The following is a 115,343-nucleotide window of genomic DNA, read 5'->3' as shown; positions in this document are numbered from 1 at the left end:
CATATTCTGGAATGCAGCCAAAGATGGAAGGACCAAGACGAAGTGCGAGCAGCATGCAACTGGTATCTTTAAATGTGCCAAATAAAATTATGCTTTCCGTAGATAAAAGTGAGTACGTGATTGGCAAGAAAGCAGATGCTGTGGATGGGATACTTTCTTTTAATAAGATGATAAGCAGGATTCACTGCAAAATTATACAGCGGGATGGACAATTTTTCATTGAAGATCTGCGAAGCGCAAATGGAACGTATGTGAATTACGAAAAATTAAATCCACATAGTCCGCGTTTACTGAAAAATGGTGATCGGATTCGCTTGGCAAACAGTGATTTCGAGGCAATGATTGACTAGCAGAAATACAAACAGTTGAAAAATAGATAGAAAATATGGGGTAAGTGTAGGTATGGATAAACCGAGAGTAGTGATTGCTGATACCGACGAAAATTATATTCAGTCGATAGAATTAAAATTTATAGAAGATTTTTTTGATAAAGTGCAGTTGGAAATAATTACGGATCAGGAATATTTTGAACGATTATTTATGACTCCACAAAGTGCAGACATTTTAATTGTCTCTGAAGATTTATATGATATGTCTCTTCAGAAACACAATATCAAAAATATTTTTGTGATGACAGAACAACATGAGGAAGATCAGACGGAAGAACTGAATATCACAAAAATATTCAAATACAGCAGTATCAAGGGAATTTTTAATGAAATTCTGGGACAGAGTGCAAAGGATCTGAAACTGGCAGAGGAGGCAAGAACCGAACCACAAATTGTAGTAGTAACTTCGGCAGCAGGTGGTGTTGGAAAAACGACAGTGGCAATGGGGATGTGTGCGTGTCTTAGTCAGAATTATAAAAAGGTTTTGTATATTAATGCTTCTAACCTGCAGTTTTTTCAGTATATGATGAAAGATTCAACTCCTATTTCGGATATGGAAGTATATGTACAGTTAAACACGCTGGAACAGTGTAATTATGAAAGCATAAAGCATGTGATTCGAAAAGAAGTGTTTTCATATCTGCCACCATTTAAAGCAGCGCTTATGTCGTTAGGCATCGAATATGATGTTTATGAAAAAATCGCTGTTATGGCAAGAGATAGCAGAGAATATGACTTTATTGTTGTGGATACCGATAGTTGCTTTAATCTGGAATTAAGCCGTTTGTTTGACACAGCAGATAAAGTAATTGTCGTTACAGATCAGACAAAAAAATCTGTATATGCAACAAATGCGCTGGTTTCCAGTATTAATGGGATTAATAGTGGAAAATATATATTTTTATGTAACCAGTTTGAAAAAGAAAAAGATAATGCGTTGATCAGTCCGGAAATTCTTTTGAAATTTAATGTAAGCGAGTATGTGGATGCTATACCACAGTGTGAGAAAAAGGATACTGGGGAGTTGGGAGAAGATTCGGGAATAAAAAAGGCGGCATTTTTGATTATATAGAAAGTACTAATGAAAACATAGAGGAGACGGTTATTAATGGTGAGTAATAAGGCAATCGTACAATTTATTAACAAAATTACCGGACAAAATGTTGAACTGGAAATTCCAATAAATATTACAGCAAATGATTTGATTATAGCATTGAATGAAGCATTTCATTTAGAAATGGATGTTAATAATATTTTTAATTGCTATTTGGTTGCGGAAAATCCCATTGCATTTTTGCATGGAAATAAAGAGTTGTCCGAATTTGGAATTAGAAATGGCACAAAAATAATATTTAAAAGGGGTTAGGGATGGATTTTCAATACAAATTAATAGTAAGTAATCAAACATTCTATAAAGAATTTGAGATTCCGGCAGAGTTAGAACGTGTAAAATTAGGATCGACATCAAATTGTGAATTTCGATTAAACTCAGAGTTGTTTTTTGAGGATATAGAAATTAGTCTGCAGAAAAAAGATGGATGGAATATATTATGTAGTGACAATTTGTATATTAGCAGAGGCGATGCGCGTAAATTATTATTTTCAGAGTTGTCACACGATGATGTAGTTAATATATGTTATGTAAATTCGGGGGAATTTGCATTTCAAGTTCGTTTTCTTATTGATTTTGAAGCTGAGATTCCGAGATATGATTGGTATATCAAAATGGATGAAGTACCACATATTACAATTAGTGATACAAGAGGATCAGAAATTGAATTAGAAAGTGAATATGGAAAAGGTACTGCTGTTTATATTGAAAAAACGAAAAACGGGATTGTGATAACAGAAAAAACATCTCAACTGGGGGTTAATGTAAACGGAAAGAAAATTAATAAAACGGCCATTTTGAAAGATTTTGACTTCTTTTCAATAGCAGATTTTTTTGGATTTTATAAAAATGATAAAGTGTATTTTTGTCATGATAATATCCAAACAAATAATATTAAGAAATATAATGATCGAATAGCAACCACGGAATATCCTAAATTTGTCAGAAATACGAGAATTAAGATAAAAAATGACGAAACGGCAATAAAAATTCTTGATCCGGCTGCAGTACCTGCTAAACCGGACTTAAATATTGTCACATCGCTTATGCCAGCGATCGCAATGTTTGCCCTTGTTGTTGTATTAAGAGGAGTACTTAGCACAACAGGTGGAACATTTGTCCTTTTTAGTATTTGTTCCATGGGCTTGGGGGTAGTTACATCTGTAATTAGTATTTTTGATAAGAAAAAACAATATAAAAAAGACTGCGCAGAAAGAACGGAGACATATTTAACGTATATAGAAAAGAAGAAAAAAGAGATTGAAGAGGCGAGAGAAAAGGAGTTAGAAGGATTACAGCAGCAATATTATAGTATTGAAGAAGATATTGAACATATAAGTTCGTTTTCAGCGCAATTGTTTGATCGACTTCCAGAGGATGAAGATTTTTTAGATGTTTATCTTGGTAAGGGAAAAACAAGAGCAGTGAGAATTATAGATTATAAACTTCAGGAAAAGCTAGAAGCAGGGGACGAATTGAGCGTAATGCCGGCCAGAGTGGCACAAGAATATGCTGATATAGCAGGAGCTCCGATAAAAGTATCGCTTAGAAATGCAAATGCTGTTGGTGTTGTTGGTAAAGATGATGAGCTATATACCATGCTGAAGAATATGTTAATTGACTTGATCAGTAGACAATATTCTGGAGATTTGAGTATATATATGCTTCTTGATGAAAAAAAAGAGAAGTATGACTGGATTAAATTACTTCCACATTTGCAGAGCCGGACTGGAGCACGAAAAATTGTATGTGATGTAGAAAGTAAAAATAATATTTTTGAAAACCTTTATAAAGAATTGACATTACGAAGCGAAACAAAGGAACAAAGTGGATATAATGTTGTATTTGTGATGGCAGAAAATGGAATAAAGAATCATCCAATCGCAAAATTTATAGAAAAGGCATCAGAATTAAATACTGTTTTTGTGTTTTTTGAACCAAATGTTACTTTGTTACCTCAACATTGTTCTCAGATTATTGAAATTAAATCAGACAATGTAGCAGAGATATATAGTTCTGTCAACAAAATAGAAAAAGAAGAATTTATTTATCCAAGTGTATCAGATGGACAAATGCGGAAAGCGATAGAGTTGATTGCACCTGTATATTGCGATGAAATAAGCTTGGAAGGTGCATTACGAAAGAGTATTTCACTTTTTGAGCTGCTTGGTATATATGATGTAAAAGATATTGATTTAACAAGTAGATGGAAGCAGTCAAAAATTTATGAAACAATGGCAGTTCCGTTAGGAGTAAATGTTAAAAATGATGTTGTATATCTAAACTTGCATGAAAAATTTCATGGTCCACATGGTTTAGTATCTGGAACTACAGGTTCAGGAAAAAGTGAGATTCTTCAGACCTATATATTGGGAGCAGCGACATTATTTCACCCATATGAGATTGGTTTTGTTATCATCGATTTTAAGGGTGGAGGAATGGTTAATCAGTTTAAAGGCTTGCCACATTTAATGGGAGCTATTACAAATATTGATGGAAAGGCAATTGACAGATCTTTAAAATCTATTAAGGCAGAATTGTTAAAACGTCAAGCTTTATTTGCAGAGGCTGAGGTTAATCATATTGATAAATATATTAAAGCATACAAAGAAGGAAGAGTAAAAACAGCACTTCCACATCTGGTTATTATAGTTGATGAATTTGCTGAATTGAAAGCGGAGCAACCAGAATTTATGAAGGAGTTGATTAGCGCAGCACGAATTGGACGTAGTTTAGGAGTTCATCTTATTTTAGCAACTCAGAAACCGGCAGGTCAGGTTAATGATCAGATCTGGAGCAATTCAAGATTTAAATTATGCTTAAAAGTGCAGACACAAGAGGATAGTAATGAAGTATTAAAATCACCATTAGCGGCTGAGATAAGAGAACCGGGACGAGCTTATTTGCAGGTTGGTAATAATGAAATATTTGAGTTATTACAATCAGGTTTTTCTGGAAGTCCGGAAAAAAGCGAATTGGGAAATCAGAAGTCTTTTGACATATATGAAGTTGATTTTAAAGGTAATAGAAAATTAGTATATCGCCAGAGACCAAAGAAAATGACGAATGCACGGACTCAGTTAGATGCAATCGTTTCTTATGTACATGATTATTGTGAAAAAATGCATATTGAAAAATTACCGGAAATCTGTCTGCCAGATTTAAATGAGACAATTGTATTTGACAATGCTAAGTATGGATGTGGCAACAACATTTTGGATATGCAGATTTCTATTGGAATATATGATGATCCAGATCATCAGTGCCAGAACAAAGCAGTAATCAATATTGGAAGTGTAAACACAATGATTGTGGGTACGTCTCAGTATGGAAAAACTAATTTGCTAGAAGTATTAATACGTGGAATTGCAGAAAATTATTCGCCTAAAGATGTAAATGTCTATATTATAGATTTCGCTTCAATGGTTTTGAAAAACTTTGAGAAGTTAGCTCATGTAGGCGGTGTCGTATGCCCTTCTGATGATGAAAAATTAAAAAATTTATTTAAGTATTTAACGGATCAGATTAATTATCGAAGAGAGATTTTATTGTCCGTTGGTGTTGGTTCTTTTTCTTCATATAAAGAGGCTGGATATAGCGATTTGCCGCAGATAGTACTGTTTATTGATAATTTTACTGCTTTAAAAGAACTTTATTTACAAGACAATGATATGTTAATGACCATATGCCGTGAGGGATTGTCGGTAGGAATATCTGTGGTATTGGCAAATTCGCAGTCAAGTGGTCTTGGATATAAGTATATGTCAAATTTTGCAACAAGAATGTGTTTGTTTTGTAATGAAACAAGTGAATATTCTGCAATGTTTGGATCTTGTAGGATTAGACCAGATGAAATCCCGGGAAGGGGCCTGGTTGAAATTGATAAAACAATATATGAGTCTCAGACATTTTTGGCTTTTGAAGGTGAGCGTGAGATTGAACGAATTCAAAATATGCAGAAATTTACGGATGAGATGAATTGTAAGTATCAGGGCATGCATGCAAAAGCAATTCCTGAAATCCCATCACTACTCAAAGCGGAGTATGTATATGATAATTTTGTTGAAATGTATAACGAGTTTAAACAGATACTGGGAATTAGTTATGATACAGTGGAACCTGTTGTATATGAAGTACAAAAGAATAATATGCTTGCTGTTAGTGGAGTAGAAGAATCCGGAAAATCCAATTTCATAAGATATATAGCACATTTTATGAAGAAAACCCATACAGATATAGACTTATTTGTGTTTGACAATTATAAGAAGAAACTTGGAGCAATGCAAAATGATTGTTTGGTATATGATGTGACCGGTGAACAGTGTGTAGATATTTTGGTAAATCTTGAAATATATCTGAAAAATAGATATCAGCAATTAATTTCAGGGGACGATACAGATGATTCATGGAAAATGCTTATTATTAATAATGAAGATCTATTTCAGACAATCAGCGCGGATAAAGTTGCGTTGAATGCATTCAAAAATATTACAGGAAAATATAAGATGTTAAATATTTTTGTAGTGTTAGGAAATGTTCCTAATATGCAAATTGTCTATGGTGTGCCAGAAATATATAAACTTGTAAAAGAATCTAGAAATATATTGTTTTTTGGCGATTTGGAGAATTGCAAAATTGTAGATGTTCCATTATCAATTGTTCGAAAAAATAAGAAAAAGGTTGAAACAGGGGATGCGTTCTATGTTTCAGGAAATGAGTGTTGTAAAATAAAAACACCATTATCAATGTAATACTTTGAGTATAGTTGCATGAGCAATTATATATATAATATTTAAAAGGAGGATAAAAAAATGGCATCAGGACAGATTAGAATGACACCTGAAACAATGAGAGGAAGAGCAAGTGAATATCGGATTGAATCTGAAAATGTTCAGAATGTAATCGAAAAAATGGATTCATTACTTGAAAGTCTTCAGGCAGAATGGGAAGGTGCTGCATCAGAAGCATATGCAGCAAAGTTTGGCGAACTTCGCCCTTCTTTTGTAGCAGCAAAAGATTTAATTGATGATATTGCAAATGCTCTTGATAAAACGGCAGAGGCAGTTGAAAACACAGATAATGAGATTGCAAGACAGTTTGGAATGTAACATGCCGTGTTTGCTGAAAATAAATCGCAATATTTAAATGAGGTATATTAACAGCATGAATAACTGATCTTCTGTATCATTTGTTTCAAATGATACAGAAGATTGGATAAGAAAATGGTGAGTATATGAAAGAATATAAAGACATTGAATATAATTATCATGACTACTCTGATAGTAAAATATATATTACATTAGGAATTAATGTAGGAGTAGCTACTAGATATTTTCTTATAGATGGCAAGAAAGAATATATCAGTAATCTTTCTTTTGCTAATATATTGACAAACTATTTGAAGTTAATTTTGGGACAAGAGTTAGTTGTAAATGTGGACAGGACGATAACACATTTAACGTATATTTCAAAACAGGAGACCTTTGAAGAAGATTTTTTACGGTTTATAAGAACTATTTTTGCTAGTGATAAAGATGCGGAATTATTTGAGACTAGTAAGAAAAATACTATAGAGAAGTTTAGAAAAAATTATAAAAATGGAGAATTTAGAGCACTATATAAGGCTTTTGAATATTCGGATGCAAACAAAGGATATAAATTATATGATTTAATAGAGGGTTTGCAAAAGATTAATTACGAAACTTTTATAAATGAGAATAAATTATTAATTGTTCCAGATAATTGTTGCTTATATATTAATGGAAAACTACAAGATATTTCATGTGAAGCAGTGGAACAAATAAATACTATTTTTGCAGAAAATCAACATACGGCTACTTTGGGTGGTACGATGAGTGAACAAAGATTAAAAGATGATGCACATCTTTTAGAAGTAGCACGAGAAAATGTCAATGTAGATATTTTGTCTCTGGGCTTTGAAACAAATATAAGTGTATTAGACAGAATGATATATTTATTATTTCAATCTCAGAAAATTCTAGCAGAAAATAAAATTCTTCATATAGACACGTTTGACAGTTCAATAATTATGCAAACAGAAGAAGTAATAAAAATGAAAATGATGTTAAAGAATGTGTTAAAAGAAGAAGCGTTTGAACAAACAAGGAAACATGTACTAGGAGTTATCAATCAATGGTTGGAGATGGATCCTATGCGGTTTAATATGTTAGCTGTTGAATTGAAAATTGAGAATGTTCAAATTATCGATTTCTTAAATATTATTTCGACTGTAGAATATGATGAATTTGTAACAAATGTAATTAAAATGAGACCTACGGTATCTGAAGCACAGATCATAATGAGGAGATAATAGAAATGGCGGAATTTATATTAAAACCAAATGATTTTCAAAAGCAAGTAGATTCATTTAAATCAACAACAGAAACGGTTTCTGCGCTGAAATATACATTGGAAAAAAATGGTATTAGTTTACAGTCAATTGATAAGTATGAAGAATGTATTACGGCAATGAATGATTTGATTACAACTTTTGCTGAATTTGCTGAGATGGATTGTAACTCAATACAACGGATAAAAGCAAAATGGATGAATACAGACAGTGATATGGCAACAAAAACATTGGGAGAAATTTTGTCTGCAAAAATTTCAGGAAACTAGACATAGAGGAAAGGATAATGTAGAATGGCATCACAGGGATCATTGAAATTAAAATCAACATCACTATTAGATATGTATAATGCGATTCATACATATGAAAGTACTGTTCAGGATGCTTTATATGAACAATATAAAGCGGCATATAAATTAACGGTTACAAATTATATGCGTGGAAGTGCGGCAGATGCATTTAAAACATATTTTTCTAAAGGAACAGTTAATTTAATACAAGGTTTACTTGATATTTCGTCTGAAATGACCATGATTTTACAATTAATTACAGAAGTCTTTTATCAATTTGAGAGTGCGTCAAATGGAACAATTTTTGAGACGCAATTAGATGAAGTTGGTAGCAATCTAGACGGGAAAAAAAGTACTTATGAGGGAATGGAAAACGAAATAAGTTCTGTTATGGGAGCAGCCAGTCAGTATATAAATATTGTAGATGTAGGATACGCAGATGTGTATGATGCATATGGGCAGGTAACGAATATGTTACAGCAAATTAGAACAGATTTGTATAGTGTAGATGCAGATGCGGTAGTATCGGCTCAGGAATTGTTAACACGAATTCAGGAGTTAAAGTCACAGATTACGCAAACAATGGGATTGTGCTATAAAGATGGAAATTTTATGCCGGATCAAGCAGTAACGTTGTCAAACCAAAGTTGGTACACAACACAAACTAATGCTACATTAACGTTATTACTTTCAGAAGATCCTTTTGAATATGAGGCAGGCGCTGTTTCTGTTTCAGAAGACCAATGGGCTGCGGGATTATGTTCTGATGTATATGCGTATGCAGGATATTCATTTCTAAATGCATCCTATGAGAGCGGTGTTGAAAATAACACGGCGTTTATGAAAGCAAGGGCTTCTGTATTAAATTTAAATGGATATGCGCAGTTAACGGATTATATTAAAGCGCAGGGGGAAGCTAAAGTTGGTTATGCGGAAACAGATTTGAAAATAGGTGCCGGTGATGGGTATTTTGGTGCGCATGTAAAAGCAGAAGCTGGTGTGATAAAAGTTAATGGATCTGTTGTTGCAGGAACAGATAATTTTAACGGATATATAAAAGGAAATGCAGATGTTTTAAATGCAAATGGAAATGCAGCATTTGAATTTGAGGATGATGGACAGTTTGCAATAGGGGTTGATGCAGGGGCGTCATTGGCTTCGGCAGGGATAGAAGGAGGATTTAACTTTTTAAGTTATAAAGTATATGATGGAACAGCAACAGGGGATGAAAAAGATGATTTATTTAAAGTGAAAGTACGAGCAAGTGCAAATGCAGGAGGAAGCTTTGCAGTTTATGCAGAGAGTAAGAAAGCAATAGATTTAGATATTGCGGATATTAATGCTACAACTTTAAAAATAAAAGGAGAATTTTTACTTGGTAGAAATATCGAGATTACAGTACCGACAATATATATGAAGTGGCCATGGTAAAGAAAGAATATAATGTTTAAATTTAATGAGAAAAAATGTGTTTGCGAAGAGGAAGGGACAATTATAAAAAAGAGATGGAATGGAGATGTATGGTTTATTTCTGTTCAATATGCTGTCAATGGAATAAATTACACTTGTACGGAGCAGATTAAGTATAAAAAAATTTCAACTTATAAATTAGGAGCACTTCCAGTTGGAATTCATTCAAAAATTGCATTAGATTCTATTGAGATAGGCACTAGGATAAGAGTATTATATGATCCAAATAAGCCTAAAAGAAGTTTTTTGCCGGATAATACAGGAATTCCACTGATGTAAAAGGGTGTCGTATTTAACAAAGGAGTAGTAGAATGGAAGAAACATTAGATGATTTAAAAAGAAAATTAAAAAATATTGCATCTAAGATTAGCGATAAAATGAATGAGCGACAGAACTATTTGGATCAGGCTGCTGAAATTCAGAAAATTTATGACCGTATGCTTCAAGATAAGAAGACATTAAAAAAATATAAGAGTGATATCAGGACTTTTTATAACAAGGCATATACAGATTTCAAAGGTAATAAATTTTCATATACATATAAGCCATCTATTCAGGAGTTGGGAAATTCTTATGATGCAGTTATATCTAGAATCGATACAAATTTAGATGCACTTAATACTAAAAAGTCGGAATATAATAATAAGGCTTCCGGTTGTTTAGGACCTTTGGGATCATTGGAATCATCCTACAATTATGTTAAAACAAAAGTTCAGAATTGGACGAATTAAGGTGAGATTATATGAACAATATTAAAGTAAAATTAGTTGAAGCACATCAGAGTCAGTTGAAAAATTTTGATGTGAAAAAAGAATTGCAAAGTGTACAAGAGTATGTTAATGGCTTAGAAATTGAATTAGAAAATAGGACTGTTTTTCTGGTATGCATTCAGGGAAATTATGATGATTTTGGAAAAAGAACCAATACGGTATTTGTAATTATTAATAATTGTGGAAAGGCAATTAGAGAATTACATGGAGTGATAAAAGTGAAATCTTGTATACTACATACAGTTCAATTTGCGAAAGCTACAATAGATTTTGATGAGGCTTTCATGGGAAAAATTGAAAATAATGAGGGCATGCTTGTACATTTGAACATTCCTACAAGAGGGTTAAATCAAAACAAGATATTTAAGTCAACAGAATTGGAGGTAGAATTCACAGACGTACGTGTTACATATGTGGATGAATAAAAAAGTTGAAAAAGAAAATTTTAAAAGTAGTAAGTGTAGTATTGTTGCTAATTTTTGTGTGTGGATGTGGAAATACGACAAATTCTCAAACAATGACAGCACAAGAGTTTAAAAGAAATATGGAGGATAGAGGGTTAGAGGTAGTAGATCAAACGTCTTCATCGTCAGATTCTACGTATCAGTATATCTATGTTGCATTGGATAAGGAAAAATATTCATTTGAATATTACTTTATGGATAGCCCAGAAGCTTCTGATACGGTTTATCAATATGCTGTTTCAAACATTAATAATATTTATGAGGATGTGGATACAGCGACAATTACAGAAGAAGATAAAAAGAAGTATACGGATTATCAGGTAAGTGCAGAAGATTATTATTGTGAAGTTATAAAGCAGGAGAATACAGTATTGTATGTGACCGCGTACCATGATTATGAATCTGAAGCAAAACAAATTGTGTCTGAATTAGGTTATAAATAAGAAAAATGAAAGAGTATTCGGGAAAAGAACATATTAGCACTATGTTCTTTTCTTGTCCCATTTTATCCTTCGTGTTATGATAATATATAACAAATATAAACAGAAAAACATATGTGGGAAAGGAGATTTTCGGCATGAAGACAATTAATATCTCTGTCGGTATTTCCGATTTTGAAAAAATCCGAAAAAACAAGTATTACTACATGGATAAAAGTGATCTTATTCGAAAAATTGTCGAGCCGACTCCGGCAGAAGTGACACTGATCACTCGCCCGCGGCGTTTTGGAAAAACACTTGGCATGAGTATGTTGTCCAGCTTTTTTGATATTCGCAGAGACAGTGAGGAGCTTTTTTCGAATCTGGATATTATGAATGATTCCGTTTTGTGTCAGCAATGGATGAATCAATGGCCTGTAATTTTCCTTTCCATGAAAGATATTGATGGTTTATCTTATCAAAAAGCATATGAACAGTTTGTGTTACAGATTTCAGAATTATATAAGCGATATACTTATGTATTAGAATGTGAAGCGATTGATCCGGATGACAAAGAAATATTTTCGCTTTTGAAGGCGGGACAGGCGAGTGAGGCACAGATCAGCCGTTCACTCAGCACGTTAATGCGTATGCTTCAGACCTATTATCAGAAGCAGGTCATTTTGTTGTTGGATGAATATGATGTGCCGATTGCAAAAGCAAGTAATCATGGCTATTATGATCAGATGTTGGAACTGATCAAAGTATTTATGAGTACGGCATTAAAAGATAATTCATCTTTGAAATTTGCGGTGATTACCGGATGTCTGAAAATTGCCAAAGAGAGTATTTTTACCGGGACGAACAATATGGTTTCGGATACGATCACGCAGTCTGAATTAAATGAATATTTTGGCTTTACACAGTCTGAAGTAGAACAGTTATTGAAAGATATGGATGCGACAGAATATGCTTCGGAAATGAAATTCTGGTATGACGGATATCATTTTGGCGATTGTGATGTGTATTGTCCGTGGGACGTGATGAATTATTTGCGAGATATTCAGGCGGATTCGGATGCAAAACCGACTGGATATTGGAAAAATACCAGTGATAATGCGATCATTCGTTCCTTTATTGATTTTGCAGGTGGATCAATTACCAGAAAACTGGAAACATTGCTTTCCGGTGGATATATTGTGCAGCAAATCGACGAGAATCTTACGTATGATTATCTGCATTCTTCAGAAGAAAATCTATGGAGCGTTTTATATCTGACAGGGTATTTGACCAGTGTGAAAAAAGTAGATGCACAGGAAATACAGATTCCGGACGAATATACAGCACTGACGATACCAAATAAAGAGATTCAGGAGATTTTTGAGACAACAATTGCAAAATGGTTCGATGAAAGTGCTAAGACATGGAATCGCAAAGCGTTGTTTGAGGCTGTTTGGAATGGTGATTCGGATACGATCACACAGGAAATGAACAAATTATTGCGCAAAACTATCAGCTATCATGATTATCGAGAGGACTTTTATCATGCATTTCTGGCAGGAATTTTTGCCGGAGCTGGATATATGGTGGAGTCAAACCGCGAACATGGCGAAGGTCGTAGTGATGTAGTGGTTTATGATGCGGCGAATGGAAATGTGGCCGTATTTGAGGCGAAGTATTCAAAAAAACTGGAGGCGATGGACGCAGATTGTGTTGTGGCATTATGCCAGATTGACAGCAGAATGTATGCATTAGAATTTGAAGATGAGTACGATCATATTTTCTGTTATGGAATTTCCTTCTTTAAGAAGCGTTGCATTGTGAAGAAAAAATAAGGTGAAGCAATGCATGATATTTACTATACCGGATCAGACCTTGCCAGTTGTAATGGATTGCCGTATAATAAAAAAGGTTGTTGTAACCAGAAAAAGATAAATGAGGTAAAGTTATGGATCGTTATTTAGAAAATATAGAGCATAAAGCGGCAGTTCTGTGTGATGCATTGCCATACATTCGTGATTTTGTTCACAAAGTAATCGTGATAGAATATGACTGTGGCGAATGGCTTTCCGGTGTGGAAGAAAAGAAAATGATCAAGGATATTGTATTACTGAAAAGTATCGGTGTGATTCCAATTGTGGTACATCGTACCCAGATGGGAGTAGACAAATTCCGTGAAAATAAACGTATTGCGAAACTGTTAGAGCTGTACGACACAAAAGCAATCGGTATCTGTGGAGTAGATATTGAGACAATTCAGATGATGATCAAAAATGATTATATTCCGGTTATTGTTCCAAATGATATTGATAATGAGATGGAACATATTGATCCACGGGATACGGCTCTGGAAGTGGCTGTAAAGATGCAGGCAGACAAGCTGATCTATCTTTCCAGATATCCGGGTATTTATACGGATGATACACGTAGCGACGTATATCCGCGCATTACGGTAGATGAGGTAGAAGAATTAAAGAAAACGCGTCATTTTCAACCGGATTTCATGGATTATCTGCAGCATTGTATTGATGCAGTCAATCAGGGAGTAAACCGTGCGCATATTCTGGATGGCAGAATTGAGCATGTGTTGCCAATCGAATTTTTCAGTATTGACGGAGCGGGAACCGTTCTGATCAAAGATGAAAAAACCTTGTATCAACATGAATTGTAAAATTTTGTTTATAGGGTCTGAGTTTATTTTCTCTCAGCGAGCGATTGTTAGCCGCGGAGATATAATAAACTCAGACCCTTTCAATACCCTAAATTTTTTATTACACAAACAAGTATTTCACCAGATAAGACGCCAGCCACGCCATATGCTGTTTCCTGTCGTTTTCAAAATCCAGAAATTTCTTTTCTTCCGGCAGTGAATCTTGCAGATTCTCTGCTCTGGTGGACAGCAGATAGGATTTGATGATCAGCTGATCAATCTGGTGACGCCGCATATCTTCTCCAGGTGTGGTATGAGCATCCACTTCTGTCAGTTTTGTACGGATGCTTTTCAACAGTTCGAACAGATACTGCATCTGCTTTCGGATACGAACCGGGAAAATATATTTATTGGCAAGTAAAGCAATTCCCGCACCTGTAAGAGTATAGACCAGACGCTGCAGCAGGACAATGGGAACACTGCTGTCTATGGACTGAAGTGCCAGTGCCGAGCAGGTGATAAAGGCAACCATCGGACCGTAGCCGTCGGCGGCATAGATCATAAAGTTTGCCACTGTCATGATGACAACTCTGGAACCGAAATCTGGAAACAGTGTGAAAAATACAAAGCACAACACGATTCCTGCCATGGTGCCAAGTACACGCTGCCGAACTCTCTGCACGGTATGTTCCGTAAATGGAATCATCATGAAAAAGACGGAAATTACAAGCCAGTAAATATTATTGCTCTGCCACACGTAGGAAATCACCAGACATGGTGTCAGTATGATCACCTGACGGAGTGCAAAACGAAGCCGCATATTTCGAATATCCGGTTTGCGTACACGAAACGTCAGCTTACGGTAGTCCGCAGTAGGTTCTGTGGTCAGAAACTGAGGATAAAATTTCGCATAAATTTCTTCTGCGCGTGCCAGATTTCCTTCCTGTTCCGGGTGATTGGTCAGATAGTTGATGATCTGAAATACAAGCACAAAGCGGCAGTACCAGTTGATTTTCCCTTTGTGGCGCAGTGCCGCGCGGTTGGAGGAATAAATCTCCATACTACATTTCTGATTAATCTCACAGAGTTTTTTATGAACCGGAAGCAGTTCGTTCACATTTTCTGCAAAAGAGGAAGCGTCGCCGTCCTTGGCGGTAAGGTCTAGCAGCTGTCTGCATACCTCAAAGCCTTCCTGAATCAATCCAATTAAGCGTTTTTGCGTATTTTCCTTGCGGGAAAGAAGCCAGGAAAATAAAAATACAATGGCGAAGCTTGCCAGCAGGGCAAGTAAACGATTTCCAAGTGCTGAAAAGGTATGCACTGGTGCAATCTGGAAAAAGATCAGGGCCATGCCTGCCGGAAAATAATTGTTCGGATTGTATTCGTCGATCAGCAGATAAGCCAGCCAGAACAGTGCCGCCGCATTGATCAGAATGCAGAGCGGAAGGTTGATGACGGCAAGAAAGGAAAATACTGCCATGATCATGTAGACGATAAAGTTCCGGATTAGACATTCGTAATGATTGCACATATTTCGATAGCGCAGGAACGAGAGCGTTGCAAAGGGACCGATCATCGTGTTTTCCATGCCAAAGAAAAAATATGTGATAAAAAATATAATTGTAGCAACAATGGTTGGCGCGATCGCCGAACGCATTAAGTTTTTCTGTTTTTCTGAACGTTTCAAAAAATCACCTCATATCAATTTTAAGAAGAAAAAAACAGTAAGTCAATGGAAATTTTTTGAGAAGTGTGGTAAACTAAAAACCAAATAGGCTCTTGTGGTATGCATATTGGATTTTTGAGGAAGATGGCAGGTAGATCGTGTGAGATATGAAAAACAGAACGCCAAAAAGCTCAATGAACTTCGAAAATTGCAGAAGCAGGCATGACAGGAGATAAATATGGAAAGAAAAGAGGTGCATTTATCATATGAGAATAGGAATGGGTTATGATGTGCATAAGCTGACAGAGGGACGCAAGCTGATCCTTGGTGGGGTGGAGATTCCGCATAGTCTGGGATTGTTAGGTCACTCTGATGCAGATGTATTACTGCATGCGATCATGGATGCATTGCTTGGGGCAGCGGCACTGGGAGATATCGGAAAACATTTTCCGGATACGGACGAGCGGTATCGTGGAATTTCCAGTCTGAAGCTGTTGGAGCATGTGGCAGAATTGCTGGAGGAAGAACACTATATTATAGAAAATATCGATGCGACGGTGATCGCGCAGAAACCGAAGCTGAGACCGTATATTGAGCAGATGGAGCAGAATATTGCAGATACGCTTCACATTTCAAAGAGCCAGGTCAATGTCAAGGCGACCACGGAGGAACATCTGGGCTTTACCGGCAGAGAAGAAGGCATTTCTTCCAATGCGGTGTGTCTGTTGTCTACGATTTATGAAAACAGCGTAGCAGTTGGGGACAGCGCGGCAGGCTGCCCGGGATGCGGAGGATGCCATTGAGTATGCGCTATCTGACACAGGGCGAAAAAGAGAACAGTCGCAGACTTTATGAGTGCTGTTTCCCGGAAGACAGTCAGAAATTTGTGGATTATTATTATCAGGAAAAATGCAGGGATAATGAGATTGCAGTGATCGAAGCGTGTGGAAATATTGTTTCTATGGTACATGCCAATCCATTTACGGTAAGCTGCTGTGGTACACAGGCAGAGGTGCATTATATTGTAGCAGTGGCAACCGATCCTGAATATCGGCGCAGAGGCTATATGCGTCAGCTGATGCAGCAGGTTTTGCGTGATTGCAGGAACAGAGGCGAAGTATTTTCCTTTCTGATGCCGGCAGATCCGGCTTATTATGAACCATTGGGATATCGTTACTGGAACAATCAGTATGTGTGGGAGATTCCGAAAGAGCAGGAATTGCTGCTAAAGGGATTCTGCCAAAATCCAGAATATCAATCTGATGCTGATCCGAAAGCACTGGCACAGATGGCAGACCGAATACTTGCAGATCAGTTTGACCTTTACATTCTGCGGAATGCATCGTATTATGAACGGATAGAGAAAGAACAGGAAAGCGAAGATGGCGGAGTATATGTCTGGTATGATGAGCAAAAAACTCCGGTTGGAAGCGTTTTTTATGCTAAAGAAGACGGATTTGAACTTCGGGAACCGATACTGCCAGATGTGAGAAAACAGCAGATTCCCGATAAAGATAGTTTAGGAAAAGCTGATTTGGATAAAGGTAATTCTGATAAGGACAAACTGTCGGTTGAAGAAAGAAAAGATGACAGTTTTTATGTGACAGAGCGAAAAGAATCTGTGATGATGGGGAGAATTACAGATTTACCGGTATTTGTTCAGATGCTGCGCTCAGAAAAGCCCTATGAAGAAATATTACAGATCAGGGATGACATATTACCGGAAAATAATGGCATTTTTCGGATTTATATAGATAAAACAGGCGGAAGGGCAGAGAGAGCAGAGGCTTGCGAAAATGCCAGAGCCATGGATATAGCAACATTTGGTCAACTGATGTTTGACAGGTTACGAATTTTTGTCAACGAGTTGGTCTGACCATGGAGGTAAGAAAGATGTTAAAGTTTGAAGAGATTATCAGTAAATTTCAGATAGAAGGGGAAATTACCGATGTAAAACCGCTTGGTCATGGAACGGTAAACCATACGTATGAGATCGTTTGCGGTGGAGAGCATTATGTACTTCAGGAAATGAACCATATTGTGTTCAAATATCCGACAGAAGTCATGAACAATCTTTTCTTGGTCACAGAATATCTGAGAGATGCGATTGAGCGGGAAGGTCGTGATCCGGAACTGGAAGCACTGACGTTTATCCGCACCAAAGCAGGAAATCAGTTATTACAGACTGAGGAAGGCAGTTATTTCCGTCTGTATCGTATGATCTGCTGTGGTGAGGAGATGCAGAAACCGACGACACCGGAGGAAGCTTATGAGGCAGCAAAGGCAGTCGGTGAGTTTCATCGCCGTCTGCGTGATTTTGACAGCAGCCAGCTTGGTGCTACTGTGCCAAAACTGCACGATATGCGAAATGCCATGAGACAGCTTCTGGATGCGGTTCGTGCGGATATCTGTTTCCGTACTTCAGACTGTCAGGAGCAGATTCAGTTCGTACTGGATCGTTCCAAACAGCTTAACCAGATTCAGGATGCGATGGAGTCCAAACAGATTCCGCGCCGTGTGACACATAATGATACCCGTTACAGTAATGTGCTGATCGACAGTGACAGCAAAAAGTCCATCTGTCTGATTGATCTGGATACCGTGATGTCCGGTGCATCGATCCTTGATTTCGGCGATGCAGTGCGTGCAGGAGCGGCTACATTTACAGAAGATGAAAAATTTGGCAATATTGAGCTGGATCTTGATCTGTACCGCGGTTATGTACAGGGTTACTGCCATGAGATGGGAAGAATCCTGACCGCAAAGGAAAAAGAACTGATGGTATACGCCGTATGGCTGATGACGATGGAAAGCGGAATCCGTTTTCTGACGGATTATCTGAGCGGTGATCGGAATATCACGAATTTTTCCGATGAGCGTCAGAATCTGTATCGCGCGGTCAACCAGTTTTTCTTAGTGCTTGATATTGAAGAAAAGAAAGAACAGATGCAAGAGATCACAGCAGCCGTTCTGATGAAAAAATAAGGAAATATATATGAGAAAGGAGAGCGGGGCAACCTGCTTACATGGAATGAAACTTTATAATACACTGACAAAACAGAAAGAAGAATTTGTACCTTTACACGAAGGAAAGGTAAGCATGTATGTGTGCGGACCGACCGTATATAACTTTATCCATATCGGAAATGCACGTCCGATGATCGTATTTGACACCGTGCGCAGATATATGGAATACAAAGGTTACGAAGTAAATTATGTATCCAACTTCACTGATGTAGATGACAAGATCATCAAAAAAGCCATCGAGGAAGGACGTACTGCAGAGGAAGTTTCTCAGCAGTACATTGAAGAGTGCAAAAAAGATATGCACGACATGAACGTAAAACCGGCAACTACCCATCCGCTGGCAACACAGGAAATTCAGGGCATGCTGGATATGATCAGCACTCTGATCGAAAAAGGATATGCTTATGCGGCAGCTGACGGAACGGTTTACTACCGCACCAGAAAATTCAAAGATTACGGAAAACTTTCCCATAAAAATATCGATGATCTGGAAGCAGGACACAGAAATATCCAGGTAACCGGTGATCTGAAGGAAGATCCGTTGGATTTCGTACTCTGGAAACCGAAAAAAGACGGTGAGCCGTACTGGGAGTCTCCGTGGTGTCAGGGACGTCCGGGCTGGCATATTGAGTGCTCTGTGATGTCCAAAAAATATCTGGGTGATGAGATTGACATTCATGCCGGTGGCGAGGATCTGATCTTTCCGCATCATGAGAATGAGATCGCACAGAGTGAAGCTGCCAACGGCGTACCATTTGCAAAATACTGGCTGCACAACGCATTTTTAAATATTGATAACAAAAAAATGTCCAAATCTCTTGGAAACTTCTTTACCGTAAGAGAGATTGGTGAAAAATATGACCTTCAGGTTCTGCGTTTCTTCATGCTTTCTGCACATTACAGAAGCCCGTTGAACTTCAGCGCTGATCTGATGGAAGCTGCAAAGAACGGTCTGGAGCGTATTGTGACAGCAGCAGAAAACCTGCAGAGATTATCCGGCAGCACAACCGGTGAGCTGACAGAGGCAGAAAAAGAGCTTCTGGCACAGTCTCATGTATATCAGGAAAAATTTGAGGCTGCAATGGATGATGATTTCAATACTGCTGATGCGGTATCCGCAATTTTTGAGTATGTAAAATTCTGCAACACCAATGCATCCGGTGAGAGCAGCAAAGTGTACATTGATGCATTATATGCAAAATTAAAAGAGCTGTGCGATGTTCTTGGAATCATTGTAGAAAAAGAGGCAGAGATTCTGGATGAGGATATCGAGAAACTGATCGAAGAGCGTCAGGCAGCAAGAAAAGAGAAAAACTTTGCCCGTGCTGATGAGATCCGTGATGAACTTGCAGCAATGGGAATTATTCTGAAAGATACAAGAGAAGGAGTTACATGGAAAAGAGCGTAGATACAGCAGCACTGCCGATTTTCAGTGCAATCCGTGAAACATTTGACATTCGAAAAGGAGATATCCGCACCTATTCGCCGCTGACTCTGGCATACATCGGGGATGGCATTTATGACCTTGTGATTCGTTCTATGATCGTGGCGCAGGGAAACACGAAAGCAAGCCAGCTTCATCAGCATACGAGTCATCTGGTAAAGGCACACTCCCAGTCAGCGATGATGGAGTACCTGCTTCCGGTACTTTCTGAGGAGGAAGAAGCCGTATACAAGCGGGGACGGAATGCAAAATCTCCGACTATGGCAAAAAATGCCAGTATGAGTGATTACCGCCGGGCGACGGGGTTTGAGGCTTTGATGGGATATCTGTATCTGGCAGACCGGTTTGACCGGATTCTGGAACTTACGGTTCTGGGACTGGACGGTCTGGAGAAAGAAGAAAAGTTATATCAGCATCATTAGAAAAATGACAGGAATGGAACGAAATCAGGAGAAGTTCCCTACTTTATTAGAAAAATGAGTAAATGGGGATGGCGATCTGTTTGACAAAGTTCCTGTAAAAATAGTGAATGAACAGGAGATTATAAATCTATATGAGATACGAAGAATTAACCATCGAGGGCAGAAATGCGGTTCTGGAAGCATTTCGTTCCGGCAAGACCATTGATAAGGTATTTGTGCTGGAAGGCTGTCAGGATGGTCCGATCAAGACAATTTTAAGAGAAGCAAAAAAACATGGCACCATGGTAAAATTTGTTTCCAAAGACCGTCTGGACAATATGTCTGAGACAAAGAAACATCAGGGCGTGATTGCCTATGCAGCGGCATACAATTATGCGACGGTAGAAGATATTCTGGCGAAAGCGGAAGAAGCCGGAGAACCGCCATTTATCTTTCTGTTAGATGGCATCGAAGATCCGCACAATCTTGGCGCGATCATCCGTACCGCAAACCTTGCGGGAGCACATGGTGTCATTATTCCGAAAAACCGCGCGGTTGGTTTAACTGCAACGGTAGCAAAAACTTCTGCCGGAGCGTTGAATTACACACCGGTAGCAAAAGTAACAAACTTAAGCGCAACCATGAAAGAACTGAAAAAACAGGGACTCTGGTTTGTTTGTGCCGATATGGATGGTGAAGTAATGTACCGTCAGAATCTGACCGGACCAATCGGACTGGTGATCGGAAATGAGGGTGACGGTGTCAGCAAACTGGTGCGCGAGAACTGTGATTTTACCGCATCCATTCCGATGAAAGGGGATATCGATTCCCTGAATGCATCGGTGGCAGCAGGTGTTCTGGCTTATGAGATCGTGCGCCAGCGGTTACAGAGAAAATAGAAACGGAATAAGAATATATGGAAAAACAGTATGAAGCCTTGACGGACGAAGAACTGATAGAAAAATTACGCGCCGGGGAATCCGGTGTCATGGATTTTCTGCTGGAAAAATATAAATATCTCGTTCGTAAAAAGGCAAATGCTGTTTTTTTATTGGGCGGAGATACGGATGATCTAGTGCAGGAGGGGATGATCGGGCTGTTTAAGGCAGTCCGTGATTTTGACCGCAGTCAGGGAAGTTTTTATTATTTTGCGGATCTGTGTATTGGCAGACAGATTTATCATGCGATTGAGGCTGCCAGTCGAAAGAAACATGGACCGCTAAATTCGTACATTTCTCTCTCAGAAGATGCATCGGATACGTCAGGTGTTCCTCTGGCGGAAAGTATTTCCTGGCGGGAAGATAATCCGGAACAGATTTTGATCGAACGGGAGAATGTGGAACAGTTTCTGGAGGAAATCCGCTCCAACTTAAGTCCGTTGGAGCAGAAAGTATTAACGGATTATCTGGATGGTATGAATTACCGCCAGATTGCGGAAAAATGGAACAAACCAGAGAAATCCATTGACAATGCATTGCAGAGGATCAAGTCCAAGGTACAAAAGCTCCGATCCTGTAAGTAAAAAATTGGATTTAAAAACAGCTGAATGTGCAACGGATCAAGCTCAAAGTCCAGAAACTCCGATCTCGTAAGTAAAATTAACTGGATTAAAAAATAGCGGAATATACAGCAAATCGAATCCAGAGTATAAAAACTCAGATGCCATAAGTAAAATCAACTGGATCCAAAAATAATTGAATATGTGGCGGAAAAAAGGTAAATGTCAGGAATGCTGCCAGTAACGCGAAGAGGAGCAGAAAAGCTGTAAAGGTTGTCAACTTCAGTGGATGCGCCAGAAAACGGGTGCTGGCATAAAAGGTCAGAAATACACTGACGGCAAAGATGGCAATGTCAACCGGGAAAAATCCCTTGCCAATCACACCGGTATAGGTGTAGAAACTGACCGGAATAAAGGCAAGTCCACAAAAAAGTCCCAGTGTCCGGGCTGTGAGCAGATCCTTAGAGGAAGAACCGTATTTTTTGTATTCCCAGAGAAAATACAGAAAAGAAGGGAAAAAGAGGAGCTTCATATGTTCCCAGGTGGATTCGTTGACGGCACTGAACAATCCTGCCACGGGTGCTTCCCGAAGCCATGCAAAACTGAAATGCAGCAGGGTGCCAAGGATCAGAACAAAGAAAAAACCGATTTTGTTTGACTTTTTTAGAAAATTGTTTACAAACTGAATCATAACAATGCCTCCATATACGATAAATGACGTATTTTAAAAAGTGTATTTTTTCATACATTTCCTGTATCAGTATATGCAGGCATTGTTTGTATCAGAACCTATAAATTAGGATTTCCAGATTTTTTTCTGAAAAAAGAAGTTTGGTAGTTGTTATTTTATTCACATAAAGAAATCATTCGTGAGGGAAAGTCGCTTGGTTTACAGCAGCTCCCGATAAATACGTAAGGTATTCTGGTAACAGATTTTTTCAATTTGAGTCGGTGTTAAGCCGGCCGTTTTCATTGTCTGAACCAGTTTTGGAAGAACGCTGCAATCTGGAATGTCATCGTAGCGGTCGATTCCGTCGAAATCTGAACCAAGGGCAACGAAATCTTCTCCGCCAAGATTTATCATGTATTTCATGTGCTGCACGGCCAGATCCAGATAAGACTCATCCGCGTTTTGTTCACCAAGAAAATGCTGGTAAAAGTTAATACCGGCGATGCCGCCACGTTCTGCCAGTTTGCGGATCATATCATCTGTGAGGTTTCGTGGGGAAGCGCACAGGCTGCGGGCATTGGAATGGCTTGCGACAAACGGTTTTTTTGTATGAGCAAGGACATCATAAAATCCGGTATCAGACAGATGGGAGACATCAATGATCATTCCGAGATGTTCCATTTCCTGCAGAAAACAGATGCCCTGTTCTTTTAAGCCTTTTTCCTGTTTATTTGGATAACCAAGGGAATTTTCATGATTCCAGGTAAGTGTCATCATGCGCATGCCAAGACGATACAGAATGTGCAAAAATTCTGGTTTTCCAAGGGTGATTTCGCCTTCTTCACCGGTTAACAGGGCAGACATGACACCATCGGACTGATTTTTCTCAATATCAGCAAAACAGCGGACTGGACGAATAAGATCGCGATGAGCCTCCAGTTCCGAGTAAAACAGATCAATCATTTCCAGTGCATCCTGCAGAGGTGTTTGGGTTTCTTCCAGATTGACAAATACGGCAAAGTTTTGAAGCAGATAGCCGCTTTGCTGCATCCAATCCAGTGAGATCTGTGTATGGTGCTGATCCAGACCGTAGGTCTGCCCCTGACGTTTGCGATTCAGCATGGCAGAGAGAGTATCACAGTGCATATCAATAATTTTCATGGTAAAAAGCCTCCGTTATATTGAATTTGTTTTCATTCCTGTTTATAAATAATTATAGTGATATTCTTAAAAAATTCACATATAGCTATTATACTAAAAGTAATGTAAAATAGACAGAAGAAATATGACACAGGCTATATTGAAAAATAAGCAGATAAATATGGCGTTAGATGTAGTGTGAAATAAGAAGTATAATGCTAGAAGTAATGTGAAAAAGCAGAAGAAATATGATGCCAGAAATAATGTGAAAAGGTAGAAAAAATATGATACCAGATGTAATATAGAAGAAATGTGATAATAAAAGTAGTGTAGAATAAACAGAAGAAATGGAGAAGATACACTTATGGATGACAGAAGATTTTTTTCAAAAATAGGAATGAGTTACTTTGTGATGGCACTGTTGACGACGGGGATACAGATCGTTGTATCATTGATCCTGGCTGTGGCAGCACCGGAGTGGACCGATCTGGCAATTGTAAACTGGCTGGTATCACTGATACCGCTTTATCTGATCGCGATTCCGGTTTGCTTTAAGATGTTACGTTCGTTACCGGCGATGCAGTTGTATCAGAGTAAATTGAAACCGGGTCGGTGGTTTCGGATTCTTTGCATCAGCATTTTTATCATGTATGTAGGAAATATTATTGGAAATATCGTATGTGCGCTGATCACGCGGGCAACCGGACTGGATCTGACACTGGGATTGGATAGTCTGATGACAGGCGGAAGTGTGTGGTACAACCTGTTGTTTACCGTGATCCTTGCACCAATCATGGAAGAATTGATTTTTCGTAAAGCGTTGGTAGATCGGGCAATTGTGTATGGGGATAAAGCGACAGTATTGTTATCTGGATTAATGTTTGGTTTGTTTCACGGTAATTTTCATCAGTTTTTCTATGCGTTTGGATTGGGCTGCGTGCTGGCATATGTATACATTCGTACCGGAAAACTCAGATATAGCATCGCATTGCACATGTCCGTGAATTTCTTGGGAGGATTTTTATCTTCCTGGCTTTTGCAGAAAATAGATTATGCTTCCTGGCTTTCACAGAATCCGTATGATTCCATTGACTTGGTCTTTAATCATATGGGACCACTTCTGGCGTTAATTCTGTTAGAAATTGGTATGATCGGACTTGCCATTGCTGGACTTGTATTTTTTATTATGTCAGTGAAAAAGCTGGAGTGGCGTAGTGGAGAATACGAAAAACCGACAGGAAAAATGGCATCGGTGATGTTTGGAAATCCGGGTATGCTGTTGTTTTTCGCTATCTGCGTGGGATTATTTATCATGTCGATGCTGTAATGAAAGTAAGAAAAGTCCGGCAGATGGATTAGAGCTCCATCATGCCGGACATAATGCATCCGCCTGCGGCACCGGCGGATTCTAATTCCTGCCATTGGGCAGGATCAAATTTAATACCGCCGATGCCATAGACCGACAGCGATACGGACTTGCACACAGTCTGAAGGAACTTCAGACCGCGGGGTGCAAGTCCTTTTTTGCAATCGGTCACATAAATGTGCCCGGCGGCAACGTACGTTGCGCCGAGCCTTTCGGCTTCCAGCGCTTCGTCCACGGAGTGGACGGAGGTGCCGATGACGGAAAAACCTGCCAGTTTTTCCAAGGCGGTTCCATCGGCACCTGCAAGGCTGCGAAGCAGCGGCAGCGGCAGGTGGATGCAGGTACATCCAAGGGCAAGCGCATCCTGCCAGAATGTATGCAGGATGCAGGAAACATTGTATTGTTGGCAGATGGGCAAAACCCTTATGGCAAGGGTTTTGTAATCCTCTGCCGGCAGATCTTTTTCCCGCAGGATCAGAGCCGCGGGGTGTGCCTGGCACACCCGCTCAATCTGATCCAGAAATGGATGCGCTGCCAGATGCCGGTTGCTGACCGCGAGAATTGGAAAATTTGAATTCTGTGTTGCCATATTTTTGGAAATATCTATTTTGGTGTTCATAATAAATGTATCTCCCTTAATATTCAAGAATGCTCCGGCATTCTTGTTGCGAGGTGCGCGTCATGCAATTGCATGACATACTTCAACTGCGCACCTCTGTAATCCTGCCGGAGGCTATATCAGATGGGGGATTGGCTCCCACCACTGATACTAGCTTGTTTCTCACCACCTATAGGACGCTACTGAAAAACTGTTTTTACATACAATATACAGTAGCGTAAAACACATAAGTATACTTTATCTTGTACCATTTTGTGTAAAATAAGGACTTTTTCAGCGGCGTACCTATAGAGGTGGGAGTCATCTTCCATCTGATATATAAATATCCTAGGATATGAGAACTATAACTCATATATGGAAATATTATATACATTTGAGAACTATAGCATATCTACAGCATAAATATTGGGTATTATAGTACTTATACATAAATATAATCACTCATAACCGGCTGCAATTTATGCTGCAACAGCGCATGATAAATCTCATCCACCGAACGGCCATCTGCAATCTCAAACTGATCATCGCCCTTGTCCTCAATATCTTCCACATGGCTTCCGATACCGGTGCTGACACCGGCAGAAATTTTCGTGGCAGCAATATCCACCAGATGATCCCGGACACGTTCGCATTCCCTGGTAGAAACCGTAATGCTTGCAAATGGCATAAACAGGCGGTAAGCACAGACTACCTGAAGCAGCTGACGTTCGTGCACATCCATTGGATTAATGCGGTCATTGTTGATGATCGGACGAAGCCGCGGGCAGGAAAAGGCAATCTCTGCATGCGGATATTTGCGCTGTAGCAGATAAGCGTGATAGCCGGTGGCAAAGGCATCTTTGCGGAAATCATCAAGACCGAGCAGAGCGGCGAAGCCGACTCCACGCATACCGCCCATTAAGGCACGTTCCTGTGCATTGACGCGGTATGGAAAAATACGCTTGTGCCCTGCCAGATGCAGCGTTTCGTATTTATCCGAATTATAGGTCTCCTGAAAGACGGTGACGTAATCAGCACCGCAGGCATGCAGATAAGCATACTGATCGGAATTCACCGGATAAATTTCCAGACCGATGACTTTAAAATATTTTTGAGCGATCTTGCATGCTTCTCCGATATATTCCACTGTTGACATTGTCGGGCTTTCTCCGGTCAGGATCAGAATCTCCTGCAGACCGGTAGCAGCGATAGCAGCCATCTCTTTTTCAATTTCCTCCGGTGTCAGACGGGCACGGTGGATTTTGTTGTGACAGTTGAAACCGCAGTAAATGCAGTAATTTTCACAATAATTGGCAATGTAGATCGGTGTGAACATGTAGACGCTGTTGCCAAAATGCTTTTTTGTCTCAATTTGAGCTGCCTGTGCAATTTCTTCCAGAAACGGAAGTGCGGCAGGAGAGAGCAGCGCCTGAAAATCTTCTGGGGTACGTTCCGAATGTGCCAGTGCACGTTTTACATCTTCTGCGGTATATTTGGCATAGTCATAGTGTTTCATGGCATCAATGACCTGATCCATGATATCGGAGCCGATATTTTGCATATCCGGCAGATAGGTCATGTGGTCAATACGGTTTTTCTTCTGATCTTCCAGAATTTCTTCACTTAAAATACTTTCGTTGATATGTTTGTTTTCCATGTCTGCATGCCTCCTAATCCTGTAAAAATCCAGTTAATGGGGAGGATGCGCTTGCGCCCCGTTCGATGGTGCGTCCAAGACCGGACAGATAAGCACTTCTTCCGGCTTCTATGGCTTTTTTGAAAGCTTCTGCCATCAGCGGCACATTTCCGGCAGTGGCAACGGCAGTGTTTGCCATGACAGCGGCAGCACCCATTTCCATGGCGTCACATGCCTGAGACGGACGGCCGATACCGGCATCTACAATGATCGGAAGATCAATCTCATCGATCAGGATCTGGATAAAATCTCTGGTGGAAAGACCTTTGTTGGAACCAATCGGAGAGCCAAGCGGCATGATGCATGCGGCACCTGCATCCACAAGGGCTCTGGCAGCGTTCAGATCCGGATACATGTAAGGCATCACGACAAATCCTTCTTTTGCAAGGATTTCCGTTGCTTTGATGGTCTCATAGTTATCCGGAAGCAGATATTTGGAATCGTGAACAACTTCGATTTTGACAAAGTCACCACAGCCTAAAGCTCTGGAGAGACGGGCAATGCGGACCGCTTCCTCTGCGTTTCTGGCGCCGGAAGTATTTGGCAACAGCGTGATATTTTCCGGAATATAGTCCAGAATGTTTGCCAGACCGCCTTCGTTGGCACGGCGCAGCGCCAGTGTAATGATCTGAGCACCTGCTTTTTCGATACAGGCTTGTACCAGCTCCAGTGAGAATTTTCCGGATCCCAGAATAAAGCGGGATGTGAATTCATGTCCTCCAAGTACGAATTTATCTTCGGTTGTGTTCATAGTAAATTACCTTCCTTTTCTTAAAAATTTTAACCGAATCAAGTAAGTCCCCTGCTTCAATTGCGAAAAGCAATAAGCAGTGGGTGGGGACTTGCTTGTATCAGGAGGAGTGCAAGCTCCTTCTGATAAACTGCGGAGCAGTTATTCGGTTATGAGCAAGTAGCGAAGCGGATTGCGAATATCCGCTTGACTGTTTGCATGATGTTTGGCTTATGGTTTTAAAATCCGCCTCCACCCATAAACATAACAATCTCCATGCAGTCGCCTTCTTTCAGATATGTGGTGGCATACTGCTCCTTTGGCAGAATTTCTTCGTTTAGTTCCACCACAATGCGGTTTTCACGGTACTGGTTGGCTTCCAGATAAGCGGTGATTGTTGTTTCTGTGGTCAGAACGACTTCTTTTCCGTTTACAGTGAGTGTCATAGGTTCTCCTTTCTAAGTTCGTGTGATCGCACACATTTTACGAATCGGCAGAAAATATAATGTAATCCCTTGATTTCTGTCAAAAAAAGAGTTCATGAAAGAAATACACCCGTGGTGGTGCACCCCTTCATGAACTCTTGTGTGTTCACTCTCAACTTTACTTTATTAATTTAGTTTTGTTCCTGATTCATTTGGGTCATAAAAAAGAGAGATACGCGGTCATGTATCTCTCAAATCTTTCATTCCTTATACATTCCTACGTTGGCATTATCCAAATCAGGTTCATGGGTCGAAGTTCCAAACTTCCTCTCAGCCTAGCATATAAGCTCCCCGTATGTGATTACAGATCTGAGTATAAAAATAAACGTCGAAAATGTCAATAGATTTTTGAAAAGAAGATAGAAAAATATGAGTTGTGTCAAAATTCTGACAAAAGCATTTTTTTGAGGAAAAAGACAAATGGGAAAAGTGTTGACAGTGTGGGGAAAATATTGTATATTAAACAAGTCAGTGATTACTGAACAGGCTGCCGTGGCACAGTAGGTAGCGCACCTCATTGGTAGTGAGGAGGTCACGGGTTCGATTCCCGTCGGTAGCTTAAAGCCGGAAACTGGAGTGATATCAGTTTCCGGCATTTTTTTTTGACAGCAAATCGTATGGAAGAAAACAGGGAGAAAAGCTATGGCAGTAAAAATTGATGGAATGACAAATGTACTGGTAGTGTACAATTCGGAGGATGCAGATGAGATAGATGTTCGTCTGCGCATGGAGAAGATTGCGTGCGTCAGAAAACGGATCGGTGCCGGAAAACACGGCAATTTTCTGATGGCAATGAATAATTTTGGCGAAGAACTGTATGTGCAGCCGGAGGATGAAGCTGCTGCCCGCGAGGTGATCGCAAAGTGGCGTCGGGAGAGACAGGAAGAGCGTGAAAACCAGAAACAAAATCCAGAGACAGAGAGCTCCGAAAAAACAAATAAAATGATTGTTCCGCGGATTCTGGCAGGAATTCTGGTTGTAGTTGTTGTTGCATTATATCTCACGCATATCAGGTAGCATTATGAATGATCTTCAGATTGAATATTTTCTGGCGGCAGCCAGAAATATGAGTTTTTCAAAGGCGGCACAGGAATTATTTGTGTCGCAGCCGGCCATCAGCCGTCAGATCCTGGCACTGGAGCAGGAACTTGGATGCCCGTTATTTGAACGGTTAAACCGCGGGATCGTGCTGACAGCAAACGGCGAAATGTTTTATGATTTTTTTGAGCGGTATCGGACGGAACTGTCAGATCTGAAACTGAGGGCAAAATTGTCTCTGGAAAATAAAAACCGGGTGATTCATCTTGGTGTGCTCAATAACTGGAATATTTCCGGAATTATTTTGCCGGTACTGCGGGAATTTGCCCGGCAGTATCCGGATATCAAGGTGGAAGTAAACAGCTATGAGCCACGGAGCTCCCAGGAAGCACTGCAAAGCGGTAAGGAGGATGTGATCGTCACTATTGAACCGAAGATTTTGAACATTCAGGGCATTATGCATGCAAAGGTGATCGATCTTCCCAGAGTTTTGATCTACAGCACGGCGAATCTGCCGGATACGGGAAAGAAACTGACGCCGTATGATTTCCGCGAGGATGAGTTTTTGACGGTGGCGGGAGAAGATAATGATTTTGTAACAGATCTGATCCGAAGCGTGTGTAAGCCTTACGGTTTTACACCGAAGATTCAACCGGTTCACAGTACGGATGCCATGATCATGGGCGTTCAGTGTGGACTTGGTGTGGCAGTGACGGATGCCTGGAGCCGGGCGCTGGATAATCCGGGATTTGCGTCGCTGGTGCTGGAATCCACTCATCCGCTCAGTGTGGTGTGGAAAAATGAGGAGAAAGATCCGGCAATTGATTGTTTTGTGGAATTGTTAAAGACTTCGATTCAGCAGTATCGTTAATGTTTTCCAAAAGCAATTTTTTAATATTTGGAAAACGTAAATCCATCTGGAAACAGAAATAGGAAAAGGAGATCTGGTATAACAAAATGGTTATAACAGTCTCCTTTTTATTCTATTTGACGTATGAAAGAATGTGTTTTAAAATAGAGTCACTAAGAAAAGAAGGAGGCAGAATTATGGCAGACAAATTTTATGCCAAGGGACCGGGAAACAACGGTTATATCAAAAACCTGGAAGTTCTTGATTTCAACCCTTGGAATGGTAAAAGTGGCGCTTTCCAGATGCAGGTTTACAAAACTGCAGAAGGAAAATACTATCTGTATGGTTCCTGTTTTGGCGGTACACAGAATGGTGTACTGATTGCTGATATTACAGATCCGGAGCATACCAGATTTGTAAAACATCTGCAGTTACTGGATCCGGAAGAGTATCCGACTACCTCTACACCAAAGATTCAGGTAGCAGACGATCTTCTGATCTGTGCAATGACCGCAGGCTCAGGCCCAGGGGCATTAGTAGAGCAGAGCGAACTTATGAACATGAAATGTCAGGCAGGTATCCAGATCTGGAGCCTGAAAGAAGATCCGGAGAACCCGAAATATCTGGGTTACTGGGATTGTGGAGTACCACACTCCATCGGTGTTCATCGTTTTATGTATAACGGAGGTCCTTACGTATATCTTTCCTGCGAATCCGAGCGTTTCGAAGGTATGATCATGCGTATCGTAGATATCTCTGATCCGACAAATCCACATGAGGTTGGTAACTGGTGGGCTCCTCATCAGTTCGTAGACGGATATCCTTGCAGAACGGTTGATCATCATGCAGGACATGTTCCGTCCTTCATGGACAAAGGATGGATGCATGGACCGCCATTCAGACGTGACGACGGAATTATGTTCTGTGGTTACGGCGGAGATGGTCTGTATGTTCTGGATGCAAAAGACGTTACCCGTCCGCATCTGTTAGGACAGCTGAAATTTATGCCGGCATTCTCAAGCCATCTGGCAGGAGCACGTACTCATACAGCATTACCGCTGCCGGGTCGTGATTTCTGTGTTGTTACAAACGAGGGCGAGAGATTCCAGTTCTTCCCGGAAGGATCTATCAAAGAGGCACAGGCTATGAATAACCTTCATATGGTTGATGTCAGTGATCCGACACACCCGACTCTGATCGCAGAGTTCCCGTATCCGGAAGTACCGGAAGACTTCCCATATCCAAACTTCAACGTAATGAACCTTGGATGCCAGGGTCCGTTCGGACCGCACAACCTGCATGAGCCGATGAGCAACAAGCCATGGCTGGAGCAGAGAGGCGACAGAGTATACTGCTGTTACTTTGCAGCAGGTCTGCGTATCTATGATGTATCTGATCCTTACTACATCAAAGAGCTTGCATACTTTATCCCGCCAAACCCGAACAAAAAACCGGAAGATTCCTTCTTCCCTGGATTACCGGGTCCGCGTAACGCAATGACAGAAGATTGCTGCGTAGATGACAGAGGATATATCTATGTAACCTGCTTCGATGATGGTTTCTATGTATTAAAGAGAACCGGAGCAGCTGACAACTAGGAAAATGTGCAGCATTTTGCTGGTGTCAAAAAAGAATAGACGCTGAAAACAGCCCATCGTCGGGAGAAAATCCTGACGAGGGTTGTTTTTTTTCACCGTATTGTGTATGATGGATAGCGAGAGAAAAAGTGATACGACAAGGAGAAAACAAAATGAAAAAAGAACCATTTGTTACCAAAGAGCAGATTGAGGAGATTGTGAAATCTTATCCGACTCCTTTCCATTTATATGATGAAAAAGGAATCCGCGAAAATGCAAAAGCAGTGAAAGAAGCATTTGCATGGAATCCGGGCTTCCGCGAGTATTTTGCAGTAAAAGCAACTCCAAACCCGTTTTTATTAAATATTTTAAGAGAATATGGATGTGGCGCTGACTGTTCTTCCATGACAGAGCTGATGCTGTCCCATGAGATCGGAATGTCCGGCGAAGAGATCATGTTTTCCTCTAACGATACACCGGCAGAAGAGTTTGTATACGCAAATGAGATCGGTGCAACCATCAACTTAGATGATTTTACACACATTGATTTTCTGGAGAAAGCCATCGGCAAATTCCCGAAAACAATGAGTCTTCGTTATAATCCGGGTGGAGTGTATACACTGAGCAACGGTATCATGGACAACCCAGGTGATGCAAAATACGGCTTTACCAAAGAGCAGCTGTTTGAAGGATACAAACTTCTGAAAGAAAAAGGTGTAGAGCGTTTTGGTATCCATGCATTCTTAGTAAGTAATACGGTTACAAACGATTATTATCCGACACTTGCCCGTACTTTATTTGAGTTATGTGTAGAGATCAAAGAAAAACTTGGTATCAAGATCAGTTTTATCAATCTGTCCGGCGGTGTTGGAATCGCTTACAAACCGGATCAGGTTCCAAATGATATCCGTGTCATCGGCGCAGGCGTTCAGAAAGTATATGAGGAAGTTCTTGTTCCGGCAGATATGGGTGACGTTGCCATTTATACCGAGATGGGAAGATTCATGATGGGACCGTATGGCTGTCTGGTTACAAAAGCAATCCATGAGAAACACACTTACAAAGAGTATATCGGTGTAGATGCGTGTGCAGCAAACCTGATGCGTCCGGCTATTTACGGCGCATATCATCACATTACCGTTGCAGGCAAAGAGGATGCACCATGCGATCACAAATATGATGTAGTTGGTTCTCTTTGTGAGAACTGCGATAAATTTGCCGTAGACCGTATGCTTCCGAAAATCGATATGGGTGATTATCTGGTGATCCATGACACCGGTGCACACGGATTTTCCATGGGATACAATTACAATGGACGTCTCCGTTCCGCAGAGGTACTGCTGAAAGAGGATGGAAGCGCACAGCTGATCCGTCGTGCAGAGACACCGAAGGATTACTTTGCAACCTTTGACTGCTTTGACATTATCAAAGGATTGGTATAATCTGTTGATATAGTTCACTCATCACATACGTATCATCTTCTTGATGTAGACTCAAGAAGCAGCCTTCGTTTAAAAGCTCAGTTGGTAATAATCTGTCAGAAAAAAGGATTGGAAAAAATGTAAAAAAATCTTGCGTTATGTATACATGTATGGTATGATTAGCGTGTTCGGTAAAAACCGAACACAATGCCGCTGTGGCGGAATTGGCAGACGCACTTGACTCAAAATCAAGCGGGTAACTCCGTGCCGGTTCGAGTCCGGCCAGCGGCATTTGTTTTGATAAAAAGGTGTGCTGTAATGGCACACTTTCTTATTATCACAAAGAAACATTAAAGAAAATAGAAAATAATCCGATATTGGAATTATTTGTAATGGTAGTTCGATATCGGGTTTTATATTCTATAAAAATGTTGAGAACTAAAAAATGAAGCATCAACGCAAGGGGGCGAAAGCATGATTGACAGAACGAACAAATATTATTTGACAACAGCGGAAATGCTTGTAATGCGTGCAATCTGGCTGGCAGATCACGATCTGGTTCTGAATGAGGTAGTAAGAGATTGCAATGCAGCTTACGGCAAGGACTGGAAACCGCAGACGGTAAGTACCTATTTAAGTCATTTGGTTCAGAAACAGTTTTTACGGATGGATCGTAATGGAAAGATCTACAGTTATCATCCGATTGTAAAAGCACAGGATTATATGAAGTATAACGTGCAGAATTTCGTAGAATTTTGGGGATTATCTCCGGCAGAGATGATGAAAAATTATCTCCAGATCAGAGGATCAACAAAAGAAGAACGTGATGAAGTACGTGCATATATTGCAAAATTAGAGGAAGAGAACAAAAAATAACTCTGTTTTGGTATTTTGTAACGTGTGAAAAGTCAGGAAATGAGCATTTCTTGACTTTTTTTGTTTTACCGATTAAAATAATAGTGTTTTTAACCAATAAATGGAATAAAAAGAAAGGCAGACTAGAAGAATGAAAAAAGTAATAGTAGCTATTTTAATGGCAGCCATGATCTGTTCTTTGACAGCCTGTGGTGGAAATAATAAGACAGGCGACACTTCTTCCAATACCTCTGCATCCGCAGAGCAGGCAGATGCGTCAGTCAGTGCAGAAGAGGAAGCAAAGAATGAACCGCAGTATGAAGCAGGAGTATGGACAGACAATGTGTATACCAATACTTCTCTTGGAATGACATTTGCTCTTCCGGAAGGATGGCAGATCGGCACAGAGGAAGAAATGAATGCAGTACAGGACAAAGGACAGGAAGTTACCGGTGATACAGGAAGTGCGGATGCATCCGAAGCATATGATTTGTATATTTACAATTCCTCAACTGGTTCTAATATTGCTATGATGGCAGAAGATATGAGCGCGTTTGGCGATATTACTGCACAGGAGTATATAGAGTCTCTTTCTCAGCAGCTTTCCAGCTATGCAGATCAGGGAATTACTTATACGATGAATGAGATTGGAACAAAAACCATCGGAAATACAGAGTTTGTTTCTCTGGATGGTATTGCAGAGTATCAGTCTAATAACATTTATCAGTGTTATGCAGTTACTGAGATGGGTGGAAAAATGATCACTATGATCATTACCGGTCCGGCAGATCAGGGACAGGCAGAGTGTGAGGCAGTACTTGCATCTATCCAACCGATAGCACAATAGTGGTGATGGAATAAATATTAGCGACATTTCATAATGATTTATCGTAAATGGTAAAAGGTTAAAAAAGATGAAGCAGCTGTTTGCATAGACAAACGGTTGTTTCATCTTTTTGTGCTTTCGGCAAATTATACTGTATTTGCCGTTAAATATCGTTTCCTTTTATTTCTCATATACCGTGTAATGGTATTTTCGTAACAATTCTACCGCATGATCGTAGGCATCTGCCTCATAAAACTCCACCTGCAAAACACCCTGCTGGAACTCACGGTTGTGAATGATACCGATGTTTTTGATACTGATATTGTTGGAGGCAAGGATCGTAGCAATCGTAGCGATTCCTCCGGCTTCATCAATCAGGTCACAGAACAGCTGGTAAACCGGGCGGATCGGACCGCGGTGGGAGATATTGAAGGAATCGCGGTATTCCTTGGCAGAACTGAAAAATTCTTTGATCTCCTCCGGATGGCTTTCCGCAATGGTATTTCGTGTCTGCTGCAGAGCTTTAACATAAGTATCAATCAGCTCTAAAATCTGGTTTCGGTTTGCCACACAGATATTTTCCCACATGGTAGGATCTGAGGATGCGACACGGGTGATATCCTTGAAACCGCCGGCAGCAATGGTACGCAGCGTTTCGTCAGAGTCATCCAGGTTTTTCACCAGATTGACCAGTGTGGAAGCGATGACCGTCGGCAGATGACTGATGGAACCAACGGAAAAATCATGTTTTTTGTAATCCAGGATTAGCGGAACTGCACCGATGGATGCCACAAACTTTTCGAATTCCTCCACTTTTTTAGGCGAAACCGTGCGTGTCGGAGTCAGAATATAGTATGCATTTTCCAGCATGTAAGCGGTGGAATACTCATAGCCTACGTGCTCCGTTCCGCACATAGGATGACCGCCGATAAAATGTCGTTCCAGATCCGGGTATTTCTGGATCTGCTCATGGATGCCGGTTTTGACACTTCCCACATCCGTCAACAGCATATCATCATGCAGAATGCCGGATAATTCCCGGACATAGTCTGCATTGTCGAGAACAGGGGCACACAGATAGATATAATTACAATCGGAAAATCCTTTGCCTACCTGATCCAGTGCTTCTGTGATAATGCCGTCGGATAATGCGGCATCCAGAGTGGCACGACAGGTATCATAAGCGACGATCTGAATGTCCGGATAGATGCGATGCACCGTCTTTGCTACAGAACCGCCGATATGTCCAAGGCCGATAAAGCCGATTTTTTCTGGAATCATAATGTACCTCCTTCATAACTTTATTTAATAAATGATTCACTTTACATGTCACTTGAAAAAAGCAGTACTTTTTTGATACGTTTTTTAACACATTTCAAATGTATTCCAGTGACATCTTTTGCCATGATAACGCATTTGCATGAAAAAGTCAACACTTTAAAGTGTAAAAGTGAAAACAGAAGATGGAAGAACATTGGCGGGAACTGTTTTTCGAAGTGAGTCATAGAAGTGTTTTGTCTGAGACTTGCTGTCGTTCAGAGAATTTCTTTGTATAGGAAGTAATTGTGAGAAAATAATGATAAAACTTGTGCATTTTTTATAAAAAGGTTGCAAAAAAGAGAAAAGTTTAGTAAAATATAACCATGATTTTTTATGTATTGGAGGAAATGACATGAACGTTTATACTACTGACAAGATCCGTAACGTAGTTTTACTGGGACATGGGGGTTCTGGAAAGACAACAATGGTTGAGGCAATGGCTTATCTGTCCGGAATTACCAATCGTATGGGAAATGTCACAGATGGCAATACCATCAGTGATTATGATAAAGAAGAGATCAAACGTGGTTTTTCTATCAGCACTTCTGTAGTCCCGATCGAGTGGAGAGAGACAAAGATCAATCTGCTGGATACTCCAGGATTTTTCGATTTTGTCGGTGAGGTAGAAGAAGCAGCAGCTGCAGCCGATGCGGCAATTATTGTGGTAAATGGTAAAGCCGGCGTGGAAGTCGGTACACAGAAAGCATGGGAGATTTGTGAGAAATACAATCTTCCGCGTATGATATGGGTTACCAATATGGACGATGATAACGCAAGTTTCCGTCAGGTAGTCGTAGACCTGCAGGAATTATACGGAAAGAAGATCGCTCCGTTACATTTACCGATCCGTGAGAACGGACAGTTCGTTGGCTATGTCAATGTCATTCAGATGAAAGCAAAACGCTGGAAAGAGGACGGAACCGTTGATAAGACAGATGTTCCGGATTACTCTTTCGAAAACCTGGAGATCTGCCGTGAAGCATTATTAGAATCCGTTGCAGAGACAAGTGAAGAATATATGGATCGTTACTTCTCAGGCGATACCTTCTCCGAAAATGAGATTCGTCAGGTATTACATACCAACGTATGCGATGGCAGCATGGTTCCGATTTCCATGGCTTCCGGCACAATGGCAAAAGGTATCTACACTTTACTGGATGATATTGTAAAATATCTGCCAAGCCCGGAGAAAAAACAGTGCAAAGCCATCAATATCAAGACAAATGAAGTATACGATGCAGACTTTAACTTTGCAAAAGCAAAGAGTGCATATATTTTCAAAACAATTGTGGATCCGTTTATCGGAAAATATTCTCTGATCAAAGTTACATCCGGTGTTATCAAGACAGACGATGTAATGTACAACGAAGAGCACGGTATGGATGACAAGATCGGTAAATTATATGTACTGCGCGGCAACAAACCGGAAGAAGTACCGGAGCTGCATGCCGGCGATATCGGAGCACTTGCAAAATTAAATAAAGTAGTGACAACCGATACCCTGTCTACAAAAGCAACACCGCTTACATTTATCAAGACAGCTGTATCCAAACCATATACATATATGAGCTACAAGCCGGTAAACAAAGCCGATGTGGATAAAGTTTCTCAGGCATTGCAGAAAATGATGCAGGAAGACCTGACACTGAAAGCAGTCAATGACAGTGAGAATCATCAGTCTCTGCTGTATGCCATCGGTGATCAGCAGCTGGATGTAGTGGTAAGCAAATTAAAAGAGAAATACAAAGTTGAGATCACATTAGAGCAGCCGAAGGTTGCATTCCGTGAGACCATCCGCAAGAAAGCAGATGTAGAATACAAATACAAAAAACAGTCCGGTGGACATGGACAGTATGGTCACGTTAAGATGACATTCGAGCCATCCGGCAATCTGGAAGAAGCATATGAATTTGACCAGATCGTAGTTGGTGGTGCTGTTCCGAAAAACTACTTCCCGGCTGTAGAAAAAGGTATTCAGGAATCCGTAGAGCGCGGACCGCTGGCAGGTTACCCGGTAGTGGGCGTAAAAGCTGTATTATACGATGGATCTTACCATCCGGTAGATTCCTCTGAGATGGCATTCAAGACCGCAGCAATTCAGGCGTTCAAAAAAGGATTTATGGATGCTTCCCCGATTTTATTAGAGCCAATTGCTTCAGTAAAAGTATTGGTACCGGATAAATATACCGGTGATATTATGGGAGATTTAAATAAACGCCGTGGCCGTGTACTTGGAATGAATCCGGTAGAGGGTGGCAAACAGGAGATTATCGCAGATGTGCCGATGTCCTCACTGTTTGGTTACAATACCGATCTTCGTTCCATGACCGGCGGCAGCGGAACTTATGAGTATGAGTTCGCACGCTATGAGCAGGCACCTTCTGATGTACAGGAGAAAGAAGTGGCTGCGAGAGCAGAAGCGTAAAATTTAATATGTGAAAAGAACTCGGAAGATTTTACCTTTGCGGCTAACAATCGCTTGCCAAGGAAAAATCTTCCGATTTCTTTATTTCAGAGATGTAAATTCTTTCGACATAGAAAACGTAAATGGGAGAAGGGGGCATTTTTCTCAATGAATCCTTGTCCCTTCAACTCACTTGGGAAGACGAAAGTTTATTGACATTGCGATGTGCATCTACTATAATGGAGTTCGATAGAAATACTTTTGGTATACCAAAGAAAACCAAAAGGATACAACAAACAGCACAAAACGAAACAAAAACAAACTAACAGGAAAGTGGGACTTTATTTTAGACTATTTTTAGGATTATTAAGGAGGGAAAATTGGTGAAAAATGCAAAAAACTTTTTCTCATCACTGGAAATTTCCGGACTGGATCAGGTGATCGCAAAGCGCAGATATCTGACAAAATGCGAACCGAAAGTTATGGAAATCGATGACGAAGAGAAAATTGTAAAGACGGCCTGTCGTGCCTGCATCGCAAACTGTGGTGTTCTGGCGCATGTGAAAAATGGCCGTGTCATTCGATTGGAGGGTAATCCGGTGGATCCGATGAGCCAGGGGCGCATGTGTGCCAAAGGTCTGTCCGGTATTCAGGCGCTGTATCATCCGAATCGAAACAAATATCCGCTGCTTCGTGTGGGAGAGCGTGGAGGCGGACGCTGGAGAAGAATTTCATGGGATGAGGCGTTGACCCGTGTGGCTGAAAAAGCCATGGAAACCCGTGAAAAATATGGTGCGGAAGCACTGTTTTGTACCACAGGAGGAGGTGGTAACCCGGAGATCTGGAGTATCGCCCGTTTTTGTAATATTTTCGGTACACCGAACTGGTATGAGCCGGGCTGTGCGCAGTGTTACCTGCCACGTGTTTTGTCCTGTGCCATGATGTACGGCGGTGCAGATTCCAGTATTGCGGATTCCAATGCACTGGAGCTGTATGATTACGAAAATGCGCAGATCAAATGTCTGGTGCTCTGGGGCGCAGGTCCTGCCTATTCTGCACCGGCCAGTGGCGGTCGTATGGTAAATGAGCTGCGTGCCAAAGGGGTAAAAACGATTTCCATTGATCCACGTTTTACACCGGATGCGGCTAAGGCAGATATCTGGCTGCCAATTCGTCCAGGTACAGATGTTGCCCTGCAGATGGCATGGATCCGATACATTTTAGTAAACCGCAGATACGATGAGGAGTTTGTAACACGTTGGACGAACCTGCCGTATCTGGTCGAGGTGGAGAGCCGTTTCTTTGCCCGTGCGAAGAAAGGAGAAAACGGTGCACCAGATACTTTTTATGTATGGGATGAAAAGACAGATTCCATGAAGCCGATGGAATATCCGTTTGATGAAAATTTAGCCCCGGCGTTATGGGGCACTTACGAAGTAGATGGAAAAGTATACAAGACCGGTATGCAGTTGTTATACGAGCGCTGCGAGGAGTTTACATTGGAGAAAGCAGCGGAGATCTGCTGGCTGGATGCAGACCGGATCAAGGCCGCCATTGAGATGTATCTGGAAAATTCTCCGAGCGGTATCTGCCTTGGTGTGGCAACAGATCAGACACCGAATTCCGTGCAGGCTGCCATGGCTGCGGACACCATTGATTTCCTGATGGGTAATCTGGAGAAACCGGGCGCGCTGATGCAGCGGTTCCGCACCAGTGGCGTGCTGAAAGTGCCGAACTATCCGGTTCCTGTTGCACTGAAATGTCTGCCGCCAGAGCAGTTGAAAAAACGTCTGGGTGGAAGAGAACATAAGGGATTAAGTATCTGGTATGCAGGTCATCCGGGCAGTGTGTTGAATGCGATTTTGACAGAGAAACCGTATCAGCCGAGAATGTGGATCGACCGTTCCGGAAACAAACTTGGTGTACTGGCAGAATCCGGTCGTTGGGCAGAAGCCATTGAAAAACTTGATTTTATCGTACATATGTATATGTATCCGACTTCTTTTTCCTGCTATGCAGACATTTTGCTGCCGACAGAGGAGTGGCTGGAGACGGATATGATCGTTGAAACCTGTAATATGCTGGTGGCAAGACAGCAGGTAGTTCATCTCTGGGAGACCATGGATGAGACTCTGATCTGGTCCCGCCTGGCAAAAAAATGTGCAGAGCTTGGTCATGAGATGTGTCAGAAAGCTTTTGATCCGGAGTTTATGGGGGATCAGCTTCCGTATTGGGATTCCATGGATGAGTTCTTTGATCATCTGACACCGGCGATCGGAATGACCTGGGAAGAAATGAAGAAAAAAGCGCCATTCGAGTACATGTCCAAAGAAGAGTGGAAGAGCTATTATGTATACAAACAGATTGATGAAGCGACAGGGCTGCCGAAAGGCTTTGACACACCGTCGAAGAAGATTGAAGTATATGTTGAGAGTATGATCACACTGGGAAGAACCGGTCAGCCGTTCCTGCCGATCGAGTTTGCACCGGCAGATAAGGATTATGAGCCGCTGCCGTATTATCTGGAGCCGGTGGAGAGTCCGGTGCGTGATGACGATACGGCGAGGGAGTATCCACTTGTTATGACAAATGGCCGTGTGCCGTTCTATCATCATTCCACATTGCGTAATGCTGCAGCTATGCGTGAACTGTATCCGGTTCCGGAGATCTGGATCTATCCGGATGTGGCAAAAGCATATGGCATCGCACCGGGAGACTGGGTCTGGGTAGAGTCCAAACGAGGCAAGATCCGTGCAAAAGCGCTGGTTACAAAAGGAATCAATCCGGGAACCGTATGCATGGAGCGTTTCTGGCATCCGGAGACCATGAACACCAAGACACATGGATGGCAGGAGACAAATGTGAATGTATTGTCAAAATCCACTGCACCGTTTAACGATGTCGTTGGTACACATACACTCCGTGCTTATCAGGTGCGTATTTCCAAAGCGGACAGTGCGCCGGAAGGCATCTGGCAGAAACCGGAAGACTTTGTAAATTGGCTTCCGTTAGGTAAAGCATAGGGAACGAGGAGGCAGAGTGATGAAACAATATGCAATGGTTGTAGAAGTGGACCGGTGCATCGGCTGTAAAGGTGGATGCCAGGTTGCCTGCAAGACTGAAAATGAAGTGGCTTTGGGCCGTTCCAGAAGCACATTATATCATATGGGACCGACTGGGGTCTATCCGGACCTGCAGATGTATTTTCTGCCGGTAATGTGCCAACAGTGTGAGGCTCCGAGTTGTGTGGATGTGTGTCCGACAGGCGCATGTTACAAGGATGAAGAAGACGGAGTGATCCGCATTGATCAGGACATCTGCATCGGATGTCAGAGTTGCAGGAAGGCATGTCCGTTCCATGCAAACAATTTTAATAAAGAACTGCGTGTCATGGATAAGTGTACCGGCTGTGCGCAGCTGCGGGAAAAAGGCGAAGAGCCGGTTTGCGTGAAAAATTGTTCCGGTCGCGCACTGCATTTCGGGGATATCAATGATCCGGAGAGCGAAGTATCCAGAATTCTGGCAGAGAATGAAGGTCATGTATATACATTGAAGGATGATAACGGAAATCATCCGTCCGGGCGTTTTATTTTGAAAAAACAGAATTGGATCGATATGCTTCCGTTTGAATTTGAGGAAGCACTGCGGAATGGTATTTATGAGGAGCCGGAGAGCGAAATGGCTCACAAAATTTTTGAAGATCATTTCAAAAAAGCCAAAGTCGTGCACACAGAAATGAATGAAAAAAAGGAGGCCAAAGAGGGATGAAACAGGTGGAATTAAGAAAACAGCTGGCAAAAGCCAGAGCAGGACTTTATCGTTTCCTTGGCGGTCTGTACATCATGGAAGTGGATGCGGAGACGCTGGCCAATATGAAGCAGATGCAGTTTCCGACAGATTGCGAAAATCCAGAGCTGGCTGAGGCTTATGCGTGTATGGCAAAGTCCATCGCAGATCTGAAAAATGAGGATCTGGAGGATGTGGCTGCGGATTATGCGAAGACATTTCTGGCAGCAGGAGAGGCTACCGGTGTGGCTGCGTTTCCGTATGAGTCTATTTATACAAATAAAAAACATGAAATCGGAGGACGTACCGAGCAGGAGACATTGGCTTTGTATGCACTGCACGGATGGGAGCCGAGCAAAGATATGTTCCGCACAATGAATGACCATATCGGTCTGGAACTGGAATTTATGGCGGTTCTGTGCGAGGAAGAATTACTTGCCTGTCAGACAGACAATGCGGATCGTGTGGCAATGTCAAACCGTGATCAGAATGAATTCCTGTGCACACACTTGAAATGGGCTGGCGCTCTCTGCATGGATATCAGCAAATATGCGCAGACAGAGTTTTATCAGGCAGTTGGAAAACTGACAAGTGTATTTCTGGAGCAGGAGAAAGAAATGCTGGCAATGGGAGGTGCAATATGGGATATCGCGTAGATTTTGACAAGATGAATGATATTTTGGCTGCCTGGTCAGAGGAGTATCATATTTTTGCACCGGCCTGGGATCAGAGAAAAAAGAAAGTTCGTTACCGGGAAATCAAGACGATTGGTCAGATCGTGCTGGATCGTCAGTCCGATTTTTCCCCGAAGGAAGCGTATTATCCAGTGTCACAGACGATGTTTTATTTTACCGATACTGATGTGACAGAGAGTGAACTGGCAGACGATAAGGGAGTTCTCATTTTTGCCCGTCCATGTGATATCAACGGAATGGCACGTCTGGACTGCATTTTCATGGAAAACGGCGGTCATGCAGATTATTTTTACGCCAGATTGCGGGAAAAAGTAAAGGTTGTCATGTTGGAATGTCGGGAGAGTTTTGAACATTGTTTCTGTGTTTCCATGGGAACAAACAAGACGGACAAGTACGATGCTGCAGTTCGCATTACCGAACATGAGGTGCTGGCAGAGGTCAGAGATGAAAAACTGGGTGCTGCTTTTTCTTTTGTATCAGCATCATCTTGTGATTTTACACCGGAGTTTGTGCAGGAAAATCAGAAAAAACTGCATATTCCGAAGATTACAGACCGCAGTATGTTAAAACCAATCAGCGATCTGGAGTACTGGAATCAGTTTGATGAAAAATGTATGTCCTGCGGTGGATGTAATACTGTCTGCGGAACTTGCAGCTGTTTTGATACAGTGGATGTCATTTATCAGGAAGGAAGCCGAAGCGGAGAACGCCGCAGAGTCTGGTCTTCCTGCATGCTGGAGACATTTACCCAGACAGCAGGTGGTGGTCGTGCCCGCAAGACGCCGGGAGCAAATATGCGTTTTAAGATTCTGCACAAATTTTATGATTTTGCAGATCGATTTGCAAAGGATGGAAGCCATGGCATTGCCTGCGATGCGCAGATGTGTATCGGATGCGGGCGCTGTGATATGAGATGTCCGAAAAAAATCTCATTTTTTGATGCGGTGGACGGACTTGCAGCGGAAATTGAAAAAATGAATACAGGAGAGGAGGCATAGAGCAATGGAAAATATTATGAAACCGGAACCACACAAAATCATACATGTTGTGCGCCAGACGACAGCGGAGTTTACGATTCGTGTAGCATGTGACAAAGATCCGGGTTACGGACAGTTTTTCCAGCTGTCTCTGCCGAAAATCGGAGAGGCACCGATCTCTGTCTGTGGAAAAGGACCGGGGTATGTGGAATTTACCATCCGTAAAGTCGGACGACTGACCGGGGGCGTGTTTGATCTGAAAGCAGGAGATACACTTTTCATGCGTGGACCGTATGGAAATGCATTCCCGGTGGAGCAGTTTGAAAATAAAGATCTGCTGGTTATCTGCGGTGGTACGGGTATGTCTCCGGTAAAAACCACACTGACCCATTTTTATGATCATCCGGAAATCTGTAAATCTGTGTATTTGATTGCCGGATTTAAGGATATTAACTGTGTGTTGTTCAATGAGGAACGCGCGAAATTTGCAGAGCGTTTCCATTGTACGTATTGTCTGGATAACTCAGAGGCACCGGGGTTCCACAAAGGAATGGTTACGAAATATATTCCGGATGTGCCCTTTGATACCTTCGATGATTATAATGTGGTCATCGTAGGTCCGCCTCCAATGATGCGGTTTTCAGCGCTGGAGTGTATGAAATGCGGGGTTCCGCCGGAGAAAATCTGGGTTTCCTTTGAGCGGAAGATGTCCTGCGCAGTAGGAAAGTGCGGACATTGTAAGATTAATGAGACGTATGTTTGTCTGGAGGGACCGGTATTTAATTATACGAAAGCAAAAGAATTGTTTGACTAGAAAGATTCTTTTGTGGTGAAAATTTAGGATATGGAAAGGGTCTGGGTTCATTTTGTCTTTGCGGCTAACAATCGCACGCCAAGAAAAAATGAACCCAGACCCTTATTTCAGTTACATGAAAATTGTTTGCTGTTGTGATTGGAAATATTAGAATATAAAAAATGTCGATCATATAGAATAAAAAAAGATTGACATACTTTAAAATATCGTTCTGGCTATAGTAGAAGAATTACGGATGAACACCGCTTGGTTTATGATATTGATCATAATGATAATTTGATCATTTATGCTGCAAAATATCATTATGAGGAAGATTAACACCGAGAGATGTTTTTCTTTTTGGAGACAAAATTCGAAGAAATTTGTATAATCTGCTGTTTTTTTCTGGAAAATTTTGTGCGATATGATGTTGACTCACAGAACAAATATGAGTAGAATATAAATTAGTTAAGAAATGGTAGAACCAATTAAGACAATAGATGTTTTCAGGAAAATAAAAAGATGATTCAGTTTTTGTAAGTGTGATTATCAAAATAAAAGCCATTGAAAACTTTATTTTTTACACTGATTGGTACTACCAAAAAATAAAACAAAAGTGGCAGTACCAAAATGCATATTTACAATTAAGCATGTAAAAACATGTATTTATAATTATTCAGAAATGAATATACAGCAAAAACGAACGTTTACAATCGTTCGTAAATGAACACAAAACAAACTTGTTTTATGAGGGGGAATCAAAACATGGCAGAGGTAACCTTACCTTTTGGCAAAGAAAAAATGAAGGTAACAATTCCGGACAATCGCCTGAATGGTATCCTTGTTTCCAAGGCGCATGAGTTTCAGGCAGACAAGCCAGAGGAGGAAATCGTAAAAGACGCCTTAGCGCATCCGATTCACTCCAAACGGTTACGGGAGCTGGCAAAGGGGAAAGACAATATCGTATTGATTGCCAGTGACCACACAAGACCGGTTCCAAGTAAAGTGATCATGCCGGGCGTTTTAGAGGAAATCAAAGCAGGTAATCCGAATGCAAAGATTACGATTCTGATCGCCACTGGTTTTCACAGACCGACCACGAGAGAAGAACTGATCTACAAATTTGGTGAAGATATTGTAGATCGTGAGGACATCACATTTGCAGTCCATAAAAGTCATGAAAATGCAGACATGGTAGAACTTGGCACACTGCCATCCGGTGGGAAATTGAAAATCAATAAGATCGCAGCTGAGGCAGATCTACTGATTTCCGAAGGATTTATTGAACCGCACTTTTTTGCAGGTTTTTCCGGTGGAAGAAAAAGTGTACTGCCGGGAGTATCCAGTGCAGCAACCGTCATGGCAAACCATTGTTCCGAGTTTATCGCCAGCGAGTATGCCAGAACCGGCGTGCTGGAAGGCAATCCGATCCATCGGGATATGATTTATGCGGCAGAACAGGCAAAACTTGCTTTTATCATAAATGTGGTACTGGATGAGAACAAAAAAGTTATCCGTGCATATGCCGGAGATTTCAACGAAGCGCACCGGGAAGGATGCAGATTCGTGGATCAGATGTCCGGTGTGGATGCGATTCCTTCCGATATCGTGATTTCCACAAATGGCGGATATCCACTGGACCAGAATATTTACCAGTCCGTCAAAGGTATGACGGCAGCAGAGGCAAGCTGTAATCCAGGCGGCGTGATCATCATGGTTTCCAGCTGCATTGATGGACATGGCGGACAGTCTTTGTATGACACCTTTGCCAGCGGCGGAGATAAAAATGTGATCATGCAGCGTTTCTTAGATACACCCCGTGACAAAACGATTCCGGATCAGTGGGAAGCACAGATTTTGTGCAGAGTGCTGATGCATCACAAAGTCATCATGGTGACTCAGGCACCGAAGCAGCTGGTCAATGACATGCAGATGGATTACGCAGAGAGCGTAGATGAGGCAATCCGCATGGCAGATGCATATCTGGGAAAGGCGGATAGTAAGATCACTGTGATTCCAGATGGTGTATCCGTGATTGTAAGAAGAAAATAGCACTTGAAATAATATTTTTACTACGCTGACAGAAAGTGAAAATATACAGTGAAAAATAAGCTGTTAAAAATAAAATCTGAAGTCAATAATTTGATGAAATATGATAATTCTCCTATATTTTGAACATAGAAATTGCAAAGTAATTGTGTTCAGAATACGGGATAGGATAAAGATTTTGAGAAATGTGTAAAAGGAGGATTTGGATGATGGCAGATTACAGCTACAACCAAGTGACACCGGAACTCATAGAAGAGTTCAAAAAAATCGTTCCGGGCAAGGTATTCACCGGAGATGAGATCAATGCAGATTACTCTCACGATGAAATGCCGATTTACGGAAAAGGAGCTCCGACCGTATTGATCGAAGCAACCACAACGGAGGATATTTCAGCAATCGTGAAGCTGTGTTTTGAAAACAGCATTCCGGTCATTCCGAGAGGTGCAGGAACCGGTCTGACTGGTGCATCTGTTGCACTGCACGGCGGTGTCATGATCGACATGTCCAAGATGAACAAGATTCTGGAGTATGACAAAGAGAACTTTGTAGTTCGTGTAGAGGCAGGCGTTTTGCTGAACGACCTTGCAGAGGACGCACAAAAACAGGGACTCTTATATCCACCAGATCCGGGTGAAAAATTTGCAACTCTTGGCGGAAACGTATCTACAAACGCAGGTGGTATGAGAGCCGTAAAATATGGATGTACAAGAGATTATGTCAGAGCAATGACCGTAGTACTTCCAACCGGCGAGATCGTAAAACTTGGTGCAACTGTTTCCAAAACTTCCACCGGATACAGCCTGTTAAATCTGATGATCGGTTCTGAGGGAACTTTAGGTATCATCACAGAGCTGACTTTAAAACTGATTCCGGCACCGAAGGAAACCATCAGCCTGATCATTCCGTATGAGAACCTGGAAGACTGTATCGCAACTGTTCCGAAATTTTTCATGGAGCATTTACAGCCACAGGCCATTGAATTTATGGAAAAAGAAATTGTTCTGGCTTCCGAGCGTTACCTTGGTAAGAGCGTGTTCCCACAGCAGTTAGAGGGCGTGGACATTGGCGCATATCTGCTGGTAACTTTTGACGGAGAGGATATGGAATCTCTGGAAGAAATCACTGAGAAAGCAGCAGAAGTTGTACTGGAAGCAGGAGCAATTGACGTATTGGTTGCCGATACACCGGCGAAGAAAAAAGATGCCTGGGCAGCAAGAAGTTCTTTCCTGGAAGCCATCGAGGCAGAGACAAAATTGCTGGATGAATGCGATGTCGTCGTTCCGGTAAATCAGATTGCATCTTATCTGACCTTTGTAAAATCACTGGAATCCAACTATGATTTTACCATCAAGAGCTTCGGTCATGCAGGAGATGGAAACTTACATATTTATGCATGTGCCAACGATATGGATGAGGCAGAGTTCAAAAAACAGGTTGCTGATTTCATGGATATTATTTACAAAAAAGCGGCAGAGTGTGGCGGACTGATTTCCGGCGAGCACGGAATTGGTTATGGAAAAATGGATTATCTGGCAGCATTTGCAGGTGAGACAAGCATGCGTCTGATGAAAGGCATCAAAGAAGTTTTTGATCCGAAGATGATCTTAAATCCGGGCAAGATTTGCTACAAGTTGTAAAAACAAGCTGATTTTACGAGTGCTGCTTTTTGAAAGAATTTCAAGAATGGAATGTAGAAGCAGTAGAACACTGAAAATCCGATTTTGTGAGAAAAATAACAATTAGTTGAAATAATATTTGAAAAAATAGGATCACTTACTATAAGGAGGAGTCAAAATGGCATATTTAATTTCTGAAGAAGCACAGGATCTGTTACAGGACGTAAAAAATTTCTGCGATAAAGAAGTCGTAGAGCAGTGTAAAGCATACGATGTATCCGGCGAATGGCCGAAAGAGATTTACGATAAAGCGATCGAGCAGGGATATCAGGCACTGGAAGTTCCGGAGGAGTTTGGTGGCCCGGGTTTATCAAGAGTAGATGTGGCAGCTCTCATCGAGCAGATGGCAATTGCGGATGCTGGATTTGCAACTACCATTTCCGCCAGCGGACTTGGTATGAAACCGGTACTGATCGCAGGAAGTAAAGAGTTAAAACAGCGTGCATGCGATCTGATCCTGGAAGGCGGCTTCGGTGCGTTCTGCCTGACTGAGCCGGGTGCTGGTTCTGATGCAGGCGCAGGCAAGACAACCGCTGTCAAAGACGGTGACGAGTATGTACTGAACGGAAGAAAATGCTTTATCACAAACGGCGGCATTGCTTCTTTCTACTGTGTAACAGCCATGACAGACAAGACAAAAGGTGTCAAAGGAATGTCCATGTTCTTCGTAGAAAAAGGCACTCCGGGCTTGAGCACAGGAAAAGAAGAGAACAAAATGGGTATTCGTACTTCCAACACCTGTGATGTAGTCCTTGAGGATGTCAGAATCCCGGCTTCCAACCTGATCGGTGAGGAAGGAAAAGGCTTCAACATCGCAATGCAGACACTGGATCAGGCGCGTACCTGGATGGGATGCGTTGCAACCGGTATCGCACAGAGAGGTATCAACGAGGCCATCGCTTACGGCAAAGAGCGTGTACAGTTTGGCAAACCGATCATCAAAAATCAGGCGCTGAAATTCAAAGTAGCTGATATGGAGATCAAGACAGAAACCGCACGTCAGATGGTAGCACATGCCTTGACAAAAATGGATCTGGGTCTTCCTTATACAAAAGAGTCCGCAATTGCAAAATGCTATGCTTCTGATATCGCAATGGAAGTTGCTTCTGAGGCCATTCAGATGTTCGGCGGATATGGCTATAGCCGTGAGTACCCGGTAGAGAAACTGTTGAGAGATGCCAAGATCTTCCAGATCTTTGAGGGAACAAACGAAGTACAGAGAATCGTTATCTCAAACAGTGTGATCGGTAAATAAGTTATCCCTTATCTAACAATATATGTATTCCGTCGATGGACATTTTTTGAAAGTTGGCGGAATACGAACAAAAAATATGCAGGAGAAATCATTATGGAAATATTAGTTTGCATCAAACAGGTTCCGGACGATTCTGTGGAAATCTCTTTGGATGAAGCCACAGGAAAACCGGCACTGGACGGGGTAACACCTGTCGTAAATGCATTTGATACATATGCAGAAGAAATGGCAGTACGTCTGAAAGAAGCTGTTGGCGAGAGTGAAGTGACTGTGGTATCCATCGGAGATGACAGTGTGAAAAACTCCTTAAAAAACTGTCTCGCAGTCGGTGCCGACCATGCATACCTCGTAAAATATGACGAGGCCGAAAAATTGGATGGTGCGGCAGTTGCAAAACTTCTTGCAAAAGCAAAATCAGACATTGAAGCAACCGAAGGAAAGACATTTGATCTTGTATTTTGCGGGAAAGAATCTACTGACTATGCAGCAAGTCAGACTGGCTTGTTGCTGGCAGCGGAGTTAAATGTTCCGGCAGTTGCCAATGTGGTAGCCGTAGAAGCAGCAGATGGAAAAGCAACCATCAAACAGGAAACAGAGACCGGATACAATGAGATTGAAGCTTCACTTCCTTGTGTTGTGACCATTCAGAAGCCAAATTACGATCCGCGTTATCCGACCATCAAGAGCAAGATGGCAGCCAGAAAGAAACCGATCGGTGAACTTGTGACCGGAGATGTTCCGGCAAGTTCTATGGAAGTTGTAAAAGTATATGCGCCTGCAAAACGTCAGGCCGGTGTAAAAATCAAGGCGGAATCCCCGGAAGAAGCTGTTGCTAATGCAATGAAGCTGATCGCGGATGCCAAGGTATTGTAGGAGGTCGTGGAAATGAGTCTGACAGATGGAAAAAATATTTTAGTATATGTTGAGACTGCCCAGGGCGCTCCAGTAGGACCAGCCCTTGAGATTCTGGCAAAGGCAAAAGAGCTTGCAGCTGCAAAAGGTGAAGAAGTGATCGCAGCTATTCTTGCAGAAGCGCCGGAAGAAGCTGCAAAGACAGCCGTTGAGGCTGGTGCAGATCAGGCAGTAATCGTAAAAACAGCAGAAAGCAGACCGGAAGTGCGGGCAGCAATGCTTGCAAAACTGGTTGAAAAATATACACCGTCACTGGTGCTGGCAGCAGCTACACAGGAGGGCAAAGATGTCACTCCGCTGCTTGCACAGAAATTTGAGGCAGGATGCGCTGTTGATGTCATGAATATTTTGGCAGATGGCGATCAGTATGTATTTACCTGCCCGGTTTATGGCGGAAATATTTTAAATGATGTTGTATTGCATACCCAGCCGGCAGTAGCCACCGTTCGCGGCGGTTCTTTTTCCAAATCAATTGAGGCGGGAAAAGCCGGCAAAATTATAGAAGAAACAGTAGAAATTCCGGAGGAGTCTGTATTTACAAAGATTGCCAATGTGGTAAAAGAGATCAGTGAGGCAGTCAATCTGGAAGATGCAGATGTTATCGTAACCGGCGGTCGTGGTATGGGCAGCAAGGAAAACTTTGCGCTGGTTCAGGAATTGGCAGATGTCTGCGGTGGTGTCGTAGGTGCCACCAGACCGGCGATTGAAGAAGAGTGGGTTGGTCGTTCCCATCAGGTTGGACAGTCCGGCAAGATCGTTGCACCGAAGCTTTATATTGCTTGCGGTGTATCCGGAGCTACACAGCATGTATCCGGTATGATTGGATCTGGCTATATCATCGCTATTAATAAAGACGAAGATGCTCCGATTTTTGATGTGGCAGATGTGGGTATTGTTGGCGATGCCATGAAAGTTCTGCCGCTGTTGATCGAGGAAATCAAAAAAATCAAAGAAGCATAAAAATAAACAATTACTTCATTCTTTTTCTTTTAAAATAACTTTAAAAATGTTAATCCTAATCCATTTTTATACACATTTTTAACGATTCTCCTAAGAATCACAAAAACCGGTGTTTCCGTTATGGGGCACCGGTTTTTTCATTGCTAAACGGAGTGTAGAGTGCAGTGATTCTGAAAAGAAGATGTCAGCTTGCGCTGACCAGAATCACGCACCAAGTCTCACGTGCGTTCGACTTGAATAAACGGAAATCGAGTTATTTTGTCTTATTGGCTAACCAATCGCTCGCTAAGAAAAAATAACTCGATTTCCTCAATTTACACAGAGTCTTTTTCTACTCATCTGATAACTGCTTGGTGTAAATGTGTCTATGCTGTGCTTTCTGTTGGTACATGATGTGGTCAGCTTGTTCGATAATGTCGTTGACGCACAAATCCTTGTGATCTGTCGGGATTTCTATGACACCAAAGCTGAATCCTTTCGGATATGGCTTGGTCTCTACATGTTCAAATGCGGTCTGCATATAGGTGATGCGTTCTTTTGCCTGAGCAGCGGTCCAGTCTTCCATAACCAGACAGAATTCATCTCCGCCGACACGGGCGAAAATATCTTCTTTTCGTATGAAATTCTTTACGGTCTTTACAAAATGGCAGATGTATCTATCGCCTTCTACATGTCCGAAATGGTCGTTGATGTATTTTAAATGATCCAGATCACAGTAGCAGAAGATCAGTGGTTTGTTGTTTTTGAGTAATTCTGTCATTTGTTCCGTAAGGAAGTAGCGGTTTCCAATGCCGGTCAGAGGATCCAGATAAGCTTCCGTCAGCAGTCTTTCTCTAAAGGATTCTTCCCGTTCCTGAAGCTGCCGTGTCATGGTGTTGAAAGCTTCCGAAAATTCCCCAAGATAAGAAACGCTTTGAGAGTAGTCACCTTTTGCTACCTGTTTTGCCTGCCAGGTCAGATGATTTAAGTTTGCGTGAATATTTTTCAGATTTTCACATAAAAAATTATCTCTTGGTGGGGTTTTTACTGATAAATTTCCACGGGAAAGAGCTTCGGAATAAGTCTTCATCTCACGTACCGCACGTTCCAGAAATTGCAGTCCTAACCCAAGTTTCTGGTATGGTTCCTCCAGTTTGGCCACATCCAGCGTTTGAATCTGGGAATCATACAGAATACTGCGTAAATATTCAAAAAGTAAGTCACAGTTTTTGTCTTCACTCATAAAAATCCTTATCCTTCTGATTCAATCACATCTGCACGGAATCGGCATACACGATCTCCGGTTGCCCAACAGTCTATTTCAATGGCAGAGTATGGTTTTCCGGTATATACGGACAGAATGCCGGAGATAAAACCTTCCTCATAATTACAAACGGTTTCACCGAGAACCGGGAGACCGGAGCAGTCGGCATCTTCGGAAACGGTCAAAATGATTCGTCCACTCTGTTCATCTATATTTTCAATTCGCAGTACACCGATTTTTAAATCCTGCATTTTTGCCTGAAGTTCACTGATAAATGCATTCAGCGGCTGATCAAGATTCAACATATGACGCGCAAAGTATTCGCCGCTGCGCTGACCGGCTTCCCGGAAAATGTCGATTTGTTTTTCTTTGCCAAACTGAGCGATCAGTTCTTCTTTGATGGAATATTCCAACATACGGTAGACCAGAACCGGAAGTGTTTCTCCTAAGTTACTGCGGCTGTTTTCGTCGTATTGCAGATATTGTTCGAAAGAAATCGGTTTCTGATTTTCCATAAAAATATTATGCTCCATAATGATAAATCTCCTCTTTGCAGCATTGTTAAAAAACATACAAAAATCAATGCTTTCTTTAATGTTTAAGTATATCATTTCAAGTTTAAATATGCAAGGAAACAGGTGCGATTTTGTGAATGGCGCGTGTGAACTGTAACATTCGATTTGAAATAGGCGATAGAAGGAAAAGCATTGCGCTGAGGGGTTTGTATTTTTGGCGAAAATCAGTTAAAATAGAACTGACAAGAAACATAGAAATGGAATATATTGATTATGAATTTATTATCATTGGAAAATATTACAAAAGCGTATACAGAACGTGTACTGCTTGACAAAGCGTCTTTTTTCCTGCAGGAAGGGGAAAAAGTCGGAATCATTGGCATCAACGGAACCGGAAAGTCCACACTTTTAAAAATTGCTGCGGGACTGGAGGAACCGGATGAGGGAAGCTGTACGAAAGCAAACCATGTGGTGATCCGTTTTTTGCCACAGACGCCGGAATTTGATGACATCTGCACCGTCTGGGAGCATGTGGAGAAAAAAATGTCTGAGAGCACACAGTGGGACATGGAAGGAGAAGCGAAAAGCATGCTTCAGACCCTTGGTATTGTCCGATTGGATCAGAAAATATCGGAGCTTTCCGGTGGTCAGCGAAAACGTCTGGCGCTGGCGGAGATTTTGATGCAGCCTTGCGATATTCTGGTGCTGGATGAGCCGACGAACCATTTGGATCACGCCATGGCAGCTTGGCTGGAGGATTATCTGAAACGCTGGCGCGGCAGCCTGATCATGGTAACTCATGACCGTTATTTTTTAGACAGCGTGTCCAACCGGATCGTGGAGATCGACAAAGGAAAAATCTACAGTTACGATACGAATTATTCCGGATTTCTGGAGCTGAAAGCCCAGAGAGAGGAGATGGAAGCGGCAACTGAACGGAAACGCCAGTCGATCCTGCGGGTAGAATTAGAGTGGGTAAAACGTGGCGCAAGAGCCCGTTCCACCAAGCAGAAAGCCCGTCTGGAGCGTTATGAGGAGATGAAAAACCAGCATGGACCACAGAGTGACGGACAGGTATCCATGAGTTCCATCACAACCCGTATGGGAAATACGACTATTGAAATTGATGGCATCAGCAAGTCTTACGGAAACCGTACTTTTATCCGTGATTTTTCATACATATTTTTGAAAAATGACCGTGTGGGATTTGTGGGAACCAATGGATGCGGCAAGACCACGTTAATGAAAATGCTGGCAGGCAGAGAAGAACCGGACAGCGGAACCATTAAAGTGGGGCAGACCATTAAGATCGGATATTATTCACAGGAGATCGAGAGCAGCAAAGAGGCCGGAATTGCCTATATGGATCCGAACATGCGCGTCATTGATTACATTCGTGAGACTGCAGAATTTGTCCGGACAGAAGATGGTCTGATCAGTGCTTCTGCCATGCTGGAGCGGTTTTTATTCCCGCCACAGGCACAGTACAGCTTGATTGGAAAACTTTCCGGTGGTGAGCGCAGACGTCTGAATCTGCTTCGGGTATTGATGGAGTCACCAAACGTGTTGATCCTGGATGAGCCGACCAACGATCTGGATATTTCCACATTGACGATTTTGGAAGATTATCTGGATCACTATCAGGGCATTGTGATCATCGTGTCCCATGACCGTTATTTTCTGGATCGTACTGTCAATCGTATTTTTGCCTTTGAAGATGGTGGCGTGTTAAAACAGTACGAGGGTGGTTACACTGATTATGCCCTGAAAGCAGGAGAAGCAGCACAGTGCAATCTGTCCGTGCAGGACGGAATCGTCGGATCGTCTAATACAGGTTTGAAAGCAAATGCAGATGTGTCTGCTGATGGAGCGGCGGAGACCGGCGGCCGTGCAGCTTATGACAACTACCGTGCAAACAGGGAGCGTAAGCTGAAGTTTTCCTATAAGGAAAAAATGGAGTATGAGACCATTGAGCAGGATATTTTGGATCTGGAAGAAAAGCTGGAATCGCTGGACAATGAGATGGCAGCCAATGCTACCAATTCCAAACGTCTGTCAGAGCTGGCAGCGGAGCGGGAACAGACCGAAGCAGATCTGGAACATAAAATGGAGCGTTGGGAATATCTGGAAGAACTTGCAGAAAAAATCAATGCACAGAATGAGAATTAGTATAGGTAATAGGTGTAGAAAGCAGGTGTAAGTTATGAAACAGAAAGTAAAGTATAAGGGAATCATGTTTATCGTATTGTCGGCACTTTGCTTCGCGTTTATGAATGTGTTTGTACGAATGGCGGGGGATCTGCCTGCGGTGCAGAAGAGTTTCTTCCGAAATCTGGTGGCGTTTATCATTGCGCTGGCGATGATGGTGCGTCATAAGGAAACATTTCAGGTGGAAAAAGGAAACTGGAAGTTTATGCTTCTGAGAGCAATCTTTGGAACGTTAGGAATTTTGTGTAATTTCTACGCAGTGGATCATCTGGTGCTTTCCGATGCATCCATGCTGAATAAAATGTCACCGTTTTTCGTTATTTTATTCTCATTCCTGATCTTAAAAGAAAAACTGACACCGATTCAGGTGACTGCGGTTTGCGGCGCTTTTATCGGAAGTCTGTTTATTATTAAACCGACATTTTTAAATATGAATCTGATGCCGTCACTGATCGGCCTTTGCGGCGGTTTGTGTGCTGGAATTGCGTACACGATGGTGCGAGTCCTTGGACAGCGGGGACAGAAAGGCGTATCCGTGGTACTGTTTTTCTCAGGATTTTCCTGCTTAGTGACGCTGCCGTACTTATTGTTAAATTATCATACAATGACTATGTGGCAGGGAATTGTTCTTCTGGGAGCCGGAGTGGCTGCGGCAGGCGGACAGTTCGCCATTACAGCAGCTTATTATCATGCACCGGCGAGAGAAATCTCCGTTTACGATTATTCTCAGATCATATTTTCTGCGATCATTGGATTCTTGTTATTCCATCAGATTCCGGATCGGTTCAGTGTGCTGGGATATGTGATCATCATTGGAATGGCGGTTTGGATGTTCTTCTATAATCAGCGCCACGATGCAGCAGAGATAAAATAATAAAAAATATCAATAATATCATAGCCAATGAATACTCTTGTTAAAAGAATATTTTATATCAGATGGGAGCCAATCCCCCATCTGATATAGCCTCCGGCAGGATTACAGAGGTGCGCAGTTGAAGTATGTCATGCAATTGCATGACGCGCACCTCGCAACAAGAATGCCGGAGCATTCTTGAATTAGAAAATACAATAATGTGTTGTGTGAAAATGTGCGATTGTACGATTGCTTATGAGACTGTGCAATTGCACATTTCTATTTTGGAGGTTGTATGCTTACATTTGGAATCGATTGGGATGATGTAATTTCTCCCTTAAACGACTGTGCCATAGAACTGGCGAATCAGGAATATCAGTTTGACCCGCCGTTGACACTGGAAGATATCAATTCCTGGGAAAATACCGGGCGGGCATCGGTAATTAAAAAATACTATAACGATCCGCGGCTGTATGATATGCAGCGGGTATCCGATGAGGCAAAAGCCTTTATCCGGAAATTACAGACAAAAGGAATTGTGTATATCGTAACGGCAGTGTATCCACAGTTTATGTCAAAACGGGTGGAGCAGATTAAAACAGCATTTCCGGATTTCCCGGATGAAAATATCATTATGGGATTTCAGAAATCGGTCGTTCAGGTGGATATTACGCTGGATGACGGACCACGAAATATCCTAAAAAGCAGTGCGCGGTTTCCAGTGCTGATGCGGCGACCATGGAACCGGGAACTGACGGGACTATTGGCGGTTCACAATTATGATGAATTTTTCCAGTTACTGGATCAGATCAAATCATCCATGATCGAAGACCGGGTAGAACCGAAGGCACCTTGTGTGGTAGCTTTGGTTGGTCCAAGTGGTTCCAATAAAAATGAGATTACCCGGCGATTATGCGAAACGGGTCGTTTTATTGTGCCGAAAGCTTATACCACAAAAAAGGTATCGGACAGCATCCATACGACCATCACGGAAGAAGAATTTATCCGCGATAGTGCAGAATTTGTTGAAACTACCCGTTATGCAGGCTATGCCTACGGCACGAAATGGAAGGATATCACATCATTGATGAATGGCGATAAATACGTGGTTATGCCAATGGACTTAAGCGGTGCTATTGCCATGAAACGGCATTATCCGACGGTGATCATTTTCTGTAAATGCAAACGAGAGCAGATGATCGAGAGTATTCTGGAAAAGGATATGGATAACCATGAAAAAATGCTACGTCTGGTTTCGTTGGAAAATGAACTTAAAAATGCGGCATTGTGTGATTATGTGGTTCATACAGACCGCGAAGACGCGGTGGAGCGGATACTTTCAATTTATTCTGCAGTTTGAAAATCCGTATAGAACAGCCAAAGTGCAAAGATCGTAAGCACCACACCAAAGACTGCAAATCCAACATAACTAAACATCAGCGAGATAGAAATTAGTCCCGAGAAGAAGCATCCAATAATATTAAACACAATATGCACCGGAATAGAGTACCGGATTCCATGTCCCCGGCGGCACACCCAGCCAAGGAACAGTCCCATGGCAAATGCATAAATGCCCTGTATTAGATTCCGATGTACAAATCCAAAAAGCAGTGCCTGCCAGATATTTGCAAACCAGAATGGCATTGCATGTCTTGCATAACGGAAAATCAATCCACGGAAGATCAGCTCTTCAATGATCGGAGCCAGAATAAGGGAATAAACGATCAGCATTACAGACAGGTCTGAATATCCCTGCGTTTCCATGGTGGCATTGTATTTTGTAATCCATTCCGGGCGGAGTCTGCCGATCAGATCTGTCAGAAGTGTTGTCACGTATTGCAGACCGATGCCAAGAAAAATCATGGATACGATCGTATGAAAACTGTAGCCGGTTGGCTGCTTTTTCGGGCGGTTCCGAAACGGTCTTACAAATACTCTCTGATACCAGATACCAAAAACAAGTAATGCCAGAATACCGTATACGATATTTACCGTCTGCAAATACTGCTGATTAGAAGTTATATCAGATAAAGAACCGAGGATGGCAGCAATATCGCCGCCGGCAGCGGAACTATCCTTTAGTGCAAAAATTATCATTACCGGAATCGTTGCAACTACCTGAAGGATAAAAAGAAATATCATAGGCAGCAGACTTTTCCAGAAACATGCCATTTTTTTCATAAAAAAATCCCCTTTCATAAACAACGGGCGGAAAAACGCCCATTTTCATCTATGACTATCTTATAGAAACCATGTTGGTTTGTCTAGCATATGACACAAATCTTAAAAAAATCGTAAAAGAAAATCCCCCTTTTCTGTCGAAACGGAATATGTTAAAATAAAGTACAGTTGGCAGAATCACACTGCCTTTAGAGAGAATTATTTTGACGGAAAGAAGGTTACTATGGCATTTGCACATTTACATGTCCATACAGAGTACAGTCTGCTGGACGGTTCGAACAAGATCACAGAGTATGTGAGCCGGATCAAGGAGCTTGGCATGACAGCTGGAGCGATTACCGATCATGGTGTCATGTACGGTGTGATCGATTTTTATCGTGCGGCAAAAAAGGAAGGCATCAATCCGATCCTTGGTTGCGAGGTGTATGTGGCACCGGGATCACGTTTTGACCGGGAGCAGACAAAAGGAGAGGATCGGTATTATCATCTGGTTCTTCTGGCAGAGAACAATCAGGGATATTCCAATTTGATGAAAATTGTATCCAAAGGATTTGTGGATGGATATTATTATCGTCCCCGTGTGGATATGGAAGTACTGGAGCAGTATCACGAGGGTATCATTGCATTATCTGCCTGCCTTGCAGGAGAAGTACAGCGTTATCTGACACGCGGTATGTACGAGGAAGCCAAAGAGACCGCTTTAAAATATGAAAGATGTTTTGGAAAAGGCAACTTTTTTCTGGAATTACAGGATCATGGAATCGCGGAACAGGCGCAGGTAAATCAGCAGCTTCTTCGCATGCATCAGGAACTTGGCATTGATCTGGTGGCAACAAACGATGTTCATTATACCTATGAAAAAGATGCGGAGGCGCACGATGTTCTTTTGTGCCTGCAGACGGGCAAAAAACTGAGCGATGAAAACCGTATGCGCTACGAGGGCGGTCAGTATTATGTAAAATCTGAGGAAGAAATGAAGGCACTTTTTCCATATGCGCTGGAAGCGATTGAGAATACACAGAAAATCGCAGACCGTTGCCATGTGGAGATTGAATTTGGCGTAACGAAATTGCCAAAATTTGATGTGCCGGATGGCTACACTTCCTGGGAATACTTAAATAAATTGTGTTACGAAGGTCTGGATGAACGCTATTCCCCGGAACGGGTGCGGGAGTTAAAACCGCGTCTGGAATATGAGCTTTCTGTCATTCAGAAAATGGGATACGTGGATTACTTTCTGATCGTCTGGGATTTCATTCATTTTGCCAGAGAAAATGACATTATGGTTGGTCCGGGACGTGGAAGTGCCGCAGGAAGTCTGGTTTCCTATACCCTTGGTATTACAAAACTGGACCCGATCCGCTACAGTCTGCTGTTTGAGCGATTCCTGAATCCGGAACGAGTATCCATGCCTGATATTGACGTGGATTTCTGTTACGAGCGTCGTCAGGAAGTCATTGATTACGTTGTCCGAAAATACGGCAAAGACCGTGTGGTACAGATCGTAACTTTTGGTACTATGGCGGCAAAAGGTGTCATCCGCGATGTCGGACGTGTTATGGATCTGCCTTATGCCATGTGCGACAGCATTGCAAAAATGATTCCGAATGAGCTTGGAATCACCATCAGCAAGGCGTTGAAAATGAACCCGGAATTACGGGGATTATATGAGTCTGATCCACAGGTGACAAAGCTGATCGACATGTCACTACGTCTGGAAGGACTGCCGCGGCATACTTCTATGCATGCTGCCGGTGTCGTGATCAGTCAGAAATCCGTGGATGAATACGTGCCGTTATCCAGAGGCTCTGATGGCTCTGTGACGACGCAGTTTACCATGACGACACTGGAAGAACTTGGTCTGTTAAAAATGGATTTCTTGGGACTTCGAACACTGACCGTCATTCAGGATGCGGTGAAAAATGTGGTGCGCTCCACCGGCAAAACGCTGGATATGGATCACATTGACTACAACGATCCGGACGTGCTGGCTTCCATTGGAACCGGTCACACGGAAGGCGTGTTCCAGCTGGAGAGTGCGGGAATGAAAAACTTCATGAAGGAGTTAAAACCAAAGAGCCTGGAGGATATTATCGCGGGAATTTCCCTTTATCGTCCGGGTCCGATGGACTTTATTCCGGCTTACATCCGTGGCAAAAATAACCCGGATTCCATTATGTATGACTGCCCACAGTTAGAGCCGATCCTTGCGCCGACCTATGGCTGTATCGTATATCAGGAGCAGGTTATGCAGATCGTGCGTGATCTGGCAGGTTATACCCTTGGACGAAGTGATCTGGTGCGCCGTGCCATGTCAAAGAAAAAAGCAGATGTCATGGCGAGAGAGCGTCAGAACTTTGTATACGGAAATGAGGAAGAGGGCGTTCCGGGGTGTATTTCCAACGGAATTTCCGAGCAGACAGCAAATAAAATTTTTGACGAAATGACGGATTTTGCAAAATATGCCTTCAATAAATCTCATGCGGCAGCGTACGCGGTCGTTTCCTATCAGACTGCGTATCTGAAATATTATTATCCGGTAGAATTTATGGCAGCTTTGATGACGTCCGTGATTGATAACTCCACAAAAGTGGCAGAATATATTCAGGTGTGCCGTCACATGGGAATTGCGGTATTGCCGCCAAATGTCAACGACGGGTATGCAGGATTTTCCGTATCCGGAAAAGATATCCGTTACGGATTGTCTGCCATCAAGAGCATTGGTCGTTCTGTTATTGACGGATTGGTGCAGGAGCGTGAGGAAAACGGCAAGTTTAAATCTCTGAAAGATTTCATTGAACGAATGACTGGCAGGGAGTTAAACCGCCGTGCTGTGGAAAATTTCATCAAGGGTGGTGCCTTTGACGGACTTGGCGGTACGCGAAAACAGTTTATGCAGGTATATGGCAGCATCATAGATCAGATCGCAAACGACCGGAAGACGACCATGGCAGGACAAATGTCCCTGTTTGATATGGTTGCACCGGAGGAGAAGAAACAGTTTGAGATCCGTCTGCCAAATTGTGGAGAGTTTACGAAGGAAGAACTGCTTGCCATGGAAAAAGAAGTGCTTGGTATCTATGTCAGTGGACATCCGTTACAGGAATACGAGGCGAAATGGCGGAAAAATATTACGAAGACCACCGGAGATTTTACCCTGGACGAAGAACTTGGTGTTGCCCGTGGAATCAATGAAGGGGAAAATGCCATGATCGGAGGCATGATCACGGCAAAGAACATCAAATATACGAAGCAGAATAAGGCAATGGCTTTTCTGACGGTGGAGGATCTGTACGGAAGTGTGGAAGTAATTGTTTTTCCGAGACAGTATGAGCGTTATCATGCACTGATGCAGGAGGATTCCAAGGTGTTTATTCTGGGACATGCTTCTGTGGAAGAAGATCGCAATGGCAAACTGATCTGTGACAAAATTTATTCTTTTGATGATGCGAGACGGGAATTGTGGATTCAGTTTCCGGATAAAGAGACTTTTGAAAAGCAAGAAAACGAAATTTTAGCACTGTTATCTGGCTCAGATGGACAAGATCAGGTCGTTATTTACCTTGCAAAAGAGCGGGCAATGAAACGACTGGGGAAAAATATGAGCGTATTTGCCAACAATGAGCTTATAAATGAACTAAACAAAAAAGTTGGTGAAAAAAATATCAAAGTTTTGGAAAAGTCCATTGAAAAAATGTAAAAAAAAGTTTAGAATAATAGCAACATGAGGAAAAAATGAAATGATACAGGTATAGGAGGTTTTGTCATGGCTAAGGAAATACAGACAATTGGTGTGTTAACAAGTGGTGGAGATGCACCTGGCATGAATGCGGCTATCCGTGCGGTAGTACGTCAGGCAATCTCAAAGGGGAAAAAAGTTAAGGGTATAAGACGTGGTTATACAGGTTTGCTTGCAGAGGACATTGTCGATATGGAAGCAAAAGATGTATCAGATATCATTCAGCGTGGTGGTACGATTCTTCAGACAGCAAGATGTCCGGAGTTCCGTACCGAAGAAGGACAGAAACTTGGCGCAGAAATGTGTAGAAAACATGGAATCGAAGGAATCATCGTAATTGGTGGTGACGGATCTTTCCGTGGAGCACAGAAGCTGGCAGCACAGGGAATCAATACCATCGGTATTCCGGGAACTATCGATCTTGATATTTCTTGCACTGATTACACCATTGGTTTTGATACCGCAGTAAACACTGCAATGGAAGCCATCGACAAAATCCGTGATACCGCATCATCCCATGAGCGATGCAGTATCATTGAGGTAATGGGACGTGATGCCGGATATATCGCACTCTGGTGTGGACTGGCAAACGGCGCTGAGCAGGTGCTGATCCCGGAGAAATATGATTTTGATGAGCAGAAGATCGTCAACAATATCATTGCAAACCGTAAACGTGGTAAGAGACATTATATCATCATCAATGCAGAGGGAATCGGACATTCCACTTCTTTAGCAAGACGTATTGAAGCAGCTACCGGAATGGAGACCAGAGCAACCATCCTTGGTCACATGCAGCGTGGTGGAAGCCCGACATGTAAAGACCGTGTATATGCATCTACCATGGGTGCTTATGCCGTGGATCTTCTCTGCGAAGGCAAGAGTAACCGTGTCGTTGCTTACAAAGACGGTAAATTCACAGATTTTGATGTGGATGAGGCACTGGCTATGGAGAAGCAGATCTCTGATTATCAGTTTAATGTAGGAAAGAACCTTTCTATCTAACAGCACATATATTTAGGTAATGATTATGTTAGCATGAAGAATTGCCTGAAGATATAGTGAAATTGCAAATGGATAATAAGAAAAAGCAGTTTACATCAGCGGATGTAAATTGCTTTTTTGTGCGTTTCTATATATAATGGAAAAAGCGGAGAAAGTAGCAAAGCGAATGAATTTCAAAGGGTCTGCTTTCGAAAATTGAAATGAAGTAGAAAAGGGAAAATATATGATTACAAGTACATCAAATGCACAGGTCAAGGCACTGAGCAAATTGATAAAAAATGCCCGGGCGCGCAGACAGCAGCAGGTATATATTGTGGAAGGTATCCGGATGTTTCGTGAGACACCAGAAGATCGGATTGAAAAAATCTATGCATCCGAATCTTTTGTAAAAGAGCATGAGACTTTATTGGCGGGCAAAGACTGGGAAATGCTGTCTGATTCTGTGTTTGCAAGTGTTTCTGATACGAAGACACCTCAAGGTGTGTTATGTCTGGTAAAAATGAGAGAGAATCGTCTGGAAGACATGCTCCAGCAGAAAAATGGACTTTGGCTGATCCTGGAGAATGTGCAGGATCCGGGAAATCTGGGAACAATGTTCCGGACCGGTGAAGGTGCAGGAATCGCCGGTGTGATCATGGACCGTTCCACCGTGGATATTTACAATCCGAAAACAATCCGTTCAACCATGGGGAGTATTTTCCGGGTGCCGTTTTTTATCACAGAGGATCTGCATGAGACGATCCGACAGCTTCAGAACGCACAGGTCAGCGTATATGCGGCACATCTGGATGGAAGTGTCTGCTATGATACTCCGGATTATACAAAAGGAACGGCTTTTCTGATCGGAAATGAAGGAAACGGACTGACCAAAGAGACGGCAGCACTTGCTGATTCTTATATCCGCATTCCGATGGGCGGTCAGTTAGAATCCCTGAATGCGGCGATGGCAGCGGGAATTCTGATGTATGAAGCAAACAGACAGAGGAGAGTATAACATGTTTCGATTATGGGCAAAAGAATTTAAAAGTAACCGTATGCTGCGGGACACAACGATCTGTGATGACAGCGCGGAAACCCGCACACATAAAGTATTTCATGCACTGGATGAAGTGTGTTACGAATTTGATTTAAGCAAACCGATCTGGCTTGACAGTACGATCGAGGAATTCAGACGTCATGCAAAAACAAGATTTTATCAGGATAATTTTATAGATCAGATTGATTTTGATTTTCTGGAGATCCAGGTGATTGAGGAGGATTAAAAATGACAGATGGCACAACGCGCAGAAAAGAATTAATGAAAATGCTCCAACATGAGACAAAACCGTTATCGGGCACGGAACTGGCGAAACATTTCGGTGTCAGTCGTCAGGTAATCGTACAGGATATTGCATTGCTGCGGGCAACGGACCGGAATATTTTAAGTACCAATAAGGGGTATGTGCTATTTCACCCGGAGCAGGAGGAAGAACGCTGCAGAAGGATTCTTGCGTCCAATCACGGGGAAGAACGGATGCAGGAAGAACTGTATCTGATCGTGGATAACGGGGGCTGCGTCTGCAATGTCGTGGTGGAACATGAGATCTATGGACAGCTTTCCACAGATCTGATCCTGAAAAATCGTCGGGATGTGAACGAGTTTGTCAAAAAGATGGGAGAAATCTCTGACAAGCCGTTGAATGTGCTTACCGGAGGCATTCATTTCCATACGGTGGAGGCGGAATCAGAAGAAATTCTGGATTGCATTGAGGAACAATTGCGGGAACAGGGTTTTTAACCAAATCAAGGAAGTCCCCTGCTTCAATTGCGAAAAGCAATAAGCAGGGGTAGGGACTTGCTTGTATCAGGAGGGGTGCAAGCCCCTTCTGATAAGCTGCGAAGCAGCTATTTGGTTATGAGCAAGTAGCGAAGGCGGATTGCGAATATCCTTTGACTAAAAACAAAAAGTTTTTTGTGCTTGGCTACGTGTGATATGATTAACTACAAAAATGGCACAAAGTTCTTAATAAAGTATAAAGAAACGCGGAAAAGGACAAAATCTGTGCAAATTTATGCTATAATAAGTGCAAGAGAGTCAATATATTTGTATGATCAATAAACAACGCATGCTGGTTATGAACGAATTTGGTTCATGATAGTCTGCAAAAAAGTCAGGCGGATAGAGAGAAGTATGATTCACAGGAGGTGGGACGAGAACTATGGCAGAGGAAGTAACAGAACGAGGGGAAATCGTCTACGACTGGCAGAACCTTATGTTTTTATATAATGCAGCGATCAAGGAAGTACGCACGAAACTGGACATTATGAACGATGAGTTTCAGTTTATCCATCAGTACAATCCGATCGAATATATCAAATCAAGAATCAAGACACCGGACAGCATCGCAAAAAAACTGCGAAGACACGGGTTTGAGAATACCATGGAAAATATGGTAGAGCATATCAACGATATTGCAGGTGTGCGTATTGTATGCTCTTTTACATCTGATATTTATCGTCTGGCAGACATGATCGGAAAGCAGAAAGAGTTTACGATCCTTTATATCAAGGATTACATGAAACATCCGAAAGAGAGCGGTTACCGCAGTTATCATATGCTGATTACCGTTCCGATTCAGACGACCAAAGGCATCTGCCCGACAAAGGTAGAAATCCAGATCCGGACGATCGCCATGGATTTCTGGGCAAGTCTGGAGCATAAGATTTATTACAAATTTGAGGGAAATGCACCGCAGTATATCAGTGAGGAGTTGCGGGAATGTGCTGCGATCACATCCAAACTGGATGCAAAAATGCTGTCTCTGAATGAGGCGATCATTGCAGAGAAGGAGCGGCAGCAGCGAGAGGAAGAACAGAAAAAATATCTTAAATAAAATGCCGTCAGAACGATATGTCAGATCGCTGTGACGGTATTGTTTTGTGCAAACCTCTGTTGCGTCACATTTCACTCCATGTTATACTAAAGAATAATGTTTAAAAGTAAATAAGAAAGAATACAGGAGGACATCAATGAGTTCAATTAAAGATATCAACCTTGCTCCGTCCGGAGCACATAAAATCGACTGGGTACGCAAAAACTGTCCGCTTCTTCGCAGTCTGGAGGATGATTTTTCCAAGGAAAAACCATTTGAGGGTATTCGTATTGCCCTTTCCATTCATCTGGAAGCAAAGACTGCATACCTTTGTAAAGTCCTGGCAGCAGGTGGTGCCGAGATGTATATTACCGGAAGTAACCCGCTCTCCACACAGGATGATGTGGCAGCAGCACTGGTAGCGGACGGATTAAACGTATTTGCATGGTATAACTGCACACCGGAAGAATATGACCAGCATATCACAAGTGTTCTGGAGAACAACTGTAACATTATCATTGATGACGGTGGTGATCTGGTTCACATGCTTCATACAAAAATGCAGGACAAACTGCAGTATGTCATCGGTGGATGCGAGGAGACCACAACGGGTATCATCCGTCTGATCGCCATGGCAAAAAATAACGAGTTGAAATTCCCGATGGTTCTGGTAAACAATGCAGACTGTAAGCATCTGTTTGACAACCGTTACGGAACCGGTCAGTCCGTATTTGACGGCATCAACCGTACTACGAACCTGATCGTGGCCGGAAAATATGTCGTTGTTGCAGGTTACGGCTGGTGTGGAAAAGGTGTGGCAATGCGTGCAAAAGGACTTGGTGCAAAAGTTATCGTTACTGAGGTAGATCCGATCAAAGCCATCGAGGCAGTTATGGACGGATTTGACGTCATGCCGATGAACGAAGCAGCAAAGATCGGTGATTTCTTCATCACAGTAACCGGCTGTGCTGGTGTCATCCGTGAGCAGGATTTCAAAGTGATGAAAAATGGTGCCATTTTATGTAATGCAGGACACTTTGACGTGGAGATTGATATGAAACGTCTGCGTGAGATCGCACTGGATACCATTGATCAGCGCAAAAATATCGTGGGATATCAGATCACAGAAGATAAATGGATCTATGTTCTGGCAGAAGGCCGTCTGGTAAACCTGGCAGCAGGTGACGGACACCCGGCAGAAATCATGGATATGAGTTTTGCAATCCAGGCACTGAGTGCAAAATATCTGGTTGAGAATGCCAAGAACCTGAATGAAAAACTGATCAACGTTCCGCGTGATGTAGATCTGGAAGTTGCCAACAGAAAACTTCGTTTCCTTGGCAAGTCCATCGATACTCTGACACCGGAGCAGAAGAAATATCTGAATTCTTCCAATATTGATCTGTAAGGAAATGAGCAAAAAAAGGACGTATAATATATGAAGAAAAGAGTTGTAACCGTATTCCTGACCGGTCTGCTGGCAGCTTCCATGCTGCTTGGAGGCTGTACCAGCAAATCAGAGAAGAAAGCGCTGGAATATAAAGAACTTGGAATCAAACAATTACAGCAGGAAGATTATGACGGTGCAGTAGACAGTTTTCAGAAAGCACTGGATCAGTCTCTGGGCAGGATTACGGCAAATGAACTGGATGTCTGCTATTACAAAGCTCTGGCGCAGTACAAATCAGGTGATGCAAAGGCGGCACTGGAAAGTTACAGTGCATTGATTGATTATGATGAAAAGAACTGGGAAGTTTATTATCTGAGAGGCAGCGTTTATTTATCCGAGGGCGATAAGGACAAGTGCCTGAAGGATTATGAGAAAGCAGTGGAGCTGAACGCTTCTGATCTGGGTCTGTATGGACATATCTGTGAAAACCTGAAGAATGCAGGTGAGGATGACGAAGCGGAGAAGTATCTGGAACAGGGACTTGCGCTGCAACCATCCAGCGGTACGGATTACGAAAATGTCGGTTATCTGTATACCATAAAAGGAGATACGGAAAATGCAGTCAAAGCATATCAGCAGGCAGTAGAAAAAGGCACAGACAGTGCGTCTTTGAAGCTTGGTGAGCTGTATTTTGAAGAAGGAAACACAGACGAGGCGAAGAAAGCGTTTGAGGCATATATGGAGAAGCATCCGGATGACGCAGATGCACTGACACATCTGGCAGATATTGCGGCAGAGTCCGGGGACACGGAGGATGCTGCTGCTTATTATGAGAAAGCAATTGATGTGGCTGATAAGTCTGATCAACAGGGACTTCGGAAAAATCTGGTGGCTTTTTATGAAAATGCAGGTGATTTTGCCAGTGCGTTAAAAGAAGCCAAAAGTTATGTGGCAGACTATCCGAAGGATACTGCAATGCAGAAAGAATATGAGTTTTTACAGACACGTGTAGAAAATAGTACAGGTGATGCGATTGAAGGAACGGTAGATGACGGCACATCGGCAGATACATCATCTTCTGATTCTTCCGCTGCATCAGATGCACAATAACTCCCGATTTTATCTCAGTCGAGAAGACTCCCACTTCTGCAAGTGGTGAGTAATAACAAGTCTTTTTCAGTGGGAGTACAATCCCCGACTGAGATAAACGCTCCGCGGGGGCGCACATTGTCTGGGAGACAATGGTTTTGCGCCGACCGGAACGAAGTGTAGATGTGCCGTGATTCTGAGAAGAATATGTCAGCTTTCGCTGACCAGAATCACGCACCAAGTCTCACGTGCGTTCGACTTGAATGGTGGAGAAATCAGACTTATATCAATGGTGAGATATGATCTCCCATATGAAATGGAAGGAAACGGACAGTAAGTGGGAACAATATATGAAAATGAAGCGCCGGTGGAGCGTGTCATTCTGGTGGCCATCAGTGAACGGGATGGAGACGATACCGTTGCTTCCTTGGAAGAACTGGCAGAGCTTGCGGCAACTGCAGGAGCTGAGGTAGTCGGAACCGTGATCCAGAATTTGGAACATATGAATCCGGGCACTTATGTGGGAAGCGGAAAATTAGAAGAGATCCGCGACATGATCTGGGAAAAAGAGGCAACCGGAATCATCTGTGATGATGAGCTTTCACCGATTCAGATGAAAAATATGGAGCAGGTGCTGGACAGCAAGGTAATGGATCGTACGTTGCTGATCCTGGATATTTTTGCGGCAAGAGCAAGAACCAGTGAAGGTAAGATTCAGGTAGAACTGGCACAGTTAAAATACCGGGCAAGCCGTCTGGCAGGTTTTGGTCGTTCCATGTCCCGTCTGGGTGGTGGAATCGGAACGAGAGGACCGGGTGAGAAAAAACTGGAGATCGACCGTCGTTTGATCGGACACAGAACCGCTCAGTTAAACCGGGAATTAAAAGAAGTGGTACGGCATCGTGAACTGACCAGAAGCCAGCGTATGAAAAGCCATACAAAAGTTGCGGCGATCGTGGGTTATACCAATGCTGGAAAATCTACGCTGTTAAATACACTGACCAATGCGGGTGTACTGGAGGAGGATCAGCTTTTTGCAACACTGGATCCGACCACCCGTGTACTGGAGCTGGAGAATCATCAGAATCTGATGCTGACAGATACCGTTGGATTTATCCGGAAACTGCCGCATCATCTGGTAGATGCCTTTAAGAGTACACTGGAAGAAGCAAAATATGCAGATTTTATCGTGCATGTGGTAGATGCTTCGAATCCACAGTGGGATACACAGATGCATGTAGTTTATGCGACATTACAGGATCTTGGTGTAACCGATAAGAAGATCATTACTTTATTTAATAAATGCGATCGTGTGACCGGAGAAGAAATTTTACAGGATTTTCGTGCAGATAAGACGTTGCGGATCTCTGCAAAAACCGGTCAGGGACTGGATACCTTAAAGGAAGTATTTGAAGATTTGCTGCGGGATGGAAAAGTACTGCTGAAACATACATTTCCGTATGAAAAAGCAGGAGAAATTCAGAAAATTCGAAAATACGGAGAATTGCTGAAAGAGGAATATACGCCGGATGGTATTTATGTGGAAGCATATGTGCCGCCAGAGTTATAATGATGGTAAAATAAATCATAGTTCACATGCTATATGCACAGAAAATGTGGAAACACAGTATTGTGAAAAACGAATAACAGCGGAAAGGAAGACTGTCGGGGATGAAACTTTTAATTAAAAATGGAACCGTGATCAATCCGGGAGACAGGAAGATCACAAAGGCAGATGTACTGGTAACAGATGGTGTGATCAGCAAGGTTGCACCTGGTCTGAAGGATACAGCAGATGAGACATACGATGCGAAAGGCTGCTATGTTATGCCGGGATTTATCGATCTGCACGTACATTTGCGTGATCCGGGACTGGAGTACAAAGAGGATATTCAGACCGGAGGCGCTGCTGCACTGCATGGTGGATTTACGACCATCGTGGCAATGCCGAACACAAAACCGGTGGCAGATAAACCGGATGTGATCAATTATGTTAAACACAAAGCCGAGGCAGTTACAAAAGTACATGTGCTGCAGGCAGGTGCGGTGACAAAGGGACAGAAAGGCGAAGAACTTTCCGATATCCGTGGAATGGCAGCCGCAGGAAGCCCTGCCATCAGCGAGGACGGCAAATCTGTTATGAATGCACAGCTTTACCGGGAAGGTATGAAGATAGCAGCAGAAGAAGGACTGGCAGTGTTAGCACACTGTGAAGATATTAACATGGTACACGGTGGTGTGCTGAATGCAGATGTAAAATCAAAAGAGCTTGGTTTTGCAGGCATTACAAACTCTGTAGAAGATGTTATCGTGGCAAGAGATATCCTGCTGGCAAAAGAAACCGGTGTGCGTCTGCATCTGTGCCATTGCTCCACAAAAGACAGTGTGCGCATGGTAGAACTGGCAAAAGAAGAAGGACTTCCGGTAACTGCAGAGGTCTGCCCGCATCATTTCTGTATGACTTCCGATGATATCACAGAAGATGATGCAAATTATAAGATGAACCCACCACTTCGTACCAAAGAGGATGTGGAAGCGTTAAAGAAAGGTCTGGCAGATGACATCATGGATGTGATCGCTACCGATCATGCACCGCATGCAGCCAGAGAAAAAGAACAGGGCATTCAGAAAGCTCCGTTTGGAATCGTTGGATTGGAGACAGCAGCAGCCCTCACCTATACAGAACTGGTAAAACCGGGCATTTTGACTCCGATGCAGATGGCAGAGAAGATGAGCTACAATCCGGCAAAAGTACTTGGCCTGAAAAAAGGTACTGTGGCAGAAGGAAGCCATGCGGATCTGACGATTTTTGACCCGGAATATGAGTGGGTGATTGATCCGGCAGAATTTTTATCCAAGGGTAAAAATACACCGTTTGGCGGCAAAAAAGTAATCGGAAAAGTCATGGCAACTATCGTAGATGGCGAGATCGCATATCGGGAGAAATAGTGCGGACTTTCAGAAAAAGCAAGTTACAAAATAGCTGATATTTAAAAAAACGAAAATTACAGTTTAAACGTATTAGTTATAAAATAGCTATTTGACTATAAGTACGTGGATTACGAATATCAGCTTTATAGAATAATTTCATAAAGAGGAGAACGAGACACAATGATCAACAAGTTAGTAGAAAAAATCAAAAAAACAGGTGCACCGATTGTAGTCGGCTTAGATCCGATGCTTTCTTATGTTCCGGAGCATATTCAGAAAAAATCTTTTGCTGAGTATGGCGAGACACTGGAAGGTGCAGCAGATGCAATCTGGCAGTACAACAAACAGATTATCGACAGCACATATGATCTGATCCCGGCAGTAAAACCGCAGATCGCCATGTATGAGCAGTTTGGTGTGGAAGGTCTGAAAGCATTCCAGAAAACCGTTGATTATTGTCATGAGAAAGATCTGGTTGTCATCGGCGATGTAAAACGTGGAGATATCGGATCCACATCCGCTGCATACGCAACCGGACATCTTGGAAAAGTCCAGGTGGGAAGCAAGACATACAGCACGTTCAACGAGGATTTCGCAACTGTAAATCCATACCTTGGAACAGACGGTATCAAACCATTTGCAGATGTCTGCAAAGAGGAGAAAAAAGGTCTGTTTATCCTTGTAAAAACATCCAATCCGTCCAGCGGTGAGTTCCAGGATCGTCTGATCGACGGAAAACCGTTATACGAGCATGTAGCTGAGAAAGTTGCTGCATGGGGCGAGGATGTAATGGGTGATGAGTACAGCTACATCGGAGCTGTTGTAGGAGCTACTTATCCGGAAGTTGGTAAAGTATTACGTCAGGTAATGCCAAAGAGCTTCATTCTGGTACCGGGTTACGGCGCACAGGGTGGAAAAGGCAAAGATCTGACTCATTATTTCAATAAAGATGGTCTGGGCGCAATCGTAAACTCCTCCAGAGGAATCATTGCAGCTTACAAACAGGAGAAATACGCACAGTTTGGCGCAGAGAACTTCGCAGATGCTTCCCGTCAGGCAGTCATCGACATGATCGAGGATATCGCTTCCGCATTGAAATAAGGAGAACAACATGGCAGAAAAATTTAAAGAGCAGGCGGTAGTTATCAGCCAGGAGCAGATTGCTCCGGCGATTTACAGCCTGTGGATCAAGACAGATAAAATTGCGCAGTATGCAAAGGCAGGACAGTTTATTTCCATTTACTGTGACGACGGAAGCAGATTACTTCCGCGTCCGATCAGTATCTGCGAGATTGACAAAGAAGATTCTTCCCTGCATTTGGTATACCGTATCGCAGGCAAGGGAACTGCAGAATTTTCTGAAAAACAGACCGGAGATCACCTCTCCGTCATGGGACCGCTTGGAAATGGTTTCCCGTTAAAAGGGAAAAAAGCATTTCTGATCGGTGGTGGAATCGGAATTCCGCCAATTCTGGAGCTTGCAAAACAGTTAAATTGTGAGAAACAGATCGTCCTTGGATACCGCAACAGCGATATGTTCCTTCTGGACGAGTTTAAAAAACAGGGTGAAGTTTACATTGCCACAGAGGACGGCAGTGTTGGAACAAAAGGAAACGTGCTGGATGCGATCCGTGAAAATGCTTTAGATGCAGAAGTAATTTATGCATGTGGTCCGACTCCTATGCTTCGCGCATTGAAAAATTATGCAGCTGAGAACAATATTGAATGCTGGATTTCTATGGAAGAGAAGATGGCATGTGGCATCGGCGCATGTCTGGCATGTGTATGCAAATCCAAAGAAGTGGATGGACATACCAATGTACATAACAAACGTGTCTGCAAAGAGGGACCGGTATTTTTAGCAGAGGAGGTAGAACTGTAATGAACACAAAAGTAACGATTGCAGGAGTAACATTTGACAATCCGGTTATGGTTGCCTCCGGTACCTTCGGTTCCGGTGAGGAATTTTCTGAATTTGTAGACCTGAACCGTCTGGGCGCGGTAGTCACCAAAGGTGTGGCAAACGTTCCGTGGCCGGGTAACCCGACTCCGCGTATTGCGGAAGTATACGGCGGCATGCTCAATGCCATTGGTCTGCAGAATCCGGGGATTGATGTGTTTGTCTCCAGAGACATTCCGTTTTTGAAAAAATATGATACAAAGATCATTGTAAACGTATGTGGAAAATCCACCGAAGATTACTGTGAGGTTGTAGAGCGTCTGGCAGATCAGCCGGTCGATATGCTGGAGATCAACATTTCCTGCCCGAATGTCAAAGAGGGCGGAATCGCGTTCGGTCAGGATCCGAAAGCTGTTGAGGCAATCACAAGAGAAGTGAAAAAACATGCAAAACAGCCGGTGATCATGAAATTAAGCCCGAATGTTACAGACATTACTGTGATGGCAAAGGCAGCAGAGGCAGGCGGCGCAGATGCGCTGTCACTGATCAATACTCTGACAGGTATGAAGATTGATGTCAACAAACGTACTTTTGCGATTGCAAATAAAACCGGTGGCCTGTCCGGCCCGGCGGTACATCCGATTGCCGTACGTATGGTATATCAGGTGGCAAATGCTGTAAAACTTCCGATTATCGGAATGGGTGGTATCCAGAATACAGAGGATGCGCTGGAGCTGATGCTGGCTGGTGCAACTGCTGTCAGTGTCGGAACTGCTAATTTTGCAAATCCGATGGTGACGATGGAGATCGTGGATGGTATTGAGCAGTATATGCAGATGCATGGGGTTGCGGATATCAATGAACTTATTGGTTCTGTAAAATAAAATCTTGTTTGTCGTTTAAGGAACAAGATGAAAAAACTCCAATGCAGGCACGCCGGATTTCCTATCTTCGCTGCGCCGCTTATTTCCGACCGCTTCCGCGAACTCACCAACAGCAAAAACAGCTGTTGGCTCAGACACACTCACGCGGTCGGACTATGCTCGCTTCGATAACGGAAATCCGTCTACCGCCTTGCCTTGGAGTTTTTCCATCTTTGTTCCATTTACGCGCCGGCACCGCGTGCCACGCATGCACACAAGCTGATGACAAAATATTCGTTATGTCGCATGCGCAGATTTACATAGAGTAAAGAATGGCTGATTATTTCACAGCGTAAATAGAGAAAACGAAAAATCCTGTCAGGAAAAGCGATTCAGTGAGCGACTGATTTTCACAAGGTTTTGCGCGAACGTGAACCGACCAGCTTTTATAGGAGGTGGGAGTGAGCGCGATGAAACTGCAGTGAAATGAAGGTAGCGAACGTCTAGCTTTCTGACAGGATTCTTCGTTTTCTTAATTATATTAAAATTTTAGCCAAAACAATGACAAACAGGAATTTAAAGGCTAAATGAACCGGGAAATTAGGTATTCTGCCAATTCTGTTGGTTCATTTAAATCAAAGACTGGAAGATTTCCTGGCGCAGGCGCATATGGAAAATTGGCAACATATGCGATGGTATTTTCAAGATTGCCAACCGGTGTCTCATTATAATCTTTGCGTAGTAACTGGATTTTTGGTTGGGAGCCAAATTTGTAGCCTTCAATTAAAATGAGGTCTACATCGTGGATCTCAGAAAGCAACTGTTTCAGAGAAGGTTCTCCGGTAGCATGTGTCTGTATCTGTACAGTTTGCTCCGGACCACTTAAAATCATAGTATCCACACCTGCTTTTCGCAGACGATAACTGTCTTTACCAGGCTGATCAATTTCAAAACCGTGAGCATCATGCTTGATCAGTGCAATACGAAGCCCTTTTTCTTTCAGGCAGGCAACCAGTTTTTCCAGATAAGTTGTCTTTCCAGTTCCTGATTTTGCAGAGAATGAGACATAAGGAATTGTCTGTTCTGTTTGCGGGACAAAATCCGCAGGAAACAGTGCAGGCTGTTTTTCTGCCAGCATCTGCAGGGCATGATAGTAGGATGGCATGTCGTTCATATTATAAAAATGCTCCTGTGGAACAAGAATATCAGCGATGATAGTGTGCTCCGGTGTCAGAAGCTGACGCAGACGGTAGTTTTCCATCTGTATCATGCATTCAATGTTTGGAAGACATGTTTTTGCATAGGCAGCGGTAAGCGGCTGTTTGCCACGGGTTGGATGAACAAGCACGCAGGCATATTTTTCAGGAACTGTGTCAATAGACTGTTCCAACGTCTGGCATAATGTAAGGGCGGCATCCGTGTTTGTAAACGGTGCATCTACCGGTGTGAAAAACAACAAATCTTCAGAAACAGCAGAAAGACAGCTGTACAATCCTCCCAGCGGACCAATTTTTTCAATGCGGTCAGGAATTGCCTGACAAACCAGTTTTTCTGCCAGATTCATCCAGAAATCCGTCATTTTCGGAACGGATAAATATATTTTTTCAAAATTCGGGCGAAAGCGGCGGACCTGATATTCAATCAGAGTGTATTCACCAAAAGGCAGAAAAGCCTTGTTTGTGCCCATACGTGTGCTGAGTCCTCCGCAGAGAAGGACAAGTGCATGTGTCATATAATTATCTCCTTAATTTTCAAGACGCGAATGTGTCTGACTGATTCTTTATGCAGACATAAGCGTTGGCTGTATATAATAAATGTACGAGGTAAAATTCAAGTCGAACGCACGTGAGACTTGGTGCGTGATTCTGGTCAGCGAAAGCTGACATATTCTTCTCAGAATCACTGCACATCTACACTTCGTTCCGGTCGGCGCAAAACCATTGTCTCCCAGACAATGTGCGCCCCCGCGGAGCGTTTATCTCAGTCGGAGATTGTACTCCCACTGAGAAAGACTTGTTATTACTCACCACTTGCAGAAGTGGGAGTCTTCTCGACTGAGATAAATTGAAATAAAAAAATAGCTGCAACGTCTATTCTTTTGTGTTATCCTAAATGCACACAGTTATGATTCTGCATAACGGTACAAGTATCTTAATAACCATCAGGTTTCAGAAATTCGGAAGCTCATATATCGAGTATATTCCAAATGATGAACAAAAAGCAATAGAAAAAGGGGAGAAAATATTATGCGTCTTACAACTTTATGTTACATAGAAAAAGATGAAAAATACCTGATGCTTCACCGCACGAAAAAGAAAAAAGATGAAAATCACGACAAGTGGATTGGTGTCGGTGGAAAGTTTGAAGCGGGAGAATCACCGGATGAGTGTGTGATCCGTGAAGTAAAAGAAGAAACAGGACTGACTTTGACAAAGTACCAGTTTCGTGGGATTGTGACGTTCTGTTCTGATGAATGGGAAGATGAATACATGCATCTTTTTACGGCAACGGAATTTGAGGGCAATTTAATTGAGTGTAACGAGGGAACGTTGGAATGGGTGGACAAGGAAAAAGTGTTATCACTTCCAACCTGGGAAGGTGACCATTTGTTTTTAGAACGTCTGCTATCCGGAAATCCATCATTCTTTTCATTAAAAGTCGAATATGAGGGGGACAGACTGGCGAAATGGAAGTTCTTTACATAAAAATGATTTACAGAGACTAAAAAATAATGCAGAACATAATGAGTCTGGTATTTAAATGCGTGCAGGATACGTAAAAGTTTGCATGTCAAATTACAGATAGGTTTAAATTGGAAAAATAGTAAAAAGACAGATTTATTTCCGTATATGACTATGAAGAAAAGTCATCTATATAGAAACAAATCTGTCTTTTAATTATTAATTTATGAGATATTTAATATTCACATTTCCAGAAAAATGCACTGTACGGAGGAAGTTCACTGCCACCACCAAAATCATGTTTATTTCCGGTAATCAGGTCGATGGCGGTACCACATCCGGCATCAAAATGAGCGGTATACGGTTCGCCATCTGCATTGATGGCAACGAAAACACGTTCAGAATCTGTTTTTCGCTCAAAAATGCACTGGCGGTTTGTCAGTACGACAGAACGGAAATCACCGTAATTTAAGGCGTTGCTTGCCTTTTTTGCAGCAGCAAGTTTGGAAATCCATGCGGTCAGATCATTTTCAACCGGTGCATCGAAGCAGGCGCGTAAAGCCGGATCGCCTTCGCTTTTGTTTGCTTTTGCACCCCATTCACTTCCGTAGTAAACGCATGGAATACCCGGCATACCAAAACAGAGGGCATAGATCAGCGGCAGATGATGCTCATTGGTCAGATTGCTGGCAATACGGCTGACATCGTGATTGTCTACAAAGCAGAGCAGATGTTTGCCACGATAAAGTGTCCAGTTTTCGGGACCAAACTGACGCAGGAGAGAGTGTACGATCTCAAACATATTCATGGAGTTGAAGCTGGAGAACAGTCCCTTGTAACATTCGTAGTTTGTGGCAGAATGCAGCATGGAATCATTCATCAGGCGGTTGTAATCGCCGTGAAGCATTTCTCCTACCAGGAAGAAATCCGGTTTCAGACTGTCACAGAAGGACCGGAGTTCCCGGACAAAATTTTCATCCAGACAGTAAGCCACATCCAGACGCAGACCGTCGATATCAAATTCTTCCACCCAGCTTCGGATGCTGTCAAAAATATGCTGTTTGACATCCGGATGGCAGAGGTTTAATTTTACAAGGTCATAATTGCCTTCCCAGCCCTCATACCAGAGCCCGTCATTGTAGTTGGAATTGCCGTCAAAACTGATATGGAACCAGTCTTTGTACGGGGAATCCCAGCGTTTTTCCAGCACATCCTGAAATGCCCAGAAGCCGCGGCCGACATGATTGAACACACCGTCTAATACGACTTTGATGCCTTCTTTATGTAATGCCTTGCAGACATCGGCAAAGTCGTTATTTGTGCCGAGACGCACATCAATTTTTCGGAAATCCCTGGTATTGTATCCATGAGTATCGGATTCAAATACCGGTGAAAAATAAATGGCATTCGCACCGAGATTTTTGATGTGTGGAATCCAGTCAATGACCTTTCGGATGCGAGGTGTCAGCACACCGTCGTTTTCAAAAGGTGCTCCGCAGAATCCCAATGGATAAATTTGATAAAATACACTTTCGTAAGCCCACATAGTTCAAGCCCTCATTTCTTAAAAATACATAAGATCCAGTCTGTTTTTTACACAAGAGCACCGAGATTTTCCTATATAAATAACAGCTGAATTTGAAATCATAAAATTTAATACCTCTGCTCTGGATACATTTGTTTTGTTTCGTACCCTAAAAGGCAGGGGCATACGTTGTCTGATCTATTATTTCAGATCTGCTGCATCTACATCGATCAGAGATGATGTACAGTTCGGGCAGCGTGTTGCCTCAATGCTGATCTCAGACATACAGTACGGACACTTCTTTGTGGTCGGTTCTGCCGGAGCTTCCGGTGCCGGTTTGCGCAGTTTGTTCAAAAACTTCACGATACAGAAGACAACCAGTGCCATGATGATAAAATTGATCACGTTGGAGATAAAGGAACCGTATTTGAATACAGCGGCACCTGCTTTTTCCGCAGCGTCCAGTGTCTCATAATGAGAACCGTCCAGAGTGAGAAACAGATTGGAAAAATCAATCTTTCCGGTGAAAATTCCGAGAATCGGATTGATGATGTCATTTACCAGAGAATTTACGATGCCGGTAAATGCACTGCCGATGATCATACCAATGGCAAGATCCATCATGTTGCCCTTTAAGGCAAACTCTTTGAATTCCTGAATGAATTTTTTCATATACTACATATCCTCCTTATGTATGGCGATGTGTTTTTTGAAAAAGATCATCGCGACCGTAATGAAATAAGTATACCATAGGTTATTGGCTTTGTGTACAATAGAACAGCTAAAATTCGGCAATTTCTGAGCAAATTGTGGAAAATGACGCTATATAACTGGTAAGACCAGGATTAGTGGTGACAAACGCAAAAAGCTATGATACACTTTGATAGAGAAAATGTTGCATAATATATGATTATAATGAGCGCAAGAGAGTCAACATGCTTGCATGATTGACGACCGGCGAATGTTGATCATAAGCCGGTTTTGCTTATGATATAATATTGAATGAAAGTGGGAGATGAAGCTATGACAATTGTTACTACGATGTGTAAACTATTAATTGCAATGCTGATTGGTTTTTATCTGTTTAAGAAGAACATTTTGACCAAAGAAGTAAATGCAAAACTTTCCAGTATGATCGTGCAGATCACCTGTCCGTGTATTATTTTAAACAGTCTTTCTACGGTTTCACACGATGATACAGGGATGGTTTTGAAACTGTTTCTGGCAGGCGTGGTAATGTACGTGATCTTTCCGATTCTGGCCTGGATCATTACAAAAATCATGCGTGTACCGGCGCATTTGCGTGGAACATACATGTGTATGCTCATTTTTTCAAACAACTCCTTCATGGGTTATCCGGTCGTACAGGCTCTGTATGGCGACAGTGCGATTTTTTATATCACGATCTTTAACATGCCGTTCAGTATCCTGTTTTTCTCTATGGGACTGCATTTGCTGAAAAAAGATGCGGCTATCGAGTCCGGAAATTTTGTAAAGGAAAAACTGAATTTCCGCAGTTTCATTAATAACGGAATTATTGCCTCCGTTGCGTCATTGGTTATTTATTTTGCAAATATTCCGATGCCGGATATTTTCTATGCCTGCGTGGGATTCGTTGGAAATATCACAACACCGTTATCCATGATCATCATTGGAGCGTCCATGGCAGCAGCATCCTTTGGTGAAATTAAAAAGGAACGTGGAATCTGGCCGATGCTTCCAATCCGTTTGGCAGTGATGCCGGTGATCGTATGGTTCTTCATGCATCTGGTAACAAAAGACGTGACACTGATCAATATCTGTACCATTGGTGCAGGAATGCCGGTGGCTTCTCTGGTTGCAATGGGTGCGGCACCGTATCCAAGACAGAGCCGGTCGGCATCTATTGGTGTGGCGATCTCTACCATTGTGTCACTGGTGACGATACCGATCATGGCGGTATTGCTGGGAGCGTAAAGTAGTGGTACAATGTCTGACATAGAGCAAAAGTTATCGTGAGGAGGAGCGTATCATGTATCAGGCAAAAGAAACAAGATATGACAAAATGGTGTACAATCGCTGTGGAAACAGTGGCTTGAAGCTTCCGGAGGTCTCCCTTGGATTCTGGCACAACTTCGGGGACACAGGTGTTTACGAGAACATGCGTCAGATGGTATTTACTGCTTTTGACAATGGTATCACACATTTTGATCTGGCAAATAATTACGGTCCGGAGTACGGCAGTGCGGAGGCAAATGTCGGAAAACTCCTGAAGGAGAATTTCAGACCATACCGTGATGAATTGATCATCAGTACCAAAGCCGGTTACGATATGTGGAAAGGTCCATATGGCGACTGGGGCAGCCGCAAATATCTGCTGGCAAGCCTGGATCAGAGTTTACAGAGACTGGGACTTGATTACGTCGATATTTATTATCATCATCGGATGGATCCGAATACACCGCTGGAGGAGACCATGGGAGCTCTGGATCAGGCGGTAAAAAGTGGAAAAGCACTGTATGCAGGTATTTCTAATTATGATGGTGAGACGATGAAACGTGCGGCAGCGATCATGAGAGAACTGCATTGTCCGTTTGTGATCAATCAGAACCGTTATTCTATTTTTGATCGTACCATTGAGCAGAATGGTTTGAAACAGGCAGCGCAGGAAGAAGGCAAGGGAATCATCGCATTCAGTCCACTGGCGCAGGGCATGTTGACAGATCGTTATCTGAATGGCATTCCGGCAGACAGCCGTGTCAACACCGATGGTCGTTTCCTGAAAAAAGAGCAGTTTACAGACAGCAAGATACATCAGATTCAGGCGTTGAATGAGATTGCAAAACAGCGTGGTGAAAGTCTGGCGCAGATGGCGTTGAAATGGGTATTAAAAGATGATGTGGTGACAAGTGTCCTGATTGGAGCATCCAAGCCGCAGCAGATTTTAGATAATATCAAAGTGATTGAAAGCGCAGGATTTACAGATGAAGAGATCCGCTTGATCGATGAAATTTCCGGGAATTAGATTCAAGAATGCTCCGGCATTCTTGTAGAAATATACGATAGAAAAGGAATGGGGAGCAGGTGGAAACATCTGCTTTCCTTATGAAAATGAACAACAGGAGTAAAAAACATGGTGTGGATTGTAGTGTGTATCATTGCTGCAGTAATTATATGTGGATGGTTTGCCATCGGATATGTCGGATTCAGAACCGCCATCTGTCGTGGACATGAATTGAATATCAATGACCGGGAAGCCCTAAAAGGCACCGCCTGGGATCAGTATTATGATGAGATTCAGGAAGGAATTGCCTGGATCAACCAGCAGAAAGCAGAGGATATCTACATTCAGTCCGAGGATGGCTTAAAGCTGCATGCGCGCCTGATGGATCAGCCGGGAGCGAAAGGAACGGTGTTGATGTTTCATGGTTATCGTACGCATCCGGAGGTGGATTTTTCCGCATCTTCTCATGTATATTACGAATGTGGAAACCGCATCGTACATATTGATCAGCGGGCAGCTGGCAAAAGTGAAGGAAAATACATTGGTTTTGGTGTCTTAGAGAGCCGCGACGGCTGTCTATGGGCGCAGTATATCGCAAACCGTTTCGGAACCGATCAGAAGATCATTCTGGCGGGATTATCCATGGGAGCTTCTACGGTGTTGATGTCGACTGCGCATCATGAGAACAAGCAGGTTCAAATAAATAGTTCATCTGGAGAGATACTGAATGTTTCCATGGAACTTCCGGAAAATGTCACCGGCATTGTTGCTGACAGTGCATTTTCTTCTCCATATGATATTATCAAAAAGCGGATTCGGACGACTTATCACTGCAAAGGAACGCTACTGACCATTGCAATCGGTATCTGGAGTCGTCTGCTGGCACATTATTCGCTGAAAGAATTATCTGTGCCGGAAGTGATGAAAAACAATACAATTCCGGTATTGCTGGTACATGGAACCGCAGACAGTAACGTTCCGGTGGAAATGACTGTGAAAGTTGCCGAAAACTGCCGGGCATCGAAAAAGGTGCTTCTGGTGGAAGGGGCAGAGCATGGAACCGGATATCTGGTAGATAATGAGGCTTATAAAAATGCGCTTCGGGAGTTTTGCTCCTGAGGCGTTTTTTATCCGATGAAGGAGGTTTCAGGTTTTGTTTATATAAAGCAATAGACATGTTGTGGATATGTGATAACGAAATTGTACCGTTCATGTGTGACATTCGCGTATTCGTATGGTATACTCAAAGGCAGGGAAAATAAAAAAAGACGATAAAAAAGGAGCAATGCAATGATAAGGGTAGGAATTATTACAGCCAGCGACAAAGGCTACCACGGAGAGCGCGAAGATCTCAGTGGAGCAAAAATCGCTGAAATTATGGAACAGCATGGATATGAGATCGCAAAAAAAGTGATTTTACCGGATGATCAGCAGATGCTGTCAGAAGAAATGGTCGCTATGAGTGAAGATAACATTCAGCTTGTACTGACCACCGGCGGAACCGGTTTTTCCAAACGCGATGTGACACCGGAAGCAACCAAAGCGGTGATTGAGCGGGAAGTACCGGGAATTCCGATGGCAATTTTACAATATTCTCTGACTATTACAGAGCGCGCCATGTTGTCACGGGCAGCAGCCGGCATCCGCGGAGAAACATTGATCATCAACTTGCCGGGCAGTCCGAAGGCAGTAGACGAGGCGTTGAACTACATTTTGCCATCTTTGAAGCATGGATTGGATATTTTACTTGGAAATGACGCCGAGTGCGCCAGAAAATAGTTGTTTAGGAGATATTAGGATATTATGAAACTGATCAAGACAGAAGACGCGGTAGGGCATGTACTCTGCCACGATATTACCCAGATAATAAAAGGCGTGACCAAAGATGCGGTATTTCGCAAAGGTCATGTGGTAAAAGAAGAAGATATTCCGGTGCTGTTGTCCGTTGGAAAAGAGCATCTATATGTATGGGAAAAAGATGATACCAAATGGCATGAAAACGAAGCTGCTGAGATTCTCTACGACATCTGTGCAGGTGCAAACATGCATCCGTCTGATATCAAAGAGGGAAAAATCGAACTGATCGCAGATATTGACGGCGTGTTAAAAATTCGCAGGGATGCGCTGGTGGCAGTGAACAGCCTTGGGGAGATGATGATCGCATCCCGCCATGGTGATTTCCCGGTAAAAGTGGGAGACAAGCTGGCAGGAACTAGAATCATTCCACTGGTCATTGAAAAAGAAAAAATGGAGCGTGCCAGAGAGGTAGGAGGCACCGAACCAATTTTTGAGATTCTTCCATATAAAAAGAAAAAATATGGCATTGTCACAACCGGAAGTGAAGTATTCAAGGGACGCATCAAAGACACCTTCAGTCCCGTTATCCGCGAAAAATTGGCAGAGTTTCCATCAGAGGAAATTGACCAGATTTATGTAGATGATGAAAAAGAGCATATTTTGGAAGCAATCAAGAAACAGATTGCAGCAGGCGCTGAGCTGATCATCTGTACCGGCGGTATGAGTGTCGATCCGGATGACTGTACGCCGTGGGCAATCATGTCTACCGGAGCAAGAGTTGTAAGCTACGGTGCACCGGTGCTTCCGGGCGCAATGATGCTTGTTTCCTATTATAAGAACGAAGCAGATGGCAGAATCATCCCGATCCTTGGACTTCCGGGCTGCGTTATGTATGCAAAACGTACGATTTTTGATCTGGTATTGCCGCGTGTGATGGCAGATGATGAGATTACCGCAGAGGATATTGCAAAACTGGGGGAAGGCGGTCTGTGTCTGAACTGTGGCGTCTGTACCTTCCCGAATTGTGGTTTTGGAAAGTAAGGAGTTGGAATCATGGCAGAATTAACGCATATCAACGAACAGGGCAGAGCCAAAATGGTCGATGTATCGGAGAAAGCCGACACAAAACGAATCGGCATTGCCTCCGGACACATCTGCATGCAGCCGGAGACCTTTACCCTGATCACAGATGGAAAAATAAAAAAAGGCGATGTACTGGCAGTCGCACAGGTAGCTGGAATTATGGCAGCAAAAAAAACATGGGAGATCATCCCAATGTGCCACCCGTTATTACTGACCGGCGTAGACATTCATTTTGAACTGCATCCGGAAGTATCAGAGATTGAAGCCATTGCTTCTGTGCGAACAACCGGAAAGACCGGAATCGAGATGGAAGCACTGCATGCAGTCTCCGCGGCACTGTTAACAATTTATGACATGTGCAAGGCAGTAGACCGTGGCATGGTGATCAAAGACATCCTGCTGTTGGAAAAAGATGGCGGAAAATCCGGTCATTATGTTAGAAGTTAAGAAAAACTAACTAAATGAGAAAACACTATCATTAACCCTCTTGACGGATCAAGAGGGTTAAAGTATACTAACCACATGCAAAAGATATCTGAGCAAACAACTAGGATATCGTAGATAGAATGTCAGGCGGATAAAGGCTCCGCCTTCTTTTAAAAACATAGGTTAGAATATGCTAATAAAAAATGAAGGAGACTAACATGAGCGTTGTAATTATTGGTGGGCATGAAAGAATGGAAACGCAGTACAAACAGATCTGCAAGCAGTATAAATGTAAAGCAAAAGTATTTACCAAAATGAAAACAGATCTGAAAAATAAAATTGGCAGCCCTGATCTGCTGATCCTTTTCACATCTACTGTTTCTCATAAAATGGTACATTGTGCAGTTGCAGAAGCAGAACGCAAAAATATTATTGTTGAGCGTTCCCACAGCAGCAGCGCCAGCGCATTAAACGGAATCCTTGAGCAGTACGCTTAATTTTAAAATAAAGTATTGAAAAAGAAATGAGATCATAAAAACTCATAATGAAAACAAAAAGCGTAAATAATATTTCTCAAACAGATCAATGATTTCTTAAATAGATCAATAGATGAGAGAAATATGACAACAAGGGGAGTATTTAGATATAGGAGGAGACAAGACATGCCAACAGAAGCCGTATTACATCGACTTTCCAGCAGAAAGATGACAGAAAGCCTGATGATGCAGATCATCCTGCATTGTGCACCGGTGTTAAAAAACGTAAAAATGTCATCCATGTTTACCGTTCCGGCAGCATATCTGAAATTTGTACGTTCCGTATTCAAAAATACCGGGATCAAAGTCAGATGTCTTTGCCAGGGAATGGGGCGTGCAGTCGTTTACGTATACCGGGAACAGGAAGTACAGCAATGTCTGGCAGATCCACAGGCCATAGTATTTTTACATACATATGGTTATGAAAGTACAGATGTGGATGCTTGTCTGAATCATTTAAGCCAGAGAGTTTCCCTGTCAGCACAGGGAGCAGAAAGTTATCCACATGAAATGGGAATTTTCCTTGGATATCCGTTGGAAGATGTCAGAGGTTTTATCCTTCATGAAGGAAAAGACAGCCGCTACACCGGATATTGGAAAGTATATGGCGATGTAGAACAGGCGAAACAGACTTTTCAGGCTTACGATAATGCAAAAGAGTGTGCCGTTGTAGAATTTATGGCAGGAAAACAGATGAAAGAGATTGCCTGTTAAAAAACACATAAAAACCTGGAAAAATGTGGTAATGACAACGGACGAAAAAGTAAAAACGTTTAATACTGTATATAAGCCAACGGATACTGGTTATCAGCAGCCGGGGCTATGTGCAGCATAAAATAAAAAAGTTAAATTAAGGAGACAAAGAAAATGGCAGAAGTAAAAATCATTTACTGGAGTGGTACAGGAAATACAGCAGCAATGGCACAGAGCGTTGCAGATGGTGTTACAGCAGCAGGTGCTGAGGCAAAAATCATCCCGGTTGAGAACGCAAGTGCAGCAGATATCGCAGATGTAAAAGCATTCGCACTTGGATGCCCGTCTATGGGAGCAGAGCAGTTAGAGGAATCTTCCATGGAGCCATTCGTAGATGAGATCCTTGGCAGCGTATCCGGCAAAAAAATCCTTTTATTCGGTTCTTACGGATGGGGTGATGGCGAATGGATGCGTAACTGGGTTGAGCAGATGACAGGCGCAGGCGCAGAGATGATCGAAGAAGAAGGTATCATCGCAAACGAAGCACCGGATGCAGATGCTCAGGCAGCATGCGAAGCAGCAGGAAAAGCTTTAGCTGCAAATGCATAAATAATATACAAAGTGCAGATCATACTACAATAATATTTAACCCCTGAATAAATTAATTGGTTGAAAACCACCCTTTCAAAAAGAGATAGACCGTCGTTCCCGGATCACGCTGGCGAATGGCGGTCTTTTTGGTGTAAAAAAATATTACAGTTCATACGCGCCATTCACAAAACGTCCTTTTAGGGCTTCTTCGTAGCTATGCTACTATTTTTGCTCATAAAAAGGCGTTTCCTTCATCAGTATGTACCAAGATATCTTCTCGTGCAAGCATGATCGATATCTGAATACATATGATGAGTGAACTGTAATGTTAAAAATTTCACACGACAAATCGTTGAAGTCTGGGTATTGCTTTTTTGCAAAATCTGGGCTATGATAGAAAAAGATTTTTCGCCAGAGAGAGTAAATGGGAAAAATCGAGTTGGGAACCTACGAAACAGGAGGAAAAAAGTGATGAATTTAGAAGAATTAAAAGTAGTTGATGCAGATGTCGCTGCAGCCATCGAAGCAGAGCTGGACCGTCAGAACAGCCACATCGAGCTGATCGCATCCGAGAACTGGGTCAGTGACGCAGTTATGGAAGCACAGGGAAGCATCATGACAAATAAATATGCAGAGGGTTATCCGGGAAAACGTTATTATGGCGGATGCCAGTGTGTAGATATCGTTGAGAATCTCGCCATTGAGCGTGCAAAAGAATTATTTGACGCTGAGTACGTTAATGTACAGCCACATTCCGGTGCACAGGCAAACATGGCAGTACAGTTCGCATTGCTTCAGCCGGGTGATACCGTAATGGGTATGAACTTAGATCATGGCGGACATCTGACACACGGAAGCCCGGTAAACTTCTCCGGAACATACTTCCACATCGTACCTTACGGTGTAAACGATGAAGGCTTTATCGATTACGATAAAGTAGAAGAGATTGCTATGGAGTGCAAACCGAAAATGATCATCGCAGGCGCAAGTGCTTACGCAAGAACCATTGATTTTGCACGTTTCCGTGACATCGCAGACAAATGCGGCGCATACCTCATGGTAGATATGGCACACATTGCAGGACTGGTAGCAGCAGGACTTCATCCAAGCCCAATCCACTATGCAGACGTTGTTACAACTACCACGCATAAAACACTGCGTGGACCAAGAGGCGGCATGATCCTTGTTTCCAAAGAGTCCATGGAGAAAAATAACTTCAACTTCAACAAAGCAGTATTCCCGGGAATCCAGGGTGGTCCGCTGATGCATGTTATCGCAGCCAAAGCTGTTTGCTTCAAAGAAGCACTTCAGGATAGCTTCAAGACCTATCAGCAGGGTATCGTAGATAACGCACAGGCACTTTGCAAAGGACTGATGAACCGCGGTATCAAGATCGTATCCGGCGGTACAGATAACCACCTGATGCTGGTTGACCTGACACCGTTTGAACTGACAGGAAAAGCCATCGAGAAACTTCTGGATGAGGCTCATATCACAGCAAACAAGAACACCATCCCGAACGATCCGAAGTCCCCGTTTGTAACAAGCGGTATCCGTCTTGGAACACCGTCCGTTACATCCAGAGGCATGAACACAGAAGATATGGATCAGATTGCAGAGGCAATCTCCATCGTCATCAAAGAAGGCGAGGAAGGCGTTGCAAAAGCTCGCGCTATCGTAGATGCACTGACAGAGAAATATCCGCTGAAAAAATAATCAGTAAAATATCAGAATGATATGAAAAACTCCCGATTTTTAAAATTGGGAGTTTTTTTGAAGGCGTATATTGTTTCGGTAGCGTTGGAACGGGCAGGCAGAATGCCACAGGGAGAATTAGGAGAAAAGCTAAAACAGCAGGAAAATCTTGCACTTTACCGCTATATGAATCAGGATTACGCGTTACAGGAAATCGGGGAAGTGTTTACAGAAAAACAGATTCCATTTCTTCCGTTGAAAGGGTCCGTACTGCGTGAGGAATATCCGGAACCATGGCTTCGCACAAGCGGTGATATTGATATCCTGGTTCATGAGCAGGATGTGAAGCGCGCGTCACAGGTTTTAATGGAAATATGCGGTTTTTCCCGTGAAGGCGGCGATAAGAAAGATATCAGTTTTATGAGAGATGAGTGCGTGCATGTGAAATTACACCGCAATCTGATCCGTACAGATCTGATCCAAGCGTTACAGACCAGGGAAATCTGGGCACATGCAGCAAAATCAGAATCTGATTATCGGTACGAGATGGCAGGTGGAACCGGACAGTCACAGAATTGAAAGTAAATCGCTCTGTGGATCAGGAAACGCGGCAGAAAATCCGTGGGATGCTGGATAAATTAAACCTGGTAGACGGACAGTGGAGCGATGCTTTGAAAAAGTAACAAGAAAATGAGACTCTTAAATATATAGTTGGCGAAATTGCCGAAAATAAAAAAGAAAATGCGGATTGGTTGACTTTTCGTGTCGAAAAAGATAAACTATAGTATAGTTGTGCATAGTATGCGAGTCTTAGAATTGCAGGAGGCGGTACTGATTTATGACAGGATATTGGGACATACACAATCATATTCTGCCGGGTGTGGATGACGGATCCAGCTGTATGCGGGAGACGATGTCGTTGCTGCAGGCAGAGTACGAGCAGGGAATACGACATCTGATCGTTACGCCACATTATCGGAGAGGCATGTTTGAAATTGGCTTTGAAGATATTCAGAAGGTGTATGAGAAAACACGTCTGTACTGCGAAGAGACGTTTCCGTCTATGCACTTGTATCTGGGACGCGAATGTTTTGTGAGTTCTGTAAACCGGGCAGAGAAGATTCTGTCGGACAGCAGATATTACATGGCAGGTAGACCAGTTGTCTTACTGGAATTTGGATATGAGACAGAGTATGCCATGATTTTTCAGACCGTTTTGATGGCGCAGGAGGCACAGGTGATTCCTGTGCTGGCACATATTGAGCGCTACCGGGCGTTGCAGAATCAGGATGCTGTCCGCAGAATCCGAAAAGCCGGAGCAAGCGTACAGATCAACTGTGAGAGTATCCTTGGAAAGACCGGTTTTCGCACAAAGCATTTCTGTCAGAAGCTGTTGAAGGAAAAACTGGTGGATCTGATCGCCAGCGATGCCCATAATACAGATCAGCGTCAGGTACATATGCGGGAAAGTATGACACTGGTAGAAAAAAAATACGGTTCCGCAGAAGTAGAACGGATCTTTGCACAGAATCCCGAATCATTATTTTACATAGAGGAGAAAGGAGCATAATAGATGCAGGAATTAACCATAACAGAACAAACAACATTGTCTCCTGTTATGAAAGAAATATATCGAAGACTTCGTACCAATCTGGAGTTTACTGGTGTGGAGAATAAAGTAATCTGTCTGACCAGTTGTGCTGCGGATGATGGAAAATCAAGCGTTTCTTTCAATCTGGCAAAAATTTTGGCAGAGACAGATAAGAGGGTGTTATTCATTGATGCAGACATGAGAAATTCTATGATGGCAAAGAGAACAGGAATTTCAAGAAACCTGAAAGGACTGAGCCATTATCTTGCTGGAAAAAGTGAGGCTTCTGAGATCGTATATGCAACAAGCATCAGAAACTTGTACCTGATTCCAACCGGAAGATTCCCGAAGAATCCAACCGAACTTTTAAATAAAGAAGCATATGCAAAGCTGATCGACGGTATGAAACAGACCTTTGATTATGTGATCATCGACACTCCGCCACTGGGAGCCGTTGTAGATGCTGCTCTGATCGCAAAATCAGCAGATGCTTCTATCTTAGTTATTTCACCAAACGTTGTAAGCCGCAGAGCTGCAAAAATTGTAAAAGAGCAGCTTGTCAACGCAAATCCAAATTTCCTTGGTGTAATTCTGAACAAAGCCGGTGAAGGAACCAATCGCTACGGCTATGGAAAGAAATATAGTTATGGTTACGGATATGGATACGGTAACTATGGTCAGGACACAGAAGAATAGAATACGAAGGAGACGGAAGGTAACGTAAGATGAATAAAGATCAGTTAAAAGAAGAAAAGGAGATGGAGATTGATCTTCTGAGTCTCTTTTTCTACCTAATACAGAAATGGAAAATTTTATTACTGGGTGCGATCATTGGAGGAATCCTGGCAGAAGGCATGACCCTTTTAAAGACTCCGATGTATCAGTCAACATCCACCCTCTACATGCTGAGTAAGACAACAAGTATTACCTCAATGGCAGATCTTCAGTTAGGAAGTGAGCTTTCTTCCGATTTTACGATCATTGCCAGTAGTAAACCGGTTGTTGACGCAGCAGTAGAAAGTTTAAAAGAAGATAAAAATATCACCCTTACCCGTGGACAGATCCAGAACATGCTCAGTGTGGCAAACAAAGAAGACACACGAATGCTCTCAATCACAGTTACAAGTGATGATCCGGAACTGTCTTATGAAGTGGCAGATGCGGTGACGACAGCAGCAGTTGCCCAGATGGCAGCTATTACACAGACAGATCCGCCTACCATCGTTGAGCATCCGGAAGTTGCATCCGATGCGATGGACAATGGAATGCGCAAGAACCTTGCCGTAGGTATTCTGGCAGGACTTGTTCTGGTAGCAGCAATTTATGTGATCCTGTACATGATGAATGATAGAATCCAGACAGAAGAAGATATTCAGACATATCTGGATGCTACCGTACTTGGTGTTATCCCGGTAGATAAAGAACTTGCTTATTACAGCAAACAGGAAGAAAAGAACGAAAAAGGCAGACATGGAAGAAAGAAGAAAGCATAATAAATTATTTTGGATATTTCTGATCCTATTTCTTGCTGCGATCGGATGCATTGCTTTCATTACAGTAAGGAATCATTTGCAAAACATAAAAGACAGAGAATTGCGCGAAAAAGTGGAAACATCTGTAACGGAAGAACCTGAAGTATCAGCAGAGGAAGAACCCGTGCAGATTCCGGTGGATTTTGCAACTTTGCAGGCAGAAAATCCGGATATCTATGCATGGATTCGAATTGCGGATACACCGATCGATTATCCGATCCTCCAGAAAGAGGGAGATGATGATTATTATCTGTACCGTACCGTAGACGGGGAGGAAGGTCTTCCGGGATCCATTATGACAGAGTACAGTTATAATCCACATGCGTTTTCCGAAGATCCGGTGACGGTCGTATATGGTCATAATATGCTGAACGATTCTTTTTTTAGCAGACTGAAAGATTTTCAGGATGAGACGTTTCGAAAAGAGCATGAAACAATCGAGATCTATACTCCGGAACACATTTATCGCTATCGTGTATTTGCAACGGTAACCTATGATAACCGACATATTCTATATAATTATGATTGCAATACAACCGAAGGATATCAGGCTTTTTTAGATTCTTTGTATGAAGTCCGTAATATGCCAACCTGGATCGAAGATCCGCTTCCGATAACGACAGATGATAAAATGCTGGTATTATCAACCTGCAATGGAAATCATGATCAGCGTTTTCTGGTATGTGCAATATTGACAGAGGTACAGTAAGCGTATGAAAAAAAAAGCAAAGAAGATCATTTATGTGATCGTGGTTATCGTTTTGATACTGATCGTCGGATTTTTCCTGATGCTGCATTCCAGACAGAAAAAAGCGCAGGATGAGGTTCTGGCAGAAAGCAAAGTATCGCAGGCAAGTACCAACGAGATAGAGTGGAATGGCAAAAAATATACTTACAATGATCAGTTGATCAACATACTGTTCCTTGGCATTGATAAAGCAGAAGATATCGACAGCAGTTATATGCCCGGGGATGCGGGACAGGCGGATTGTATTATGCTTTTATCTCTTAATAAAGAGACAAAAGAAGCACGTATTCTCCAGATCAACCGTAACACCATGACAAAAGTGGATGTTTACAGCTCAGATGGCGAGTCTTACGGTGCTATTGACGCACAGCTTGCGACGCAGTATGCTTACTGTATCGGTGGAAGCAGAAGCTGTTGGGCAACAGAGAAAACAGTGAAAAACCTGCTCTATAACCTGCCAATCAATGGTTATCTGGCATTGTCCGTAGATGGAATTGCAGAAATAAACGATGCCATTGGTGGAGTGACCGTCACCATGACGGATGCCGATGCACAGATCGATTCTGAGTTTCAGTCGGGACAGGCCATCTGCCTGAAAGGTGAAAAAGCAGAAACTTATGTACGATATCGTGATACCGAACAGTTTGACAGCAATTCAGATCGTATGCGTCGTCAGGTATCTTATATCACGGCAATGGTTCGGCAGATGCGCAGTCGTGGCGGCAGCGCAATGTATGATATACTTTCTCCATTTTTAGATCGGTATATTGTCACCGACCTGGATTCCGATCAGATTGATGCATTAAGCAGTTACAATTATCTGACGGATGAAGTACAGTATCTTCCGGGAGAAAGTGTAATGGGAGAAAAGTATGAAGAATTTCATGTCAATGAAGATCAGCTGCAGGAACAGTTGATTGAGACATATTACAAACCGGTGGAATAGCCGGAACATACACAGACAAAAGGATAAGCTGTAAACAGGGTAGCAGATCTGCTATCACTTTTTACAAATAAATTATGAAGGGAGAAAACTATGAAGAAAGTAGTGGCATTATTAATGGCTGCTGTACTGACAGTAGGAATGACAGTGACTGCATTTGCAGCTCCAAGTCCATCCGCAAACGCTGACATTGTTACCGCTGCAAAAGATGCAGATGGCAATGCGGTTGATCTGTCTGACATTATTGTTTCTGAAAACTATGATGCTGCAGAGCAGAGTGCGGTAGATGCAATCAAAGCTGATTCGCAGGCAGTATTAGCAAGTGTCGTTGGACAGTCAACAGCAGCAAATTACAGTCTTGCACTTCTGCGTGACGTAAAAGTAATTGGAAATGTTAAATTCCCGGTTACACTTACATTCAAGATCGCAGGTGTTACAGCAAGCAGTAAAGTTATCGTGCTTCACTATTATGACGGAAGCTGGCATCAGGAAAATCCGACTGTTGGTGATGGAACTGTAACAGTTACATTCGACAGACTTTCACCGGTAGCATTCTATGTACAGAATGCAAATGGTTCTGGTAACGGCGGAAATGGTGGAAATGGTGCAAACGGAAATGGTTCCGGTTCCCAGGTCGTTTCTCCGAAAACCGGTAGTTCACCAGTAATGATGTACGCTGTAATTGCCGCAGTAGTTGCTGCAGCAGGTATGTGTGTAACATACAAAAAGAAACGTGCATAATCAGGTTTGACAGAAGTGAAGAGACAGAAGAATCCTGCAACATGGATTCTTCTGTTATGTGTGAGAAAATTTTGCAGTGACAAAGTCTTACATTATAGAAAAGTGATCTGCAGCAGAGGAGTGACGTGAGATAGATTTCTTTTCTATGGTGTAAAAGAAATAGGGGAGAGTTAAAGCAGATGAGGAAAAAAATATTGATTGTCATTGCCGATATTCTGGCGGTGATCATAGCATATGGTCTGGCATTATTATTGCGATTCGATATGAGGTATTCTAAGATACCGAAGCTGTATATTGAGGGCTATCTGTATTATATCGTACTGGCATCGGTTCTTTTGGTATGTTGCTATGTAATCGCAAAATTGTACCGAAGCGTATGGTCTTATGCGGGAATCAATGAGATATTGAAAACCTGTGTGGCATCGATTGTTGCCTGCGTTCTGACCGGTGTTGTATTTTCAATAGCGATCATGCGGATGCCGATTTCTTTCTATCTGATCGGCTGGATCCTGGTATTTGGATTCACCGCATCCATTCGTATGATGTATCGTCTGCTTCGACGCATGCGAATCAAAGCAGATAATTCCAAGGGAAATACCGAGCGGCAGAATATTATGATTATCGGAGCCGGTGCAGCAGGTCTGGTACTTCTCCGGGAGTATCGTAACAGTTATTATCTGACCGATAAGGTAAAAATCTTTATTGATGATAATGCGCAGAAATGGAACAAATATCTGGATGGCGTTCTGATCGAAGGTGGTCGCGATAAGATTCTGGAATCTGTAGAAAAATACCGGATCAACAAAATTATTCTGGCAATGCCATCCGCAGATCGTAAAGATATTCGCGATATTCTGGAAATCTGTAAAGAGACTGACTGCCAGATTCAGACCGTTCCGGGTGTTTATCAGCTGGTCAACGGTGAAGTCAATGTGTCAAAACTTAGAAATGTGGAGATCGAAGATCTTCTGGGACGTGATCCGATCGAAGTCAATCTGGATGAGATCCTTGGCTATATCAAAGGAAAAAACGTGTTGGTAACCGGTGGTGGCGGGTCCATCGGAAGTGAGATCTGTACACAGCTGGCAGAGCATGAAGTCGGGCATCTGATCATTTTTGACATTTATGAAAATAATGCTTATGATATTCAGCAGAAACTCAGATGGAATCATCCGGAACTGAATCTGACTGTACTGATCGGTTCGGTGCGAAATACACATCGTATCAATGGCGTAATGAAGAAATACAAACCAGATGTTGTATTCCATGCAGCAGCGCACAAGCATGTACCGCTGATGGAGGACAGCCCGAACGAGGCAATCAAAAATAATGTATTTGGTACTTATAAGACAGCATCCGCAGCAGGAAGAAATCATGTTAAGAAATTTGTCCTGATCTCTACTGACAAAGCGGTAAACCCAACGAATATCATGGGCGCTTCCAAGCGTATGTGCGAGATGATCGTACAGACATTAAATCATTTCTATGAAACAGACTTCGTTGCTGTTCGTTTCGGAAATGTACTGGGAAGTAACGGAAGTGTTATTCCGTTGTTTAAAAAGCAGATCGCTGCCGGTGGTCCGGTTACTGTTACACATCCGGATATCATTCGTTACTTTATGACGATTCCGGAAGCTGTATCATTGGTACTTCAGGCAGGCGCTTATGCAAAAGGCGGAGAGATCTTCGTTCTGGATATGGGTGAGCCTGTAAAAATTGCAGACCTTGCAAAAAATATGATCCGTCTGTCCGGTTATAAACTGGGAGAGGACATTGAAATCGAATACACCGGACTTCGTCCCGGTGAAAAACTGTATGAAGAGCTTCTGATGGATGAGGAAGGACTTCAGGATACAGAAAACAAAATGATTCATATTGGTAAACCAATTGATATGGATGAAGAAAAATTCATGCATCAGCTCATCAAACTGCGGGATGCTGCAAACGATGACAGCGATGCAATCCGGGCAATGGTAAAGGAAATCGTTCCGACTTACCAGATGCCGAAGGAAAAAGAAGATTAATTGTTACTGGTTAGTTAATATGGAAATGGATTGTGGCAGGCAGATATGAAATGTATCTTGCTACGATCCGGGATTTTCATACAAAATACAAATTTATAAGATTTTACTAAGGATAAATCGTCGCTTTGTCGCGTTTATTGAGGTAAATGTCATATTGGAGAACGCTACCAATCTGCCTGAATGAAGACAGAGTGGCGAAGCACAGGCATTTATACGATAAGTAACAACAAAGTTACAAATCGTATAAGTGCCTTTCTTTATGCAAAAATATATGTAACTGTTCAAATAGGAATTATAATTGCGAACAAATACAGTAGAATCGATAGAATAGTTACATATATTTAGATAAAAATGTTCTCCGAAAAACAGTTGATTGAAATGAAAGGAGGGCATATGTGGTACGTAATTCAGACAACTTCCGGTAAGGAAGAAAATATTAAAATACAGTGTGAAACCTATCTGCCAGCTGGTCTGGTGGAAAAATATGTCATTCCTTTATATGAAGAAAGACGCCGGTTTCACGGCGAATGGCATACCCTACAGAAAAAATTGTTTCCGGGGTATGTATTTTTTATATCCGATCAGGCAGAAGAATTATTTCTGCAACTGAAAAAAGTACCTGCTATGACAAAAATGCTTGGTATTGGAGATGAAATTGTAGCATTGACACCACAGGAAATCGAATTTATTTTACGATTCTGCGGTGAGGATGATATTGCAGAGATTTCCGAAGGTGTTATCGAAAATGATCAGGTACATATTTTGTCCGGTCCGCTGATGGGACTGGAAGGAGCTATTCGGAAGATCGACCGACATAAGCGGAAAGCCTGGTTGGAGATGGAGATGTTTGGCAGGCGACAGCAGATTGAAGTTGGGTTGGAAATCCTTCGTAAAGTATAGTATAATGAGCGCAAAGGAGTTGTGAGAGACTCGGAAAGTGAGCATACTATTCCAGTGAATGGAGGGCGAAGGCAATGGGAATTTATGTGAATCCGGGAAATGCCGGTTTTCAACGTGCAGTTGATTCAAAAATATACGTGGATAAATCCGGAATGTTGGAATATTTCAATGAAGTATTAGGCACAGAGCAGAATTGCATATGTATCAGCCGTCCAAGAAGATTTGGAAAATCTATTACAGCAGGAATGTTGACTGCTTATTATGATAGAAGCTGTGATTCCCATGCACTGTTCCAGAATCTGAAAGTTGCTCAGACAGAGGATTATGAGAGATATCTGAATCGATATGATGTGATTCATCTGGATATTACAAGCTTTCGCAGACCCGGAGAGACATCCGAAGGCATATTGCATCGGATCAATAGCGATGTGATTGCTGAATTGCAGGAGTTATATCCGGAATCTTTTTCAAAAGAAACAACTTATCTGCCGGATGTTCTGGCAGAAGTTCATAATAAAACCGGAGCACAATTTGTCATTATTATAGATGAATGGGATGCACTATTCCGGGAAGATAAATATGATACAAAGGTGCAGATAGAGTATGTGGAACTGTTACGTGGTTTATTCAAAAGTGCGCTGTCGAAAAAATTTGTGAAGCTGGCGTATCTGACTGGTATTTTACCGATCAAAAAATATGGTACGGAATCGGCATTAAACAATTTCGATGAGTTTACGATGGTAAACGCAGATTACTTTGCCGAATATACTGGATTTACTGAGCAGGAAGTAAAAGAATTATGTGATGCTTATCATATGGATTTTTCAGAATTAAAACGCTGGTATGATGGTTATCTGTTAGATACAGATTTACATGTATACAATCCAAAGTCGGTGGTAGATGCAATTCGCAGAAAGCGGGTGGCAAATTACTGGACAAAAACAGAAACTTATGAATCCTTAAAAACTTATATCAGTATGAACTTTGATGGGTTAAAGGATGCAATTGTTCAGATGCTGACTGGAATGCATTTGAAAATCAATGTTAATACTTTTGAAAATGATATGACAAGTTTTCAGAGTAAAGATGATGTGCTGACAGTAATGGTTCATCTGGGATATCTGGCTTATGACAGAGACAGAAGAGAAGTGTATATTCCCAATGAGGAAGTCAGGTCGGCATTTACGGATGCGGTGCAGATGAGTAACTGGAAACAGGTAATAGATGCAGTAAATGCGTCCGAAAAGCTACTTTTGGCTACACTTTGTAAGCAGGAAGAACTTGTTGCACAGGGGGTGGATGCAGTTTATGAAGCCAATACTTCCATTCTGAATTACAATGATGAAAATGCATTGAGTTGTGTAATAACATTAGCATATTATCAGGCAATGAATGACTACCAGTTAGTCCGTGAGATGCCTCTCGGAAAAGGATATGCTGATATTGTATTTTTACCGAAGAAGCATACAGATTATCCGGCACTGGTTGTAGAGTTGAAATATGACAAATCAGTAGATGGAGCAATTGAGCAGATTAAGGAAAAACGTTATGCAAAGGCATTGGAATCGTATAGTGGTAAAATATTATTGGTAGGAATTAATTATGATAAGGTGAGTAAAAAACATTCTTGTAAGATTGAGGAATGGGAAAAATAAGAGTCGGCTGGCTCTTATTTTTATACATATAATTGGAATTGAGGGAAAGATATGGATTACGAGAAATATTTTAATTTGATAAATATAGGAAATTCTCAAGAGGCTTTGGAGTATAAAAATGCGGAAATCCCAGATGTTGTTTATAAATACTATTCATTAACGGATGATGAAAAGATGAATGAACAAAAACTAAGAACATTAGAAAATGGAAAAGTTTATTTATCTTCGTTGGCAGGCTTTAATGATCCGTTTGAGGGAAATTCATTAATTTTTGATAATGAAAAGTTAGCAAAAGCGGGATGGTCTGTAGATTTTTTGGAAAAGTTTGTATCTGAATTAAAGACGCATGTAAGGATATGCTGTTTCTCCAATGCAAAAGAAAAGCAACAAAATATGCCAATGTGGGCATACTATGCAAATAACCATAAAGGATATTGTGTTGAATATAAATTAGATAGTAAACTGAAAAAACAGATGTACCCCGTGTCATATGATGAAAAGCGATCATCGGGAAATGTGTTAATAACAAGTTTACTAAATGAATTAGTAAAGATATCCCAACAACATGAAGATATAAATGAAAATACAGATGAATATTTGACAATGTTGAGTTATATGTCATATCTAACATTTACTTGTAAACATATAAGCTGGAGACATGAACGGGAAATACGCTTACTTTTGCCAGATGTGTGTGGAGACTATGTGGATATGCAACCTGAAAAAATATATGTGGGAATGCAATGTGAAGATAGGTATATGAAAGAATTATTGCGTATCTCAAAAAAGTTTGAAAAAAATTGTAAAGTTTATAAAATGGATGGGATAGGAAATGATTTTAATCATTTTTTGTTAGAGCGTGAGTTGAAATAGCAAGTGGAATATTATAAATGAAGAATGAGAGCCGAAAGGCTCTTATTTTTGTGCAGAAAATAAATTGCTAAGAATAAATAGTTATAGATTCTAAGTAAAGGAGTAATAAAAATGGTTAAGAAAAATAATAAAACAGAAATACCAGAGAGAAATGTTCCTTTTAGTCCGCCGGATATTAGTGAATTAGAAATTGCTGAAGTTGCAGAAACTCTTCGTTCTGGATGGATTACAACAGGACCACGAACAAAAGAATTAGAGCGAAGACTTGCAGAATATTGTCATACTTCAAAAGTAGTTTGCCTAAATTCAGCAACAGCGGCAGAGGAATTAAATTTTAGAATTTGTGGAATAGGACCAGGTGATGAAATTATAGTACCTGCTTACACGTATACTGCATCAGCTTCAGCAGCAATTCATTGCGGAGCAAATGTAATATTTATAGATAGTCAGAAAGACAATTGTGAAATGGATTATGACAAAGTTGCAGAAGCAATTACAGAAAAAACAAAAGCAGTGGTAGCGGTTGATCTTGGTGGTATTATTTGTGATTACGATAAATTATATGCTGCAGTAGAGAGCAAGAAACATTTATTTAAAGCAAAGGAAGGAACTGATCTCGAAGCTAGAATTCAGCAGTCTATTGGTCGGGTAATGGTATTTGCGGATTGCGCACATGCATTGGGAGCAAGCAGAAACGGAAAGATGGCTGGTGAATGGGCTGACTTTACTGACTTTTCTTTTCATGCTGTGAAAAATTTTACTACAGCAGAAGGTGGTGCAAGTACCTGGCGTAATATTTCAGGAATTGATAATGAAGAAATATATAAACAGTTTCAGTTATACAGTCTTCATGGACAGAGTAAGGATGCACTGGCAAAGACACAACTTGGAGCATGGGAATATGATATTATTGGAGCTTGGTATAAGTGTAATATGACAGATATTATGGCTGCTATTGGACTTCGTCAGTTAGACAGATATCCGGGAATGCTTGAGAGAAGAAAAGAAATCGTTACGAAATATGATACTATGTGTGATGGACTTGGTATAAAGCACTTAATTCACAGTGGAGAAAACTTCCAGTCTTCCAACCATCTGTATCTGACCCGTATTCCGGGTATTGGTGATGAAACGAGAAGAAAAATTATCATTAAGCTTGCTGAGCGTGGTGTAAATACAAATGTTCATTACAAACCTCTTCCAATGATGACGGCATATAAGAAAATGGGATGGAATATTAAAGATTTCCCTAATGCATATTCATATTATGAGAATCTGATTACACTACCGCTTCATACGAAATTGAGCGATGAAGATGTGGAATATGTGATTGAAAACTTTAGAGAAGTGGTTAAAAAGTATATTTAATAACGGAGAAGATAGTGTGATGAAGAAGGTATTAATTATAGGTGCTGGTTTTCTTCAAGATTTTGTAATATGTAAAGCTAAGAAAATGGGTTATGAAGTATATGCGGTTGATGCAGATCCTAATGCAATAGGTTTTAAACATGCAGATCATTATGCAATAGTAAATATTGTGGATGAAAAAGCATGTCTTGAATATGCAAGGAGAAGTGAGATTGATGGTGTATTAACAGCAGCTACAGATTATGGAGTTTTGACCGCAGCATATATTGCTAAAGAAATGAGGTTACCGGGACTTAAATATGAGGTGGCACAACTTATTAAAAATAAATATTTAGTTAGAAAATGCTTGTATGAAAATCATGTGGATGATACGGAACAAGCATATGAAATTCACAAGGATACTAATATAGAAAAGCTTGCTCAAAACATTATATATCCAGTTATGGTAAAACCGTGTGATGGCTCAGGAAGCCGTGGAGCAAGTAAAGTTGATAGAGCGGAAGATTTAAAAAAGGCTTGTGATTATGCTATAGCAGGGTCTATTACTCATAGAGCAGAAGTCGAAACATTTATTAAAGGTAAAGAATATGGTGCAGAAAGTTTAGTTGTAAACGGTGAAATCCATGTTCTTGGTGTAATGCAAAAATGGATGACTAGGCCACCCTATTATGCTGAATTAGGTCATTCTATTCCTACTGATCTTAAACCAGAAGTAGAAGAAAAAGTTAAAAAATGTGTAACAAATGCGATTCAAGCACTGGGAGTGAATTTTGGCTCTGTAAATATGGATATGCTTATAACGGAAGATGGTAAAGTGTATATCATTGATATTGGGGCAAGAATGGGCGGAAATATGATCGGACCATGCATTATTCCATATGGCACTGGTGTTGATTATATGGCTGCTATGATTCAGAATGCTGTGAAAGATCCAGTGGAATTAGTGGTAAAAGAAAAATGTGCTGTGGCAACAAAGCTTCTTGCTTTTAATAATGGGGTTGTAAATACTCTTCCGGATATGAAGGAAGTGGAGAAGAAGTTTGGTGTAGAAATATATCATCATCTTGAAGAGGGGATGAAAGTTAATGAATATCATACTAATTTAGATGGATGTGGATATATTGTTGCAAAAGGCAATAAACAAGAAGAAGCAGTTGATAAAGCGGAAAATGTACTCAACTATTTTAAAGCGGTAATTTTTGAGGAATAAGTATATGAATAAAAAGACTCCAGAAGAATTATATCAAGAATCAAAAAGGAAAACAGGGTATAGAGGAATATATCAATTAGGAATTAAAAGAGCGTTTGATATTATTGCTTGTTTATTAGCACTTCCATTTTTATTAGTTATTTTAATTCCAGTAGCAATAGCAATCAAAATTGAAGATCAGGGTCCGGTGTTTTATCGTTCGGGGCGCTTAGGCGTTGATTTTAAAGAATTTGGAATGTTAAAGTTTCGTTCTATGAAAGTAAATGCTCCAGATTTACGAAATGATGATGGAAGTACATTTAATTCTGAGAAAGATCCGAGAGTTACCAGAGTTGGTCATTTCCTTAGAGAAACAAGCATTGATGAGATTCCTCAAGTTTTTAATATTTTAAAAGGTGATATGAGCATTATTGGTCCGAGACCGGGAGATATTGAATCTAAAGATACATATGCTGAAGATGAAAAAGACAAGTTGTTAATTAGACCTGGAATTACTGGATATACGCAAGCATATTACAGAAATAATCTTGGCGTGCGTGAAAAGCGATTATATGATGCTTGGTATGCACATAATGTATCATTTTCTCTTGATCTTAGAATATTTTTTAAGACAGTAATAACGGTTTTGAAACGAGAAAATATTTATACGAATTGATCGGAAGAAAGGTTGAAAAAGAATAATAGAGAACATCCATTACGTTAAGGACATTACAAAAATCACTATAATAATGGTCACTTGGTCCTATGTCAAGATTTAGTACAAGTTAAAATGAGGTTTCCCCATCTTAACTTGCCATTGGCTCTTCGTCCTGTTGCATTCTACGATATACTTCTTCGTAGTCATTTGGTGACATATAATCGCAATGACTATGGATCCGCTTGGTATTGTAGAATGCCTCCAGATATTCGAATACCAAGCGATATGCATGACCATAATCGCGAATTTTGAAGCGATTCAGCCATTCGCGCTTGATCAGTGAATGAAATGATTCAATGCAGGCATTATCCCACGGATAAGCCTTTTTAGAATAACTGCACTGCATGTTTGCAGTGACACGTTTGTATTCTTTTGAAACATACTGTACGCCGCGATCGGAATGCATAATCAATGGTTCTTCGATTTTTCGTCTTGCCTTAGCTTTGTTTATTGTTTCAATCACACAGGACACCTCTAATGTATTTGACAGCGTCCAGGCAATGATTTTCCTGGAATATAAATCCATAATACTGGTCAAATAGACGAAGCCATCTATCGTCCAGATATAGGTAATGTCAGAACACCAAACTGCATTTGGCCGTTCTGGATTAAATTGTTCATCAAGGATGTTTTGAAGTTTGCTACTGAAATCGGAGTCTCTTGTGGTGATTGTCCACGGTTTTACCTACTGAGCCTTAATGCCCATTTGTTTCATGTACTGCCCAACAGTACGCTCGGAAATAGTTTCTCCTGTTTTGCGCAACATTTGTGTGATTTTGGGAGCACCATAATTCTGTTTAGATTTATCGTAAATATCCTTGATTTTGGCTTTTACTGATTCCCGACGCTTTTCAGCATTGGAAGGAACATGTTTCAGCCATGCGCGATAGCCAGAACGTGAAACGCCAAGTATTTTCAACATTCCGGAGACAGAAACACGGCGTTTAGCCTTGCGGGCTGCTTCTGCCTTCTCAGTAACTTCGAGGTAAATGGCTTCTGTCATTTTCCCAGAATGTTGATGGCTTTTTTTAATACATCAAGTGCATCCTGCGCATCACGTAGTTCACGCTTTAAACGTGCAATTTCCTTTGCTTCATCAGAAGCATAGTTGCCGGAACCACGGCTCTCAATGTCTCCGGTGTCACGCAGTTCTTTCTGCCAGCGAGACAGTGTCTGATGACTGATTCCTAAGTTTGAAGCGCAACCCTGCAATCCTAATTCTCTGTGATCATGATAATACTGGATTGCATCCAATTTAAATTGTTTGTCATAGTGCTTTGCCATAATGAGATCCTCCTTCAGTGCGGTAACTACATAGTACCATAAAATATGTAATTATGGATTCTCATTTTGACTTGTACTATTTATATTCTAGCACCAACTAAAAATAGAATGTGTATCAAGGTTAGTGTTATTTATGGGATACCAAATCTTAAAAATGTGTTTTGATAATCTTTAATTTTACAGTCTGTTCGGGTGTGACAAAACCGTCAATGGAGAAATGTTTTTTTCGTATGACGTTATGAATTAAAGGAACGATATCAAAAAAAGTATTATCAAGATTTTCAAGAATCCTATCCAGAATTCTTTGAGAAATTTTAAAAAAAGTGCCTAAAACAGTGGAAGCTAACTGAATGTTAAAGACAATGAGATAGTTTTGAAGTTGATTATTTTCACGGGATATAAAGTAGATTAGTTTAAAACAATAGAACGTCAGGTTACAAAGCTGTTTGATATCAGAAGGTAGCAAAATCTACCGGAAACAAGAATAAAAAAGAAAGCTGCAATAAGACAACGTTTTTCATGATGTTTGTACTTCAAGCAGTGTGAAAGGAATGGATATAAAAATGAAAGTATTATTCTTAAAAGATTATTTTTATCCAGAAAATTGTGCAGGAATAAATCTTACAAATGATTTATTAGAAGCTATAGTGAAAAGCGGTAATGTTGCAGAAGTTTTTACTCCAATACCTTGTAGAGGGATTAGTGACGAGTTAAAAAAAGAATATAGATACAAAAAACAAGAAAGCTTATATGACGGAAAAGTAATAGTCCACCGATATTGGCTTCCGTATGAAAAAAAGAATTTGTTTTCAAGAGCATTACGTTATTTACTACAAAATATTATTCAGATAATAAAAGGAATTTCATGTGAATGTGATGTTCTTTTTATAGGAAGTACGCCTCCTACAATGGGAATAGTGGGAACTATTATAAAAAAAATAAAGAGGGAACCTTTTATTTTTAATGTTCAAGACATTTTCCCGGATTCATTAGTTACAACTGGTATAACCAAGGAAGGAAGTTGTATTTGGAAGATTGGTTATTGGATTTCAAAGAAGTCATATGAAAATGCTGATAAAATAATTACAATATCTAGTTCAATGGCAGAAAATTTGATGAGAAAAGGTGTTCCTGAAAAAGATATATTAACTATTCACAATTGGATTGATGAAGAAATAATTCAACCGATACCTAAAAAAAATAATTATTTATTTGATGAGTTACATTTGTCAAGAGATAAATTTTATGTAGTATATGCAGGAAATTTAGGAAAAGCTCAAGGAATAGATGTGATTATAGATGCAGCAAAACTTTTGAATGAAAAAGAAGATATCCAGTTTGTGATATTTGGTAACGGAGCCCAAAAAAAAGAAGTTAAGAATAGAATTTTACAGGAAAACTTATCTAATATTATATTACATGATTTGCGACCAAATGAGGAGGTATCATATGTATACAGTTTGGGAGATGTATCAATTATAACATGTAAAAAAGGAACAGGAGAGGCTGGCTTACCAAGTAAAACATGGAGTATATTAGCAACGGCTACTATGCCGATTGCATGCTTTGATTTGAATAGTGAATTATCGAAATTAATAATGGATAATGAGATTGGAATAGCAATTGAACCAGAAAATCCGCAATTGTTAAAAGAGGTAATTGAAGAGATTTATTTAAATGAAAGTAAGCGTATATTAATGGGGAAAAGAGGTAGAAGGTTAGTTGAAAAATATTATTCTAAGAAATACTGTACGGATAAATATATAAATGTGTTAAAAGATATTATTACAGAAAAATAGATTTAAGTACAGGAATAGTATAGGATATCCGTTTTGTTAAGAAAATCGTACAAAGATTATTATATATCGGTCTTTTAAGATTGCTTTTTAGAGATTTTTGTGCTTATAAAAACGATGATAATGGTTACGGATTTCTAGCTTTTTTCCCGTTTAACCACAGAATTGGCATATTGGATCAAAGGCGGTTTGATATAGTATCTAGTTTAAGTAAAACGAACAAATTTTTCACTGCATTTCATTGTTACAAGCTAGTAATTTGTTTGATATCTTTCTTGTCAGTTTTCTTCTCACAGATGGCTTTAATATATTTAGGATGAGTGAGTACAATAGATACATAATTTTTAATGCTATAGGATTTGCTTTCAGAATCATAGGTTCAATAGAATGACAGAGAGAAAATAGCATTGACTAAATGCTTAGAATTAGAACAAAAGTTGTTTTAACAAAGATAAGGTTACGTAATGGGGCATATTTATTTGTGTTTAAAAAGTATTCTATACACATTAAAAATACGGTCATCTGATAGTATAGATAACGCAATCAACTTTTCGTGATTTGTAGTGTTCTGAATATCCCTACAGATACTTTATAAAAAAGAAAGTTGCAATAATAAGCCAACGTTTTTTCATAGCGTTTTGAGCTTTGAGCAGTGTGAAAGGAATAGATATAAAAATGAGAGTTTTGCAAATTAATTCAGTGTGTGGAATTAGAAGTACAGGTAGGATATGTACAGATATTGCAAGAGTGTTAATCGAAACCAAAAATGAATGTTGTATTGCCTATGGAAGAGAAACAGTGCCTAATGAGTATAAGTGTTTCGCAAAAAGAATTGGAACTAATCGTGATGTAAAGTTGCATGCAATGCAAGCAAGGGTATTTGATAATTCTGGATTTGGAAGTAAAAAGGTCACTAAAGAATTTATTAAATGGGTAACTGAGTGGAATCCAGACATTGTTCATTTACACAATATACATGGGTATTATATTAATGTTGAAATTTTGTTTCAATTTTTAAGAGATTTCAAAAAACCAGTTGTCTGGACACTTCATGATTGCTGGTCTTTTACAGGGCATTGCACATATTTTGATTATGTTGCTTGTGAAAAATGGAAGAATAATATGTGTGGATCCTGTCCTCAAAAAAAGAAATATCCTGCTAGTATGTTTATAGATGCATCTTCTAAGAATTTTGAAAAGAAGAAAGATTTATTTAATTGTGTAGATAATTTGACGATTGTAACACCTTCGAAATGGTTAGGAACACTTGTCGGTCAGTCCTATTTAAAAAATCATTCAGTTGAGATAATTAATAATGGCATAGAATTAAGTACATTTAAAAAAAGCAATAATAATATTCGCGATAAATATGGACTGATTGGTAAAAAGATAATTCTTGCTGTAGCAGATGGATGGGGACCACGAAAAGGATTTAACGATATTATAAGACTTTCACAAATTCTTTCGGAAGATAATAAAATTATTATGGTTGGTTTTAGTGGAAATGAACAAGAGAAAGTTCCTAAAAATATAATTACTATTTCAAGAACAAATAATGTTCAGGAATTAGTTGATTTATATTCAGCAGCAGATGTTTTTATAAATCCAACATATGAAGACAATTATCCTACAGTTAATTTAGAGGCACAAGCGTGTGGTATACCAGTTATTACTTACAACACCGGAGGTAGTATAGAGAGTGTTCCAGCGAAGAATATTATTGATGTTGGTGATGTAGAGGCGCTTGCTGAAAAAATATATAATTCTGACAATTTGGAAATAAAAAATAGGGATTTATTTGATAAAAACATTGCTTATACAAAATATTTAGAACTCTATAAAAAGTTATTAAAGCAGGAATTAAGTAAAAAGTAGTGACCGTGTAAAATTGACATTAACACATAAGATTACACGAATAGGTTTGAAATAAGTATAGGTCATGAATACATGAGGAAGAGGATAATTATGGGAAAATATAATATTATTGTTGCACATCCATACCAGCAGCATTCTTTTCAAACTGCTAGCGCAATAAAGCAAATGGGAGCTTTGCAGTCGTATATTACTACGGTGTATGACAAAAATAGCTCTATCACTGCGTTAGTAAAGAGATTATTAAAAGGAGATAATCTGAAAAGAGCTAATAATCGTAAATGCAGTTATTTGGAGGATAGAGAAGTAATTCAATTTTGTGAGTTTGAAAGCCTTGTTTTACTTTTGTTACATAGAATAGATAAATCGCGGAAGATTTATGATAGGTTAAATACTTATATTTTAAAAAAATTTAATCGTAAATTGGCAAAATACATTATAAAAAATAATATTGATGCAATTATTTTATATGATACTTTATGTGCAGAATGTATAAAAATATTAAGAGAAAATAAAACTGAGACTAAAATAATAATTGATATGTCTGCTCCTAATTTTGCTTATATGGATTACTTCTTTTCAGAGAATGTGAAGAAATATCCCAAATATAGTGAAAAATTATTAAATGAAATGAAGTCTGCAAAATATTTGGAAAGGCTAAAAAATTCAAAATATGAAATAGAGAATGCGGATTATTTTTTTGTCGCATCAGAATTTAGTGAAGAGTCGCTTGTTTACTCTGGAATAAACAAAAATAGTATTTTTATTTGTAAATACGGTATATATATGGATAATTGCAATTTTATTAAACAGAAGAGCGCAAAAATTAGGATAATTTTTATTGGAGATGTTACACAAAAGAAGGGAATTATTGATTTTATACAAATAATTAGAAATTTGAATGTGAATGATTTTGAATTTAATATTGTTGGAAAGTATGATGAAGATGATCCAATATATAAATCAAATAAAAGTATTTGCAATTTTTATGGATATGTTACACATGATGAAGTATTAAAAATATGTGAAAATATGGATGTTATTATTTTCCCATCACTTTCCGATGGGTTTGGTTTGTCGGTAATTGAAGCAATGTCAAAAAAAGTAGTGCCAATTGTATCAAAAAATGCTGGGGTAAGCGACATTATAATTAATGGAGTCAATGGCTTTACTTTTGAGGTTGGTGATAATGAAATGGTGGTGAGCAAATGTAGATATTTGAAAGATGATAAATTAGCTTTGAATAGTATGCAAAATGAGGCATTTAAATGTGTTTCAACTATGAAATGGACAGATTATTATAAACAAATTGAAGAGGCAATTAAAATTATTTTTGAATCATAAGGAATTACTATGAAAATTAATATAAGAAAAAATATGTGGAGTGTACCATTTACTATAGTTAACCTGTTTTTACTTGAGAATATGGCAAAAACTTATGAATTAAGTTGGACAAATGACAAGATACGGCTTATTTGTTACGCTCTGCTGGGAATATTAAGTATCATGTTTTCAGTTTTTTATTTAATAAAACATTCTGGAATTGTAAAACGAAATAGCCTGGGAATGACAATAATTAGCTATCTATTAATTTTGAGTTTTATGTTAATTTTGCATTCAAATTTGGCTAAAGATGTGTGGCTTGTATGTACTATGATACCATTCTCATTAATAATGAGTTATTATGGATTTTCGGAATGTTATGATATAAAGAAAATAGTTAATATACAATGTATATTATTTCTTGTATATTGGAGTTTGTTCATGTACAATAAACTATTTTTATATCAAGCGGGGGCTGGAAAACTTAATTCAATTTTTTACCTTGTTTTACAATTGCCATTTATATTGAGTTTGCAACATATGAGGTGGAAAAGAATATTGATTAGTTTATTGGCAATTGCAGTTGTTATATCTTTGAAAAGAACAGCAGTGGTAATTTTTGTGCTGGCATTAATAATACATCTTTGGATTAAAGATTCTGCAGATAAAATGAGAGTATTGAAAATTATAACATCTCTCATTGTATTAGCAATTATCACTGTGATTATTCAGAATAAATTTAATATTAATATAATAGATAAATTTGAGATGATGGCAGATGATGGTGGATCTGGAAGAACAGATATTTATGAGCTGCTTTTTCCACAAATTTTTACTAGGGGATTTGGTAGTTTTGTTATAGGAGATGGATATTATGGAGTCATAAATATAATAGGTGGAACAGCTCACAATGATTTTCTTGAAATATTATTCGATTTTGGCGTTATTGGCTTTATAGCCTATATATATATATATATTGTACTTATTAAGAATTATTTGAGGATGAAGCAAAAACAATACCCTTATCGTAGTCAGTATTTGATATCAATATTAACTTTTTTTATTATGTCACTATTGTCACATGTGATTATGATACCAACATATATGATGTTTATTTGTTTATTTTGGGGAATGCTACTATCGCATTTCTATAATTTTTCAGTTGAGGAGGATTCAGTAATTGAAAATCGCTACATTGACATTTCATAGAGCACTAAATTATGGTGCTGTTTTGCAAACTTATGCATTGCAGAAAGCTTTAATAGATCTTGGATATGATACAGAGGTATTAGATTATCGTTCAGATTTTATAGAGCGACATTATGAACCGGATAAAATATCAAACTATTTTACTATAAAAAAAATGGCTATACTAATTTTGCTAAATGGTTGTTCCAAAGTAAAAAGAAGTCAATTTGATTCTTTTGTTAATAATAATATTAAAATAAGTGACACTATATATAGTGATAAGAATATTATGGATTCTGAAATGGTATATGATTTATTTTTGGTTGGAAGTGATCAAGTGTGGAACTATAAAACAACAGGATTTGATAAACGCTATTATTTGGATTTTGTCAAAAACAATAATAAAAAGATGTCTTATGCGGCTAGTATAGGATTAAATCAAATACCAATAGAATATGAAAAAGAATACAAAAGATTGTTAAAATCATTTAGTAAAATTTCAGTAAGAGAACAAGAGGGAAATAATCTTCTATGTAAACTATTATCTAGAGACGATGTAGAAACCGTATTGGATCCTACGATGTTATTAAATGAATCAGAATGGTCATCTCTATGCATTCCTTGCGAAGTTCCAGAGAGGTATATTTTAGTTTATTTACTTTCAGAGAATAGAAAAATAGTTAAATTTGCAAAAAAATTAGCTAAAACTAAAGGCTATGAAATCATATATATTAATAATCAACTTCTAAAAAGAAAAGGATTAATTAATAAGAGGAATGTTACACCGGAAAATTGGTTATATTTGTTCAAAAATGCAGAATATATAGTGACTAATTCATTTCATGGTACGGTTTTTTCAATTATATTTAAAAAAATATTTTGGTGTGATTATCTACCAACATCCGCAAATGTTAATTCACGAATAACAACATTACTTGGAAATTTAGGATTAAGAGACAGAATTATATCAGAGGGATGTACTGTTTATAATACAATGATTGATTATAAATTACCATATAAAAAACTTAACGTTTTGATAGAGAAGAGTAAAAATTTTTTGAAGCACTTAGGAGAATAAAAAATGAGCAAAGAAATAACATTGGTGACGGCATTTTTTAATATAGGGCGTGAGAATTATAAAGCAATACCTAGACCGGATAGTAAGTATATGAAGGATTTTGAGGGGTGGGCACGGCTTAGAAATAATTTAATTGTATATACTCAACCAGAAATGAAAGATCTTATATTAGCTATTCGAGATAAATTTGGACTCAAAGAAAAGACAATTATTATTGAAATTGAAGATATATATTCTATAGAACCTGAAATACTGGAAAAAATGAGGCGTATTTCTATAGATAAGTATTTTTTGGATTTTAGATATTTGCCTAACGCTACATCTAATATTTCAGAATATTCGTATCTAATGTTGCTGAAATCATATTTTGTTAAAGATGCTGTAGAACGTAAACTTACGTCAGAACAAGTTGCATGGATTGATTTTGGATTTAATCATGGAGGAGATTTATATATTGATCCTCAAGAGTTTGATTTTGAATGGAATTATAAATTTGAAAATAAAATTTATTATTTTTATTATAAAAAATATGATGATAGACCAGTTTTTGAAATAGTGAGACGTCTTTCTGATTGTATAATGGGATGTTTAATTATAATACCAGCATGTTTAGCAAATGATTTGTGGATTTTGAATAGAAATGCGATGGAAACTTTGAATGATGTTGGATTAATTGATGATGATCAACTTATACATTTAATGTCATATCGTAAGAAGCCGGAAATATTTAAGATGGTAGAAAGTGAGTGGTTTTTACCGTTAAAGATATATGGTGGAGATAATTTGACAAAATTAAGAGAAAAAAACAATAATGGAGTGATGAATGCGGCTAGGCATATAAAGCATTATCTTAAAAAAATCAAACTATCTTTAAGAAATGCCATTTTGCTCTATAAAAATTTGATGGAGTAAGATTATGGAACATAAGTTTAAGAAAAGATTTTTCCAAAACGCGAGTATTGCATTTGCTTTACAAGTTGTTAATTTAATTTCAACATTTATTGTTCGTACAATATTTGTAAAACAATTGGGGAATGATTACTTATCACTTAATGGACTCTTGGTAAATGTTGTTTCTTTATTGTCTTTTGCAGAGTTGGGTATTGGAAATGCAATTATATTTAGTCTTTATGAACCTGTAGCGACTCAAAATAATGAGAAAATTAATTCTCTAATGCGGATTTTTAAAAAGGCGTATAGATGGATTAGAATAGTAATCATAGGACTTGGATTAGTTATAACGCCATTTATTGATTTGCTCGTGAATGACATTTCAATAAGTGAAAATTTTAAGTTACTCTTTTGGTTATTTCTTGCGAATACATATGTATCATACTTTTACGCTTATAAGAAATCTTTATTAATTGCTGATCAAAAAAACTATATTGCCGCGTTGATTCAACAAATAGTATTGATTATTCAATCAATATTTCAGTGTATTATTCTGATTATATGGAAAAATTATTTATTATATTTAATTTTTCAAATTGTTGGGACTATGTTAATAAATTTGCTGACATCATTTTATGTGGATAAACACTATGAGTATTTAAGAGACGATGCCTCTTCACTTTCAAAACGAGAAGTAAAAAATATTTTTGATAATATTAAAAATATTTTTTGCTATAAAGTGGGTGCAGTAATATTGAATAGTACGGATAATATATTAATATCAACTTTGATAGCAACGAAACTTGTTGGATTATATTCAAATTACTCTATGATTATTAGTGCTTTGAATAGTGTTCTTATGCAAGTGTGTAATAGTATTGCAGCAACAATTGGAAATTATAATGTTGTAAATAATGACGAGGAAAACGAAAGTACATTTAGATTGCTCTTTTTTGTAAGTTTTTGGGTGTTTGGTGTGTGTACGATATGTTTAACTGAATTGCTGAATCCATTTATTAATATATGGTTAGGAAATAAATATTTGCTAGGTTTTAGTACTATTGTAATTATTTCTCTTGTGTTCTATATTACTGGTATTAATCAAATACCTTCACAGTATAGAACCTCATTTGGAATTTTTAAACAAGCAAAGTTAGTTCCGATCATTGCAGCATTTTTTAATATTGTATTATCGATTGTCTTTGGAAAAATGATTGGATTGAATGGTATTTTTATAGCTACTATATTCGCAAAAGTTTTTACCTTTAATATTGTAGATCCATATTTGATATATAAAAAAGGATTTCATAAGAAATGTACTAAGTTTATGATTGTTAAGATAAAGTATTTTATTATATTGATAATAGCATTTTCGGTTATACATTTTTTGAATAGTTTCATTAATATTGACGGTGTCTATGGATTTGTATGTAAATCAGTTGTAACATTTTTGTTGTCGAATCTTTTATTTGCTATTTTGTTAATACGTCATCGTGAATTCAGAAAAATATTAAAAGGATTAAATTATGGAAAAGCTTAAGATTATACTAAAAATATGTAGGACATTTGTAGAACTATTATTGAAAAAAATAATACATAGAGGATTCTACTTTAATTGTGTTATATTAAAATCTAAATCAGCAAAAATTAAAATAAATAGGTTGGCAAATTTGTCAATTGGTGCAAAAGTTAGATTAGATGATAATTGTGACATTAGGTCATCAAAAAATTTATCAATTGGTAGAGGAAGTGAAATCGGTGTAGGAACAGCGATTATTTCGACCAAGACAGGTACTGTTGAAATAGAAGAGAATGTTTTTCTTAATAGAAATTGTACTGTTGTCAGTTGTGAAAAGATAGTTATAGGTGCGGGAACTGCTATAGGTTATAATGTAGTAATATTAGATCATGATCATTATTATGTTAAAGACGGTCCACAACCATGGAATAAGATAAAAACGGCACCAGTAATTATAGGAAAGAATGTATGGATAGGTGCAAATGTAACAATTCTAGCTGGAACTACAATTGGGGATAACGCTGTAATTGCAGCAGGTTCTGTTATTAAAGGAGATATTCCGAAATCGAAATTAATACTTCAGAAAAGAAGTACTGAATACAGAGAGATAAAATAATAAATAGCAGCTAGAAAATGGAAAGTTTTTCAATAGAGTTTTTGTAGGAAAACAGGTTGTATCTGGTTGAGGTAGTAGGAGAGTTTATTAGAGAATACAAGGATTGTATACTTGAATACTTTTGAAAGAACGAGATGTAGCATTGGAAGTATCTAATGAAGCTAACAGTACATCAGTATATGATTTTTGTGGATACTGTTTGAAAATATCAGGAGCAAATGAAATTCGACATGGCAATAGAAAAAGCGGTGGATGAATGTATCCGGAACGAAATTTTGGAAGATTTTCTGAAGCGGAGGTGTTACGTATGAGTATTTTTGAATATGATCAGGAAACACATATGAAGCAGGAGCGAGAGGAATCGTTAGCAATAGGTAAGATAATAGGAGAAAAGAAGGGACATATAGAGACATTGACGCAACTGACAGTTGGAAAATTGGTAAAAGGATCAACTGTGGAAGAGATTATTGAGGCATTAGGAGCAGAGGCTGATGAAATTCGAGAAATCTGTGAAGTGGCAAGTAAGTATGCCCCAGACTATGATATAGACCAGATTTGTGAGGAATTATTACAGGAATAAGAAATGACGATAAGAGTAAGAGCCTTCGGGCTCTCAGACTGTAGACAAAGCCCTGCTTTTGCAGGGTTTTGCTATTGTTGGAACCGCTTT

Annotated in this window: 106 protein-coding genes, 2 tRNA genes, 1 pseudogene and 1 riboswitch (1 of these 110 running past the window's edge); of the genes and pseudogenes, 92 read left to right on the top strand and 17 right to left on the bottom strand. The window is 40.8% G+C overall.

All coding sequences use genetic code 11. The annotated features are described in order from the left end of the window. From DXB15_RS10415 to DXB15_RS10350, 14 genes are all read left to right on the top strand, one after another. Positions 1 to 350, top strand: the 3' end of a protein-coding gene (locus DXB15_RS10415) for an FHA domain-containing protein (RefSeq protein ID WP_158582249.1). The gene continues 607 nt to the left of window position 1, outside the view; the window shows 350 of its 957 coding nt (coding positions 608–957); the start codon falls outside the window, past its left edge; it ends in the stop codon at positions 348 to 350. A gap of 52 nt (positions 351 to 402) precedes the next feature. After that, positions 403 to 1,461, top strand: coding sequence for an AAA family ATPase (locus tag DXB15_RS10410; protein WP_109216260.1), 1,059 nt, complete (start codon positions 403 to 405; stop codon positions 1,459 to 1,461). 36 nt (positions 1,462 to 1,497) lie between these two features. Next, a complete protein-coding gene (locus DXB15_RS10405; protein ID WP_109216259.1) occupies positions 1,498 to 1,755 on the top strand; it encodes a hypothetical protein in 258 nt (85 codons plus the stop codon). A 2-nt stretch (positions 1,756 to 1,757) separates the two neighbouring features. Continuing rightward, positions 1,758 to 6,251, top strand: a complete 4,494-nt coding sequence (essC, locus tag DXB15_RS10400; RefSeq protein ID WP_243115632.1) for a type VII secretion protein EssC — start codon at positions 1,758 to 1,760, stop codon at positions 6,249 to 6,251. Between the two features lie 60 nt (positions 6,252 to 6,311). Beyond that, on the top strand, positions 6,312 to 6,608 hold the full coding sequence (locus tag DXB15_RS10395; RefSeq protein WP_118702911.1) for a WXG100 family type VII secretion target: 297 nt from the start codon (positions 6,312 to 6,314) through the stop codon (positions 6,606 to 6,608). 125 nt (positions 6,609 to 6,733) lie between these two features. Next, on the top strand, positions 6,734 to 7,831 hold the full coding sequence (locus tag DXB15_RS10390) for a hypothetical protein (RefSeq protein WP_118702910.1): 1,098 nt from the start codon (positions 6,734 to 6,736) through the stop codon (positions 7,829 to 7,831). 5 nt (positions 7,832 to 7,836) lie between these two features. After that, a complete protein-coding gene (locus tag DXB15_RS10385; RefSeq protein WP_118702909.1) occupies positions 7,837 to 8,139 on the top strand; it encodes a hypothetical protein in 303 nt (100 codons plus the stop codon). A 24-nt stretch (positions 8,140 to 8,163) separates the two neighbouring features. Then, positions 8,164 to 9,591 (top strand): T7SS effector LXG polymorphic toxin, encoded by a 1,428-nt coding sequence (locus tag DXB15_RS10380; RefSeq protein ID WP_118702908.1) that lies wholly within the window; start codon positions 8,164 to 8,166, stop codon positions 9,589 to 9,591. 12 nt (positions 9,592 to 9,603) lie between these two features. Next, positions 9,604 to 9,909 (top strand): DUF3592 domain-containing protein, encoded by a 306-nt coding sequence (locus tag DXB15_RS10375; protein ID WP_109216253.1) that lies wholly within the window; start codon positions 9,604 to 9,606, stop codon positions 9,907 to 9,909. A 32-nt stretch (positions 9,910 to 9,941) separates the two neighbouring features. Then, positions 9,942 to 10,361: a DUF5082 domain-containing protein gene (locus tag DXB15_RS10370; protein ID WP_109216252.1), complete on the top strand. Its 420-nt coding sequence runs from the start codon at positions 9,942 to 9,944 to the stop codon at positions 10,359 to 10,361. Between the two features lie 11 nt (positions 10,362 to 10,372). Further along, complete coding sequence (locus tag DXB15_RS10365) at positions 10,373 to 10,825, top strand: hypothetical protein (protein ID WP_109216251.1); 453 nt, start codon at positions 10,373 to 10,375, stop codon at positions 10,823 to 10,825. A gap of 5 nt (positions 10,826 to 10,830) precedes the next feature. Then, on the top strand, positions 10,831 to 11,307 hold the full coding sequence (locus DXB15_RS10360) for a hypothetical protein (protein ID WP_147404798.1): 477 nt from the start codon (positions 10,831 to 10,833) through the stop codon (positions 11,305 to 11,307). A gap of 134 nt (positions 11,308 to 11,441) precedes the next feature. Continuing rightward, on the top strand, positions 11,442 to 13,118 hold the full coding sequence (locus DXB15_RS10355) for an AAA family ATPase (RefSeq protein ID WP_118702906.1): 1,677 nt from the start codon (positions 11,442 to 11,444) through the stop codon (positions 13,116 to 13,118). 113 nt (positions 13,119 to 13,231) lie between these two features. After that, a complete protein-coding gene (locus DXB15_RS10350) occupies positions 13,232 to 13,954 on the top strand; it encodes an amino acid kinase family protein (protein WP_109216248.1) in 723 nt (240 codons plus the stop codon). A gap of 100 nt (positions 13,955 to 14,054) precedes the next feature. On the opposite strand, the gene DXB15_RS10345 is transcribed toward DXB15_RS10350, so the two are convergent. After that, a complete protein-coding gene (locus DXB15_RS10345; protein ID WP_118702905.1) occupies positions 14,055 to 15,620 on the bottom strand; it encodes an FUSC family protein in 1,566 nt (521 codons plus the stop codon). 245 nt (positions 15,621 to 15,865) lie between these two features. Here DXB15_RS10345 and ispF point away from each other — a divergent pair, with 245 nt between their 5' ends. From ispF to DXB15_RS10310, 7 genes are all read left to right on the top strand, one after another. Further along, positions 15,866 to 16,402 (top strand): 2-C-methyl-D-erythritol 2,4-cyclodiphosphate synthase, encoded by a 537-nt coding sequence (ispF, locus tag DXB15_RS10340; protein ID WP_109216246.1) that lies wholly within the window; start codon positions 15,866 to 15,868, stop codon positions 16,400 to 16,402. Positions 16,403 to 16,404: 2 nt separating this feature from the next. Then, positions 16,405 to 17,475 carry a GNAT family N-acetyltransferase gene (locus DXB15_RS10335; protein WP_243115635.1) on the top strand — a complete coding sequence of 357 codons (1,071 nt, stop codon included), beginning with the start codon at positions 16,405 to 16,407 and terminating at the stop codon, positions 17,473 to 17,475. A 17-nt stretch (positions 17,476 to 17,492) separates the two neighbouring features. Next, on the top strand, positions 17,493 to 18,584 hold the full coding sequence (locus tag DXB15_RS10330; protein ID WP_158582247.1) for a phosphotransferase enzyme family protein: 1,092 nt from the start codon (positions 17,493 to 17,495) through the stop codon (positions 18,582 to 18,584). A 46-nt stretch (positions 18,585 to 18,630) separates the two neighbouring features. After that, entirely contained in the window at positions 18,631 to 20,034 is a 1,404-nt protein-coding gene (cysS, locus tag DXB15_RS10325) for a cysteine--tRNA ligase (protein ID WP_109216268.1), read from the top strand. Then, positions 20,019 to 20,492: a Mini-ribonuclease 3 gene (locus DXB15_RS10320; RefSeq protein ID WP_109216243.1), complete on the top strand. Its 474-nt coding sequence runs from the start codon at positions 20,019 to 20,021 to the stop codon at positions 20,490 to 20,492. The genes cysS and DXB15_RS10320 overlap by 16 nt, the downstream gene beginning before the upstream one ends. 131 nt (positions 20,493 to 20,623) lie before the next feature. Further along, positions 20,624 to 21,370 (top strand): 23S rRNA (guanosine(2251)-2'-O)-methyltransferase RlmB, encoded by a 747-nt coding sequence (rlmB, locus tag DXB15_RS10315; protein WP_109216242.1) that lies wholly within the window; start codon positions 20,624 to 20,626, stop codon positions 21,368 to 21,370. Positions 21,371 to 21,387: 17 nt separating this feature from the next. Beyond that, on the top strand, positions 21,388 to 21,993 hold the full coding sequence (locus DXB15_RS10310; RefSeq protein ID WP_109216241.1) for a sigma-70 family RNA polymerase sigma factor: 606 nt from the start codon (positions 21,388 to 21,390) through the stop codon (positions 21,991 to 21,993). A 133-nt stretch (positions 21,994 to 22,126) separates the two neighbouring features. Here the strand turns inward: DXB15_RS10310 and DXB15_RS10305 are convergent, their stop codons facing one another. Beyond that, positions 22,127 to 22,660 carry a DUF6512 family protein gene (locus DXB15_RS10305; RefSeq protein ID WP_109216240.1) on the bottom strand — a complete coding sequence of 178 codons (534 nt, stop codon included), beginning with the start codon at positions 22,658 to 22,660 and terminating at the stop codon, positions 22,127 to 22,129. A 198-nt stretch (positions 22,661 to 22,858) separates the two neighbouring features. Continuing rightward, positions 22,859 to 23,800: a dipeptidase gene (locus tag DXB15_RS10300; protein WP_109216239.1), complete on the bottom strand. Its 942-nt coding sequence runs from the start codon at positions 23,798 to 23,800 to the stop codon at positions 22,859 to 22,861. A gap of 343 nt (positions 23,801 to 24,143) precedes the next feature. Here DXB15_RS10300 and DXB15_RS10295 point away from each other — a divergent pair, with 343 nt between their 5' ends. Beyond that, positions 24,144 to 25,106, top strand: coding sequence for a CPBP family intramembrane glutamic endopeptidase (locus tag DXB15_RS10295; protein ID WP_109216238.1), 963 nt, complete (start codon positions 24,144 to 24,146; stop codon positions 25,104 to 25,106). A 28-nt stretch (positions 25,107 to 25,134) separates the two neighbouring features. On the opposite strand, the gene DXB15_RS10290 is transcribed toward DXB15_RS10295, so the two are convergent. The 4 genes from DXB15_RS10290 to thiS all read right to left on the bottom strand — a co-directional run bounded on the left by DXB15_RS10290 (position 25,135) and on the right by thiS (position 28,615). Continuing rightward, entirely contained in the window at positions 25,135 to 25,764 is a 630-nt protein-coding gene (locus DXB15_RS10290) for a thiamine phosphate synthase (protein ID WP_242979893.1), read from the bottom strand. Positions 25,765 to 26,185: 421 nt separating this feature from the next. Further along, positions 26,186 to 27,400 (bottom strand): 2-iminoacetate synthase ThiH, encoded by a 1,215-nt coding sequence (gene thiH / locus DXB15_RS10285; protein WP_118702903.1) that lies wholly within the window; start codon positions 27,398 to 27,400, stop codon positions 26,186 to 26,188. Positions 27,401 to 27,413: 13 nt separating this feature from the next. After that, positions 27,414 to 28,190, bottom strand: coding sequence for a thiazole synthase (locus DXB15_RS10280; RefSeq protein WP_109216236.1), 777 nt, complete (start codon positions 28,188 to 28,190; stop codon positions 27,414 to 27,416). Between the two features lie 218 nt (positions 28,191 to 28,408). Continuing rightward, positions 28,409 to 28,615 carry a sulfur carrier protein ThiS gene (gene thiS / locus DXB15_RS10275; protein WP_118702902.1) on the bottom strand — a complete coding sequence of 69 codons (207 nt, stop codon included), beginning with the start codon at positions 28,613 to 28,615 and terminating at the stop codon, positions 28,409 to 28,411. A 236-nt stretch (positions 28,616 to 28,851) separates the two neighbouring features. Next, a riboswitch (TPP riboswitch) is annotated at positions 28,852 to 28,958 on the bottom strand. Positions 28,959 to 29,140: 182 nt separating this feature from the next. On the opposite strand from thiS, the gene DXB15_RS10270 reads away from it, so the two are divergent. The 8 genes from DXB15_RS10270 (at position 29,141) to DXB15_RS10235 (ending at position 35,242) form a co-directional block, all read left to right on the top strand. Then, a tRNA-Thr gene (locus tag DXB15_RS10270) sits at positions 29,141 to 29,213 on the top strand. 83 nt (positions 29,214 to 29,296) lie between these two features. Then, entirely contained in the window at positions 29,297 to 29,671 is a 375-nt protein-coding gene (locus DXB15_RS10265) for a hypothetical protein (protein ID WP_109216234.1), read from the top strand. Between the two features lie 4 nt (positions 29,672 to 29,675). Further along, positions 29,676 to 30,563 (top strand): LysR family transcriptional regulator, encoded by an 888-nt coding sequence (locus DXB15_RS10260; RefSeq protein ID WP_118702901.1) that lies wholly within the window; start codon positions 29,676 to 29,678, stop codon positions 30,561 to 30,563. A gap of 176 nt (positions 30,564 to 30,739) precedes the next feature. Next, entirely contained in the window at positions 30,740 to 32,140 is a 1,401-nt protein-coding gene (locus DXB15_RS10255) for an LVIVD repeat-containing protein (RefSeq protein WP_109216232.1), read from the top strand. 152 nt (positions 32,141 to 32,292) lie between these two features. Beyond that, on the top strand, positions 32,293 to 33,561 hold the full coding sequence (locus DXB15_RS10250) for a diaminopimelate decarboxylase (protein WP_109216231.1): 1,269 nt from the start codon (positions 32,293 to 32,295) through the stop codon (positions 33,559 to 33,561). Between the two features lie 188 nt (positions 33,562 to 33,749). After that, a tRNA-Leu gene (locus DXB15_RS10245) sits at positions 33,750 to 33,831 on the top strand. Between the two features lie 183 nt (positions 33,832 to 34,014). Then, positions 34,015 to 34,416 carry a BlaI/MecI/CopY family transcriptional regulator gene (locus DXB15_RS10240; RefSeq protein ID WP_109216230.1) on the top strand — a complete coding sequence of 134 codons (402 nt, stop codon included), beginning with the start codon at positions 34,015 to 34,017 and terminating at the stop codon, positions 34,414 to 34,416. 130 nt (positions 34,417 to 34,546) lie between these two features. Further along, positions 34,547 to 35,242: a hypothetical protein gene (locus DXB15_RS10235; RefSeq protein WP_118702900.1), complete on the top strand. Its 696-nt coding sequence runs from the start codon at positions 34,547 to 34,549 to the stop codon at positions 35,240 to 35,242. 159 nt (positions 35,243 to 35,401) lie between these two features. On the opposite strand, the gene DXB15_RS10230 is transcribed toward DXB15_RS10235, so the two are convergent. Continuing rightward, entirely contained in the window at positions 35,402 to 36,502 is a 1,101-nt protein-coding gene (locus DXB15_RS10230; RefSeq protein ID WP_181369356.1) for a prephenate dehydrogenase, read from the bottom strand. A 391-nt stretch (positions 36,503 to 36,893) separates the two neighbouring features. Here DXB15_RS10230 and DXB15_RS10225 point away from each other — a divergent pair, with 391 nt between their 5' ends. From DXB15_RS10225 to DXB15_RS10165, 12 genes and pseudogenes are all read left to right on the top strand, one after another. After that, complete coding sequence (locus tag DXB15_RS10225; protein WP_109216228.1) at positions 36,894 to 38,966, top strand: elongation factor G; 2,073 nt, start codon at positions 36,894 to 36,896, stop codon at positions 38,964 to 38,966. A gap of 362 nt (positions 38,967 to 39,328) precedes the next feature. Continuing rightward, the gene (locus tag DXB15_RS10215) at positions 39,329 to 41,968 is read left to right on the top strand and encodes a molybdopterin-containing oxidoreductase family protein (protein WP_243115631.1); all 2,640 of its coding nucleotides are present in this window, start codon (positions 39,329 to 39,331) and stop codon (positions 41,966 to 41,968) included. A 19-nt stretch (positions 41,969 to 41,987) separates the two neighbouring features. Further along, positions 41,988 to 42,713 carry a 4Fe-4S dicluster domain-containing protein gene (locus DXB15_RS10210; protein ID WP_109216224.1) on the top strand — a complete coding sequence of 242 codons (726 nt, stop codon included), beginning with the start codon at positions 41,988 to 41,990 and terminating at the stop codon, positions 42,711 to 42,713. Further along, positions 42,710 to 43,387 carry a TorD/DmsD family molecular chaperone gene (locus DXB15_RS10205; protein WP_118702898.1) on the top strand — a complete coding sequence of 226 codons (678 nt, stop codon included), beginning with the start codon at positions 42,710 to 42,712 and terminating at the stop codon, positions 43,385 to 43,387. The genes DXB15_RS10210 and DXB15_RS10205 overlap by 4 nt, the downstream gene beginning before the upstream one ends. Next, positions 43,372 to 44,424: an anaerobic sulfite reductase subunit AsrA gene (gene asrA / locus DXB15_RS10200; RefSeq protein WP_118702897.1), complete on the top strand. Its 1,053-nt coding sequence runs from the start codon at positions 43,372 to 43,374 to the stop codon at positions 44,422 to 44,424. Before DXB15_RS10205 ends, asrA begins: the two co-directional genes overlap by 16 nt. A 4-nt stretch (positions 44,425 to 44,428) precedes the next feature. Further along, a complete protein-coding gene (gene asrB, locus DXB15_RS10195; RefSeq protein ID WP_109216221.1) occupies positions 44,429 to 45,217 on the top strand; it encodes an anaerobic sulfite reductase subunit AsrB in 789 nt (262 codons plus the stop codon). Between the two features lie 219 nt (positions 45,218 to 45,436). Beyond that, positions 45,437 to 45,535 (top strand): annotated as a pseudogene (locus tag DXB15_RS17720) (type II toxin-antitoxin system YoeB family toxin); the annotation flags it as partial. Positions 45,536 to 45,961: 426 nt separating this feature from the next. After that, positions 45,962 to 47,248, top strand: a complete 1,287-nt coding sequence (gene larA, locus DXB15_RS10185; protein WP_109216220.1) for a nickel-dependent lactate racemase — start codon at positions 45,962 to 45,964, stop codon at positions 47,246 to 47,248. Positions 47,249 to 47,454: 206 nt separating this feature from the next. Further along, on the top strand, positions 47,455 to 48,882 hold the full coding sequence (locus DXB15_RS10180; RefSeq protein ID WP_109216225.1) for an FAD-binding oxidoreductase: 1,428 nt from the start codon (positions 47,455 to 47,457) through the stop codon (positions 48,880 to 48,882). A gap of 157 nt (positions 48,883 to 49,039) precedes the next feature. Beyond that, complete coding sequence (locus tag DXB15_RS10175; RefSeq protein WP_109216219.1) at positions 49,040 to 50,176, top strand: acyl-CoA dehydrogenase family protein; 1,137 nt, start codon at positions 49,040 to 49,042, stop codon at positions 50,174 to 50,176. A gap of 93 nt (positions 50,177 to 50,269) precedes the next feature. Beyond that, positions 50,270 to 51,049 carry an electron transfer flavoprotein subunit beta/FixA family protein gene (locus tag DXB15_RS10170; RefSeq protein WP_118702896.1) on the top strand — a complete coding sequence of 260 codons (780 nt, stop codon included), beginning with the start codon at positions 50,270 to 50,272 and terminating at the stop codon, positions 51,047 to 51,049. Between the two features lie 12 nt (positions 51,050 to 51,061). Beyond that, positions 51,062 to 52,048 (top strand): electron transfer flavoprotein subunit alpha/FixB family protein, encoded by a 987-nt coding sequence (locus DXB15_RS10165; protein ID WP_109216217.1) that lies wholly within the window; start codon positions 51,062 to 51,064, stop codon positions 52,046 to 52,048. A 331-nt stretch (positions 52,049 to 52,379) separates the two neighbouring features. Here DXB15_RS10165 and DXB15_RS10160 read toward each other — a convergent pair whose 3' ends face one another. After that, complete coding sequence (locus tag DXB15_RS10160) at positions 52,380 to 53,270, bottom strand: sensor domain-containing diguanylate cyclase (protein ID WP_109216749.1); 891 nt, start codon at positions 53,268 to 53,270, stop codon at positions 52,380 to 52,382. An 8-nt stretch (positions 53,271 to 53,278) separates the two neighbouring features. Beyond that, positions 53,279 to 53,824 carry a 4-vinyl reductase gene (locus tag DXB15_RS10155; protein ID WP_243115630.1) on the bottom strand — a complete coding sequence of 182 codons (546 nt, stop codon included), beginning with the start codon at positions 53,822 to 53,824 and terminating at the stop codon, positions 53,279 to 53,281. A gap of 255 nt (positions 53,825 to 54,079) precedes the next feature. Between DXB15_RS10155 and DXB15_RS10150 the strand changes: the two genes are divergently transcribed. From DXB15_RS10150 to DXB15_RS10140, 3 genes are all read left to right on the top strand, one after another. Then, positions 54,080 to 55,975, top strand: coding sequence for an ABC-F family ATP-binding cassette domain-containing protein (locus tag DXB15_RS10150; protein ID WP_118702895.1), 1,896 nt, complete (start codon positions 54,080 to 54,082; stop codon positions 55,973 to 55,975). A gap of 34 nt (positions 55,976 to 56,009) precedes the next feature. Then, positions 56,010 to 56,888: a DMT family transporter gene (locus DXB15_RS10145; protein ID WP_109216751.1), complete on the top strand. Its 879-nt coding sequence runs from the start codon at positions 56,010 to 56,012 to the stop codon at positions 56,886 to 56,888. A gap of 274 nt (positions 56,889 to 57,162) precedes the next feature. Next, on the top strand, positions 57,163 to 58,227 hold the full coding sequence (locus DXB15_RS10140) for a 5' nucleotidase, NT5C type (protein WP_118702894.1): 1,065 nt from the start codon (positions 57,163 to 57,165) through the stop codon (positions 58,225 to 58,227). On the opposite strand, the gene DXB15_RS10135 is transcribed toward DXB15_RS10140, so the two are convergent. Next, positions 58,212 to 59,048, bottom strand: coding sequence for a CPBP family intramembrane glutamic endopeptidase (locus DXB15_RS10135; protein WP_158582246.1), 837 nt, complete (start codon positions 59,046 to 59,048; stop codon positions 58,212 to 58,214). The two genes, DXB15_RS10140 and DXB15_RS10135, sit on opposite strands and share 16 nt — an antisense overlap. A 223-nt stretch (positions 59,049 to 59,271) precedes the next feature. On the opposite strand from DXB15_RS10135, the gene DXB15_RS10130 reads away from it, so the two are divergent. The 13 genes from DXB15_RS10130 (at position 59,272) to DXB15_RS10070 (ending at position 74,835) form a co-directional block, all read left to right on the top strand. Beyond that, positions 59,272 to 62,748 (top strand): DNA polymerase III subunit alpha, encoded by a 3,477-nt coding sequence (locus DXB15_RS10130; RefSeq protein ID WP_118702892.1) that lies wholly within the window; start codon positions 59,272 to 59,274, stop codon positions 62,746 to 62,748. Between the two features lie 66 nt (positions 62,749 to 62,814). Then, on the top strand, positions 62,815 to 63,789 hold the full coding sequence (pfkA, locus tag DXB15_RS10125) for a 6-phosphofructokinase (RefSeq protein ID WP_109214844.1): 975 nt from the start codon (positions 62,815 to 62,817) through the stop codon (positions 63,787 to 63,789). Between the two features lie 223 nt (positions 63,790 to 64,012). Then, on the top strand, positions 64,013 to 64,783 hold the full coding sequence (locus DXB15_RS10120) for a TrmH family RNA methyltransferase (RefSeq protein ID WP_118702891.1): 771 nt from the start codon (positions 64,013 to 64,015) through the stop codon (positions 64,781 to 64,783). Position 64,784: 1 nt separating this feature from the next. Further along, a complete protein-coding gene (locus DXB15_RS10115) occupies positions 64,785 to 65,051 on the top strand; it encodes a hypothetical protein (RefSeq protein WP_109214846.1) in 267 nt (88 codons plus the stop codon). 2 nt (positions 65,052 to 65,053) lie between these two features. Next, on the top strand, positions 65,054 to 65,566 hold the full coding sequence (locus DXB15_RS10110) for a transcription repressor NadR (protein ID WP_118702890.1): 513 nt from the start codon (positions 65,054 to 65,056) through the stop codon (positions 65,564 to 65,566). A 421-nt stretch (positions 65,567 to 65,987) separates the two neighbouring features. Beyond that, positions 65,988 to 66,662, top strand: coding sequence for a GTP pyrophosphokinase (locus DXB15_RS10105; RefSeq protein ID WP_118702889.1), 675 nt, complete (start codon positions 65,988 to 65,990; stop codon positions 66,660 to 66,662). 136 nt (positions 66,663 to 66,798) lie between these two features. Beyond that, the gene (locus DXB15_RS10100) at positions 66,799 to 68,049 is read left to right on the top strand and encodes an adenosylhomocysteinase (RefSeq protein ID WP_109214849.1); all 1,251 of its coding nucleotides are present in this window, start codon (positions 66,799 to 66,801) and stop codon (positions 68,047 to 68,049) included. A gap of 30 nt (positions 68,050 to 68,079) precedes the next feature. Next, positions 68,080 to 69,141, top strand: a complete 1,062-nt coding sequence (locus DXB15_RS10095; protein WP_118702888.1) for a tetratricopeptide repeat protein — start codon at positions 68,080 to 68,082, stop codon at positions 69,139 to 69,141. A gap of 316 nt (positions 69,142 to 69,457) precedes the next feature. After that, positions 69,458 to 70,690: a GTPase HflX gene (hflX, locus tag DXB15_RS10090; RefSeq protein WP_118702887.1), complete on the top strand. Its 1,233-nt coding sequence runs from the start codon at positions 69,458 to 69,460 to the stop codon at positions 70,688 to 70,690. 101 nt (positions 70,691 to 70,791) lie between these two features. Then, the gene (locus tag DXB15_RS10085; protein WP_118702886.1) at positions 70,792 to 72,069 is read left to right on the top strand and encodes a dihydroorotase; all 1,278 of its coding nucleotides are present in this window, start codon (positions 70,792 to 70,794) and stop codon (positions 72,067 to 72,069) included. Between the two features lie 162 nt (positions 72,070 to 72,231). Further along, positions 72,232 to 73,152, top strand: coding sequence for an orotidine-5'-phosphate decarboxylase (pyrF, locus tag DXB15_RS10080; RefSeq protein WP_109214853.1), 921 nt, complete (start codon positions 72,232 to 72,234; stop codon positions 73,150 to 73,152). Positions 73,153 to 73,162: 10 nt separating this feature from the next. Next, entirely contained in the window at positions 73,163 to 73,933 is a 771-nt protein-coding gene (locus DXB15_RS10075) for a dihydroorotate dehydrogenase electron transfer subunit (protein WP_109214854.1), read from the top strand. Continuing rightward, positions 73,933 to 74,835, top strand: a complete 903-nt coding sequence (locus DXB15_RS10070; RefSeq protein WP_109214855.1) for a dihydroorotate dehydrogenase — start codon at positions 73,933 to 73,935, stop codon at positions 74,833 to 74,835. The genes DXB15_RS10075 and DXB15_RS10070 overlap by 1 nt, the downstream gene beginning before the upstream one ends. Before the next feature lie 562 nt (positions 74,836 to 75,397). On the opposite strand, the gene mobB is transcribed toward DXB15_RS10070, so the two are convergent. Next, on the bottom strand, positions 75,398 to 76,546 hold the full coding sequence (gene mobB / locus DXB15_RS10065; protein ID WP_118702885.1) for a molybdopterin-guanine dinucleotide biosynthesis protein B: 1,149 nt from the start codon (positions 76,544 to 76,546) through the stop codon (positions 75,398 to 75,400). Positions 76,547 to 77,060: 514 nt separating this feature from the next. Between mobB and DXB15_RS10060 the strand changes: the two genes are divergently transcribed. Further along, the gene (locus DXB15_RS10060) at positions 77,061 to 77,519 is read left to right on the top strand and encodes an NUDIX hydrolase (protein WP_109214857.1); all 459 of its coding nucleotides are present in this window, start codon (positions 77,061 to 77,063) and stop codon (positions 77,517 to 77,519) included. 211 nt (positions 77,520 to 77,730) lie between these two features. Here DXB15_RS10060 and DXB15_RS10055 read toward each other — a convergent pair whose 3' ends face one another. Then, positions 77,731 to 79,041 carry an alpha-amylase family glycosyl hydrolase gene (locus tag DXB15_RS10055; RefSeq protein ID WP_118702884.1) on the bottom strand — a complete coding sequence of 437 codons (1,311 nt, stop codon included), beginning with the start codon at positions 79,039 to 79,041 and terminating at the stop codon, positions 77,731 to 77,733. Between the two features lie 180 nt (positions 79,042 to 79,221). Continuing rightward, on the bottom strand, positions 79,222 to 79,692 hold the full coding sequence (mscL, locus tag DXB15_RS10050; RefSeq protein WP_109214859.1) for a large conductance mechanosensitive channel protein MscL: 471 nt from the start codon (positions 79,690 to 79,692) through the stop codon (positions 79,222 to 79,224). A gap of 351 nt (positions 79,693 to 80,043) precedes the next feature. Here mscL and DXB15_RS10045 point away from each other — a divergent pair, with 351 nt between their 5' ends. From DXB15_RS10045 to DXB15_RS09930, 24 genes are all read left to right on the top strand, one after another. Beyond that, entirely contained in the window at positions 80,044 to 80,976 is a 933-nt protein-coding gene (locus tag DXB15_RS10045; RefSeq protein WP_158582245.1) for an AEC family transporter, read from the top strand. 55 nt (positions 80,977 to 81,031) lie between these two features. After that, positions 81,032 to 82,024, top strand: coding sequence for an aldo/keto reductase (locus DXB15_RS10040; RefSeq protein ID WP_118702883.1), 993 nt, complete (start codon positions 81,032 to 81,034; stop codon positions 82,022 to 82,024). 108 nt (positions 82,025 to 82,132) lie between these two features. Continuing rightward, positions 82,133 to 83,122 carry an alpha/beta hydrolase gene (locus tag DXB15_RS10035; RefSeq protein ID WP_118702882.1) on the top strand — a complete coding sequence of 330 codons (990 nt, stop codon included), beginning with the start codon at positions 82,133 to 82,135 and terminating at the stop codon, positions 83,120 to 83,122. Positions 83,123 to 83,293: 171 nt separating this feature from the next. Then, the gene (locus DXB15_RS10030) at positions 83,294 to 83,782 is read left to right on the top strand and encodes a MogA/MoaB family molybdenum cofactor biosynthesis protein (RefSeq protein ID WP_118702881.1); all 489 of its coding nucleotides are present in this window, start codon (positions 83,294 to 83,296) and stop codon (positions 83,780 to 83,782) included. Positions 83,783 to 83,806: 24 nt separating this feature from the next. After that, positions 83,807 to 84,841, top strand: a complete 1,035-nt coding sequence (locus DXB15_RS10025) for a molybdopterin-binding protein (RefSeq protein ID WP_109214863.1) — start codon at positions 83,807 to 83,809, stop codon at positions 84,839 to 84,841. A 12-nt stretch (positions 84,842 to 84,853) separates the two neighbouring features. After that, positions 84,854 to 85,330 carry a cyclic pyranopterin monophosphate synthase MoaC gene (gene moaC, locus DXB15_RS10020; protein WP_109214864.1) on the top strand — a complete coding sequence of 159 codons (477 nt, stop codon included), beginning with the start codon at positions 84,854 to 84,856 and terminating at the stop codon, positions 85,328 to 85,330. Positions 85,331 to 85,527: 197 nt separating this feature from the next. Continuing rightward, on the top strand, positions 85,528 to 85,806 hold the full coding sequence (locus DXB15_RS10015; protein WP_109214865.1) for a DUF2325 domain-containing protein: 279 nt from the start codon (positions 85,528 to 85,530) through the stop codon (positions 85,804 to 85,806). Between the two features lie 165 nt (positions 85,807 to 85,971). After that, entirely contained in the window at positions 85,972 to 86,559 is a 588-nt protein-coding gene (locus DXB15_RS10010; protein ID WP_158582244.1) for a DUF3793 family protein, read from the top strand. 153 nt (positions 86,560 to 86,712) lie between these two features. Continuing rightward, positions 86,713 to 87,147 (top strand): flavodoxin, encoded by a 435-nt coding sequence (locus tag DXB15_RS10005; protein WP_109214867.1) that lies wholly within the window; start codon positions 86,713 to 86,715, stop codon positions 87,145 to 87,147. 453 nt (positions 87,148 to 87,600) lie between these two features. After that, positions 87,601 to 88,845 carry a serine hydroxymethyltransferase gene (gene glyA / locus DXB15_RS10000; protein WP_177957906.1) on the top strand — a complete coding sequence of 415 codons (1,245 nt, stop codon included), beginning with the start codon at positions 87,601 to 87,603 and terminating at the stop codon, positions 88,843 to 88,845. Between the two features lie 57 nt (positions 88,846 to 88,902). After that, a complete protein-coding gene (locus DXB15_RS09995; RefSeq protein WP_158582243.1) occupies positions 88,903 to 89,403 on the top strand; it encodes a nucleotidyltransferase family protein in 501 nt (166 codons plus the stop codon). Between the two features lie 259 nt (positions 89,404 to 89,662). After that, positions 89,663 to 90,394, top strand: coding sequence for a CpsB/CapC family capsule biosynthesis tyrosine phosphatase (locus DXB15_RS09990; RefSeq protein WP_118702878.1), 732 nt, complete (start codon positions 89,663 to 89,665; stop codon positions 90,392 to 90,394). Between the two features lie 3 nt (positions 90,395 to 90,397). Next, positions 90,398 to 91,111 carry a CpsD/CapB family tyrosine-protein kinase gene (locus DXB15_RS09985; RefSeq protein WP_118702877.1) on the top strand — a complete coding sequence of 238 codons (714 nt, stop codon included), beginning with the start codon at positions 90,398 to 90,400 and terminating at the stop codon, positions 91,109 to 91,111. Between the two features lie 29 nt (positions 91,112 to 91,140). Continuing rightward, positions 91,141 to 91,908, top strand: a complete 768-nt coding sequence (locus tag DXB15_RS09980) for a YveK family protein (protein WP_118702876.1) — start codon at positions 91,141 to 91,143, stop codon at positions 91,906 to 91,908. After that, positions 91,886 to 92,656, top strand: coding sequence for a class B sortase (locus DXB15_RS09975; RefSeq protein WP_118702875.1), 771 nt, complete (start codon positions 91,886 to 91,888; stop codon positions 92,654 to 92,656). The genes DXB15_RS09980 and DXB15_RS09975 overlap by 23 nt, the downstream gene beginning before the upstream one ends. Positions 92,657 to 92,660: 4 nt before the next feature. Then, positions 92,661 to 93,641, top strand: a complete 981-nt coding sequence (locus DXB15_RS09970; protein ID WP_118702874.1) for an LCP family protein — start codon at positions 92,661 to 92,663, stop codon at positions 93,639 to 93,641. A 90-nt stretch (positions 93,642 to 93,731) separates the two neighbouring features. Continuing rightward, the gene (locus tag DXB15_RS09965) at positions 93,732 to 94,379 is read left to right on the top strand and encodes a hypothetical protein (protein WP_118702873.1); all 648 of its coding nucleotides are present in this window, start codon (positions 93,732 to 93,734) and stop codon (positions 94,377 to 94,379) included. A 179-nt stretch (positions 94,380 to 94,558) separates the two neighbouring features. Beyond that, positions 94,559 to 96,403 carry a nucleoside-diphosphate sugar epimerase/dehydratase gene (locus DXB15_RS09960; RefSeq protein WP_118702872.1) on the top strand — a complete coding sequence of 615 codons (1,845 nt, stop codon included), beginning with the start codon at positions 94,559 to 94,561 and terminating at the stop codon, positions 96,401 to 96,403. Between the two features lie 393 nt (positions 96,404 to 96,796). Further along, a complete protein-coding gene (gene loaP, locus DXB15_RS09955; RefSeq protein WP_118702871.1) occupies positions 96,797 to 97,303 on the top strand; it encodes an antiterminator LoaP in 507 nt (168 codons plus the stop codon). A 74-nt stretch (positions 97,304 to 97,377) separates the two neighbouring features. Beyond that, positions 97,378 to 98,958 carry an AAA family ATPase gene (locus DXB15_RS09950; RefSeq protein ID WP_118702870.1) on the top strand — a complete coding sequence of 527 codons (1,581 nt, stop codon included), beginning with the start codon at positions 97,378 to 97,380 and terminating at the stop codon, positions 98,956 to 98,958. 51 nt (positions 98,959 to 99,009) lie between these two features. Further along, entirely contained in the window at positions 99,010 to 99,831 is an 822-nt protein-coding gene (locus DXB15_RS09945; RefSeq protein ID WP_118702869.1) for a DUF2971 domain-containing protein, read from the top strand. Between the two features lie 111 nt (positions 99,832 to 99,942). Next, positions 99,943 to 101,199, top strand: coding sequence for a DegT/DnrJ/EryC1/StrS family aminotransferase (locus DXB15_RS09940; protein ID WP_118702868.1), 1,257 nt, complete (start codon positions 99,943 to 99,945; stop codon positions 101,197 to 101,199). Beyond that, positions 101,162 to 102,409, top strand: coding sequence for an ATP-grasp domain-containing protein (locus tag DXB15_RS09935; protein ID WP_243115629.1), 1,248 nt, complete (start codon positions 101,162 to 101,164; stop codon positions 102,407 to 102,409). The genes DXB15_RS09940 and DXB15_RS09935 overlap by 38 nt, the downstream gene beginning before the upstream one ends. 4 nt (positions 102,410 to 102,413) lie before the next feature. Next, positions 102,414 to 103,064 carry a sugar transferase gene (locus DXB15_RS09930; RefSeq protein ID WP_243115628.1) on the top strand — a complete coding sequence of 217 codons (651 nt, stop codon included), beginning with the start codon at positions 102,414 to 102,416 and terminating at the stop codon, positions 103,062 to 103,064. Between the two features lie 130 nt (positions 103,065 to 103,194). On the opposite strand, the gene DXB15_RS17290 is transcribed toward DXB15_RS09930, so the two are convergent. From DXB15_RS17290 to DXB15_RS09920, 3 genes are read right to left on the bottom strand one after another with little or no spacing between them, the layout of a single operon-like run. After that, positions 103,195 to 103,776 carry an IS3 family transposase gene (locus DXB15_RS17290; protein WP_256385916.1) on the bottom strand — a complete coding sequence of 194 codons (582 nt, stop codon included), beginning with the start codon at positions 103,774 to 103,776 and terminating at the stop codon, positions 103,195 to 103,197. A gap of 15 nt (positions 103,777 to 103,791) precedes the next feature. Then, complete coding sequence (locus tag DXB15_RS17285) at positions 103,792 to 104,109, bottom strand: IS3 family transposase (protein ID WP_243115627.1); 318 nt, start codon at positions 104,107 to 104,109, stop codon at positions 103,792 to 103,794. Continuing rightward, positions 104,106 to 104,390 carry a transposase gene (locus tag DXB15_RS09920; protein WP_154433282.1) on the bottom strand — a complete coding sequence of 95 codons (285 nt, stop codon included), beginning with the start codon at positions 104,388 to 104,390 and terminating at the stop codon, positions 104,106 to 104,108. The genes DXB15_RS17285 and DXB15_RS09920 overlap by 4 nt, the downstream gene beginning before the upstream one ends. A 551-nt stretch (positions 104,391 to 104,941) precedes the next feature. On the opposite strand from DXB15_RS09920, the gene DXB15_RS09915 reads away from it, so the two are divergent. From DXB15_RS09915 to DXB15_RS09875, 9 genes are all read left to right on the top strand, one after another. Further along, entirely contained in the window at positions 104,942 to 106,189 is a 1,248-nt protein-coding gene (locus tag DXB15_RS09915; RefSeq protein WP_118702865.1) for a glycosyltransferase family 4 protein, read from the top strand. 651 nt (positions 106,190 to 106,840) lie between these two features. Further along, positions 106,841 to 108,061 (top strand): glycosyltransferase, encoded by a 1,221-nt coding sequence (locus DXB15_RS09910; protein ID WP_147404797.1) that lies wholly within the window; start codon positions 106,841 to 106,843, stop codon positions 108,059 to 108,061. Positions 108,062 to 108,151: 90 nt separating this feature from the next. After that, positions 108,152 to 109,402 carry a glycosyltransferase family 4 protein gene (locus tag DXB15_RS09905; RefSeq protein ID WP_158582242.1) on the top strand — a complete coding sequence of 417 codons (1,251 nt, stop codon included), beginning with the start codon at positions 108,152 to 108,154 and terminating at the stop codon, positions 109,400 to 109,402. Positions 109,403 to 109,411: 9 nt separating this feature from the next. After that, positions 109,412 to 110,590 (top strand): O-antigen ligase family protein, encoded by a 1,179-nt coding sequence (locus tag DXB15_RS09900; protein WP_118702862.1) that lies wholly within the window; start codon positions 109,412 to 109,414, stop codon positions 110,588 to 110,590. Then, a complete protein-coding gene (locus tag DXB15_RS09895; RefSeq protein WP_118702861.1) occupies positions 110,562 to 111,647 on the top strand; it encodes a polysaccharide pyruvyl transferase family protein in 1,086 nt (361 codons plus the stop codon). Before DXB15_RS09900 ends, DXB15_RS09895 begins: the two co-directional genes overlap by 29 nt. 3 nt (positions 111,648 to 111,650) lie before the next feature. Continuing rightward, positions 111,651 to 112,559 carry a WlaTC/HtrL family glycosyltransferase gene (locus DXB15_RS09890; protein WP_118702860.1) on the top strand — a complete coding sequence of 303 codons (909 nt, stop codon included), beginning with the start codon at positions 111,651 to 111,653 and terminating at the stop codon, positions 112,557 to 112,559. Positions 112,560 to 112,563: 4 nt separating this feature from the next. Further along, positions 112,564 to 114,078, top strand: coding sequence for a lipopolysaccharide biosynthesis protein (locus DXB15_RS09885; protein WP_118702859.1), 1,515 nt, complete (start codon positions 112,564 to 112,566; stop codon positions 114,076 to 114,078). Continuing rightward, positions 114,065 to 114,673: an acyltransferase gene (locus tag DXB15_RS09880; RefSeq protein WP_118702858.1), complete on the top strand. Its 609-nt coding sequence runs from the start codon at positions 114,065 to 114,067 to the stop codon at positions 114,671 to 114,673. Before DXB15_RS09885 ends, DXB15_RS09880 begins: the two co-directional genes overlap by 14 nt. A gap of 307 nt (positions 114,674 to 114,980) precedes the next feature. Further along, positions 114,981 to 115,253: a hypothetical protein gene (locus DXB15_RS09875; RefSeq protein WP_118702857.1), complete on the top strand. Its 273-nt coding sequence runs from the start codon at positions 114,981 to 114,983 to the stop codon at positions 115,251 to 115,253. Positions 115,254 to 115,343: the final 90 nt, after the last annotated feature.

Source organism: Roseburia sp. OM02-15, assembly GCF_003481835.1.
Taxonomy (GTDB): domain Bacteria; phylum Bacillota; class Clostridia; order Lachnospirales; family Lachnospiraceae; genus Eubacterium_I; species Eubacterium_I ramulus_A.
This window is presented reverse-complemented; position numbering and strand designations above follow the sequence as displayed.

Coding starts and splice junctions, on each gene's coding strand:
- DXB15_RS10410 (WP_109216260.1), top strand. CDS start 403: ATGGATAAACCGAGAGTAGTGATTGCTGATACCGACGAAAATTATATT.
- DXB15_RS10405 (WP_109216259.1), top strand. CDS start 1,498: ATGGTGAGTAATAAGGCAATCGTACAATTTATTAACAAAATTACCGGA.
- essC (WP_243115632.1), top strand. CDS start 1,758: ATGGATTTTCAATACAAATTAATAGTAAGTAATCAAACATTCTATAAA.
- DXB15_RS10395 (WP_118702911.1), top strand. CDS start 6,312: ATGGCATCAGGACAGATTAGAATGACACCTGAAACAATGAGAGGAAGA.
- DXB15_RS10390 (WP_118702910.1), top strand. CDS start 6,734: ATGAAAGAATATAAAGACATTGAATATAATTATCATGACTACTCTGAT.
- DXB15_RS10385 (WP_118702909.1), top strand. CDS start 7,837: ATGGCGGAATTTATATTAAAACCAAATGATTTTCAAAAGCAAGTAGAT.
- DXB15_RS10380 (WP_118702908.1), top strand. CDS start 8,164: ATGGCATCACAGGGATCATTGAAATTAAAATCAACATCACTATTAGAT.
- DXB15_RS10375 (WP_109216253.1), top strand. CDS start 9,604: ATGTTTAAATTTAATGAGAAAAAATGTGTTTGCGAAGAGGAAGGGACA.
- DXB15_RS10370 (WP_109216252.1), top strand. CDS start 9,942: ATGGAAGAAACATTAGATGATTTAAAAAGAAAATTAAAAAATATTGCA.
- DXB15_RS10365 (WP_109216251.1), top strand. CDS start 10,373: ATGAACAATATTAAAGTAAAATTAGTTGAAGCACATCAGAGTCAGTTG.
- DXB15_RS10355 (WP_118702906.1), top strand. CDS start 11,442: ATGAAGACAATTAATATCTCTGTCGGTATTTCCGATTTTGAAAAAATC.
- DXB15_RS10350 (WP_109216248.1), top strand. CDS start 13,232: ATGGATCGTTATTTAGAAAATATAGAGCATAAAGCGGCAGTTCTGTGT.
- ispF (WP_109216246.1), top strand. CDS start 15,866: ATGAGAATAGGAATGGGTTATGATGTGCATAAGCTGACAGAGGGACGC.
- DXB15_RS10335 (WP_243115635.1), top strand. CDS start 16,405: ATGCGCTATCTGACACAGGGCGAAAAAGAGAACAGTCGCAGACTTTAT.
- DXB15_RS10330 (WP_158582247.1), top strand. CDS start 17,493: ATGTTAAAGTTTGAAGAGATTATCAGTAAATTTCAGATAGAAGGGGAA.
- cysS (WP_109216268.1), top strand. CDS start 18,631: ATGAAACTTTATAATACACTGACAAAACAGAAAGAAGAATTTGTACCT.
- DXB15_RS10320 (WP_109216243.1), top strand. CDS start 20,019: ATGGAAAAGAGCGTAGATACAGCAGCACTGCCGATTTTCAGTGCAATC.
- rlmB (WP_109216242.1), top strand. CDS start 20,624: ATGAGATACGAAGAATTAACCATCGAGGGCAGAAATGCGGTTCTGGAA.
- DXB15_RS10310 (WP_109216241.1), top strand. CDS start 21,388: ATGGAAAAACAGTATGAAGCCTTGACGGACGAAGAACTGATAGAAAAA.
- DXB15_RS10305 (WP_109216240.1), bottom strand. CDS start 22,660: ATGATTCAGTTTGTAAACAATTTTCTAAAAAAGTCAAACAAAATCGGT.
- DXB15_RS10300 (WP_109216239.1), bottom strand. CDS start 23,800: ATGAAAATTATTGATATGCACTGTGATACTCTCTCTGCCATGCTGAAT.
- DXB15_RS10295 (WP_109216238.1), top strand. CDS start 24,144: ATGGATGACAGAAGATTTTTTTCAAAAATAGGAATGAGTTACTTTGTG.
- DXB15_RS10290 (WP_242979893.1), bottom strand. CDS start 25,764: ATGAACACCAAAATAGATATTTCCAAAAATATGGCAACACAGAATTCA.
- thiH (WP_118702903.1), bottom strand. CDS start 27,400: ATGGAAAACAAACATATCAACGAAAGTATTTTAAGTGAAGAAATTCTG.
- DXB15_RS10280 (WP_109216236.1), bottom strand. CDS start 28,190: ATGAACACAACCGAAGATAAATTCGTACTTGGAGGACATGAATTCACA.
- thiS (WP_118702902.1), bottom strand. CDS start 28,615: ATGACACTCACTGTAAACGGAAAAGAAGTCGTTCTGACCACAGAAACA.
- DXB15_RS10265 (WP_109216234.1), top strand. CDS start 29,297: ATGGCAGTAAAAATTGATGGAATGACAAATGTACTGGTAGTGTACAAT.
- DXB15_RS10260 (WP_118702901.1), top strand. CDS start 29,676: ATGAATGATCTTCAGATTGAATATTTTCTGGCGGCAGCCAGAAATATG.
- DXB15_RS10255 (WP_109216232.1), top strand. CDS start 30,740: ATGGCAGACAAATTTTATGCCAAGGGACCGGGAAACAACGGTTATATC.
- DXB15_RS10250 (WP_109216231.1), top strand. CDS start 32,293: ATGAAAAAAGAACCATTTGTTACCAAAGAGCAGATTGAGGAGATTGTG.
- DXB15_RS10240 (WP_109216230.1), top strand. CDS start 34,015: ATGATTGACAGAACGAACAAATATTATTTGACAACAGCGGAAATGCTT.
- DXB15_RS10235 (WP_118702900.1), top strand. CDS start 34,547: ATGAAAAAAGTAATAGTAGCTATTTTAATGGCAGCCATGATCTGTTCT.
- DXB15_RS10230 (WP_181369356.1), bottom strand. CDS start 36,502: ATGATTCCAGAAAAAATCGGCTTTATCGGCCTTGGACATATCGGCGGT.
- DXB15_RS10225 (WP_109216228.1), top strand. CDS start 36,894: ATGAACGTTTATACTACTGACAAGATCCGTAACGTAGTTTTACTGGGA.
- DXB15_RS10210 (WP_109216224.1), top strand. CDS start 41,988: ATGAAACAATATGCAATGGTTGTAGAAGTGGACCGGTGCATCGGCTGT.
- DXB15_RS10205 (WP_118702898.1), top strand. CDS start 42,710: ATGAAACAGGTGGAATTAAGAAAACAGCTGGCAAAAGCCAGAGCAGGA.
- asrA (WP_118702897.1), top strand. CDS start 43,372: ATGGGATATCGCGTAGATTTTGACAAGATGAATGATATTTTGGCTGCC.
- asrB (WP_109216221.1), top strand. CDS start 44,429: ATGGAAAATATTATGAAACCGGAACCACACAAAATCATACATGTTGTG.
- larA (WP_109216220.1), top strand. CDS start 45,962: ATGGCAGAGGTAACCTTACCTTTTGGCAAAGAAAAAATGAAGGTAACA.
- DXB15_RS10180 (WP_109216225.1), top strand. CDS start 47,455: ATGGCAGATTACAGCTACAACCAAGTGACACCGGAACTCATAGAAGAG.
- DXB15_RS10175 (WP_109216219.1), top strand. CDS start 49,040: ATGGCATATTTAATTTCTGAAGAAGCACAGGATCTGTTACAGGACGTA.
- DXB15_RS10170 (WP_118702896.1), top strand. CDS start 50,270: ATGGAAATATTAGTTTGCATCAAACAGGTTCCGGACGATTCTGTGGAA.
- DXB15_RS10165 (WP_109216217.1), top strand. CDS start 51,062: ATGAGTCTGACAGATGGAAAAAATATTTTAGTATATGTTGAGACTGCC.
- DXB15_RS10160 (WP_109216749.1), bottom strand. CDS start 53,270: ATGAGTGAAGACAAAAACTGTGACTTACTTTTTGAATATTTACGCAGT.
- DXB15_RS10155 (WP_243115630.1), bottom strand. CDS start 53,824: ATGGAGCATAATATTTTTATGGAAAATCAGAAACCGATTTCTTTCGAA.
- DXB15_RS10150 (WP_118702895.1), top strand. CDS start 54,080: ATGAATTTATTATCATTGGAAAATATTACAAAAGCGTATACAGAACGT.
- DXB15_RS10145 (WP_109216751.1), top strand. CDS start 56,010: ATGAAACAGAAAGTAAAGTATAAGGGAATCATGTTTATCGTATTGTCG.
- DXB15_RS10140 (WP_118702894.1), top strand. CDS start 57,163: ATGCTTACATTTGGAATCGATTGGGATGATGTAATTTCTCCCTTAAAC.
- DXB15_RS10135 (WP_158582246.1), bottom strand. CDS start 59,048: ATGAAAAAAATGGCATGTTTCTGGAAAAGTCTGCTGCCTATGATATTT.
- DXB15_RS10130 (WP_118702892.1), top strand. CDS start 59,272: ATGGCATTTGCACATTTACATGTCCATACAGAGTACAGTCTGCTGGAC.
- pfkA (WP_109214844.1), top strand. CDS start 62,815: ATGGCTAAGGAAATACAGACAATTGGTGTGTTAACAAGTGGTGGAGAT.
- DXB15_RS10120 (WP_118702891.1), top strand. CDS start 64,013: ATGATTACAAGTACATCAAATGCACAGGTCAAGGCACTGAGCAAATTG.
- DXB15_RS10115 (WP_109214846.1), top strand. CDS start 64,785: ATGTTTCGATTATGGGCAAAAGAATTTAAAAGTAACCGTATGCTGCGG.
- DXB15_RS10110 (WP_118702890.1), top strand. CDS start 65,054: ATGACAGATGGCACAACGCGCAGAAAAGAATTAATGAAAATGCTCCAA.
- DXB15_RS10105 (WP_118702889.1), top strand. CDS start 65,988: ATGGCAGAGGAAGTAACAGAACGAGGGGAAATCGTCTACGACTGGCAG.
- DXB15_RS10100 (WP_109214849.1), top strand. CDS start 66,799: ATGAGTTCAATTAAAGATATCAACCTTGCTCCGTCCGGAGCACATAAA.
- DXB15_RS10095 (WP_118702888.1), top strand. CDS start 68,080: ATGAAGAAAAGAGTTGTAACCGTATTCCTGACCGGTCTGCTGGCAGCT.
- DXB15_RS10085 (WP_118702886.1), top strand. CDS start 70,792: ATGAAACTTTTAATTAAAAATGGAACCGTGATCAATCCGGGAGACAGG.
- pyrF (WP_109214853.1), top strand. CDS start 72,232: ATGATCAACAAGTTAGTAGAAAAAATCAAAAAAACAGGTGCACCGATT.
- DXB15_RS10075 (WP_109214854.1), top strand. CDS start 73,163: ATGGCAGAAAAATTTAAAGAGCAGGCGGTAGTTATCAGCCAGGAGCAG.
- DXB15_RS10070 (WP_109214855.1), top strand. CDS start 73,933: ATGAACACAAAAGTAACGATTGCAGGAGTAACATTTGACAATCCGGTT.
- mobB (WP_118702885.1), bottom strand. CDS start 76,546: ATGACACATGCACTTGTCCTTCTCTGCGGAGGACTCAGCACACGTATG.
- DXB15_RS10060 (WP_109214857.1), top strand. CDS start 77,061: ATGCGTCTTACAACTTTATGTTACATAGAAAAAGATGAAAAATACCTG.
- DXB15_RS10055 (WP_118702884.1), bottom strand. CDS start 79,041: ATGTGGGCTTACGAAAGTGTATTTTATCAAATTTATCCATTGGGATTC.
- mscL (WP_109214859.1), bottom strand. CDS start 79,692: ATGAAAAAATTCATTCAGGAATTCAAAGAGTTTGCCTTAAAGGGCAAC.
- DXB15_RS10045 (WP_158582245.1), top strand. CDS start 80,044: ATGACAATTGTTACTACGATGTGTAAACTATTAATTGCAATGCTGATT.
- DXB15_RS10040 (WP_118702883.1), top strand. CDS start 81,032: ATGTATCAGGCAAAAGAAACAAGATATGACAAAATGGTGTACAATCGC.
- DXB15_RS10035 (WP_118702882.1), top strand. CDS start 82,133: ATGGTGTGGATTGTAGTGTGTATCATTGCTGCAGTAATTATATGTGGA.
- DXB15_RS10030 (WP_118702881.1), top strand. CDS start 83,294: ATGATAAGGGTAGGAATTATTACAGCCAGCGACAAAGGCTACCACGGA.
- DXB15_RS10025 (WP_109214863.1), top strand. CDS start 83,807: ATGAAACTGATCAAGACAGAAGACGCGGTAGGGCATGTACTCTGCCAC.
- moaC (WP_109214864.1), top strand. CDS start 84,854: ATGGCAGAATTAACGCATATCAACGAACAGGGCAGAGCCAAAATGGTC.
- DXB15_RS10015 (WP_109214865.1), top strand. CDS start 85,528: ATGAGCGTTGTAATTATTGGTGGGCATGAAAGAATGGAAACGCAGTAC.
- DXB15_RS10010 (WP_158582244.1), top strand. CDS start 85,972: ATGCCAACAGAAGCCGTATTACATCGACTTTCCAGCAGAAAGATGACA.
- DXB15_RS10005 (WP_109214867.1), top strand. CDS start 86,713: ATGGCAGAAGTAAAAATCATTTACTGGAGTGGTACAGGAAATACAGCA.
- glyA (WP_177957906.1), top strand. CDS start 87,601: ATGAATTTAGAAGAATTAAAAGTAGTTGATGCAGATGTCGCTGCAGCC.
- DXB15_RS09990 (WP_118702878.1), top strand. CDS start 89,663: ATGACAGGATATTGGGACATACACAATCATATTCTGCCGGGTGTGGAT.
- DXB15_RS09985 (WP_118702877.1), top strand. CDS start 90,398: ATGCAGGAATTAACCATAACAGAACAAACAACATTGTCTCCTGTTATG.
- DXB15_RS09980 (WP_118702876.1), top strand. CDS start 91,141: ATGAATAAAGATCAGTTAAAAGAAGAAAAGGAGATGGAGATTGATCTT.
- DXB15_RS09975 (WP_118702875.1), top strand. CDS start 91,886: ATGGAAGAAAGAAGAAAGCATAATAAATTATTTTGGATATTTCTGATC.
- DXB15_RS09970 (WP_118702874.1), top strand. CDS start 92,661: ATGAAAAAAAAAGCAAAGAAGATCATTTATGTGATCGTGGTTATCGTT.
- DXB15_RS09965 (WP_118702873.1), top strand. CDS start 93,732: ATGAAGAAAGTAGTGGCATTATTAATGGCTGCTGTACTGACAGTAGGA.
- DXB15_RS09960 (WP_118702872.1), top strand. CDS start 94,559: ATGAGGAAAAAAATATTGATTGTCATTGCCGATATTCTGGCGGTGATC.
- loaP (WP_118702871.1), top strand. CDS start 96,797: ATGTGGTACGTAATTCAGACAACTTCCGGTAAGGAAGAAAATATTAAA.
- DXB15_RS09950 (WP_118702870.1), top strand. CDS start 97,378: ATGGGAATTTATGTGAATCCGGGAAATGCCGGTTTTCAACGTGCAGTT.
- DXB15_RS09945 (WP_118702869.1), top strand. CDS start 99,010: ATGGATTACGAGAAATATTTTAATTTGATAAATATAGGAAATTCTCAA.
- DXB15_RS09940 (WP_118702868.1), top strand. CDS start 99,943: ATGGTTAAGAAAAATAATAAAACAGAAATACCAGAGAGAAATGTTCCT.
- DXB15_RS09930 (WP_243115628.1), top strand. CDS start 102,414: ATGAATAAAAAGACTCCAGAAGAATTATATCAAGAATCAAAAAGGAAA.
- DXB15_RS17285 (WP_243115627.1), bottom strand. CDS start 104,109: ATGACAGAAGCCATTTACCTCGAAGTTACTGAGAAGGCAGAAGCAGCC.
- DXB15_RS09920 (WP_154433282.1), bottom strand. CDS start 104,390: ATGGCAAAGCACTATGACAAACAATTTAAATTGGATGCAATCCAGTAT.
- DXB15_RS09915 (WP_118702865.1), top strand. CDS start 104,942: ATGGATATAAAAATGAAAGTATTATTCTTAAAAGATTATTTTTATCCA.
- DXB15_RS09905 (WP_158582242.1), top strand. CDS start 108,152: ATGGGAAAATATAATATTATTGTTGCACATCCATACCAGCAGCATTCT.
- DXB15_RS09900 (WP_118702862.1), top strand. CDS start 109,412: ATGAAAATTAATATAAGAAAAAATATGTGGAGTGTACCATTTACTATA.
- DXB15_RS09890 (WP_118702860.1), top strand. CDS start 111,651: ATGAGCAAAGAAATAACATTGGTGACGGCATTTTTTAATATAGGGCGT.
- DXB15_RS09885 (WP_118702859.1), top strand. CDS start 112,564: ATGGAACATAAGTTTAAGAAAAGATTTTTCCAAAACGCGAGTATTGCA.
- DXB15_RS09880 (WP_118702858.1), top strand. CDS start 114,065: ATGGAAAAGCTTAAGATTATACTAAAAATATGTAGGACATTTGTAGAA.
- DXB15_RS09875 (WP_118702857.1), top strand. CDS start 114,981: ATGAGTATTTTTGAATATGATCAGGAAACACATATGAAGCAGGAGCGA.